The organism is Paeniglutamicibacter sp. GQ140 (assembly GCF_059759235.1).
In genome coordinates, this window is sequence record NZ_JCAXDW010000010.1 from 56,151 (window position 1) to 158,919 (window position 102,769).

Annotated in this window: 92 protein-coding genes, 4 tRNA genes and 1 pseudogene (1 of these 97 running past the window's edge); 53 read left to right on the forward strand and 44 right to left on the reverse strand. The window is 66.9% G+C overall.

Annotation, left to right across the window (positions count from 1 at the left end; genetic code table 11):
* Positions 1 to 1,381, reverse strand: the 5' portion of a protein-coding gene (locus AC6CHY_RS14265) for a sensor histidine kinase (protein WP_498227133.1). Its footprint begins 134 nt before the window's first position; 1,381 of the gene's 1,515 nt are visible here — the first part of the coding sequence; the start codon lies at positions 1,379 to 1,381; the stop codon falls past the left edge of the window.
* Positions 1,374 to 1,778: a hypothetical protein gene (locus tag AC6CHY_RS14270; RefSeq protein WP_217389310.1), complete on the reverse strand. Its 405-nt coding sequence runs from the start codon at positions 1,776 to 1,778 to the stop codon at positions 1,374 to 1,376. Before AC6CHY_RS14270 ends, AC6CHY_RS14265 begins: the two co-directional genes overlap by 8 nt.
* Before the next feature lie 264 nt (positions 1,779 to 2,042).
* On the opposite strand from AC6CHY_RS14270, the gene AC6CHY_RS14275 reads away from it, so the two are divergent.
* Complete coding sequence (locus AC6CHY_RS14275) at positions 2,043 to 2,807, forward strand: SGNH/GDSL hydrolase family protein (protein WP_217389311.1); 765 nt, start codon at positions 2,043 to 2,045, stop codon at positions 2,805 to 2,807.
* Positions 2,808 to 2,896: 89 nt separating this feature from the next.
* On the opposite strand, the gene AC6CHY_RS14280 is transcribed toward AC6CHY_RS14275, so the two are convergent.
* Positions 2,897 to 4,573 carry a thiamine pyrophosphate-dependent enzyme gene (locus AC6CHY_RS14280; protein WP_217389312.1) on the reverse strand — a complete coding sequence of 559 codons (1,677 nt, stop codon included), beginning with the start codon at positions 4,571 to 4,573 and terminating at the stop codon, positions 2,897 to 2,899.
* 283 nt (positions 4,574 to 4,856) lie between these two features.
* Here AC6CHY_RS14280 and AC6CHY_RS14285 point away from each other — a divergent pair, with 283 nt between their 5' ends.
* Entirely contained in the window at positions 4,857 to 5,435 is a 579-nt protein-coding gene (locus AC6CHY_RS14285) for a GNAT family N-acetyltransferase (RefSeq protein ID WP_217389313.1), read from the forward strand.
* Between the two features lie 94 nt (positions 5,436 to 5,529).
* Here the strand turns inward: AC6CHY_RS14285 and AC6CHY_RS14290 are convergent, their stop codons facing one another.
* The 4 genes from AC6CHY_RS14290 to paaI form a co-directional block, all read right to left on the reverse strand.
* Positions 5,530 to 6,231, reverse strand: coding sequence for a nicotinamide mononucleotide transporter (locus AC6CHY_RS14290; protein ID WP_217389314.1), 702 nt, complete (start codon positions 6,229 to 6,231; stop codon positions 5,530 to 5,532).
* 88 nt (positions 6,232 to 6,319) lie between these two features.
* Positions 6,320 to 6,937, reverse strand: a complete 618-nt coding sequence (locus tag AC6CHY_RS14295) for a TetR/AcrR family transcriptional regulator (RefSeq protein WP_217389315.1) — start codon at positions 6,935 to 6,937, stop codon at positions 6,320 to 6,322.
* Between the two features lie 105 nt (positions 6,938 to 7,042).
* On the reverse strand, positions 7,043 to 8,362 hold the full coding sequence (locus AC6CHY_RS14300; protein WP_217389316.1) for an AMP-binding protein: 1,320 nt from the start codon (positions 8,360 to 8,362) through the stop codon (positions 7,043 to 7,045).
* 48 nt (positions 8,363 to 8,410) lie between these two features.
* Positions 8,411 to 8,851 (reverse strand): hydroxyphenylacetyl-CoA thioesterase PaaI, encoded by a 441-nt coding sequence (gene paaI / locus AC6CHY_RS14305; protein WP_217389317.1) that lies wholly within the window; start codon positions 8,849 to 8,851, stop codon positions 8,411 to 8,413.
* A 262-nt stretch (positions 8,852 to 9,113) separates the two neighbouring features.
* On the opposite strand from paaI, the gene AC6CHY_RS14310 reads away from it, so the two are divergent.
* Positions 9,114 to 9,473: a hypothetical protein gene (locus AC6CHY_RS14310; protein ID WP_498227134.1), complete on the forward strand. Its 360-nt coding sequence runs from the start codon at positions 9,114 to 9,116 to the stop codon at positions 9,471 to 9,473.
* Positions 9,474 to 9,602: 129 nt separating this feature from the next.
* On the opposite strand, the gene AC6CHY_RS14315 is transcribed toward AC6CHY_RS14310, so the two are convergent.
* From AC6CHY_RS14315 to AC6CHY_RS14325, 3 genes are all read right to left on the reverse strand, one after another.
* Complete coding sequence (locus AC6CHY_RS14315) at positions 9,603 to 10,640, reverse strand: GNAT family N-acetyltransferase (protein WP_217389319.1); 1,038 nt, start codon at positions 10,638 to 10,640, stop codon at positions 9,603 to 9,605.
* Entirely contained in the window at positions 10,637 to 12,799 is a 2,163-nt protein-coding gene (locus AC6CHY_RS14320; protein ID WP_498227135.1) for a S9 family peptidase, read from the reverse strand. The genes AC6CHY_RS14315 and AC6CHY_RS14320 overlap by 4 nt, the downstream gene beginning before the upstream one ends.
* A 143-nt stretch (positions 12,800 to 12,942) precedes the next feature.
* A complete protein-coding gene (locus tag AC6CHY_RS14325) occupies positions 12,943 to 14,571 on the reverse strand; it encodes an alkaline phosphatase D family protein (protein ID WP_217389321.1) in 1,629 nt (542 codons plus the stop codon).
* Positions 14,572 to 14,711: 140 nt separating this feature from the next.
* Here AC6CHY_RS14325 and AC6CHY_RS14330 point away from each other — a divergent pair, with 140 nt between their 5' ends.
* From AC6CHY_RS14330 to AC6CHY_RS14340, 3 genes are all read left to right on the forward strand, one after another.
* The gene (locus tag AC6CHY_RS14330; RefSeq protein ID WP_498227136.1) at positions 14,712 to 16,142 is read left to right on the forward strand and encodes a serine hydrolase domain-containing protein; all 1,431 of its coding nucleotides are present in this window, start codon (positions 14,712 to 14,714) and stop codon (positions 16,140 to 16,142) included.
* A gap of 244 nt (positions 16,143 to 16,386) precedes the next feature.
* Complete coding sequence (locus tag AC6CHY_RS14335; RefSeq protein ID WP_217389511.1) at positions 16,387 to 17,787, forward strand: amino acid ABC transporter substrate-binding protein/permease; 1,401 nt, start codon at positions 16,387 to 16,389, stop codon at positions 17,785 to 17,787.
* Positions 17,784 to 18,542, forward strand: coding sequence for an amino acid ABC transporter ATP-binding protein (locus AC6CHY_RS14340; RefSeq protein ID WP_217389323.1), 759 nt, complete (start codon positions 17,784 to 17,786; stop codon positions 18,540 to 18,542). The genes AC6CHY_RS14335 and AC6CHY_RS14340 overlap by 4 nt, the downstream gene beginning before the upstream one ends.
* 107 nt (positions 18,543 to 18,649) lie before the next feature.
* Here AC6CHY_RS14340 and AC6CHY_RS14345 read toward each other — a convergent pair whose 3' ends face one another.
* On the reverse strand, positions 18,650 to 19,462 hold the full coding sequence (locus AC6CHY_RS14345; RefSeq protein ID WP_498227137.1) for a polysaccharide deacetylase family protein: 813 nt from the start codon (positions 19,460 to 19,462) through the stop codon (positions 18,650 to 18,652).
* Positions 19,463 to 19,650: 188 nt separating this feature from the next.
* On the opposite strand from AC6CHY_RS14345, the gene AC6CHY_RS14350 reads away from it, so the two are divergent.
* Positions 19,651 to 20,079, forward strand: a complete 429-nt coding sequence (locus tag AC6CHY_RS14350) for a DoxX family protein (protein ID WP_217389324.1) — start codon at positions 19,651 to 19,653, stop codon at positions 20,077 to 20,079.
* Between the two features lie 74 nt (positions 20,080 to 20,153).
* Here AC6CHY_RS14350 and AC6CHY_RS14355 read toward each other — a convergent pair whose 3' ends face one another.
* The 3 genes from AC6CHY_RS14355 to AC6CHY_RS14365 all read right to left on the reverse strand — a co-directional run bounded on the left by AC6CHY_RS14355 (position 20,154) and on the right by AC6CHY_RS14365 (position 22,914).
* Entirely contained in the window at positions 20,154 to 21,068 is a 915-nt protein-coding gene (locus AC6CHY_RS14355; RefSeq protein ID WP_217389325.1) for a MetQ/NlpA family ABC transporter substrate-binding protein, read from the reverse strand.
* Positions 21,069 to 21,163: 95 nt separating this feature from the next.
* On the reverse strand, positions 21,164 to 21,883 hold the full coding sequence (locus AC6CHY_RS14360; protein ID WP_217389326.1) for a methionine ABC transporter permease: 720 nt from the start codon (positions 21,881 to 21,883) through the stop codon (positions 21,164 to 21,166).
* Positions 21,874 to 22,914 (reverse strand): methionine ABC transporter ATP-binding protein, encoded by a 1,041-nt coding sequence (locus AC6CHY_RS14365; RefSeq protein WP_498227138.1) that lies wholly within the window; start codon positions 22,912 to 22,914, stop codon positions 21,874 to 21,876. The genes AC6CHY_RS14360 and AC6CHY_RS14365 overlap by 10 nt, the downstream gene beginning before the upstream one ends.
* A gap of 485 nt (positions 22,915 to 23,399) precedes the next feature.
* Here AC6CHY_RS14365 and paaA point away from each other — a divergent pair, with 485 nt between their 5' ends.
* From paaA to AC6CHY_RS14395, 6 genes are all read left to right on the forward strand, one after another.
* Positions 23,400 to 24,389 carry a 1,2-phenylacetyl-CoA epoxidase subunit PaaA gene (gene paaA, locus AC6CHY_RS14370; RefSeq protein WP_498227139.1) on the forward strand — a complete coding sequence of 330 codons (990 nt, stop codon included), beginning with the start codon at positions 23,400 to 23,402 and terminating at the stop codon, positions 24,387 to 24,389.
* A gap of 3 nt (positions 24,390 to 24,392) precedes the next feature.
* Positions 24,393 to 24,686 (forward strand): 1,2-phenylacetyl-CoA epoxidase subunit PaaB, encoded by a 294-nt coding sequence (gene paaB, locus AC6CHY_RS14375; RefSeq protein WP_217389329.1) that lies wholly within the window; start codon positions 24,393 to 24,395, stop codon positions 24,684 to 24,686.
* Positions 24,683 to 25,543: a 1,2-phenylacetyl-CoA epoxidase subunit PaaC gene (paaC, locus tag AC6CHY_RS14380; RefSeq protein ID WP_217389330.1), complete on the forward strand. Its 861-nt coding sequence runs from the start codon at positions 24,683 to 24,685 to the stop codon at positions 25,541 to 25,543. Before paaB ends, paaC begins: the two co-directional genes overlap by 4 nt.
* A 17-nt stretch (positions 25,544 to 25,560) precedes the next feature.
* Positions 25,561 to 26,046, forward strand: coding sequence for a 1,2-phenylacetyl-CoA epoxidase subunit PaaD (gene paaD / locus AC6CHY_RS14385; RefSeq protein WP_217389331.1), 486 nt, complete (start codon positions 25,561 to 25,563; stop codon positions 26,044 to 26,046).
* Positions 26,043 to 27,239 (forward strand): 1,2-phenylacetyl-CoA epoxidase subunit PaaE, encoded by a 1,197-nt coding sequence (gene paaE / locus AC6CHY_RS14390; RefSeq protein WP_217389332.1) that lies wholly within the window; start codon positions 26,043 to 26,045, stop codon positions 27,237 to 27,239. The genes paaD and paaE overlap by 4 nt, the downstream gene beginning before the upstream one ends.
* An 84-nt stretch (positions 27,240 to 27,323) precedes the next feature.
* Positions 27,324 to 28,103 carry an enoyl-CoA hydratase/isomerase family protein gene (locus AC6CHY_RS14395; protein ID WP_217389333.1) on the forward strand — a complete coding sequence of 260 codons (780 nt, stop codon included), beginning with the start codon at positions 27,324 to 27,326 and terminating at the stop codon, positions 28,101 to 28,103.
* 224 nt (positions 28,104 to 28,327) lie between these two features.
* Here the strand turns inward: AC6CHY_RS14395 and AC6CHY_RS14400 are convergent, their stop codons facing one another.
* The 3 genes from AC6CHY_RS14400 to AC6CHY_RS14410 form a co-directional block, all read right to left on the reverse strand.
* Positions 28,328 to 29,614 (reverse strand): MFS transporter, encoded by a 1,287-nt coding sequence (locus AC6CHY_RS14400; protein ID WP_498227140.1) that lies wholly within the window; start codon positions 29,612 to 29,614, stop codon positions 28,328 to 28,330.
* 155 nt (positions 29,615 to 29,769) lie between these two features.
* Complete coding sequence (locus tag AC6CHY_RS14405; protein ID WP_498227141.1) at positions 29,770 to 30,708, reverse strand: alpha/beta hydrolase fold domain-containing protein; 939 nt, start codon at positions 30,706 to 30,708, stop codon at positions 29,770 to 29,772.
* Between the two features lie 142 nt (positions 30,709 to 30,850).
* A complete protein-coding gene (locus AC6CHY_RS14410; protein WP_217389335.1) occupies positions 30,851 to 31,300 on the reverse strand; it encodes an Lrp/AsnC family transcriptional regulator in 450 nt (149 codons plus the stop codon).
* Between the two features lie 216 nt (positions 31,301 to 31,516).
* Between AC6CHY_RS14410 and AC6CHY_RS14415 the strand changes: the two genes are divergently transcribed.
* From AC6CHY_RS14415 to AC6CHY_RS14440, 6 genes are all read left to right on the forward strand, one after another.
* The gene (locus AC6CHY_RS14415; protein WP_336245106.1) at positions 31,517 to 32,686 is read left to right on the forward strand and encodes a thiamine pyrophosphate-dependent enzyme; all 1,170 of its coding nucleotides are present in this window, start codon (positions 31,517 to 31,519) and stop codon (positions 32,684 to 32,686) included.
* A complete protein-coding gene (locus tag AC6CHY_RS14420) occupies positions 32,683 to 33,783 on the forward strand; it encodes an alpha-ketoacid dehydrogenase subunit beta (protein ID WP_498227142.1) in 1,101 nt (366 codons plus the stop codon). The genes AC6CHY_RS14415 and AC6CHY_RS14420 overlap by 4 nt, the downstream gene beginning before the upstream one ends.
* Complete coding sequence (locus AC6CHY_RS14425) at positions 33,780 to 35,216, forward strand: dihydrolipoamide acetyltransferase family protein (RefSeq protein ID WP_498227143.1); 1,437 nt, start codon at positions 33,780 to 33,782, stop codon at positions 35,214 to 35,216. Before AC6CHY_RS14420 ends, AC6CHY_RS14425 begins: the two co-directional genes overlap by 4 nt.
* 180 nt (positions 35,217 to 35,396) lie before the next feature.
* A complete protein-coding gene (locus AC6CHY_RS14430; RefSeq protein ID WP_217389338.1) occupies positions 35,397 to 35,597 on the forward strand; it encodes a hypothetical protein in 201 nt (66 codons plus the stop codon).
* Between the two features lie 152 nt (positions 35,598 to 35,749).
* The gene (locus AC6CHY_RS14435) at positions 35,750 to 36,586 is read left to right on the forward strand and encodes an MBL fold metallo-hydrolase (protein ID WP_498227144.1); all 837 of its coding nucleotides are present in this window, start codon (positions 35,750 to 35,752) and stop codon (positions 36,584 to 36,586) included.
* A 21-nt stretch (positions 36,587 to 36,607) separates the two neighbouring features.
* Positions 36,608 to 37,807, forward strand: a complete 1,200-nt coding sequence (locus tag AC6CHY_RS14440; protein WP_498227145.1) for an MFS transporter — start codon at positions 36,608 to 36,610, stop codon at positions 37,805 to 37,807.
* On the opposite strand, the gene AC6CHY_RS14445 is transcribed toward AC6CHY_RS14440, so the two are convergent.
* Positions 37,762 to 38,676 carry a phosphatase PAP2 family protein gene (locus AC6CHY_RS14445; protein ID WP_498227146.1) on the reverse strand — a complete coding sequence of 305 codons (915 nt, stop codon included), beginning with the start codon at positions 38,674 to 38,676 and terminating at the stop codon, positions 37,762 to 37,764. The two genes, AC6CHY_RS14440 and AC6CHY_RS14445, sit on opposite strands and share 46 nt — an antisense overlap.
* Before the next feature lie 173 nt (positions 38,677 to 38,849).
* Between AC6CHY_RS14445 and AC6CHY_RS14450 the strand changes: the two genes are divergently transcribed.
* The 3 genes from AC6CHY_RS14450 to menD all read left to right on the forward strand — a co-directional run bounded on the left by AC6CHY_RS14450 (position 38,850) and on the right by menD (position 44,015).
* On the forward strand, positions 38,850 to 39,848 hold the full coding sequence (locus AC6CHY_RS14450) for an o-succinylbenzoate synthase (RefSeq protein ID WP_217389342.1): 999 nt from the start codon (positions 38,850 to 38,852) through the stop codon (positions 39,846 to 39,848).
* 196 nt (positions 39,849 to 40,044) lie between these two features.
* On the forward strand, positions 40,045 to 42,120 hold the full coding sequence (locus tag AC6CHY_RS14455) for a PhoX family protein (RefSeq protein WP_498227147.1): 2,076 nt from the start codon (positions 40,045 to 40,047) through the stop codon (positions 42,118 to 42,120).
* A 197-nt stretch (positions 42,121 to 42,317) separates the two neighbouring features.
* Positions 42,318 to 44,015 carry a 2-succinyl-5-enolpyruvyl-6-hydroxy-3-cyclohexene-1-carboxylic-acid synthase gene (gene menD / locus AC6CHY_RS14460; RefSeq protein WP_498227148.1) on the forward strand — a complete coding sequence of 566 codons (1,698 nt, stop codon included), beginning with the start codon at positions 42,318 to 42,320 and terminating at the stop codon, positions 44,013 to 44,015.
* Between the two features lie 35 nt (positions 44,016 to 44,050).
* Here menD and AC6CHY_RS14465 read toward each other — a convergent pair whose 3' ends face one another.
* Together AC6CHY_RS14465 and AC6CHY_RS14470 are read right to left on the reverse strand one after the other, a co-directional pair.
* A complete protein-coding gene (locus AC6CHY_RS14465; RefSeq protein ID WP_217389345.1) occupies positions 44,051 to 45,805 on the reverse strand; it encodes a glycoside hydrolase family 35 protein in 1,755 nt (584 codons plus the stop codon).
* 168 nt (positions 45,806 to 45,973) lie between these two features.
* Positions 45,974 to 46,993: a LacI family DNA-binding transcriptional regulator gene (locus tag AC6CHY_RS14470; RefSeq protein ID WP_217389346.1), complete on the reverse strand. Its 1,020-nt coding sequence runs from the start codon at positions 46,991 to 46,993 to the stop codon at positions 45,974 to 45,976.
* Positions 46,994 to 47,296: 303 nt separating this feature from the next.
* On the opposite strand from AC6CHY_RS14470, the gene AC6CHY_RS14475 reads away from it, so the two are divergent.
* The 3 genes from AC6CHY_RS14475 (at position 47,297) to AC6CHY_RS14485 (ending at position 50,584) form a co-directional block, all read left to right on the forward strand.
* Positions 47,297 to 48,613 carry an ABC transporter substrate-binding protein gene (locus AC6CHY_RS14475; RefSeq protein WP_217389347.1) on the forward strand — a complete coding sequence of 439 codons (1,317 nt, stop codon included), beginning with the start codon at positions 47,297 to 47,299 and terminating at the stop codon, positions 48,611 to 48,613.
* A gap of 76 nt (positions 48,614 to 48,689) precedes the next feature.
* A complete protein-coding gene (locus tag AC6CHY_RS14480) occupies positions 48,690 to 49,619 on the forward strand; it encodes a carbohydrate ABC transporter permease (RefSeq protein ID WP_217389348.1) in 930 nt (309 codons plus the stop codon).
* Positions 49,616 to 50,584, forward strand: a complete 969-nt coding sequence (locus AC6CHY_RS14485; RefSeq protein ID WP_498227149.1) for a carbohydrate ABC transporter permease — start codon at positions 49,616 to 49,618, stop codon at positions 50,582 to 50,584. Before AC6CHY_RS14480 ends, AC6CHY_RS14485 begins: the two co-directional genes overlap by 4 nt.
* A 241-nt stretch (positions 50,585 to 50,825) precedes the next feature.
* Here AC6CHY_RS14485 and AC6CHY_RS14490 read toward each other — a convergent pair whose 3' ends face one another.
* The 4 genes from AC6CHY_RS14490 to AC6CHY_RS14505 all read right to left on the reverse strand — a co-directional run bounded on the left by AC6CHY_RS14490 (position 50,826) and on the right by AC6CHY_RS14505 (position 54,801).
* Entirely contained in the window at positions 50,826 to 51,617 is a 792-nt protein-coding gene (locus AC6CHY_RS14490) for an amino acid ABC transporter ATP-binding protein (protein WP_217389350.1), read from the reverse strand.
* Between the two features lie 11 nt (positions 51,618 to 51,628).
* A complete protein-coding gene (locus AC6CHY_RS14495) occupies positions 51,629 to 52,423 on the reverse strand; it encodes an amino acid ABC transporter permease (RefSeq protein ID WP_217389351.1) in 795 nt (264 codons plus the stop codon).
* 92 nt (positions 52,424 to 52,515) lie between these two features.
* On the reverse strand, positions 52,516 to 53,304 hold the full coding sequence (locus AC6CHY_RS14500) for an ABC transporter substrate-binding protein (RefSeq protein ID WP_498227150.1): 789 nt from the start codon (positions 53,302 to 53,304) through the stop codon (positions 52,516 to 52,518).
* A 159-nt stretch (positions 53,305 to 53,463) separates the two neighbouring features.
* Positions 53,464 to 54,801 carry an isochorismate synthase gene (locus tag AC6CHY_RS14505; protein ID WP_498227151.1) on the reverse strand — a complete coding sequence of 446 codons (1,338 nt, stop codon included), beginning with the start codon at positions 54,799 to 54,801 and terminating at the stop codon, positions 53,464 to 53,466.
* A gap of 118 nt (positions 54,802 to 54,919) precedes the next feature.
* Between AC6CHY_RS14505 and AC6CHY_RS14510 the strand changes: the two genes are divergently transcribed.
* Both AC6CHY_RS14510 and AC6CHY_RS14515 read left to right on the forward strand, forming a co-directional pair.
* The gene (locus tag AC6CHY_RS14510; protein WP_217389354.1) at positions 54,920 to 55,618 is read left to right on the forward strand and encodes a demethylmenaquinone methyltransferase; all 699 of its coding nucleotides are present in this window, start codon (positions 54,920 to 54,922) and stop codon (positions 55,616 to 55,618) included.
* A gap of 185 nt (positions 55,619 to 55,803) precedes the next feature.
* Positions 55,804 to 56,901, forward strand: a complete 1,098-nt coding sequence (locus AC6CHY_RS14515; protein ID WP_217389355.1) for a polyprenyl synthetase family protein — start codon at positions 55,804 to 55,806, stop codon at positions 56,899 to 56,901.
* 20 nt (positions 56,902 to 56,921) lie between these two features.
* Here AC6CHY_RS14515 and AC6CHY_RS14520 read toward each other — a convergent pair whose 3' ends face one another.
* Genes AC6CHY_RS14520 through AC6CHY_RS14530 form a run of 3 tightly spaced genes read right to left on the reverse strand, consistent with a single transcriptional unit; the run spans position 56,922 to position 59,313 of the window.
* Complete coding sequence (locus AC6CHY_RS14520; protein ID WP_217389356.1) at positions 56,922 to 57,437, reverse strand: HIT family protein; 516 nt, start codon at positions 57,435 to 57,437, stop codon at positions 56,922 to 56,924.
* Positions 57,438 to 57,446: 9 nt separating this feature from the next.
* The gene (locus tag AC6CHY_RS14525) at positions 57,447 to 57,881 is read right to left on the reverse strand and encodes a hypothetical protein (RefSeq protein WP_217389357.1); all 435 of its coding nucleotides are present in this window, start codon (positions 57,879 to 57,881) and stop codon (positions 57,447 to 57,449) included.
* 25 nt (positions 57,882 to 57,906) lie between these two features.
* Complete coding sequence (locus AC6CHY_RS14530; protein ID WP_217389358.1) at positions 57,907 to 59,313, reverse strand: PucR family transcriptional regulator; 1,407 nt, start codon at positions 59,311 to 59,313, stop codon at positions 57,907 to 57,909.
* Positions 59,314 to 59,425: 112 nt separating this feature from the next.
* On the opposite strand from AC6CHY_RS14530, the gene AC6CHY_RS14535 reads away from it, so the two are divergent.
* The 3 genes from AC6CHY_RS14535 (at position 59,426) to gabT (ending at position 62,774) form a co-directional block, all read left to right on the forward strand.
* Entirely contained in the window at positions 59,426 to 61,006 is a 1,581-nt protein-coding gene (locus tag AC6CHY_RS14535) for a sodium-dependent transporter (protein WP_498227152.1), read from the forward strand.
* Positions 61,003 to 61,140: a methionine/alanine import family NSS transporter small subunit gene (locus tag AC6CHY_RS14540; protein ID WP_217389360.1), complete on the forward strand. Its 138-nt coding sequence runs from the start codon at positions 61,003 to 61,005 to the stop codon at positions 61,138 to 61,140. Before AC6CHY_RS14535 ends, AC6CHY_RS14540 begins: the two co-directional genes overlap by 4 nt.
* A gap of 293 nt (positions 61,141 to 61,433) precedes the next feature.
* Positions 61,434 to 62,774 (forward strand): 4-aminobutyrate--2-oxoglutarate transaminase, encoded by a 1,341-nt coding sequence (gabT, locus tag AC6CHY_RS14545; protein WP_217389361.1) that lies wholly within the window; start codon positions 61,434 to 61,436, stop codon positions 62,772 to 62,774.
* A gap of 89 nt (positions 62,775 to 62,863) precedes the next feature.
* On the opposite strand, the gene rarD is transcribed toward gabT, so the two are convergent.
* A complete protein-coding gene (gene rarD / locus AC6CHY_RS14550) occupies positions 62,864 to 63,820 on the reverse strand; it encodes an EamA family transporter RarD (RefSeq protein ID WP_254456144.1) in 957 nt (318 codons plus the stop codon).
* Between the two features lie 322 nt (positions 63,821 to 64,142).
* On the opposite strand from rarD, the gene AC6CHY_RS14555 reads away from it, so the two are divergent.
* Complete coding sequence (locus AC6CHY_RS14555; RefSeq protein WP_254456145.1) at positions 64,143 to 65,567, forward strand: FAD-dependent oxidoreductase; 1,425 nt, start codon at positions 64,143 to 64,145, stop codon at positions 65,565 to 65,567.
* 137 nt (positions 65,568 to 65,704) lie between these two features.
* On the opposite strand, the gene AC6CHY_RS14560 is transcribed toward AC6CHY_RS14555, so the two are convergent.
* Together AC6CHY_RS14560 and AC6CHY_RS14565 are read right to left on the reverse strand one after the other, a co-directional pair.
* Complete coding sequence (locus tag AC6CHY_RS14560) at positions 65,705 to 67,219, reverse strand: catalase (RefSeq protein ID WP_418888838.1); 1,515 nt, start codon at positions 67,217 to 67,219, stop codon at positions 65,705 to 65,707.
* Positions 67,220 to 67,258: 39 nt separating this feature from the next.
* Entirely contained in the window at positions 67,259 to 67,687 is a 429-nt protein-coding gene (locus AC6CHY_RS14565) for a Fur family transcriptional regulator (protein WP_498227153.1), read from the reverse strand.
* Positions 67,688 to 67,758: 71 nt separating this feature from the next.
* Between AC6CHY_RS14565 and AC6CHY_RS14570 the strand changes: the two genes are divergently transcribed.
* From AC6CHY_RS14570 to efeB, 4 genes are all read left to right on the forward strand, one after another.
* Positions 67,759 to 69,039, forward strand: coding sequence for an MFS transporter (locus AC6CHY_RS14570; RefSeq protein WP_498227154.1), 1,281 nt, complete (start codon positions 67,759 to 67,761; stop codon positions 69,037 to 69,039).
* Between the two features lie 105 nt (positions 69,040 to 69,144).
* On the forward strand, positions 69,145 to 70,014 hold the full coding sequence (htpX, locus tag AC6CHY_RS14575; protein ID WP_217389366.1) for a zinc metalloprotease HtpX: 870 nt from the start codon (positions 69,145 to 69,147) through the stop codon (positions 70,012 to 70,014).
* A 235-nt stretch (positions 70,015 to 70,249) separates the two neighbouring features.
* Positions 70,250 to 71,410 (forward strand): iron uptake system protein EfeO, encoded by a 1,161-nt coding sequence (efeO, locus tag AC6CHY_RS14580; protein WP_498227155.1) that lies wholly within the window; start codon positions 70,250 to 70,252, stop codon positions 71,408 to 71,410.
* A gap of 5 nt (positions 71,411 to 71,415) precedes the next feature.
* Positions 71,416 to 72,729, forward strand: coding sequence for an iron uptake transporter deferrochelatase/peroxidase subunit (efeB, locus tag AC6CHY_RS14585; RefSeq protein ID WP_498227156.1), 1,314 nt, complete (start codon positions 71,416 to 71,418; stop codon positions 72,727 to 72,729).
* A gap of 101 nt (positions 72,730 to 72,830) precedes the next feature.
* Here the strand turns inward: efeB and AC6CHY_RS14590 are convergent, their stop codons facing one another.
* Positions 72,831 to 73,319, reverse strand: coding sequence for a YajQ family cyclic di-GMP-binding protein (locus tag AC6CHY_RS14590; RefSeq protein WP_217389369.1), 489 nt, complete (start codon positions 73,317 to 73,319; stop codon positions 72,831 to 72,833).
* A gap of 158 nt (positions 73,320 to 73,477) precedes the next feature.
* Here AC6CHY_RS14590 and AC6CHY_RS14595 point away from each other — a divergent pair.
* Positions 73,478 to 73,559 (forward strand) — tRNA-Tyr (locus tag AC6CHY_RS14595).
* A gap of 170 nt (positions 73,560 to 73,729) precedes the next feature.
* Here AC6CHY_RS14595 and AC6CHY_RS14600 read toward each other — a convergent pair.
* Complete coding sequence (locus AC6CHY_RS14600; RefSeq protein WP_498227157.1) at positions 73,730 to 74,143, reverse strand: hypothetical protein; 414 nt, start codon at positions 74,141 to 74,143, stop codon at positions 73,730 to 73,732.
* A gap of 350 nt (positions 74,144 to 74,493) precedes the next feature.
* Between AC6CHY_RS14600 and trxA the strand changes: the two genes are divergently transcribed.
* Entirely contained in the window at positions 74,494 to 74,865 is a 372-nt protein-coding gene (gene trxA / locus AC6CHY_RS14605; RefSeq protein WP_217389371.1) for a thioredoxin, read from the forward strand.
* Positions 74,866 to 74,881: 16 nt separating this feature from the next.
* Here the strand turns inward: trxA and AC6CHY_RS14610 are convergent, their stop codons facing one another.
* The gene (locus tag AC6CHY_RS14610) at positions 74,882 to 75,874 is read right to left on the reverse strand and encodes a DNA-3-methyladenine glycosylase family protein (protein WP_498227158.1); all 993 of its coding nucleotides are present in this window, start codon (positions 75,872 to 75,874) and stop codon (positions 74,882 to 74,884) included.
* A gap of 96 nt (positions 75,875 to 75,970) precedes the next feature.
* Between AC6CHY_RS14610 and AC6CHY_RS14615 the strand changes: the two genes are divergently transcribed.
* On the forward strand, positions 75,971 to 77,347 hold the full coding sequence (locus tag AC6CHY_RS14615; RefSeq protein WP_498227159.1) for a cystathionine beta-synthase: 1,377 nt from the start codon (positions 75,971 to 75,973) through the stop codon (positions 77,345 to 77,347).
* Positions 77,348 to 77,365: 18 nt separating this feature from the next.
* Positions 77,366 to 78,523: a cystathionine gamma-synthase gene (locus tag AC6CHY_RS14620; RefSeq protein WP_498227160.1), complete on the forward strand. Its 1,158-nt coding sequence runs from the start codon at positions 77,366 to 77,368 to the stop codon at positions 78,521 to 78,523.
* An 81-nt stretch (positions 78,524 to 78,604) separates the two neighbouring features.
* On the opposite strand, the gene AC6CHY_RS14625 is transcribed toward AC6CHY_RS14620, so the two are convergent.
* The gene (locus tag AC6CHY_RS14625; protein WP_498227161.1) at positions 78,605 to 79,792 is read right to left on the reverse strand and encodes an amidohydrolase; all 1,188 of its coding nucleotides are present in this window, start codon (positions 79,790 to 79,792) and stop codon (positions 78,605 to 78,607) included.
* A 58-nt stretch (positions 79,793 to 79,850) separates the two neighbouring features.
* Positions 79,851 to 80,288, reverse strand: coding sequence for a hypothetical protein (locus AC6CHY_RS14630; RefSeq protein WP_217389376.1), 438 nt, complete (start codon positions 80,286 to 80,288; stop codon positions 79,851 to 79,853).
* 123 nt (positions 80,289 to 80,411) lie between these two features.
* Here AC6CHY_RS14630 and AC6CHY_RS14635 point away from each other — a divergent pair, with 123 nt between their 5' ends.
* The 6 genes from AC6CHY_RS14635 to AC6CHY_RS14660 all read left to right on the forward strand — a co-directional run bounded on the left by AC6CHY_RS14635 (position 80,412) and on the right by AC6CHY_RS14660 (position 85,998).
* Complete coding sequence (locus tag AC6CHY_RS14635) at positions 80,412 to 81,101, forward strand: MOSC domain-containing protein (protein WP_498227162.1); 690 nt, start codon at positions 80,412 to 80,414, stop codon at positions 81,099 to 81,101.
* A 318-nt stretch (positions 81,102 to 81,419) separates the two neighbouring features.
* A complete protein-coding gene (locus AC6CHY_RS14640) occupies positions 81,420 to 83,444 on the forward strand; it encodes a DEAD/DEAH box helicase (RefSeq protein WP_217389516.1) in 2,025 nt (674 codons plus the stop codon).
* 1,023 nt (positions 83,445 to 84,467) lie between these two features.
* Positions 84,468 to 84,539: transfer RNA gene (locus tag AC6CHY_RS14645), tRNA-Thr, on the forward strand.
* Positions 84,540 to 84,610: 71 nt separating this feature from the next.
* A tRNA-Met gene (locus AC6CHY_RS14650) sits at positions 84,611 to 84,684 on the forward strand.
* Positions 84,685 to 85,020: 336 nt separating this feature from the next.
* Entirely contained in the window at positions 85,021 to 85,701 is a 681-nt protein-coding gene (locus tag AC6CHY_RS14655) for a VTT domain-containing protein (RefSeq protein ID WP_217389517.1), read from the forward strand.
* Positions 85,702 to 85,926: 225 nt separating this feature from the next.
* Positions 85,927 to 85,998, forward strand: a tRNA-Thr gene (locus AC6CHY_RS14660).
* 68 nt (positions 85,999 to 86,066) lie between these two features.
* On the opposite strand, the gene AC6CHY_RS14665 is transcribed toward AC6CHY_RS14660, so the two are convergent.
* Positions 86,067 to 86,675 carry a DedA family protein gene (locus AC6CHY_RS14665; protein ID WP_217389518.1) on the reverse strand — a complete coding sequence of 203 codons (609 nt, stop codon included), beginning with the start codon at positions 86,673 to 86,675 and terminating at the stop codon, positions 86,067 to 86,069.
* Between the two features lie 280 nt (positions 86,676 to 86,955).
* Between AC6CHY_RS14665 and AC6CHY_RS14670 the strand changes: the two genes are divergently transcribed.
* The 8 genes and pseudogenes from AC6CHY_RS14670 (at position 86,956) to AC6CHY_RS14705 (ending at position 94,845) form a co-directional block, all read left to right on the forward strand.
* Entirely contained in the window at positions 86,956 to 89,115 is a 2,160-nt protein-coding gene (locus AC6CHY_RS14670; protein ID WP_498227163.1) for a MinD/ParA family ATP-binding protein, read from the forward strand.
* A 1-nt stretch (position 89,116) separates the two neighbouring features.
* Positions 89,117 to 90,052, forward strand: coding sequence for a DUF2797 domain-containing protein (locus AC6CHY_RS14675; RefSeq protein WP_498227164.1), 936 nt, complete (start codon positions 89,117 to 89,119; stop codon positions 90,050 to 90,052).
* A gap of 31 nt (positions 90,053 to 90,083) precedes the next feature.
* Positions 90,084 to 90,368, forward strand: coding sequence for a hypothetical protein (locus AC6CHY_RS14680; protein WP_217389380.1), 285 nt, complete (start codon positions 90,084 to 90,086; stop codon positions 90,366 to 90,368).
* A gap of 83 nt (positions 90,369 to 90,451) precedes the next feature.
* The gene (locus AC6CHY_RS14685) at positions 90,452 to 90,901 is read left to right on the forward strand and encodes an FAS1-like dehydratase domain-containing protein (RefSeq protein ID WP_498227165.1); all 450 of its coding nucleotides are present in this window, start codon (positions 90,452 to 90,454) and stop codon (positions 90,899 to 90,901) included.
* Positions 90,901 to 91,341, forward strand: a complete 441-nt coding sequence (locus AC6CHY_RS14690; RefSeq protein WP_217389382.1) for a MaoC family dehydratase — start codon at positions 90,901 to 90,903, stop codon at positions 91,339 to 91,341. The genes AC6CHY_RS14685 and AC6CHY_RS14690 overlap by 1 nt, the downstream gene beginning before the upstream one ends.
* Positions 91,342 to 91,436: 95 nt before the next feature.
* Positions 91,437 to 92,600 (forward strand): MFS transporter, encoded by a 1,164-nt coding sequence (locus AC6CHY_RS14695; protein ID WP_336245114.1) that lies wholly within the window; start codon positions 91,437 to 91,439, stop codon positions 92,598 to 92,600.
* Positions 92,521 to 93,690: pseudogene (locus AC6CHY_RS14700) on the forward strand (UDP-N-acetylmuramate dehydrogenase); the annotation flags it as partial. The gene AC6CHY_RS14695 and the pseudogene AC6CHY_RS14700, both read left to right, overlap by 80 nt.
* An 18-nt stretch (positions 93,691 to 93,708) precedes the next feature.
* Complete coding sequence (locus AC6CHY_RS14705; RefSeq protein WP_217389384.1) at positions 93,709 to 94,845, forward strand: winged helix DNA-binding domain-containing protein; 1,137 nt, start codon at positions 93,709 to 93,711, stop codon at positions 94,843 to 94,845.
* A gap of 114 nt (positions 94,846 to 94,959) precedes the next feature.
* Here AC6CHY_RS14705 and asd read toward each other — a convergent pair whose 3' ends face one another.
* The 8 genes from asd to mshD all read right to left on the reverse strand — a co-directional run bounded on the left by asd (position 94,960) and on the right by mshD (position 102,744).
* Positions 94,960 to 96,078, reverse strand: a complete 1,119-nt coding sequence (gene asd, locus AC6CHY_RS14710; protein WP_498227166.1) for an aspartate-semialdehyde dehydrogenase — start codon at positions 96,076 to 96,078, stop codon at positions 94,960 to 94,962.
* A gap of 158 nt (positions 96,079 to 96,236) precedes the next feature.
* The gene (locus tag AC6CHY_RS14715; protein ID WP_498227167.1) at positions 96,237 to 96,470 is read right to left on the reverse strand and encodes an NF038396 family protein; all 234 of its coding nucleotides are present in this window, start codon (positions 96,468 to 96,470) and stop codon (positions 96,237 to 96,239) included.
* Complete coding sequence (locus AC6CHY_RS14720; protein WP_498227168.1) at positions 96,467 to 97,039, reverse strand: dihydrofolate reductase; 573 nt, start codon at positions 97,037 to 97,039, stop codon at positions 96,467 to 96,469. Before AC6CHY_RS14720 ends, AC6CHY_RS14715 begins: the two co-directional genes overlap by 4 nt.
* The gene (locus tag AC6CHY_RS14725; RefSeq protein ID WP_498227169.1) at positions 97,036 to 97,839 is read right to left on the reverse strand and encodes a thymidylate synthase; all 804 of its coding nucleotides are present in this window, start codon (positions 97,837 to 97,839) and stop codon (positions 97,036 to 97,038) included. The genes AC6CHY_RS14720 and AC6CHY_RS14725 overlap by 4 nt, the downstream gene beginning before the upstream one ends.
* Positions 97,840 to 98,089: 250 nt before the next feature.
* Positions 98,090 to 98,413: a GNAT family N-acetyltransferase gene (locus tag AC6CHY_RS14730; RefSeq protein WP_498227170.1), complete on the reverse strand. Its 324-nt coding sequence runs from the start codon at positions 98,411 to 98,413 to the stop codon at positions 98,090 to 98,092.
* Between the two features lie 86 nt (positions 98,414 to 98,499).
* Complete coding sequence (locus AC6CHY_RS14735) at positions 98,500 to 99,465, reverse strand: NUDIX hydrolase (protein ID WP_498227171.1); 966 nt, start codon at positions 99,463 to 99,465, stop codon at positions 98,500 to 98,502.
* A 4-nt stretch (positions 99,466 to 99,469) separates the two neighbouring features.
* Positions 99,470 to 101,683, reverse strand: a complete 2,214-nt coding sequence (locus AC6CHY_RS14740; protein WP_217389391.1) for an RNA degradosome polyphosphate kinase — start codon at positions 101,681 to 101,683, stop codon at positions 99,470 to 99,472.
* 83 nt (positions 101,684 to 101,766) lie between these two features.
* The gene (gene mshD, locus AC6CHY_RS14745) at positions 101,767 to 102,744 is read right to left on the reverse strand and encodes a mycothiol synthase (RefSeq protein ID WP_498227175.1); all 978 of its coding nucleotides are present in this window, start codon (positions 102,742 to 102,744) and stop codon (positions 101,767 to 101,769) included.
* Between the last annotated feature and the right edge of the window lie 25 nt (positions 102,745 to 102,769).

Sequence of the window (102,769 nt, forward strand, 5' to 3'; positions counted from 1 at the left end):
TGTTCAGTCCCAGTCCGGACCCCTCGGTGCGTTTGGAATTGTTGCCGCGACCGAAGCGCTCGAATATCCGGTCCTGGTCGGCAACGGCGATGCCGACTCCCTCATCGCGTACCCAGAGACGCAGCACCGGGGCGTTGCTGGCGTCGGTTGCGATATTGGTTCCCATGGTAATCGTGGACCCGTCGGCGGAGAACTTGACCGCGTTGGAGCACAACTGCAGCATCGCCTGGGTGACGCGTTGCGGATCGAGATTGGCAGTTGCCTCCACGCGATGGCCGATCCGCCAGTTGCGGTCGCCGAGCGGACGCGCCTTGTCGAGCAGGTCATCGAGCAGGGTGCCGATGTTTGTGTCCACGGGTTGGACGAAGTCGACCCCGTTGGAGTTGGCGAGGGTGACCAGGTCGTTGATGAGGAAAGACATCCGGTCCAGTTCCGCCAGGGCGATGTCCCGCGACTGGTTGACGTCCTCGGGGTCCAGGGGATTCATGAGTTCCAGGTGCCCCTGCACGATGGTCACCGGCGTCCTGAGCTCGTGGCCCACGTCGTCAAGGAGCTGGCGCTGGGAGACCATGGCGTTCTCCACGCGGTCGAGCATGGCGTTGACGGTGATCGTCAGCTCGGCCAGGTCGTCGCGTCCGACCACCTCGATGCGCTTGGACAAGTCCGATTCGGAGATCTTCCGGGCGGTGTCGCGCAGCAGCGCCACGGGACGCAGGAACCTGCCCACCAGCAGCCAGCCGGCCGCTCCGGCCACCAGCAGGACGACGACCCCGACCAGGACATACATCAGGAAGCCGCGGTTCAGGGCCTGCCTTTCGGCGGTGTAATCGTAGGCGAGGAACAAGTGGGCCGGCGGTTGCGGCTGGGCCAGGGTCAGGGGAATGCTCACCACGCGGTAGGTTGCTTGGGCCGTGGGCACCGTTTGGAGCATGACCCGCTCGTCCGGTGCCTCATTCACCGCCCAGGCGATGAACCCCGGGTCGTTTTCCGGACGCATTTGCACGATCTCGGGAGCGGTCCACCGGACGCTGTCGTTGACCATGCTCAGCATGCCTTCGTGTCGTGCCGGCAGGGTCTGCTGCATGGCCGCGTAGAGCAGGACCTCGGCGGTGAGCGGCTCGGCGGTGGTCGCCGATTCGGAGCTGCGTGCGGCCAGCACCTGGAATTCCTGGACACTGCGCTTGAGCGAGTCGTCGATGCGGGCATCCATGGTCCGCACCTGCAGGAGATAGACCACGGTGCCGGTGACGGCGAAGGCCAAGGTGATTAGCCCCAGCATTCCGGCCAGGACCCTGGTGCGGACGGAGAACCCGCGACGGGCGTATTTGGTGCCCTCGGGTGCGTTTGCCAGTTGCTGGGCGAGCTCGGGAATCCTAATCATCGTCGTCATCCGCACCGTCGTCGTCAAAATCGTCGTCATCGTCATCGTCGTCGGCGTCCGATGGCGGCAGCGGCTTGACCGGTGCTGACTTGCTGGGCAACACTGTCGGCTTCGGTGACGGCTTTGAGGAGGGCTTGACTGACGGCTTGACGGTTGGCTTGGCCGGCGGGCGCGACGATTCCGCGGAGGGGCTTGGGGTTGGCTTGGGCGAAGTGCTTGGTGCCACGGTGGAGGGGGACGGGCTTGCCGGTGCGGTGCCCTGCTCGACGTCGATCGCCGGTCCCAGGTTCACCGAAGGGGGAGCCGACAACCCCAGGGCCACCACATAGGTCCCCAACCCCAGGGTCAAGAACACCGCCAGCCAGGCCACGATCTTGCCAGTTTTTCCCAATCCCATGACCACAAGTATGGCCGATGATGATGAGACCCAAATGAGAGGCGGATCAAGGGTGGGTCGCACACGGCAGGTATTCCCGGTGCTTGGCCAGAGGACGGCCGGTTTCCGGCGGGGTCCTCCGGCATCCGTGGATTCTTGCAGTTGGCCCTCTTGTTGACAGGAGCAATGCGGAGGTCGACCCTGATGAGTGGGGGGACGGCAAGTTATTGAGGAGCATTGGGTATCCGGGTTGGCCAACATGCAGCGCTAGGGGATGGCATCGCAATGAGCACTTCTGTCGGAAGCGAAAGAATTCGGAGAGGTTGGCTGGATGTGGTCCAGGCGGGGCCCGCTTTGGTCCAGGGGCACCGCCTCGTCAAGACCATTCCGAGGCTGCAGGAGGCCACAGGTCCCAAGAAGGGTTTGGCCGACGCGTGTGGCACCGGCGGGACCCCTTGTCGGCTGCTGGTCATTGGGGAATCGACTGTTGCCGGAACGGGCGCTCCGACCCACGCACTTGCACTGACCGGCCAGCTGGCGGAGGGACTCTCGGTCCGGCGTCACCGGCCAGTGGCGTGGGAAGCCCAGGGTGCAAACGGCGCGACCTTGGAGCGCATCGGCAGCGAGGTGCTTGTCCGGGTCCAGCATCCGGACCCGGACATCGTTGTCTTGGTGGCCGGCGCCAATGACGCCATGGCCGGTCGGACGCCCGCGCATTGGGGCGGGGACCTGCGCAGGATCCTGGCGGCGTTCCTGGATCCGGGCAGGCCCAGGGAAATTGTTGTTGCCGGGGTGCCGCCCTTCAGATTCTTCCCTGCCCTGCCGGTGCCGTTGAACGAGTTCCTGGAACGCCGGGCCAGCCGCCTGGACGCGGTGTCGGCGCGGGTGTGCACGGAACTGGGTCTTGCCTTCGTGTCCTTCGCCGACGATCCGCCGCTGGGCGACGCCTTCTTCGCTGCCGACCGTTTCCATCCGTCGGTGGAGGGCTATGGGCACTGGGCGGCTTTCCTGCTGGATGCGCTGAAAGACCCCCGCCCGGATCCCGCCTAGCCCTGGTGGCCCGGCACAAAACAGCGGAGACCCGCGTCCTGCCCCGAGGGACGGAAACGAGCCTCCGCTGTTCGCTGTCTGGAAGCGGCCTAGTAGGCCTTGACGCGCTGTTCCACGATCAGGTGGATGAGGGCGAACTTGCCCTCATCGTCAATCGCCGTCAGCGCAGCCTCAAGGGCGGCCGGGATCTCGCTGTCGTTTTCCACGCGGACTCCGAATCCGCCGAAGGCCTGGGCCATCAACGCGAAATCGGGGTTCTTGAGCTGGGTGCCGGAAATGCGTTCCGGGTAGTGGCGTTCCTGGTGCGTGCGGATGGTTCCGTATTCCTGGTTGTCCATCACGATGACCAGCGGGGTGGCGCCGTACTGGGCGGCGGTCGCCAGCTCCTGGCCGTTCATCAGGAACTCGCCGTCGCCGGCAATGGTGACGACGCGACGTCCCGGGAAGTTCAGCGACGCTGCAACGGCCGAGGGCACCGAGTAGCCCATGGAACCGTTGCGGGCCGAAATCATCGACGCGTATTCCTCGGTGGGGAAGTAGCGGTGTGCCCAGTTGGTGTGTTCGCCGGCGCCCAGGGTGATCATGGCGTCGTGCGGCAGGCCCGCCACCAGGTTGGCCATCATGGTGTCCATGCGGGCAGGGCCCTCGGCGGGGGTCGCTGCGGGTAGGGCAGCAAACTTTTCCTGCTCGCCACGCATGCGCTCGGTGAAGGACTTCCACTCGGGCTTGCCGGCGAAGTCCATCATGACCAGGTCCCGGACAAAGACGTCGGGCTTGGCAACGATTTGGTGGGATACGGGGCCCGAGCGGCCGCGCAGGGACGGGTCGATGGTGACCAGGAAGTTTTTCTTGGTCCAGTCCTGGCGCACCAGGAACCCGTCGGTGATCACGTCGCCAGGAACGGTGCCAACGAAGATCAGCAGGTCGGTTTCCTCGAGCAGGTCGTAGGTGGGCTTCGGCCGCCCGTATCCGATGGGTCCGACGTAGGAGGGGGAGCTGAAGGGGATGTTGCCCTCGCAACGCCATTCGACGGCGGCCGGCAGGTGGTGCTCCTCGAGCCAGGTGGTCAGCGCGGTGGCGCCTTCCTGGGTCCAGTCATTTCCACCGAGCACGAACAGCGGCTTGGAGGATTCCTCGAGTGCTGCCTTGAGTTCCTTCCAGTCGGTCACGGTCATGCCGCCGGTGGCCACGGGGATGACCGGGTGCAGGGTGGGCTCGACCATTTCGCGGATGATGTCCTCGGGGAGCCCGACCACCACGGGGCCGGGACGCCCGCTCATGGCGGCGAACATGGCCTCGGCGACAATCTCCGAGGCGCGTTCGGCGTGGTCCAGGACCATGACGCGCTTGGCGCCGGTGTCGAACCAGCCCTTGATGTCGAATTCCTGGAAGGCCTCGCGGTCGCGGTGCGCGAAGGGAATCAGGCCGACGAAGAGCACCATCGGGGTGGAGTCCTGCCAGGCGGTGTGCAGCCCCACGTGCGCATTGGCCGCACCCGGGCCGCGGGTCACCATGGCGATGCCCGGACGCTGGTGCATCTTGCCGTCGGCCTCGGCCATGTAGGCGGCGCCACCCTCGTGGCGGCAGACAACGGTCTCAATCGGGGAATGGTGCAGGCCGTCCAAGACATCGAGGTAGCTTTCCCCGGGAATCACATAGGTGCGCTCCACGCCGTGGGCCACCAGGGTGTCGACAATGATGTGCCCTGCCGACTTTTTCTTCGTGGCCTGGGCATCGGGGATTGCTTCTAGGGTTTGGGTGCTCATGGCAATTGCTCCTTGTGGTCTCCGCGGTGGACGGGACTGGTTTTGCGCGGCGCGGCACTACACTGTGCATCGCCGGGTCGAACTAAATCTGAAGTTCCAGCAAATGTACATGATGTCGGCCACGTGCCAGCAGTATGCATCGAAACGCTTCTGTCATATTGGGTCGTTGATCACAATGTCTTGTTTTTCTCCCGAAAACCGGCAGTGGGTATCGGCGCCACGCGTTGGGGGTGGCGATGCCGGGCGGGCAGGGGTGTGGCAGCCGCGGGCCTAGGGTGGGACCATGACTCCCGGCAAAAATTCCGCTTCCGGGCCATATCTTCGGCCCTGGACCGATTCAGCGGCAGACATCGAATCGATCCTGGCAGCCTTTGCGGCCGACGACATGGCAGGCCAGTCCGGTGAACCGGTGAATTCCGAGGCGGCGGCACGTCGCTGGGTGGCACCGTGGATCGATCCGGACAACAACTCCGCGGTGGCCTTCGCCATCGCGAAGGACGGCACGGCGGTCGGGCACGTGATGGCCGGGGCCATCGACCGGCGCCACGACACGGCGTGGATCTCCTACTGGGTTGCACCCGAAGCCCGTGGGTCGGGGCTGGCCTCGCGGGCCACGGCGTCGCTGGCCGAACACTGTTTTGGCACGCTGGCGCTCTTCCGCCTGGAGCTTGCCTACCGGGTGGACAACCCCGGCTCCGCGGGCGTGGCCAGGAACGCGGGGTTCCGCATCGAGGGCCTGGAGCGGGCCAAGCTGCGCTACCTGGACGAGCGCGGGATGCCGGTGAGATTCGACGTCCAGACGTGCGCCAGGCTGCGCGGCGACGGGCCTGCGTCGGTCATGTCGTTGGAGATCCGCTCTTAGGGGAGCGCGGCGTAGCCGGCCATGACGCGGGAACGGCAATGGCCCGGAACCTAGGTTCCGGGCCATTGCCAAATCATGTGGTGCTCTCGCGCGCCTATGCCGTGTACGGGCTCGGCGGATACTTGGCGTTCTTCGTCTCGCCTTCGGTGACGGCCCGCTCGGTGGGCACGTTCCGCCAAGCGAACCAGCCGTAGATGCCGGCCAGTGCCTGGAAGACCGTGACGCCCAGCAGCGCCAGGGCGGGGTTCGTGCCGAAGAGCACCGCGACATAGGCAATGGCCGCGGCGGTGCTGGCCAGCCAGGCCCAGCGGTACCCGCACGCGATGCCGATCAGGGAAACGATCAGCGCCGCCTCGGCCGCAAAGGAAATCCACAATGCCGCGGTGCCATCGGTGAAGATGAACCCGGAGGTCAGCATGCGCCCCATGCGCAGGGCGGTGAAGACAACCACCAGCAACGCCCCGATGAGCAGGGGCTTGGCGCCGAAGCCGCGCTGGATGACCTTGCGGCCGAAGCGCCCGGAGTTGTCAAAGCGGGAGAAGCGCCACAGGCCAAAGGCGGCTGCCAGCATGGCCGGCACTGCGTACAGGAGCATGGATGCCTCGAACTGCAGCGCGATGACCAGCGGCCCGGCAAAGACGGCCAGGATCTGCGCCCACCAGCCCAGGTCGTTGCGCCGGGCCAGCACCACCATGGCAATGCAGCTGAGCAGTGCCGAGACGGCAAAGAGTGCCACCTGGGTTCCGGAATCGGTCCCGGGTGCCTGCGAGAAGAGATTGTAGAAAAGTTCGTCCACGAAGAATACTGCCTATTCACAAAGAAAATGGTGGGGGGCGGTGCGTTGCCTCAACTACCGATCGTAGCGCGACTTGCCGCGCCCAACCCTATTTCCCGTTGTGGTGTAACCCATCAAACATCATGGTGATGGCATGCTCCTCGACCTGCTCGGCGGTGACGTTGCCGTCTTCCCTGAACCACTCGACCAGCGAGTTGATGGTGCCGAAAAGCAGGCGTGTGGTGGTGCGGGGATCGATGTCGCTGCGCAGCGAGCCTTCGTGCTGGGCCTCGACCACGAGGTCCGAGACGCGGCGGTCCACCGCGCGGCGGCGTTCGAGGGCGTCGCGCTCGATCTCGGTGTTCCCGCGCAGCCGCAGCAGCAGGGTCACGTATTGCTGGCGCTTGACCAGCACCCGGATGGTGGAGCGGAGGAAGAACTTCAGGCGCTCCTCGGCGGTTCCGGTGACGGCGCGTTCATCCTCGGCGATGGCCTCAAGCGGGACCAGCGCCTCGTCGAGGGCCAGGCGCAGCAGGTCGCCCTTGGAGGGCACATGGTGGTAAATGGCGGACTTGCTGATGCCCAGGTTTTCCGCGAGCTTGCCCATCGACGTCGCGTCGTAGCCGTGCTTGTTGAAGACTTCCACCGCGATGGACAGGACCGAGTCCTGGTCGTATCCGGGGCGTCCGCGCTTGGTGGGTGAGGAGTTGGCAATGCTGGCAGTCATGATTCCTCATTCTCTCACGAACGGTCGGTCCGGAAATTGGCGGGGGAATTGGTGCGCCGCGGCTGGGGAGGCGGTCGGGCCCCTGCGGCCGCGGCGCACCGGGGCCTACTTGTTGCGCAGGTCGTAGATGCGGCGCAGCTTGCCCGAGGACCGGGCCAGGGTGCCGGGGTCAACGACGTCGATGGCGCAGGAAGATCCCACGTGGATCTTGATCTGCTTGGCGAGTTCCTTGCCCGCCGCCTCGGCGCGGTCCGAGGTGCAGTCCTCGCGGCGCTCGATCTTCACCGCGAGCTGGTCCATGCGCCCGGGACGGGTGATCTCCAGCTGAAAGTGCGGGGAAAGGCCGTCGATGCGCAGGGCAATCTCCTCGATCTGGGACGGGAAAAGGTTCACCCCGCGCAGGATGATCATGTCGTCGCTGCGCCCGGTGATGCGGCCCATCCGGCGGTGGCCCGGACGTGCGGTTCCCGGCAGCAGCCGGGTGAGGTCGTGGGTGCGGTAGCGGATGATCGGCAGCGCCTGCTTGGTCAGCGAGGTGAACACCAGCTCGCCGTGCTCCCCGTCGCCCAGGACCTTGGTGGGGTCGAAGGCGTCGATGATCTCCGGGCGGAAGTGGTCCTCCCAGATGTGGCTGCCGTCCTTGGTCTGGTTGGACTCGCCGGCGACGCCCGGGCCCATGACTTCGGACAAGCCGTAGATGTCGCACGCGTCGATGTCGAACATGACCTCGAGCTCGTGGCGCATCTCCTCGGTCCAGGGCTCGGCGCCGAGCACCGCGACCTTCAGTGAGGTCTTGCGCGGATCAAGGCCCGCCCGCTGCATGGCGTCGCCGATGGTCAGCAGGTAGGTCGGGGTGCAGAGGATCGCGTCCGGCTCGAAGTCCTGGATCAGCGTGATCTGCTTCTCCGTCTGTCCGCCGGACATCGGGATCACGGTGGTGCCGAGGCGCTCGGCGGCGGCGTGGGCGCCCAGGCCGCCGGTGAACAGGCCGTAGCCGTAGGCGTTGTGGACCTTCCAGCCGGGCTTCACGCCCGAGAGGCGCAGGCAGCGCGCGCCCATCTTGGCCCAGTCGTCCAGGTCCTGCTGCGTGTAGCCGACCACGGTGGCCCGGCCGGTGGTGCCGGAGGAGGCATGGATGCGGGCAACCTCGTGCTGCGGGACGGCGAACATGCCGAACGGGTAGGTCTTGCGCAGGTCCTCCTTTTCGGTGAAGGGGAACTTGGCCAGGTCCGCCAGCTCCTTCATGTCGCTGGGGTGCACGCCCGCCGCATCGTACTTTTCCTTGTACAGCGGAACCCGGTCGTAGGCGTAGGCGAGCGTGTCCTGCAGACGCGTGAGCTGGATCGATTCGATCTGGTCGCGGCTCATGGTTTCTTCGGGATCCAACGGGTTGGGCAGTTCGATCCGGGTGGAGGTCTGGGTCATGATGTGGCCTTACGTGCGATGTTTTGGGGAGATGGGGGAAAGGTGGCGTCAGGGACGCTTGGGGATGGTGCGCGAGCGGCCGCGGAATTCGGCAAGCACCTCGTCCTCGGCGCCCGGGACGCTCTGCAGGACCTGGATGTCGTAGATCCCGCTGCGCCCGGTTTGCTGGCGGCGGTTGGCCACCGCCGTGAGGGTCCGGCCGGGGATGCCGGGCTTGAGGAAGTTGATGTCGACGCCGGAGGCCACAGTGATGGTGTCCGCGGACCCGGTGTGCGGGTTGCACGACATGGCGAACGCGGTGTCGGCAAGGGCGAAAATCATCCCGCCGTGGGCGATGCCGAATCCGTTGAGCATTTCCTGGCGCAGCTCCATGGAGATGGTTGCGTGACCGTCTGCCACCTTCAGCACCTCAATGCCCAACCATTTGGCCGCGTAATCGTTCCTCAGGATGGGATGCATCAGGGGTGCATCGACGCCAGTGTCGCTCATGGGGGAGACCTCTCAGTTATTTACCGAACGATCATTAGGTAATCCTGAAATGTGAGATAAGTCAAGACGGGTGACTCCGAATCCCGAGTTTCCGGGGGACATTTCGACGCCATGTTTTCGTCCCGGCGCATGCATGTGTCCAACGCCCCCGGGGTTGCGGCAGCGACACGGCGGGACGAAAGTCCCTACTCGCCATCGGAATCCGGGGCCAGACTGGGGTATGAAATGAATCCGGCCCGAAAGCATAGGGAGATGAGCGTTGATGCGCAGGTGGAAGCGCTGGGAAGACTGGGCCGTGGTCGCCGTTGGCCTGGTCATGGCATTGACACCCCTGTGGTCCGAAAGCATCGGCAATTCCGTGCCGCTGTTGATCACCACCGGGGCACTGCTGTTTGCCGTCGGGATGATCAACCTGGGAGGGCCGAACCTCTACGGGATCGAGGTGGGACAGCTCCTGGCCGCGATGGTGGCCATCATCCTGCCCGGGCTGGGATCCTTTGCCGGGGCGAACGTGCCGGCACTGACCGCCTGGATTGGCGGGGGAGTCGCCGTGGTGGCAACGCTGCTGGCGATGAAGCCGAGCATCGACACCTCGCACAAGCTGCGGCACCAGGACGGGTAGGAACGCGCGGGTGGTCGCCCCGCACGCAAATGCGTCCCCGGGCCACGCGCCGGGGGCGCATTTCCACGTCCGTGACCTGGGTGGGGCGGCTGAGGCCTGCATAGGGAAGGCGACGAGGCGACCGGCCGCCTAGGCGCCCGGCAGGTCCTGGTAGATCCTGGCGTAGAGGGCGAGGATGAAAGGTTCCTTGGCCCGGTTGTAGTCCATCACCAGCCCCGCTCCGCCGCCGCGATCATTGGTTGCCGCCGCCTGCTCGCTCTTGATGCGCGCGTAGGCGACCCGATCGGCCTCGTGGGTTCGCAGCCAGTCGCGGAACGCAGCCATCCGGGCGGTCTCCGGGCAGCCCGGGGCCAGGACATGGACATTTGCGGCCGGGAGGCCCGAACCGGGGCCCGCGACCAGGAGCCTGTGGCGATACCAGCCAGGCTCGCGCAGGCGGAAAATGAAGCCCGCCGCCTCAAGCATCGGCACATAGCGCCCCTCCCGGTCCGGGTCCTCGACGGTCAGCACCACGTCGATGACTGGTTTGGCGGGCAGCCCCGGCACCGAGGTGGAACCCAGGTGCTCGATCGCCAGCGCACGGTGTCCCAGGGCGTGCCGGACCGCCGCAGCGAGCTCCTCGAAGTCCTGCGGCCACGTCGGCGACGGCGGGACAACCAGCACCGGCGCCGGGGCGGGACTCCCGTGGATCCACTCAACGCCACCGTCGGCAGGTTCCGGGTCCCGTACCAGGGGCACGTGGGGCAGGACGCAAAGGTGGCGGCGGCGACCGGGCCACCGGAGATCGGGCGGGGAGTCGCTGCAGCGAAAGCCGGCGGCCCGGTAGAAGCCGACGGCGTCGGTGTCGGTGCGGGCCACGACCATCGCGGCGGAAGCGTCCCTGACCAGGTGCACCAGCGCGGTGGCCACGCCCGAGCGCCGCAGCCCGGGGTCGACGGCAAGGTATTCGATTTCCACCGCGTGGCGATCCAGGCGCCGGTACACGGCCAGTGCCGCGGGGGTGCCGTGTCCGTCGACGGCAACCAACAACTCCAGGTCGGCGATTCCCCGGACCAAGTCATCGAGTGCCGGGCCGGTGGCCTCGCTGGCAAGGGTAAGCAGCGCCCGGAACCGCGGGTCGTCCCCGAGGTCCCGGACCGCTGCCGACCGGATTATCGGGGTGCTCATGCCCCCGCGGGGTTCAGGCCCAGGGTGTCAAGGGCGAAGGCGTAGTCCCAGGCGCGGGTCTTCCAGCCCTCGTAGCGCCCCGAGGCCCCGCCGTGCCCGCCGTCCATCTCGATCTTCATCACGATGGGCGCGGTGCCGGTGGTTTCCTCGCGCAGTTTTGCCACCCACTTGGCGGGTTCGACGTAGAGCACGCGGGTGTCGTTCAGCGAGGTGACCGCGGCGATCCTCGGGTAGGGCAGGGCGGAGACGTTTTCGTACGGGGAGTAGGACTTCATGTAGTCGTAGACCTCCTTCTCCTCGATCGGGTTGCCCCATTCCTCCCATTCCAGGGCCGAGAGCGGCAGCTCCGGGTCAAGGATGGAGGTCAGCGCGTCCACGAACGGGACCTGGGCGACGATGCCGGCGTAGAGCTGCGGGGCCAGGTTCGCCACCGCACCCATGAGCAGGCCGCCGGCCGATCCGCCCATCGCGACGATGCGCCTGGGATCTGCCCAGCCGGTGTCCAGCAGATGTTTGGTGGCATCCACGAAGTCGGTGAAGGTGTTCTTCTTGGCCAGCTTCTTGCCGTCCAGGTACCACTGGCGGCCCAGCTCGCCGCCGCCGCGCACGTGGGCGATGACGAAGACGACGCCGCGGTCCAGCAGCGAGAGCCGGGGGATGCCGAAGCCCGGGTCCATCGACATCTCGTAGCTGCCGTAGCCGTAGACCAGTACCGGGTTGGGAGAATCGTTGGTGATTTCCGCCCGGCGCAGGATGGTCAGCGGGATCCGCGTGCCGTCCGCCGCGGTGGCCCATTCGCGGGTGGCGCGGTAGTTGGCCGGGTCGTAGTTATTGACCTGGGTTTGCTTGCGCAGGGACAGGGTGCCGTCGGCCAGGGTGTAGTCGTAGACGCGTGCCGGGGTGAAGTCCGATGTGTAGGACAGCCGGATCATCGGCGCCTCCAGCTCGGCATTGGCCAGCGAGCAGGTGTAGAGCTCCTCGTCGAAGGCGGGCTCCACCGCCTCCCGTTGTCCGGGCGTGCCGAGTCCGGCCAGCGGCAGGAGCTGGACGCGTTCGGTGGTGTCCTTGCGCACCGAAACGACCAGGTGGGTGGCGGTGGCGGCGGTGCCTTCGACCTTGACGGTGTCGCGGTGCTCGAGCACCGTTTCCCAGCGCTGCTGACCGTAGGGCAGGGCCAGCTGGTCGGCGCGCAGCAGGGAGACCATGTTGTTCAGCGCGTCGCGGTCGTGGGTGATGACGTAGGCGCGCTCGCCGTCGACAACGACGGGGTCGGCCGAGTGCAGGATGCGGTGCTCCCGGGAGATGAGCATGACCGGGACGGCCCGTTCATCGAGCAAGTCAAGGGTGAGGGTCTCGGAGTATTCGGAGTTGCCGATGGAGACCAACAGCTCGGTGCGGTCCGCGGAGAGGTCGAAGCCCAGCCACATGCCCGGGTCGTCTTCGTGGAACACCACGGCATCCTCGGCGGGATCGGTGCCCAGTGTGTGTGCCTTGATCTGGTGCGGACGCCAGGAATCGTCGACCACGGTGTAGAAGATCCGTCGCCCGTCGGGGGAGAATGCCAGCCCGTAGAACACGTTTTCGATGGTGTCGGGCAGCAGTTCGCCGGTGTCCAGGTTCTTGACGCGCAGGGTGAAGCGCTCGTCCCCGGCGTTGTCCTGCGCATAGGCCAGCAGGGTGCCGTCTTCGCTCACGGCCATGCCGCCCAGGGAGAAGAAGGGCTTGCCCTCGGCCTCCTGGTTGCCGTCCAGCAGGACCTGCTCGCCCTCGATGGCCGCGCCCGCCTCGATGGCCGGCGGGGTCCAGTCCGCGGCGAGGTCCCCGGTGTCGGTGGCGGCCACGCGGCAGTGGATGGCGTACTGGGAGCCTTCGGCCGTGCGGGTGAAGTACCACCAGCCGCGCTTGCGGGCGGGGACCGAGAGGTCGGTTTCCACGGTGCGTGCCTTGATCTCGTTGAAGATCTCCTCGCGCAGGGCCTGCTGGCTGGAGGTCAGGGCCTCGGCGTAGGCGTTCTCGGCCTCGAGGTGGGCGCGGACCTCCGGGCTGTCCTTGTCCCGCAACCACTCGTAGTCGTCGGTGAAGGCGTCCCCGTGGTGGGTGCGAATGGTGGGGACCTTGGCGGTCCGCGGTGCGGCGGGTGCATGCTCGGCGTGGCTCATGGTTCCATTCAATCCGACAAGCCGCCGAATGGGTCCATGGCTTCGCCCAACGCGGACAAAACCGTCCCCGGGGCGGCACGCAAGGCAGCGGTCCCGGGGCCTTTCGGCTCCGGGACCGCTGCGGCGGTGCGGAAGGCTGCGGATCAGCGCCGCGGCGTCAGCGTCCGGGTGTACTGCACGGCCCCGTTGGCATTGATCAGCTTCACCGTGAAGGCCGAACCGTCGCCGGGAATCTCCACGTGGCCGAAGTACTGGTGCTCGCCCGAGCGCGGTGAGGCCATGGTCGGGCCGGCCTGCTGGAAATCGACCCGTGGGCCGAAGGTTCCGTCCAGGGCGTTGGGGCCGAAGGAGCCGGCGTTGATGGGCCCGGCCACGAATTCCCAGAACTCGTTGAAGTCCGAGAACGCCGCGCGCTCGGGGGAGTAGTGGTGGGCCGCGCAATAGTGCACGTCCCCGGTCAGGAACACCACGTTCTTGATGTCGTGCTGCTTGATCGCCGACAGCAGGCGGGCCAGTTCCAGCTCGCGGCCCAGCGGGGCGCCGTGCTCCGCGTTGGAGATCGACTCCTGTCCCTTCCCGTCGGGGACGATGAGCCCCAGCGGCAGGTCGTTGCCGATGACCTTCCACGTCGCGTCAGAGTCGCGCAGTGAGGAGATGAGCCAGGCCAGCTGTTCCTCGCCCAGCAGGGCGGTTTCCTGCGTCTCCAGGCCCGCGGTGTTCTCGCCCTTGTGGGAGCGCATGTCCAGGGCGAACACGTCCAGGTGCGGGCCGCGGCGGACCTGGCGGTAGATGCGGGAAGGCTCGAACCCTGTGCCCGGGCGCAGGGCGCGGGCGTCGGCGATGGGCATGTATTCCTGCCAGGCCTGGCGGCCGCGGGCCGCCAGGGTGTTGACGTCGCGCACGGTGTAGCGCGGATCGTCGATGGTCTCGCCCGGGTACCAGTTGTTCACCGTCTCGTGGTCGTCCCATTGGGCTATCACCGGGACCTGGGCGTACATGGCCCGCAGGTTGGCGTCCATCATGTTGTAGCGGTGGCGGCCGCGGTACTCGTTGAGGGTCTCGGCGACCTTGGACACCTCCTCGGTGATGACGTTGCGCCAGATGTTCCCGTCCGGCTCGGTCATTTCGGCGGACATCGGCCCGTCGGCGTAGATGGTGTCGCCGGAGTGCAGGAAGAAGTCGGGCTTGGTCGCTGCCATGGCTGCATAGCCGCGCATCCCGCCGATCTCCTCGTTGATCCCATAGCCCTGGCCGGCGGTGTCGGCCGTCCAGACGAAGCTCTGCGCAGCGGTTTCGTGGTTCCGGCCCCTGCCGGGGGCGGGAGCCGTGCTGAAGGAACCGCTGCCGCTCTCGCCGCGCCGGCCGGATTCGTCCTCGAAGTAGAGCTCCATCTCGAAGCGCGTGCCGGAGGGCAGCCCGCGCGCATTGATCTTGGCCGTGAAGTCGGTGCCGGCGTGCGCCCGGGGACCGGTGAACTTGACCGTTCGGGCGAAGCGTCCCTTCAACGGGTTGCCCTGCTCGTCGGCGGCGCGCAGCACAGCATGCAGGCGTCCCGGCCCGGAGGCGCGGGACCACAGGACCGCGGAGTTCGTCGAGACGTCTCCGGTGGAGATGCCCGAGGGCAGGGTCAGGCGGCGGTTCGCCAGCGGCACGCCGGATGGACGCGGAACGGCCAGGGCGGCAGGGGCGGCGAAGGAGGTGGCGGCGAGGGCGGAGAGCGCGGCGGCGCCCTTCAGCAGCGAGCGGCGATCGGGGAGCGGGGAGGTATCCATGGCCCCAGCCAACCGCACCCCGGAAACGGGAACCTTGCGCCGCGGTTAACTGCGGCCCAACCATTGGCCGCAGCAACAGGCTGCCGCGGCCTGCGGGCCCAATGCGCCGTCCACCTGGCACGTGGTGGCAGGATGGCACCATGAGCACTGCGCACGGGATCCAGGGGCGGCCATCGACCAAGACCATCTGGGAGTCGGTGCTGGCCTACGCGCCGGGCTTCCTCGAGTTCGACCGCGTGATGGCCCGGCAACCCGGGTACCAGGCGGCCGTGTCGGTGGACGGGGAGGTGCTGGGCGCCTTCTGCGGCGGCCACGCGCACCTCTCGCCGCCCGAGCCCATGACCGACTCGCACCTTTTCAGGGTCGCCTCCCACTCCAAGACCTTCACCGCCACCGCCGTGATGCTCCTGCGCCGGGAGGGGAAGCTTTCGCTGGAAGACCCGCTGGGAACCTGGCTCACCGCGCTGGCAGGCAGCGACGTGGGCGAGGTGACCGTGGCGGAGTTGCTCTCCCACTCCTCGGGCATCATCCGCGACGGGGAAAATGCCGACTTCTGGACCCTGGGCCGCCGGTTCCCCGACGAATCCGAGGTCCTGGAGATCGCCGGCCGGGGGAAGGTGCTGGAACGCAACGAGCACTTCAAGTACAGCAACATCGGCTACGGGCTCCTGGGCCTTGTCATCGAGGCGGTGACCGGGGAAAGCTACGCCGACTTCGTGCGGGCCCGCATCCTGGGGCCGCTGGGACTCGGGAACACCGGCCCGGACCTCGACGCCCGTGCACCGGAACTCGCCGCCGGGTACGGTCCGCTGGCGCTCGCCGGGGGCAGCCATGCGCTGGAGGACCGCATCGAAATCGAACACGTGCCCACCGGTTCCCTGGCGGCGGCAACGGGTTTCTATTCCACGGCCGTCGACATGGCCGCCTACTTCGCCTCCCTCCTGCCCGGGGCACCGACCAGCGTGCTGGACGACGATTCCAAGCGCCGCATGCAGCGCAAGGTCGAGGACTCCGGGACGCCGGGGCGCGGCTACGGCCTGGGGCTCATCGTGCAGGAGGTCGCCGGCAGGTTTACCCTTGGCCACAGCGGCGGCTACCCGGGACACATCACCCGAACCTGGGCGGTGCCCGAAACCGGGGTGGTGCTCAGCATGCTCACCAACGCCGTCGACGGCCCGGCAACCGCCTGGGGCGAGGCGCTCTTTGCCCGCGCGGCGCTCGCCGAGGCACCGGTGCCCGATTCCTGGGCGTCGGTGGAACCCGCGGCGCTTCGGCGCTTCACCGGCCGGTTCGCCTCGCTGTGGGAGGTGGTGGACATTGCGGAACTTGGCGGCAAGCTCTATTGGCTCACCCCCGGGCAGGCACCGAAGCCGGGGACCGCCAGGCCGCTGGAATACGTGGACGGGACCACGCTGGGCTCCGCGGACCCCAACGGTTTTGCCGGGTACGGCGAGAAGCTTCGCTTCGACCTCGACGCACACGGTGCCGCTTCCGTGCGCGGACCGGGCGGCATCCTCTTCACGCGGTTGGCGGACGTCCGGATTCCGCGCGTTCTGCAGGCACCGGTATGATGTGTGGTTTTGTGCACGCTCGCGATGGAAACCGATTCGCGGGCTGCCCGGCCACAGCGGTTCACCGCCGCGTGGGTGGTATCGCCGGAGGTCACGAGCACCTAGGCTATGACCCGTGTTAGCGCCCTCACAACCCGATGGCGGAGACAACGAATACAAGGAGAGTGAACGAATCTTGAAGACGTCCAGTAAGACTCGAGGTCCACGGACCTGGCTCAGGGCGGTGATTGCCGGGCTCGTGGGCATGTTCTTGCTGCTCGGCGGTTCCGCGGCCGCCCTGGCAGCGCCCGCCGACTCGGGAGTCGAAGGCAAGACCTTCGTCATCGGCACCGACACCACCTTCGCGCCCTTCGAGTTCCGCCAAAACGGCGAGCTGACCGGCATCGACATGGACCTGATCCGTGCGATTGCCGAGGAACAGGGTTTCGCGGTCGAGATCCGTTCCCTCGGCTTCAATGCGGCCTTGCAGGCACTTTCCTCGGACCAGGTCGACGGCGTCATTGCCGGCATGTCGATCACCGACGAACGCAAGGCCATCTATGACTTCTCCGAACCCTACTTTGAGTCGGGAATCCAGATGGCCGTCGCCAAGACCGATGACGCCATCAAGGGCTATGAGGACCTCAAAGGCAAGACGGTGGTCGCCAAGACCGGGTCCGAGGGCGAAACCTACGCCAAGTCCATTGCCGGCCAGTACGGGTTCGAAGTCACTTCCCTCGACCAGTCGGCCACCATGTATGAATCGGTGAAGGCCGGATCCGCCGTTGCCGTCTTCGACGACTACCCGGTGCTCGCCTACGGCGTGGCCCAGAACAACGGGCTCAAGACCGTCACCGACAAGGTTCCAGGTGGTTCCTACGGTTTCGCGGTCGACAAGGGAAACAACTCGGCCCTGCTGGCCGCCTTCAACGACGGCCTGGCCCAGCTGAAGGCCAACGGCGAGTACGACCAGATCCTGAACAAGTACCTTGCCGATCCCACCGCTGCGGTTCCCACCACCTTCTGGGAGCTGCTCACCGAATCGTTCCCGGCCCTGATGAAGGGCCTTGGCAACACCGTCCTGGTGACCGCCATTTCCTTCGCCGTGGCGATGGTCCTGGGCCTGCTGGCCGGTTTCATGAAAATCTCCCACAACATCGTGCTGCGCGGCATCGCCACCACGTTTGTGAACGTCTTCCGCGGCACCCCGCTGCTGCTGTGGGCCTTCATGTTCTACTTCGGCGTCCCGCAGCTGACCGGGCAGCCGATGAGCATCTGGGTTGCCGGCGTGCTGACCCTGTCGCTGAACTCCGGCGCCTACGTCGCGGAGATCGTGCGCGGCGGCATCCAGTCGGTGGATCCCGGCCAGCTGGAGGCATCCCGCTCGCTGGGCCTGGGCTACGGCAAGTCGATGCAGAAGGTCGTGGTCCCGCAGGCCTTCAAGATGATGACGCCGTCGTTGATCAACCAGCTAATCATCATGCTCAAGGATTCCTCGCTGCTGCTGGCCATCGGCTTTACCGAGCTGCTCTACCAGGGCCAGCAGATCTACGCGTCCAACTTCCGGGTCACCGAGACGCTGCTGATCGTCGGCGTGATCTACTTCGTGGCCATCATGGCCCTGACCAAACTGGCAAACTTCGCCGATAGGAAGTTCAACAAATGAGTGAAGCAACCGTAGCCTCGCCGCGCGAGGCGAAGATCGCCGTCAAGGGGCTGCGCAAGTCCTTCGGCACCAACGAGGTGCTCAAGGGCATCGACGTGGAAATCGCCGAGGGCGAGGTGGTGTGCGTGATCGGCCCCTCGGGCTCCGGGAAGTCCACGCTGCTGCGCTGCCTGAACAAGCTCGAGGATATCTCCGCCGGCCACGTCATCGTCGACGGCTTTGACGTGACCGACCCGAAGGTCGACATCAACGAGGTGCGCCGCCACGTGGGAATGGTGTTCCAGCACTTCAACCTCTTCCCGCACATGTCCGTGGCCGAGAACATCATGTTGGCACCCGTGGAGCTGAAGAAGGCGACCAAGGCCGAGGCCCGCGAGCAGGCACTGAAGCTGCTGGAGCGGGTGGGGCTGAGGGAGAAGGCCGACGCCCGTCCGGCGTCGCTCTCCGGCGGCCAGAAGCAGCGTGTGGCCATCGCCCGCGCGCTGGCCATGAACCCGGGAATCATGCTCTTCGACGAGGCCACCAGCGCCCTTGACCCGGAGATGGTGGGCGAGGTGCTCCAGGTCATCCGCGACCTGGCCGCCGAGGGCATGACCATGGTCCTGGTGACCCACGAAATGGGCTTCGCCAAGGAAATCGGCGACCGGGTGGTCTTCATGGACGCCGGCGTGGTGTGCGAGTCCGGCCCGCCTGCCGAGCTCTTCGGCAACCCACAGCAGGACCGCACCAAGGAGTTCCTCTCCAAGGTGCTCTGACGGGGAATGCTCCCCGTGATGCACAAGGCCCGCGGTGCCCGCCTCCCCCTACTGGGGGAACGGCGGGGCACCGCGGGCCTTCGTCGTCGCGGCGGGGGTCCGGCGGCCTAGTTCCCTGCCGCGGCCTGCCGGCCGGTCTTGTAGTCCGTTCCGGGCTTCGGGTCGCCGACCAGCTGGCTGACGGTGACGAAGTGGAACCCGCGGGCCTTGAGGTCGGTGAGCATCTTTGGCATCGCCTCGATGGTGGACGGATGGATGTCGTGCATCAGGACGATCGAGCCGGGGACGACCTTTTCGGCGGCCTTCACGGTCTTCTTGGCGTCACGGGTCTTCCAGTCAAACGTGTCAACACTCCACATCGCCACGGGGAGGTCCAGGGACTTCATGTGGTCCTCCCGAATCGTGCCATAGGGCGGGCGCATCACCGTTGGTGCGGCGCCGGTGACTTCCTTGATGGCTGCGTCCGTCTTGCTCAACTCGCGCTGGCCGGCGGCGACCGAAATCTTGGCCAGGTCCTGGTGCGACCAGGTGTGGTTTCCGATTTCATGTCCCCTTGCCGCCTCGTCGCGCACGATGTCGGGGAACTTCACGACGTCCTTGCCGATCAGGAAGAACGTGGCCTTGGCCTCGTGTTCGTCCAAGATGTCGAGCAGGGACTCGGTGTGGGGGCCGGGGCCGTCGTCAAAGGTCAGTGCCACGCACTTGACCTGGGCGCAGTCCGGGCCGGCGTCGGCGCGCGGAGTGTCCTTGCCGTCCGCCTGGCCGGTGGCATCCGGAGGGAAGCCCTGCCAGGTGGCGCTCAGCGGGGCGCCGCAACCGGCCAAGACCAGGGCCAGCGCCGAGGCAGAGAGGAACTGAAGAACTCTTAAGCGGGAAACCATGATGACCATGGTCTCCCGTGAACCTGCGAAGTTCCTCAAACGGCCACCCGTTTCGGTCCTTTGTGTCGTTTCTCGCCTCCGGCCCGTGAGGCATATCTCACAGCACTTGAAGGTTCAAGTAAGTCTGTGGCATGGTTGAAGACAGATTGCGGACCGGACAAACCGGGCCGCCGCAACCGGCCGCCGAGCGGATCCCCGGTTGCGACGAAACGACCCAAGGACTTTTCATGGACACTGCAGTAAAGAACCCCGCGTTGGCCACCGCCGCACAGACCACCCTGCGCGTCGTCATCGGTTTCCTCTTCGCCGCCCACGGCTGGCAGAAGTTCTTCCAGTTCACGCTGGACGGCACCACTGCTGCATTCGGCCAGATGGGCGTGCCCGCGGCAGGCCTGGTGGCGCCGGTGGTTGCAACCCTTGAAATCGTCGGCGGCATCGCCCTGATCCTCGGCGTGCTCACCCGCATCTTCGCCGTGTTGCTGACCGTGAACATGCTTGGTGCATTGTTCATGGTGCATGCCCCGGCCGGCGTGTTCGTCGAGGCCGGCGGCTTCGAGCTGGTGTTGGCGCTGGCCGGCGGCGCCGCAGCGATTGCGCTGCTCGGTGCGGGACGCATTTCCGTGGACCGGTTCATCCCGGCCCGCATCGCAGCCTAGTCTCCAGACGCAGTAAACCCCCGTGGACACCGGTTGAAACCGGTGTCCACGGGGGTTTTCCCATTTTTGAACGCCTACTCGGCGTCGATCGGGACCAAGAGGTCCTTGACGGCCGGGTCGGTGCGCAGGAACTCCTGCACCGCGGGATCCTGGAACGCCTTGACCAGGTTCTTCACGTTCTCGGTGTCGGCGTACTCGGTGCCGATCGTCAGCTGCCCGGCGAATTCGTCCGGGGCCGCGGGGGCGAAAATCTGTTGCTCGACCGGAACCTTGGCCGCGACGTAGTACTCGGTGTAGCCCACGGCCGCATCCAGGTCCGGCAGCGCGCGGGACTGGGCGGCGAAGTCCAGCAGCTTGAACTTGAGGTCCTTGGGGTTCTCGGCCACGTCCTTCTGCGTGGCCTTCCACTTGTCCACGCCGTCGGCGAGCTTGATCAGCCCGGCGCGTTCCAGCAGCCACAGGCCCTGGGCCTCGTTGGCCGGGTCGGAATAGAGGGAGATGGTGGCCCCGTCCGGGATCTCGTCGACCGACTTGTACTTTTCGCTCCAGATCCCGAAGCCCCAGCGGAAGACCGGGGTCGCGGCGGCCAGCTTGAAGTCGGGGTTGGCCTCGAGCACCTGCGAGAGCCAGAGCTTGTGCTGGTAGATGGTTCCGGCAACCTCGCCGGTGGACACCGCGCGGTTCAGCGTTGTCGAATCGGCAAGCCCCTTGAAGGCCACCTTGATGCCGTACTTGGGGGCGACTTCCTCGGCCACGAAGTTCACCAGTGCCTGCTCGGCATGGTTGCCTTCCGCGGTGACCACCGTCAGCGTGGCCCCGGCAACCGTGTTCGGCGACTTGGTGCCCGCGTTGGAGTTGATGATGGCTGCCGCGGCGATGGCGCCGGCCAGGGCAATGGCGCCGAGCGTCCAGGGCCATTTTTTCTTCTTTTGGATGGTGAAGCCGTGCGACTCGGGTCCGGTGTCCGTCTTGTGGTCGGTGATGGTCATGGGGAGCTACCTTTCGGGCAAGGGGGAGTGGGCGGGCTGGCGTTGGAAGGAATTAGGGGGATTGCTTGGGCGGGTGCGGCGCGGTGCCGCTGCGCCTAGGCGCGGCGGCGCAGGTGCGGGGTGGTGGCCCGCACCAGGGCGTCCCCGGTGAGCTGGACGACGGTGACCATCACGATCAGCAGGATCACCGTGGCGAGCATGACCGTCTGGTCGAAGCGCTGGTAGCCGTAGGTGACGGCGACGTAGCCGATGCCGCCGGCGCCGATGGTTCCGGCGATGGCCGAGTACTCGATCATGGCGATGGTGTTGATGGTCAGCCCGCCCAGGATGGCGGGGACGGCCTCGCCGAGCTGTGCGCTGCGGATGATCTGCAGCGGGGACCCGCCCGAGGCGCGCGCGGCGGCGGTGACCGAGCGCGGGACCTCGCGCAGGCAGTTCTCCACGAGCCGCGCGAAGAACGGGATCCCGGCCAGTGACATGGGCACCACGGCGGCGGCTATGCCGATGTTGGTGCCGGTGACGAAGCGGGTGAACGGGACGATGGCCGCCATCAGCACCAGGAACGGCAAGGACCTGCCGATGTTCACGATCCAGCTGAGCACCGAATAGGTGCCCCGGTGCTCATAGAGCCCGCCGGGTGCCATGTTGTGCAGCGCCACGGCGATCGGGGTGCCCAGGGCAACGACGATCAGCATCACGATGCCGACCATGGCCAGGGTCTCGCCCAGCGCCGGAACCAGCAGCGCCGGGAGTTCGGGGATCGGGGTGTCGGACAGGGCGCGGATCTGCGCCGCGGCGGGGATGCTCAGGCCCATTGGAGTTCCTCCGAGGATCGTGGTGCGGATGCGGTTCGGGCCTCCGGTGCTGCGGCCTCCCGGGGCACGGCGCGCAGTCCGTGGCGGGCAAACGCCGCGGCGGCGCGGGGCTCGGGGGCGTGCAGGCCGACGGTGGCGTTGCCGGTGCTGGTGCCGTCGATGCTCTGGATGGTGGCGGCAAGCAGGGCCACCGGTTCGCCGAGGTCGGCCGAGACCCGTTGCAGCCAGTCGGCCGGGACGGTCCGCGAATCGTAGGTCACGTGCCAGGCCCGCGACCCCGCCCCGGGATCCGCCGGGGACAGGCGCGGCTGCAGCGCCCGGCCCAGTGCCGAGTCGTGGTCGGTGAGCAGGTCCACCAGGGACCCCTGCTCGGTGATGCGGCCGTTTTCCAGCCGGGCGGCGGAATCGGCCACGTGCAGCACCGTGTCCATTTCGTGGGTGATGAACACGACCGCGAGGTCCAGGTCGTCGCGCAGCTGGCGCAGCAGCGAGACCACCGAGCGCGTGGTTTCCGGGTCCAGTCCCGAGGTGGCCTCGTCGGAGAGCAGTACCGAGGGACGCAGTGCCAGGGCGCGGGCGATGCCCACGCGCTGGAGCTGGCCGCCGGACAGCTCAAACGGGTAGTGGTTGGCGCGGTGGGACAGGCCCACGCGATCCAGCAGCTCCGCCACCCGCGCCTTCGTCTCGGCCGGGGTCACGCCCAGGTATTGGAGCGGCAGCGCAATGTTCTCGGCAGCGGTGCGGCGCGAAAGCAGGCTCGCGGACTGGAAGACCGTGCCGATGCGCCGCCGGGCAACCCGCAGCTTGCGTTCCGGAAGCCGGGCCAGGTCTTCGCCGTTGACGATGACCTGGCCGGAGGTGGGGCGCTCCAGGAGGTTGATGCACTGGGCCAGGGTGGATTTCCCGGCACCCGAGGGGCCCACGATGGCAAGGATCTCGCCGGTGGCAACGTCGATCTCCAGGTTGTCCAGGACCGTGACGGATTTGTCTCCGTGTCCGTAGACCTTGGTGAGGTTCTTCAGGCTGATCATGCGATGGCTTTCCGTGCAGGGTTGGCGCCGATGCGAGTCGGCCGCCGCGAGGGGGATGGTCAATTCTGCGCCGCGGCGACAGGCCCGGGCCATGGGCCTGTCACGCAGGGGCACGCAGCGTCTTGCCGCGTCACGCAGGCCGGCCGGGGCGCGCCTTTTATTGCGTTGCATGACGGCCCAGGGGGCGAGGAAGACGTGCGGCGTCACAAACATGCCGCCGGTCGGCAACGCGGTGCCGCCCGCGAAAAAGCCGATATTCGGTCCGTCCTGCCTCGTGCAGGACGGGGTGCGGCGTTCGGGGGGCGAGTGGGGTTCGACCGCCGCTGCGGTTCGGCGTCCGCGCGGGGGAGGGGGTGCGCCCGGGCAATCCGCGGCGCCGCGCGGGGCGCTTGCGCAGGGCGCGGAGATTGACGAAAAGGTGATCGTCCGCATATCCTGAACGAACGGTCAGTAAATAATCTTTTTGTCACAGTGAGGTGAGCACTATGGCTGCACAGCAAGAAAGCGGCGGATCGCTATCCGCGGTACTTTCTCCTGAGGAGCAAGCAGGGCAGGATCGCTTCAACGCGATCATTGCCGAGGATTCACGCATCGAACCGCGCGACTGGATGCCCGAGGCATACCGCAAGACCCTGACGCGGCAGATGTCCCAGCACGCGCACTCCGAAATCATCGGCATGCAGCCCGAGGCCAACTGGATCACCCGGGCCCCGTCCCTGAAGCGCAAGGCCATCCTCATGGCCAAGGTGCAGGACGAGGCCGGCCACGGCCTCTACCTGTACTCGGGCACCGAGACCCTCGGCACCCCGCGCGATGTGCTCAACGACCAGTTGATGACGGGCAAGGCCAAGTACTCCTCGATCTTCAACTACCCGGCACGCTCCTGGGCGGACATGGGCGCGATCGGCTGGCTGGTCGACGGCGCGGCCATCGCCAACCAGGTCCCGTTGTGCCGCGCCTCCTACGGCCCCTACGGCCGGGCCATGGTGCGCATCTGCAAGGAGGAATCCTTCCACCAGCGCCAGGGCTTTGAGATCCTGCTGGAGCTGGCCAACGGCACCGAGGCGCAGAAGAAGATGGCACAGGACGCCATCAACCGCTTCTACGCACCCTCGCTGATGATGTTCGGCCCGCCGGACTCCGACTCCCCGAACTCGGGCCAGTCAACCGCGTGGAAGATCAAGCGGTTCTCCAACGACGAATTGCGCCAGCGCTTCGTCGGCATGATCGTCGAACAGGTCAAGATCCTGGGCCTGACCCTGCCGGACCCGGAGCTGCGCTTCGACGAGGAATCCGGGACCTGGAAGCACATGGACCTGGACTGGGTCGAGTTCAAGGCAGTCATCGCCGGCAACGGGCCCTGCAACGCGCAGCGCCTCCAGCGCCGCCGCGATGCACACAATGAAGGCGCCTGGGTGCGCGAAGCTGCCGCGGCATACGCGGCAAAGATGGCTCGAAAGACCGAGGTTGCATAAATCATGACCGAATCAGAAGGCACCTGGCCGCTCTGGGAAGTATTCGTCCGCTCCTCCCGCGGGCTCTCCCACGTCCACGCCGGCTCCCTGCACGCACCGGATGCGGAGATGGCGCTGAAGAACGCCCGCGACCTGTACACCCGACGCAACGAGGGCGTGTCCCTCTGGGTCGTGGCCAGCAGCGACATCATCGCCTCGGACCCCGATGCCAAGGGCATGTACTTCGAATCCCCGCAGGGCAAGGACTACCGCCACGCCACCTACTACACCAAGTCCGAGGGCGTGAAGCACCTGTGAGCGCACACAACATCGACCATTCCCTGGACAGCTTCGGCGACTCGACGGCCTCGGCCACCCGCGTCACCCCGGGCAACGCGCTGCGCCCCGAGGACATCGCCATCGCGCAGGAGAAGCCCAGCGAGCAGGTCGCCGAATACGCCCTGCGCCTGGGCGACGACGCCCTGATCCTGGCCCAGCGCCTCTCGCACTGGATCTCGCGCGGTCCGGAGATCGAGGAAGACATCGCCCTGGGCAACATCGCCCTGGACCAGCTGGGCCACGCCCGCTCCTTCCTCTCCTACGCCGCCAAGGCCTGGGACAAGACCGAGGACGACCTGGCCTACTGGCGCGAGGAAGAGGACTTCCGCTCGCTGCACATCGTCGAACAGCCCAACGGCGACTTCGGCGTGACCATCGTGCGCCAGCTGATCATCTCCATCTACCAGCACCTGCTCTACACCGCGCTGCTGGACTCGGGCGACGCGACCATCGCGGCAATTTCCGCCAAGGCCGTCAAGGAGGTCGACTACCACCGCGACCACGCCATCGCCTGGACGCTGCGCCTGGGCATCGGCACCGAGGAATCGGCGCGCCGGATGCGCCACGCCCTGGACATCCTCTGGCCCTACGTCGGGGAGATGTTCGAGGACGAGGAACTGCACGCCGCCCTGGGCGACGTCGCTGTGGCCCCCTCCTCGCTGCGCGCGGCCTGGGAAGAGGAATTCACCGCCGTGCTGCACGACGCCGAACTGGCGGTTCCGACCGTTCCGTTCGCGATGGCCCGCGGACGGCGCGGCGAGCACTCCGAACACCTCGGCTTCATTTTGGCCGAGATGCAGGTTCTGGCGCGCAAGCACCCCGGCGCCACCTGGTAAGCAAAGGACGAAAGAAAATGATTGCCACCATCACCGAGCTGCGCGAGATCGCCGCACGCGTGACAGACCCCGAGATCCCGGTGCTCACCATCGCGGACCTGGGGATCCTGCGGGACGTGGAGCTTCAGGGCGACACCGTGGTTGTCACCATCACCCCCACGTACTCGGGATGCCCGGCGATGGACGCAATCACCGAGGACCTGGGGACCGTCTTCCGGGCGTCCGGGTACCCGGATGTCCGGGTCAACCTGGTCCTTTCCCCTGCCTGGAGCACCGACTGGATGACCGAGTCCGGCAAGGCCAAGCTCCAGGCCTACGGCATTGCCCCGCCCACGGGCACCGGCCACCGCGGGCCGGTGACCCTGGGCCTGGGCGTGAAGTGCCCGCAATGCCACTCGCTGAATACCAAGGAACTTTCCCGCTTCGGTTCCACCTCGTGCAAGTCCATGTACCAATGCAAGGACTGCCTGGAACCCTTCGACTACTTCAAGGTGCTCTCATGACAGACACGACTGCCGCCCTGCCGGCCAACGACGGCGTTGACCCCGAGGTCCCGGGCCGTCGCCGGACCACGTTCCACACCCTCACGGTTTCCGAGGTCCGCCGGCTCACCGCCGACGCCATCGAGGTCACCTTCGAGGTCCCCGCGGACCTCGCCGGCCAGTACGACTACCTGCCCGGCCAGTACGTGGCACTGCGCAAGGAACTGGAGGATGCCGAGGGCAACCTCGTGGAGCTGCGCCGCAGCTACTCCATCTGCGCCGAGCCCACCGCCGGGGAAATCCGCGTCGCCATCAAGCGCGACATCGGCGGCATCTTCTCCACCTGGGCCAACGAGTCGCTGCGTGCCGGGGACACCATGGACGTCATGAGCCCCACCGGCGGCTTCATCTCCAAGCACAAGATGAACGGGATGAACGACCCCGAGGACATCGACGTCGAGACCGAGGACACCTTCGTGGCCGTGGCCGCCGGATCGGGCATCACCCCGGTCATGGCCATCGCCCGCACGGTGCTGGCAGCCAACGAGAACGTGCACTTCGACCTCGTCTACGCCAACAAGGCCGCCATGGATGTGATGTTCCTGGAGGAACTGGCGGACCTCAAGGACCGCTATCCGGCCCGCTTCGCCCTGCACCACGTGCTGAGCCGCGAACAGCGCATCTCCCCGCTGCTCTCGGGCCGCATCGACGCCGAAAAGCTGAACAAGCTGCTGGGCTCGGTCATCCGCACCGACCAGGTCGATGAATGGTTCCTCTGCGGCCCCTTCGAACTGGTCCAGCTGGTGCGCGACAACCTCGCCGCACAGGGCGTCCCGGCCGAGAAGGTCCGCTACGAGCTGTTCACCACCGGGGAGCCGACGCGTCCCGAGGGAAACATCGGCCGCCCCGTCGTGATCGACGAGTCCGACGAGACCTACCAGATCGCGTTCAAGCTCGACGGCCTGCAGGGCGAGGTCAAGAGCCCCGTCAACGCCCGCGAGACCATCCTGAACGCCGCGCTGCGCGTCCGCCCGGACGTCCCGTTCGCCTGTGCCGGCGGGGTCTGCGGCACCTGCCGTGCCAAGGTCGTGGAGGGTAGCGTGGACATGGACGAGAACTACGCGCTGGAGCCGGACGAGATCGAGCGGGGCTACGTGCTGACCTGCCAGTCGCGCCCCACCACCGAACGCGTCCTGGTCGACTACGACGCCTAGGCACCAACCACACCGGCAAGGATCCATCCGCGGGAGCGGGTGGATCCTTGGCGTAGGACCATAACCGGAGGGACACGGACCAACATGATTGAACTGAACATCACCGACGGCGTGGCAGAAATCGTGCTCAACGCCCCGGAGAAGATGAACTCGCTGAACGAGGCAGCCCTCGATGAGCTGGGCGCGGCCTACGACCAGGCCGCCGCGGGAGTCGAAACCGGACAGGTCCGGGCCCTGCTGCTGCGCGGCGAGGGCCGCGGCTTCTGCGCCGGACGCGACATCTCCGGGGTGGTCCCGGCCGACGACGACGTCCTGGGATACCTCGGCGGCAAGGTGCAGCCCTTGCTGGCCAAGATGTCCTCGTTCCCGGCGCCGACCTTCGCCGCCGTGCAGGGCGCGTGCCTGGGGGTCGGGCTGGGCCTGGCGATCGCCACGGATGTGGTGTACGTGGCGCAGAACGCGAAGATCGGTTCGCCCTTCGCCAACCTCGGAGCGACGCTCGACTCGGGCGGGCACTGGCTGTTCACCGAACGACTGGGCACCCACCGAACGCTGGATATGATCTACACCGCCGAGCTGATCAGCGGCGCCGACGCGGTGGCCTCCGGGCTCTTCTCCCGGGCCATGCCTGCAGACGATTTGCTGGAGACCACGCGCGGCATCGTCGCCAAGGTCGCCTCCGGGGCAACCGGTGCGTTCCGGGCCTCCAAGGAACTCGTGGCCGAGATCCGCGACCAGCGCCTGGGTTTGTGGGACTCGATGGCCAATGAGAACCAGGCCCAGGCGGACCTGTGCGCGACGGAGGACTATGCCGAGGGGTTCCTGGCGTTCCAGGAAAAGCGGAAGCCGGTCTTCAAGGGCTAGCGACCAGTGCCCGCGATGAAGCGGTGCCCCCGTCTCTGGCGGGGGCACCGTTCGCACGTGCGGGGTCCGGCCCGCATCCCGGCGCAACGTTCCGCCAGGTGGATCACGATCACGTTCGGGGTGGAAATCCTGCTGTGGGTGTTTGGCGAACCGGGGGGTGTGCCGGGGACGAACGTGCCGATCCGAGCCGCGTCCTTAAACCACTGAAGTCAACATGCTTTTGGCTAGGCCGATTCATGGCTCCGCCTGCCCGTTGCCGTCCAGAACGACAACAGCGGCAACCCCGCGCACGCCGTCACGCCCACCCATATCCACATGACCGGCTGCAGGCCCAGCGCATCGCCGGCCAAGCCGCCAATGATTCCCAGCAAGGGAACCGGACCCATCGTGAACACCAACCGGAATCCTTGCTGCCGACCCATCATGGTGTCGGGTGTCGCCCTGGCCAGAAGCCCGTAGGCAGTGGCGTTGTAGGACACCATGAGCGCGTTGTACAGCACCGAATGGGCGATCACCACGATGAGCGAGCCGGCGGTTAGGTTGCCCGCCAACGGAACCAACACGACCGAGAGCGGCAGGAAAAGAGCGGAGTACGCGAGGAGCCGGGTTTCGCCCAGCCTGGCCACCAAGGCGGGAACCGCCAATGAACCACACAGCCCCCCAACAGCGATCATCGAGATGACCAGCCCGATGGCCTGGGGCGTGAAGCCCAGGACCTTGACGAAGTAGAGGGTTTCCACGGCGGAACCAAAGGCCAGGCCCATGTTGGTGATCGCCGAGGAGGAAACCAGGGCTCGGATGGCGGAGTGCTTGAGCGTGAATCGGAGGCCCTCCCCAAATGACTGCCGGAAGCCGATCCGTGGTGTCGCTTCCCCCGGGGGAGCGGCGGACTTTGCCGTCGTGCGGAGGCCCCACAGCAGGGTTGCTGCGGCGAGCAGGTTCGCCGTCCCGGCCACGAGGAGGGTGAAGGGCGCGGAGATGACGGCGACCAGGGGTCCTGCCAGGCCGGGTGAGATGATGCCGGCAGAGGTATCGACGGTTTCCTTGCGGGCAAACGCCGCGGAAACCAGGTCGCGCCCGACGATGGCCGGTAACGCCGAGCCCGCCCCCATGCCCCACACCATGCCGGCGGCTCCCACCAGGAAGGAAACCACCACCAGCTGCGGATAGCCCAGAAGACCCAGCGACCAGGCCAAAGGGACCGAAAGGATCGCCGAGCCCGCCGCCAGTTGAGCCCAGAACATGGTCTTGACCCGGTTCACGCGATCGAGCATGATGCCCGCGGGGATGGCCAGGAACAGGAATGCCACGGATTCGGCGGCATTGAGGAACCCGATTTGGGTGGCGTTCGCATCGAGGGCGTAGATCGCGACCAGGTCATTGGCCACATTCAGGATCCCGGTGGAGATCGCCCCGAAGGCCACGGAAACCATCAGCGTTCCAAATCCGGGTCTGTCCCGCAGCCGGGGCGGCGTCTTCGCCGGCAGTCCCGGGGCTTGCCTCTGGCTCATGGGTTCCGCGCTTTCGTTCACGGGCATCGTGAACCCGATGCTACCCGAGGGGATTCGTCATCCGGCCGAGGGCGCCGGCCCCGGACGCGCGCGGCTCGCGGGCACGTTCCCGGCCAGCGCGGCTCCGGGCGAACATGACGGCGTGGATCCAGGCCTCAGCGGGTCGGCCGAGTGCCCGGCGCGGCGGCCGAAATTCTCGGCTCGCCGCGCAGAATGCGCGCCATGGTCCGGCGAGCCTGCCGCCCCTCCGGGATGGGCAGCAGCGGGTAGACGTGGACCATGCCCGGCGCCTGGTGGAACTCGGTGTTCACGCCTGCCGAGCGGGCCTTGGATACCAGGAGCTCGCAGTCCGGATGGGTGATGTCGCGGGTGCCTGCGAACACGGCGAGCGGACCGAGCCCGGCCATCTGGCCGAACAGCGGGGACACGAGGGGGCTGTCCAGCGGCAGGTCGCCGCGCCAAAGTTCCACGGCGGCCCGCAAGCCGGGCCTGACCAGCCACGGATCGTTGGGTTCGAGCTCGTCGATCACCGGATTGTCAAGGTTCAGGTCCAGGGCGGGTGCGATCAGCACCGTGTGGGCGAGCGCCAGGTGTGCGTCGCGGGCCAGCTGGGCGGCGGCGAGTGCGATTTGGCCTCCCGCCGAGTCGCCGACGACCGACACGTTCTCGGCCCCGTGCTCGCTGGCAAGGCGCCCGAGCAGGTCAGCGACGCGCGGGACCACCGTCGCGGCCGTGCCCCGCGGGGCCAGGGGATAGATGGGGACCAACACCCGGGACCCGGTGGTGACAGCCAGCTCGGCGACCAGCTGCCAATGCTGGAGTGCTATCTGGTTGATCCACGCCCCGCCATGGACGTAGACGATCTGTCCGCGCGGAAGCCCGCTTGAGGGCACGATCTCGTAGAGGGGCCAGCCGTCCTCGTCCTTGACACTCACACTCACGCCCCGGCGCAGCAGCCGCGGGGGCCCGTAGGTGCGGGGACGCAAATTTCGTGCGGCAACAAGATCCTCGGTCGCCTGGGCACTGGCGAAGCGACGCCGGTAGCCGAGCGCGGTCAATAACGGCGGCATCATCCGGCTGGCGAGACTGGGCACGACGCACTCCTTGGCGGGAAAGGTTCCGACCGCAAGGCTGCATCCCGCTGCGCTGCGTCGGGCACAGCTGATCTCTCGAACGTACCACCGCGGCGCGGAGTTTGATGCGGCCGGCGCCCTGAGGCCATGGGCCAGGACCGGCTCAGCGCGTGTCGACGTCCTCGAAGACCAGGAATGTCTGGGTGTCGAGCACCCCCGGCATGGACTGCAACTGGTCGAAGACCACCCTGCGCAGATCGACGTTGTCGCGCGCCCGCACCAACAGGATCACATCGAAGTTTCCGCCGACCAGGCCGATGTGGTGGACCTCGGGCATCGCCGAGAGGCGTTCGCGCATTTCCCGCCAGGAGTGTTGGCGAAGTTTCAGGGTCACGTAGGCGCTGGCCCTCAGGCCCGCACGAAGCGGATCGACGACCGCGGTGTAGCGGGTGATGACGCCCTCGTCCTGCAGGCGATTGATCCTCGAATAGGCGTGCGCACGGGACACGTGGACCTTTTGCGCGACGGTGGTCACCGACTGGCGCCCGTCCTTGGTGAGCTCCTCCAGGATGCGCCGATCCACCTCGTCCAGCCGAACCGGGGGAGTCTCCATCAAATGCCTCTTTCCACTTTGTCCAAAAACCACGATGTAGCAACGGTCACACTTTCAAACCGTCTCCAAGAATATCGATCCTATGCGCAGTTTTCCAGAATATTCCAAGATGCTGGATACATTTCATCGAAAATACCGATACTTAAGGCAAGAACTGACGCAATGGCGGGCCACCCGGACGGTTGCGTCCCACCGCACAAGAGAAAGGCGTGAACCGTGACAAACACAGAAGCGCGCGAAGCCATTGAGCAGGTGAGCAGCAAGTTCGGGATTACGCCCGAGGACTACATGCTTCCGGCCCGGACCGAAATCCACATGCTTGACATCAACGGCAAGCTTCACCCCGCCGGGGAGCAGGGCGCCGAACCCGGGCACGAGTACCCGCTGCCCAGCCCCAGGGCCCTGGTGGATGCCTACGAGCAGCTGGTCATCGGCCGCCGCGTCAACGACCAGAACTCCGCCCTGGTGCGGCAGGGCCGCATGGCCGTCTACCCTTCCAGCCATGGACAGGAGGCCGCCCAGGTCGCGGCCGCGCTGTGCCTGGGGGAAGACGACTGGATGTTCCCCACCTACCGCGACACGGTGGCCGTCATGGCCAAGGGCGTCGCGCCCATGGAAGTGATGGCCGGGTTCCGCGGCGAATGGCACAGCGGATACGACCCCAAGCAGTACAAGGTGTCCATCCAGTCCACGCCGCTGACCACGCAGCTGCTGCACGCGGTGGGGGTTGCCCACGCGGCCAAGCTGCGCGGCGAGGACACCGTGGTGCTTGCCATGTGCGGCGACGGCGCCACATCCGAGGGCGACTTCCACGAGGCGCTGAACTTTGCCGCGGTCTTCAACCTGCCGGTGATCTTCTTCGTGCAGAACAACCAATACGCGATCTCGGTTCCGCTCTCCCAGCAATCGGTTGCACCGTCCCTGGCACACAAGGCCGTCGGCTACGGCATGGCCGGCGAGCGCGTAGACGGCAACGACCTGGTGGCCCTGCTGGCCGTGCTGGGCCGCGCCGTGCGCCTGGCCCGCGAGGGCAACGGACCGCTGCTGGTCGAGGCCCACACCTACCGGATGCAGGCCCACACCAACGCCGACGACGCCACCCGCTACCGCGACGATGCGGAGGTCCAGGGCTGGATCGCCAAGGACCCCGTCACCCGCATGCGCAGCTACCTCCAGGAGGCCGGCCTGCTCCCGGAGGCCACCGAGGCACGGATCGCCGCCAGCGCGGAGGCCGTGGCGCAGGCGCTGCGCGACGGCATGAACTCGGAAAACAACCCGGCCCCGGCCGATCTCTTCGCCCATGTCTTCTCCACCCAAACCACCCAACTGGCCGAGCAGGCCGCCCTGCTGGCCGACGAACTCGCCCGCGAGGAGGACGCAAAATGAGCCCCACGGCAACCACGTCATCGGCCGCAACAGGCCATGTCAGTGCCGCAACCGCCGCGGCAGCGGCGCGCAGCGCCGACACCGGCACCCAGCCGGTCACCTTTGCCAAGGCCCTGAACACCGCCCTGGCCGACTCCATGGCGGCAGAGGACTCGGTCCTGGTCTTCGGCGAGGACGTGGGGGTGCTCGGCGGGGTCTTCCGCATCACCGACGGGCTGACCAAGCGCTTCGGCACCGGACGCTGCTTCGACACGCCGCTGGCCGAATCCGGGATCGTGGGCATGGCCATCGGCATGGCAATGAACGGGATGCGCCCGGTCATCGAGATGCAGTTCGACGCCTTCGCCTACCCCGCCTTCGAGCAGATCGCCTCGCACGTGGCCAAGATGCACAACCGGACCAAGGGCCGGATGCCGCTGCCGATGGTCATCCGCATCCCGTATGCCGGCGGCATCGGGGGAGTGGAGCACCACTGCGACTCCTCCGAAAGCTACTACGCGCATACCCCGGGGCTGAAGGTCTTCACCCCGGCCACCGTCACCGACGCCTACCTGATGCTCCGCGAGGCCATCGACTCCCCGGACCCGGTCATCTTCATGGAACCCAAGAAGCTGTACTGGACCAAGGAACAGGTCGACCTGGACGCGCTGCGCATTTCGCACGAGACCGACGCCGTGCCGCCGACCGAGGGCCGGGCGGCCATTGCGCGCTCCGGCACCGACGCCACGCTGATCGCCTACGGGCCCTCGGTTTCCACCGCCATGGCGGCGGCCGAGGCAGCCGCACTGGAAGGCCGCAGCCTCGAGGTCATCGACGTGCGCACCATCGTCCCGCTGGACGACGCGACCATCTGCGAATCCGTGCGCAAGACCGGACGGGCGGTCGTCATTGCCGAGGCGCCGGGCTTTGCCTCCGTCTCCAGTGAAATCGTGGCCCGCATCCAGGAACGCTGCTTCCACTCGCTCGCGGCCCCGGTGCTGCGCGTGACCGGGTTCGACACCCCGTACCCGGCACCGAAACTCGAAAAGTACTACCTGCCGTCCGTTGACCGCATCCTGGATGCCGTTGACGCATTGCAATGGGAGGAAGGGGCATGAGCGTGAAGACCTTTTTGCTGCCGGACCTGGGCGAGGGCCTGGCCGAGGCCGAGCTGGTGAAGTGGCTGGTCGCCGTCGGGGACACCATCGTCATCGACCAACCCGTGGCGGAGGTCGAAACCGCCAAGTCCATGGTGGAAGTGCCAAGCCCCTACGCCGGGACCGTGCACGAACTCCACGGCAGCGTCGGACAAATGGTCATGGTGGACTCCCCGCTGTTCTCGGTGCTCGAGGAAGGCGCGACCGCGCCGGCCGCAAAGCCGCAACCGCAGGCCACGGTGCCGGTGCGCGAGAGGGCCCAGAGCTACCGCGAAGAGGAGCGCGCAGGCACCAAGGCCCCGGCCGGCCAGGGCTCGGGCAACGTGCTCATCGGCTACGGGACTCCCGATGGTCTGTCGGCCACCGCGCGCAAGCGCCGTCCGCGCTCCGGTGCGGAAACACCCGCCGCGCCGCAACGCACCGTCGCGGCCGAACCCCGACGCGCCCCGCTGGTCATTTCCCCGTTGGTCCGCAAGCTGGCGAGGGATCGCGGCATCGACATCGCCGCCGTCACGGGCAGTGGTCCCGGAGGCCTGGTCCTGCGCTCGGATGTCGAGGCGGCGTCCGCGGGCACGGCGGCGGCTGCGACCGTTTCGGCTCCGGAACCGGCGGGCGCCACCGCAACCGCCCAGGCGTCGGCACCTGCCGCCGCCGCGACCCCGGGGGAACTCGATGCGCGCTCGGGCCTGGCCATCGCCTCCAGGACCCCGATCAGCGGCGTGCGCAAGACCATTGCCCAGGCCATGGCCAGGTCCCGGAGCGAAATCCCCGAGGCGACGGTGTGGGTGGACGTGGATGCGACCAACCTGTTGGCGCTGCGCGCCTCGATGAAGTCCACGGACCCGGAGAACACCCCGGGCATCCTGGCCTTCATCGCCCGCTTCGTGGTCGCCGGGCTGCAAAAGTACCCGGCGCTGAACACCCGCATCGAACACAACGCCCAAGGGGACGCCGAGATCATCGGCTTTGACGGCATCAACCTCGGCATCGCGGCGCAGACCGACCGCGGCCTCATGGTGCCGGCCATCCGCAACGCTCAGCAGTTCAGCGCCCGCGGCCTGAATGCCGAGCTGGCCCGGCTCACCGAGGTCACCCGTTCCGGGAAGGCCACCGTTGCCGAACTCACCAGCGGCACGTTCACCCTGAACAACTACGGGGTCTTCGGGGTCGACGGCTCCGCGGCCATCATCAACTACCCGGAGGTGGCCATCCTGGGCGTCGGGCGGATCATCGACAAGCCCTGGGTGGTGGGCGGCGAGCTTGCGGTGCGCAAGGTCACCGAATTGACGCTGGCCTTCGACCACCGGGTCTGTGACGGCGCCACGGCCGCAGGGTTCCTGCGCTTCGTGGCGGACGCGATGGAAAACCCCGCCGCGGTGCTCGCGGACCTGTAGCGGTTCCCGGGCTCGCGGCCCACCGGTGCCCGCGGCGACAGGTTGCTCCCCAATCCTCGCCGCGGGCACCGGTGTGTCGGTGGCAGTCGGGCAGAGCCCGCGCTTATCCACTGGATGACGTGTTCCTTCGCGATCCCGCCACCCCTATTGAAAGAGGCCCCGACCCACTATCCTGATGCCATGGAAAAGCTACCTGCAGAATACGAGCACTACCTTGTAGGCAAGGACGAACTCCACATCGAGACGATCATGCCCATCTTCCGGGAATCGGTCGCCGAGGGTAAATACGGGGTCCACATCCGTGGACTCGGCGGCGTTTCCGAGCAGGCCTTCGTCGATGAGTCCGTCCCCTTCGGCAAGATCAAGATCACCGTTCCCTAGCGCCTGCCCTTCCCTGGTGGTGCGGCACGATTGCCCCGGGGACCGGCCTGCGGTCCCCGGGCAATTGATTTTGCCCCGGCGCGTTTTCGTGCAGAATGAGCTAAGCGCCGCTACACCGGTGCAGACCGGAACCGAGGAAATGGGATCCCGCCATGATGCAGCAACTGGTGCCACACGTTGAACAGCTTGACGCGCACTGCTGGCGGATGCACCATCAGGGTTTCTCCATGAACTCCGGACTGATCGTGGGCGAGGATCGGGCCGCGGTCATCGACACCGGCTCCGGACCGCGCGAGGCCGCGGGGCTGTACGCCGCAATTCGCCGGATCACCCACCTTCCCCTGCTGGTGGTCAACACCCACGCCCACGGCGACCACGTCTTTGGAAACAAGTATTTCGCCGCCCACGACGTGGAGGACTTCCACGCCACTGCCGCCGCGGCGGAACACCTGCGCGGGCACGGGGATGCGGAGCGCCAGTTGGTACGGTTCCTGGAACCGGAAATGGCCCTGCGCCAGGGTCCGTATTCGGGAATCGTCGTCCCCTCCGGGATCGTTGCCGACAGCGGTGAGGTCCTCGAACTCGGCGGCGTCAACATGGAGCTCTTTGGCCTGGGGAGCGGGCATACGACCGGGGACCTGCTGGTGCGCTGCGGCCGGATCCTGTTCACCGGGGACCTGGTCGAGGAAGGCGGCCCGCCAAACTTCGAGGACGCCGACCCCGCTCTTTGGGCCGACCTGCTGGGCAGGCTCGGGGAGCAATGCGGCCGGGACACGGTGATCGTCCCGGGGCACGGCAACGTGGTGGACGTGGACTTCGTTCGCCGCCAGCACCGGGAAATGCTCGCCGCCATCCGGGAGGGGAAGCAAATCGTGGCGTCCTGGCCGGCCGGAAGCTTCGACCCCACCGCCTACCAGTTGGAGCTGTTGCCGTACGGACCTGAACAGTCGACGATCTTCCTGCAAAGGCTGAGTGAATTATTGCCATAACCGGTTGCGTAGGATGAATGCATGAGTGAGCAACCCTTCAGCCTGCGTCGGATCGCGGTGAAGGTGTACTCACCCTCCCTGCTCTACGGGCTGGGGCTGGGCGCGGTGACGCCCATCATTGCCCTGTCAGCACTGGACCGCGGGGCCAATCTGGCCACGGCGGCATTGATCGTCACCCTGGTCGGCGTCGGCTCGCTGATTTCCAACGTACCGGCCGCCATGCTCACGACGCGATTCGGCGAACGCCTGGCCATGGTCGCGGCCGCCGCCTGGGCCTCGATGGGCATGGTGCTGGGCATCGTCCCCTCCAACCTGGCGCTCTTTGCGGTGGGCGTCACCATGCTGGGCATGGCCGGCGCCGTCTTCAACCTGGCCCGCCAGAGCTACCTGGCCGAGGCCGTCCCGCTGGCGTTCAGGGCCAGGGCCATGTCCACCCTGGGCGGGGTCATGCGCATCGGGGTGTTCATCGGGCCCTTTGCCGCAACCCTGGCCATGACGTGGCTGGGGATCGCCGGTGCCTACTGGGTGGGAATGGCCGCGATGCTGGTTGCGATGATCGTGTGTTTCCGGATCCCCGACCTGGAATCGCGCGCACCGCTGGAGACGGGCCAAAGCCGTGCCGGCGGATCCATGTGGAGCATCGCCAAGGACCAGTGGCGGATACTGCTGGGGATCGGGCTGGGCATCGTGTGCATTACCGCGGTGCGCTCCACCCGACAGGTCGTGCTTCCCCTGTGGGGAGAGAACATCGGGCTGGACGCCGCCACCATTTCCCTGGTCTACGGCGTCTCCGGAGCCATTGACATGCTCATCTTCTACCCGGCCGGCAAGGTCATGGACAAGCGCGGACGGGTGTGGGTGGCGGTGCCGTGCATGGTGGTGATGTCCCTGGCGTTGTTCCTGCTGCCGCTGACCCACAGCGTGCCGAGCATGATGGCGGTGGCCATGGTGTTGGGGTTCGGCAACGGCATCGGCTCGGGAATCGTGATGACCCTGGGCGCCGATTATTCGCCGGTGGCGGGCAGGGCCAAGTTCCTGGGGCTTTGGCGATTGATGTCCGACTCCGGGGCGATGGCCGGGCCGGTGGTGCTTTCGGCGCTCGTGGCCACGGCGACTTTGGGCGCCGGGGTCTGGGCCATCGGCGGGGTGGCCCTGCTGGGGGCGGGGATCTTCGGCTACTTCATTCCGCGGACAAACCGCCGGCGAATGGGAGCCCCGTAACGGGCAAACAGCACGTGCACGAACAGGCCGGCGACCATCGCCGTACCCAGCACCAGGGCCAGGCCCACCGCCAGAAACAGCAATAGCGGTCCGTTTCCCACGGTCCCGATGGCCGGGTGCGGCATCACCAGCGCCAGCGCCAGGGAGCCTGCCACGGCCAATGCGCCGAGGCTCGCGAGGACCCGCAGGAACCTTTCCGGTGCGGGCCGCGGGCCATGGCCTCCGCTCCCGGGGGCCGCTGAACTCCCGTGCGCATGGCGCAGGAACAATCCCGCCAGCACGCACCACCAGGCCACCACCAGATAGGCGGCGATCACGTCGCTCGGGCGGTGCCAGCCCAGCACCAGGGTCGAGGCCCCGGCAATCGCGGCATACCCCCATCCGAGCAGGGCCAGCAGGGGCCGGTGCGCGTCCGGGGTGACGATGAAGATCGCGGCCATGGCGGCGGCGGCAAAGGTGGTGTGCCCGGAAGGGAACGAGTTCATGGCCGCCGCCGAGATGTTCAGGTCGGGCCTCTCCAGCACCACGTGCTTGAGCAGCTGGGTGGTGCCGGCGGCTCCCAGCAACAGTGCCCCGGCCACCGCAGGGCGAAGGAAGTCGCGCCGCCGAACCAGGGCAAAAAGGACGAACGCGCCCGCCGCAAGCGCAGATGCCGCGGGCATGTAGTCCAGGAAGGCCAGGGCCGGGCCGCGGGTCTTGTCGGCCGCCAGGAAGGCCTCCCCGCCCAGCAGCGCGGCCTCGTCGATCCACTGCCCCAATTTGGTGTTGACGAAGAAGGTGAAGCACGCCCAGAAGGCTGCCGCGATCAACACCAGCGCGCCATACCAGGGCCACAGGGCGCGGCCCGGGGCGACTGTCGTGGAAGGCATGGTGGAAGGACTCATTGCCACTAGGATTTCACAATTTCGCCGTCGCGTGCCCGGAACGTGGGCTTTATCCCACCGGTTCGCCGGGCAGCCAGGGCCTGGACACCGACCGTCCGGAACCGGGGGCCCCGCAGCCGGCGACGCGCCGCGGTGTCGCTGCCGATAGGCTGGAAACCATGAACCAGCTGCCCGGACTCGACGAACTCATCCATGCCGCGCATGTGGTGACCCTGCCCATGACGGTGCAATTCCGCGGGGTGCGGCACCGCGAGGCGCTGCTCCTTGAGGGACCGGCCGGCTGGGGCGAGTTCTCGCCCTTCCTGGAGTACGGGGCCCCCGAGGCGGCCTCGTGGCTGCGCTCGGCCATCGAGGCGGCATGGGAAGGCTACCCGGATCCGGTCCGCGGCAGTGTTCCGGTCAACGCCACGCTGCCGGCCGTGGGCCCCGAACGCATTGAGGCCGTCCTGGCCTCCTACGACGCCACGCACACCATCAAGGTCAAGGTCGCGGAGAAGGGCCAGGACCTCGCCCAGGACGTCGCCCGGGTGGCGGAGGTCCGCCGACTGCTCCCGGACGCCGCCATCCGCATCGACGCCAACGCCGGATGGACCCACGGCGCGGCAATGGAGGCGCTGGAGGCGCTGGCAGGCTTCTCCCTGCAATACGCGGAGCAGCCCGTGGCCGGGATCGAGGCCCTGGCCCGGGTGCGCGAAGAGGTGGCCCGCCGCGGGTTGGGGATCCTGATTGCCGCCGATGAATCGGTGCGCAAGGAGTCCGACCCGCTGGCGGTGGCCCGCGCGGGCGCCGCCGACCTGATCGTGATCAAGGCCCAGCCGCTGGGCGGGGTGCGCCGGGCCCTGCAGATCGTGCGGGACGCCGGCCTGCCCGCCGTCGTGTCCTCGGCGCTGGACACCTCTATTGGCCTGCGGCAGGGTGCGGCACTGGCCGCCGCGCTGCCGGAGCTGCCCTACGCCTGCGGGCTTGCGACAGGCTCGCTCCTGTCCGCGGACGTCACCGCCGACAGGTTCATCGCCGTCGACGGGTCACTGCGGCTCAGGGACATCGCCGCGGACCCGGAGCTGCTGCGCCGGCACGCGGTCGACGCCGGCCGCCTGGCCTTCTGGCGGCAGCGGCTGGCCGACTGCCACGAACAACTGCGCCGGGCAGGCGCCTGACCGAGGCAGGTATCGGTCCCCGGCCGGTGCCGCGACACGCGCAACGGGCGAGATCCACCTCACAATTCAGTCCCGCGGGCCGAAAACGACTCCTCCCGGTCACCCGCCGTTAACCCTGCGGCGGCCCGTCGCTCACCGGTGGCTGGAACGCTAAGAGCCGAAGTCATCCACTCGATAGCGTTGCACGGAGAAAACCATGAGCCTCACACGTACGTTCCTTCCCATGCTCGGCCACACCCGTGGCAACCGCGATGCCGCGACCTGCCACTTCAAGTGCGGCAACGCGTGCGCCAAAGACGTCTGCAACACCAGCGACAACGGCTACTTCCGGGACATTGCCGACGCGGCACTGAGCCGCCGCTCCATCCTCGGCTTGGGGGCCGTGGCATCCGCCGCTCTGGTGGTCGGCGTCGAGACCGTTGGCGCCTCCGCTGCCCGGGCCGACACCGTGGTGGCCCCCAACGGGGGCGGCAAGCTGGCCTTCAAGGCCATCGCCCCGGTGCCGCGCACCACCGACGCCATGACCGTGCCCGAGGGCTACGACTGGGCGCCGATCATCCGCTGGGGCGATCCGCTGTTCCACAACACCGCGCAATTCGACATCACCGCGCAGAGCGCCAAGCGCCAGGCCGGCCAGTTCGGCTACAACAACGACTACCTGAACATCATCGTGGACAAGTACTCGGGCCGCTCGGGCGTGCTGGTGGCAAACCACGAATACACCAACGAAGACTTGATGTTCGATCCGGCCTGGTTCGCCGCCAACAAGGCCGAGGCCGCGAAGATCGCGATGGCCGCCCACGGTTTCTCCGTGGTCGAGGTCAAGCGCGTCAAGAGCGGCACCCCCTGGACCTACGTCCGCGGGGGCGAGCGCAACCGCCGCATCACCGCCACCACCCCCTTCGCCGTCGACGGCCCGGCCGCCGGGTCCGACCTGCTCAAGACCGTCGCCGATCCCGAGGGACGCACGGTGCTGGGCACCCTGAACAACTGCGCCGGCGGCACCACCCCGTGGGGCACCGTGCTCTCCGGCGAGGAGAACTTCAACCAGTACTTCCGCGGCACCGGTTCGTCCACCGACGCGCGCTACGGCATTGCCGACCAGGCGACCGAACGCGGCTGGGAGGACGTGGACCCGCGCTTCTCCGCCCGCAACCCGGGCTACGAGAACGAGATCAACCGCTTCGGCTGGGTCGTCGAGATCGACCCGCAGAACCCGTCCTCCACCCCGGTGAAGCACACCGCGCTGGGACGCTTCAAGCACGAGGGCGCCAACGTGCGCATCGCCGCCGACGGCCGCGTCGTTGCCTACTCGGGCGACGACGAGCGCTTCGACTACGTCTACAAGTTCGTTTCCAAGGCCAAGTACCGCCGCGGGGACCGCAAGCACAACATGACCCTGCTCTCCGAGGGCGACCTCTACGTCGCCAAGTTCTCCGGCAATTCCCCGGCGGCCCAGATCGACGGCTCGGCCACTGTGCCTTCCGACGGGGCATTCGACGGCTCGGGCAGCTGGATCCCGCTGGTCAAGGACGGCGCCTCCATGGTTCCGGACATGAGCGTGGAGGAAGTGCTCGTCTACACCCGCCTGGCCGGCGACAAGGTCGGTGCCACCAAGATGGACCGTCCCGAGGATGTGGAGCCGAACCCGGTCACCGGAAAGCTCTACATTGCGTTGACCAACAACACCCAGCGCAACACCACCGGCAAGGCGACCGTGGACGAAGCGAACCCGCGCACCAAGAACCGCGACGGCCACGTGATCGAGCTGACCGAACGCAACAACGACGCGACGGCCACCGAATTCGGCTGGAACATCCTGCTGGTGGCCGGCGACCCGTCCAAGGATGAAAGCACCTACTTCTCGGGCTACCCGAAGGACAAGGTCTCGCCGATCTCCTGCCCGGACAACCTGGCCTTCGACTCCAAGGGAAACCTCTGGATCTCCACCGACGGGCAGCCGGGCACCATCGGCTACTGCGACGCCCTGCACAAGGTCACGCTGACCGGTGCGGAGCGCGGACGCGTCGAGCAGTTCCTGGCCGTTCCGGCCGGGGCGGAAACCTGCGGACCGTTGATCCACGACCGCGACGGCTCGGTCTTCGTCGCCGTCCAGCACCCGGGCGAGAACGGCACCTACCAGGATCCGACGTCGTTCTTCCCCGACTACGTGCTCAGCCCCTCCAAGGCAAAGCGCGGCCAGGTCTACGGCCCGCGTCCCTCGGTGGTTCAGGTGTTCTCCTCGGCCAAGGGAAACGGGCCCAGGAGGTAACCCACTCCGCACCGTAGGCGGAGAGCAAGGCCCCTCGCGGCGGCGGTTCACGAACCGTCGCAGCCAGGGGCCTTTTGCCTGCCCGGGGGCCTTTCCGGCTGCGTGCCGTCGGGAACGGCAGGATGTTGGCCGCCACATCGCCAATTGCCCATGGCGGCGGAACGGTTCTGGTCGGGCACGGAATTAGGATGGAAGGCATGCCAACTGATTCCGTTCCCGAACTCGCCTCCATGGATGTTGCCCGCCTCCTGCTGGCCGCACTGCAGACCCACGGGATTCGCGACGTGGTGATCTGCCCCGGATCGCGCAGTGCACCGCTGGCCTACGCCCTGGCGGAGGCCGAGGCAGCGGGCACCATTCGCCTGCATGTGCGCATCGACGAACGCGGGGCGGGATTCACCGCGCTGGGCCTCAGCCTGGCCGGAGGTGCCCCGGTGGCCGTGGTGACCACCTCGGGCACCGCGGTGGGGGAGCTGCTGCCGGCGGTCATGGAGGCCAACCACGTCGGGGCCGGGCTGGTGGTGCTCTCGGCCGACCGCCCCACCGAATTGCACGGCACCGGAGCCAACCAGACCACCAACCAGGTCGACCTGTTCGGGGTGCACGTGCGCCGCAGCGTCAGCATCCCGGCCGGATCGGATCCGGAACCGCTGGTTGCCAAGGCAATGTCGGCGGTCCGCGGATCGCAGGCATCGGCTCCCGGCCCGGTGCAGGTCAACGTGGCCTTCCGGGACCCGCTCATCCCCGATCCGGGGGACAGGCTCCCGGATTTCGGGGCCAACATCATTGTCCCACCCGTTGCACTCGAGCTGAATGCGGAGCCGGGGTGGAAGAACCACATCCCGGTGTCCGAACACCGAACCGTGGTGGTTGCGGGACACGGAGCCGGCCCGGAGGCCGAGGACTTCGCCAGGACCCTGGGACTGCCGCTTTTTGCGGAGCCAAGTTCCAACGCCCGGTTCGGGCCCAACGCCGTCGGCCCCTACCGCACCCTGCTGGCCAAGCACATGGCACGCATCGAACGCGTGGTCCTCTTCGGCCGACCGACCCTCAGCCGGCCGGTCGGCATGCTGCTGGGAAACCCGAACATCGACTCGGCCCTCTGGTCTCCGGCACCGGCCCCATGGTTCGAACCGGGACGCAGGCGCGAGCGGATCGTCGCCGATCCCGCCGCACTGGTGGAGTTCGCCGGGGTGGCCCCCGAGGGCTGGCTGGGACAATGGGAGCGCCTGGGCAAGCGGGCAGAGGAAGCCATCCAGGCATCCATCGCCGCCGGTGCGGGGCTGAACGGACCGGTGGTTGCCCGCGAGGTCTGGGAGTTGTCCCACGGGAACCTCGTGCTGGGGTCCTCGAACGTCATCCGCGACGCCGACCTCTGCGGACAGCCCGCGAAAAGGGCAGTCGCAAGCGTCTACGCAAACCGGGGCCTGGCCGGGATCGACGGAACCGTGGCCACCGCCACGGGCATCGCCCAGGCACGTGGCGGGACGAAGACCACGCTCCTGGTCGGGGACGTGACGTTCCTGCACGACGTGGGTGGGCTGCTGATCGGTGAGGGCGAGCCCACGCCCGAGATGGATGTGGTGGTCCTCAACGATGCCGGAGGCGCCATCTTCTCCACCCTCGAACACGGTGCGGTCGAGGAATCCGGGCGCTACGCAAATGCGGTCGAAAGGCTCTTTGCCACCCCGCACCGGGTGCGGATCCAGGCGCTGGCCGCGGCCTTCGGATGGGACTACCTGGCGGTGGACACCGTGGAGGAGCTCAGAAGGGCGCTGCAAACCCCGGGAACCCGGCGCATCATCGAGGTCGCGGTGCCCCGAGCGGGACTGCGCGCCATGCATGCCCGGATCGCGGCTCAAGTCAACGAACTTGGCTGGCCGGAAACACGCTAGGCCCAACTGGCGTCATCCGGTAGGGCACCGAAGAGCTACTGCGGTGCCACCGGAGCCGCTCCCTCGCCGAGGTGCGGGGACGAGAGGATCCGTGGCGGCCCCGCGCTTGTGCCGTCCAATTCCAGGATGAGCACCTGGTTTGCACCTGGCCGCACAACCGGGGCGGGGACAAAAAGCCGGGACTGCGGCCCTGCATCCCAGAAGCGTCCCAGGGAAAAACCGTTGACCCAGACATAGCCCTTGCCCCAGCCCGACATGTCGATGAACCCATCCGCCGCGGCATCGGCGCCAAAGCCGAAGGCGTGGAATGCGGCCTCGTGTGGTGAAGCCTTCGACGCCTGGCCCAGCAATGTGGCTGCCGGGACCCGGGGGAGTTCCATGGCGGTCATTCGCCAGCCGTGAAGCTCCTGGCGTTCATGCAGCACCGCGCCCACAATGCCCTTGCGTTCCCCGACTAGCCTGCCGTAATTGACCCTGCCCATGGATTCGACGTAGAGCTCAATTGCCAGCCCGCCCGCCGGTACCGGCAACTCGAAGGCTCGCTGGTCGTTGCGTTGGAAGACATGGACAATCTTCCCGTCAATGACCAAGTGGGCGCGGTCGTTGAGTCCGTCGATGCTCAACGGGTAGGCGCGGCGCGGACCTGGGATCGTGGTGGCATAACGGACCACGCCGTGGGATAGGCCCAGCTCCTCGAAGCTCAGCGGATGGCCGGCCTCCACCTCCGGGTTCCCGGTGGTTGCGAGCAGATTCATATAGGCACGCATGCTCACGGGCGCGGATTCCGCGAAGAGCTCGGTGGGCGGCAACAGCGGCTCGCGGAAATCTTCAAGGGCCGGAACCTCACGGTACTTCGCGATCACCCGTCGATAGGCGTGGAACTTTGCCGTCGGCGCGCCACGTTCGTCCAAGGGGGCGTCGTAGTCGTAGGAGGTCACCGTCGGCTGGTAGGTGCCGTTGGCCACCGCCTGGGGCGGATCGAAGTTCGCTCCGGCACCCGTGCCGAAGTTGGTGCCGCCGTGCGCCATGTAAAGGTTCACCGAGGAGCCCATGGACAGCAATTCATCAAGGGCGTCGGCCGCGTCCTGGGGTTGGCGAACGTGGTGCTCTTCGCCCCAGTGGTCGAACCAGCCGTTCCAGAACTCCATGCAAAAAAGCGGGTCGTTCGGGCGGTGCCGGCGGAAGTTGGCGAATGCCGGGCCGGCGCCCGAGCCGAAGTTCGCCGTTGCGGCGATTCCCGGGACCATGCCTCCGGTGAGCATGTGGTCCTCGGGCCCATCGGAGGTAAACAGCGGTACATCCACGCCGCGTTCGACGAGGGCCTTGTGCACGAGATCCAGGTAATGGGCATCGGAACCGAAGGACCCATATTCGTTTTCCACCTGCACCATGCTGATCGGGCCGCCGCGGGTTTCCAGCAGTGGCACCATGCGCGGCAGCAACTCGTCAAAGAACGCCTCGACGGCCGCAACGTAGCGGGCGTCGCGGGTGCGGACCCGAATTCCCGGTTGGGAGGTGAGCCAGGCGGGCAGTCCGCCGTTGTCCCACTCGGCGCAGATATAGGGCCCAGGACGCAAGATGACCTTGAGCCCTTCCTGCGCCGCAAGATCCACGAAATGCTCCAGATCGGCGCCGCCGCTGAAATTGAATTCTCCCTGGCGGGGCTCGTGGACGTTCCAAGCCACATAGGTTTCGACGGTGTCGAGCCCCATGAGCCGGAGCCAGTGCAACCGGCTGCGCCACTGTTCGGGATGCGTCCGAAAATAGTGAATGGCTCCGCTGATGATCACGTTCTGGTTCCTCGGTTCTGGCTCGAAGCTGCTACCCAGCCACGAAATTTTCGGTGCCGGTCATCCGCCGCAGTGCGGGACGGCACCCGCGACTCACGCTGGTGTGTCATTCGATTGTTATCGATAACAACTATTTTTGCAATGGGTGTGTTGCGCAGCCTGGCGACCTTAGCGGTTTGTGGTGCTGGAGCGGACGATCAGCTCGGGGGTGATGAGCATGGTCTCGGTCCGCGGCCCGCGCCCGTCGTCTTCGCCGAGTTCGGAGTCCAGGTGGCGCACCGCATGGCGGCCGATCTCCTCCAGAGGCTGTCGGACGGTGGTCAATGGGGGAGTGCAATAGGGCGCCAGCTCGATGTCGTCGATGCCGACCACCGAGATGTCTTCGGGTACCGAACGCCCCAGCTCGGACACCGCCTTGATCAGTCCAAATGCCATCTCGTCGCTGGCCACGAACACCGCGGTGACATCGGGCATTCGCCCCAGGATCAGCCCTGCCCGATAGCCGGACTCGGCGCTCCAATCGCCATAGATCTCAGGCGGGACCTGCAGCTGCGCCGACTCCAGGGCATCCCGCCAGCCGGTGATCCGGGCGTCGGACTCCACCCAGTCCTTGGGGCCGGCGACATGCCAAATATTGGTGTGGCCACGCTCGACCAGGTGTTCAACCGCGAGCCTCGCGGCATGGACCTGGTCAAAGGCAGCGACCTGCTGACCCGCGGGGAGCGGGGAGTCGATGGCCACCGATGGAACCTCATTCAACAGGCTCTCGACCTCGGCGGAGGATCCCTGTAACGGAACAGCGGTGATGATTCCGTCCACTCCCTGGGTGACGAGCCTACTCAAGCCCGCTTCCAACGACCTGGCCGAGAGGTCGGTAATGGACACGAAGGTCACCGAATACCCGCGCGCCGCCGCCTCACGTTCAATGCCGACGATCAGGGTCATGCGCGAGTACGAGCTGGAGGATAGGGTGATCACTCCTATCATGTTGCTGCGCCCGGTCACCAGCGCCCTTGCTGTGGCGTTCCTGCGGTAGCCCAGGCTTCGGGCGGCCTCCTTGACGGCCTGGCGTGTTTCAGCCTGCACGTTCGGATGGTCGCTCAGGACTCGGGAAACGGTTTGCGCCGATACCCCGGCTAGCTGGGCGACATCGCGCATTGATGGTGCGCGGTGCGGTTTCTGGGCCATCTAGTCCTTCTTTTCTCTCAGTGCGCGTCGCGTGCGTGGGCCCGGGGGCGCGTGTTACGTATCAAGTGACTCTATGTGATGCAAACCAGCCTTGACCATGAAATGGGACGTATCCGGGAAATCGATCAAGGTACTTGTTATCGATAACAACCTATGGCATTCTGGTTTTCACGCCTAATGTTGCGCGGCTCACAGACGCTTGTTCCGAGAGATCCCGCGCAGGTCCAGGTGTCGGGTTGAAATCCCGAAGTCCCAGCCTTTGACAGACATGCCGGCCAGCCGGTGGTAGCAACTGGAGGAAACATGAAGAGCTTCAAGCGTTTGGGGATCGCCGCGGCCGGTGCCCTCGCAGCGACACTCGCCCTGACAGCGTGCGGCGGCGCCAGCGGAGCCCCGGCTCCAGCGGCATCCAGCACCGAAGCGGCCTCGCCGGCCGAGCTGACCTTCTGGGGATGGGCCCCGGGCTATGCCGACAGTGTCAAGGCATTCAACGAATCCCAGTCGGATATCGTCGTGAAGTACGAAGAAATCCAGCCCGGATCTCGTGGCGGCTACGAAAAGATGCTGAATGCGGTGCAGGCCGGCAACGCGGCCTGCCTGGGCCAGGTAGGCTACGAAACCCTTACCAGCTTCGCTGCGCAGGGCGCGCTTGAAGATGTCTCGCAGTTCGCCACCGCCAACCAGGCAGAATACGTTGAATTCGCCTGGAACAGCGTCAAGGTCGGAGACAAGGTGTTCGGGGCACCGGTGGACACCGGCCCCATGGCCCTGTACTACAACAAGGAACTCTTCGAAAAGCACAACGTCGACGTTCCAGCCACGTGGGACGAATACAAGGCCGCGGCCGAGAAGCTGAAGGCTGCCGATCCCAAGATCAAGATCAGCTCTCCGTACGCGAACTACGACTACGCCGGTATGTCCTGGCAGGCAGGTGCACCGTGGTTCGGGATCGAGGGGGACAGCTGGAAGGTTTCCGTCGACTCGGAGGAAAACAAGAAGGTTGCCGAATACTGGCAGTCACTGGTCGACGCCGGCACCATTGCCAAGGCGCCGATGTACGACCCTGCATGGTTCAAGGGATTGGGCGACGGCTCGATCGCAACCCTGGTCGGTGCTGTTTGGCAAGCCGGAGTCCTCAAGGGCGATGCGGCCGACGGAGCCGGGAAGTGGGCGGTGGCCCCCATGCCGCAGTGGGATGCGGCCAATCCGTCGGTGGGCAACGTGGGCGGCTCGGCCACCGCGGTGCTCAAGGGGTGTGAAACCCCCGAAGCGGCCTGGAAGTTCGCGAACTTCCTGTCCACCGATGCGGACAGCTACGGCAACCTGATCGACAAGGCTGCCCTGTACCCGGCGGCCAAGGCGCTGTTGGACCTGCCGCAGCTGAGCAAGGAAGACAAGTACTTCTCCGGGCAGAAGATCTTCGATGTGTTCAAGGACGAGGCCCTGAAGGTCAACACCGATTGGACCTGGGGACCCAACATGCCACTGACCACGACGAAGCTTGACGACGGGTTGAACAAGGCCTGGGCAGGCAACGGCAAGCTGGCCGATGCATTGGCCGAAGCCCGCACCGCGACGGTTGACGATATGAAGAGCCAAGGCATCAACGTCGCCGAGTAGTCCGATTGCCGTGGCGGACCCGTTGGGCCGCCACGGCAATCCACCCCTGTAGCAAGCACCGGAAGGCAGCAAGACCATGAGCGTGGTTACCCCAACCCGATCTCCGATCCCCAAGGCGAAAACCATTGGCCGCCAGGCACGAACAGCGGCATTGCTGCTGGCGCCATTCGTGGCGGTATTCGTTGGCATGTACCTGGCCCCACTGTGCTTCGCCGTCTATCGCAGCCTCTTTGTGCTCAAGCGTGACGGTCTTGGGCTCACGGCCCCCACCATGGTGTTTGAACCGTTCACCAACTACCTCAAGGCGTTCAGCGACCCGGTGTTCATCGAGTCGCTCGGACGGGTGCTCCTCTTTGGGGTGGTCCAGGTGCCGTTCATGCTTTGCCTGGCCACCGGGCTTGCCCTGTTGATCGATTCACGCTCGGCACGAGCCAAGGGATTCTTCCGCCTCACCAGCTTCCTTCCCTACGCGGTTCCCGGCGTGATCGCCGCGCTCATGTGGTCATTCCTCTACTCGGGCACCTCGAGCCCGATCAACGCCCTACTCGCACCCCTCGGGATCGAGATTCCCTTCCTGAGCGAGGACATGGTCCTGTGGTCGGTTGCCAACATCGTGACCTGGGGCTGGACGGGCTACAACATGATCATCATCTACTCCGCCCTCCAGTCGATCCCCGGGGAAATCCTCGAGGCGGCAAAGATCGACGGCGCCTCCGCTTGGAACATCGCGTGGCACATCAAGATTCCCATGGTGCGCCCGGCACTCATCCTGACTGCGGTCTTCTCCATCATCGGCACGGCGCAGCTGTACAACGAGCCCAAGGTGCTGCAAAGCGTCTCGGGCGGTTCCATCGACTCGTCGTTCACCCCGATCATGGCCGCCCAGGCAGCCACAGCCGCACAGAACTATCCGTACGCCGCAGCCACCTCGGTGATTCTCGCGGTGCTCGTGGGCATCCTCTCCATCACCTTCTTCAAGATCACGAACCGAGGCTCGGACGCATGAGCACACAACTAGCGGCAGATGACACCTTGGCCTCGACCGACACCGAAACCAGAGGCGCGGCGGTATCCGCCGGGCGTACACGCGCCGGCCGGAACTTCGGCAGGGGATCGGGCTCGAACCCCCGCAACAACCGGGAAACGTCGCTGACCAGCCGCCTGGTGGTGACCATTGTGTTGGGCTGTTTCGCCGTCTACTTCCTGGTGCCGATCTGGTGGCTGCTGGTCGCTGCGTCAAAGCCCATGGGGGAGCAGTTCTCCTCGCCCGGATTCTGGTTCAACGGAATGCACCTGGGCAGCAACGTCGCCGAGCTGCTGTCTTCCCGCGACGGCATCTTCATGCGCTGGATCCTCAACTCGATCTTCTACGCAGGGGTGGGAGCCCTCGTAGCGACCCTGCTCGCCTCCATGGCCGGCTACGCGCTGGCCAAGTACAGCTTCCGCGGCAGAGAAGTCGTCTTTGGCGTGGTGCTTGCAGCCGTCCTGATCCCCAAGATCCTCTTTACCCTTCCGCTCTACCTGATGTTTTCCGAGGTCGGGCTGATCAACAACCCGTTGGCGGTCATCCTGCCCAGCATCGTCAGCCCCTTCGGCGTCTACCTGTCCAGGGTCTTTGCCGCGCAGTCCGTGCCCGACGAGGTCATCGAGGCGGCGCGAATCGATGGGTTGGGAGAGGTGGGGATCTACTTCCGGATCGGCCTGCGCATGATGATGCCGGCGTTGGTCACGATCTTCCTCTTCAACTTCGTCGAAATCTGGAACAACTACCTGCTCCCGGCGATGGTCATCAACGACTCCTCACTGCAACCGGTCACGGTCGGTCTGGTGTCCTGGTTCGCCTCCAACGGCAAGGTTCCCATGGCCCTGGTAGTCATCGGTGCCCTGGTCTCGATCATTCCACTGCTGCTGCTCTTCCTGTTCCTGCAACGCTTCTGGAAGGCCGGGCTGACCGCGGGCGCCCTGAAATAGGGACCAACCGATTCCCGCGTAGCGGCGAGTCGGTGCCCCCGCTGGGACTACATGAAATGGCGTGGTCGGCATCCCCAAAACGGGGTGCCGGCCACGCTGCTTTGCGCGTGAACGCGAGTTGGCTTTTGGTCGCCCCACTTGTTGTGGCGAGGCCAATTCCCCAAGCAGAGGGTCGCGGGTTAACGAGAGGAGCGGCCGGCATCCGGATGGATGCTGGCCGCCCCCTCGGCTGTTGAGCGAGCTACTCCGCGATCTCCACGTGGGTGGGATCGAGGACGCGCTTGAGGAAGTCCTGGGTGCGTGGCTGCTGCGGGTTGCCGATGACGTCCTTGGCCGGCCCCTGCTCGACGACGACGCCGCCGTCCATGAAGATCACCCGGTCGGCGACTTCCTTGGCGAATGACATCTCGTGGGTCACCACCAGCATGGTCATGCCGGCCTTGGCCAGCGAGCGCATGATGGCAAGCACTTCTCCGACGGTCTCAGGATCAAGGGCAGAGGTAGGTTCGTCAAAGAGCATCAGCGTCGGGTCCATGGACAGCGCCCGGGCGATGGCCACGCGCTGCTGCTGGCCTCCGGAGAGCTGGTCCGGGAAGCGGTCGCCGAAGTCACCAAGCCCCACTCGACCCAGGTTGGTCGAGGCAACCGCCCTGGCCTTGGCCGCGGGGCGCTTGAGCACCTTGGTCTGCGCCACCGTGCAATTCTGCATGACGGTCAGATGAGGGAACAGGTTGAACTGCTGGAAGACCATGCCGACCTTTTGGCGCATCTTGTCCAGATTGACGTCCAGGTCGGTGGCGTCGAAGCCGCCGACGTGGATCGTTCCGGCGTTGGGCTGCTCCAGCAGGTTGACGCAGCGAAGCAGGGTGGATTTGCCCGAACCCGAAGGACCGATCAGGCACACTACCTCGCCGGGCTTGACCTCGAGGTCGATGCCCCTGAGTACTTCGTTGTCGCCGTAGGACTTGTGCAAGCCGCGAATGTCCACGCCTGAGGCCTTGAACGTGCCTGGGGTGTTGGTGTTGTCAGTCATGAGGAGGTTCCCTATCGCTTCGTCCGTGCGGAACGGGATTCAAACTTTCGAGCGATGAGGCTCAATGGAATGGTGATCACGAGGTAAAGTGCGCCGGCCACGATCAACGGGGTGATGCCTGCACCCAGCGAGGCGATCCCGTCGCGTCCGAACTTAGTCATCTCGTACTGTGCCGCGGTTGCGCCGAGAATGAATGCCAGCGACGAATCCTTGGTCAGCAGGATGATTTCGTTGGTCAGCGGCGGCAAGACGATCTTGAATGCCTGTGGGATGACGATGGTGACCATGGCACGCCATGCCGGCATGCCCAGCGAGCGGGCTGCCTCGATCTGCCCCTTCGGCACGGCCTGGAGACCGGCACGCAATGTCTCGGCGATGTAAGCTGCCGAAACCAGGCCCAGTGAAACCATGACGATGACCGGCTGAGGCCAGCTCGTGCCCGGGAACGCGGTCGGCACGCCATATCCGAAGGTGATGAGGACCAAGATCGCGGGGATGCCTCGGAAGAACTCAATAAATCCCGTGGCGAACCAGCGGTACGGGGCGAAGGTGGCCATTTTCATCAGGGCCAGAAGCAGGCCCAGCGTCAGGCCGAAGGCAAAGGATATGGCCGTGTAGTACACGGTGTTCTTCAGGCCGATCGTGAGCAGATCGGGGAAAATGGGGCCAAGCTTGTCGAACGCGAAGAACTGTTCGCTCAATACTTTCCAGTCGACCTGCAGCACCACGGCGAGAATGACACCGAAGAAAACGACGATCTGGATGAGTTTGCTTAACCGGGCGCGTTGACGTGTTGTCATGGCCATGGGATGGAAGCCTTCCGTGAAAGGGGGAGAGGCCCCGGTTCCGATCGGGAGCCAGGGCCTCGCCTGAGTACGTGCATCAAGCGTTGCTGATGTTAGTTGGTCGCGCCGAACCAGGTCTCGGTGAACTTGGCCAGGGAACCGTCATCGGTCAGTCGCTTGAGCGAGGTGTTGACCTGCTCCAGCATGGCCGCCGAGCCCTTCGGGACTGCAATGCCCAGCTGTTCTCCCGTCTTGAAATCGGCAACGCGCTTGAGCGATGGATCATTCTTGATGGCGTAGCCCAATACCGACTGGTTACCCAGCGATGCCACGGTGGTGCCGGCCTTCAGTGACGCGAGTTGGAGGCCCGAGTCCTCGTAGCCGATGGCCTCAAGACCCTTTTCCTTGGCGAACTTGGCACCGGTGGTCGCTTGCTGCACGCCGACCTTCTTGCCCTTGGCGGACTCAAGATCGGTGATCCCCGAGCCCTCCTTGGCAACGAGGGTGAGGTCGTCATCCATGTAGGGGGTGGAGAAGTCCATGTTCCCCTTGCGCTCTGGGGTAATGGATACAGAGGAAATCGCGACGTCGCACTGGGTCCTGAAGAGGCCGGACTCGATGGAGTCGAAGCTTGAATCGATCACGTTGAGCTCGAGCTTCATGTCCTTGGCGATTTCGGCGGCGACATCCATGTCGAAACCGACGTTCTTGCCGTCCTTCACGAATTCGAATGGTTCGTACGGGATGTCCGAGCAAACAGTGAGTTTGCCGGCGTTGATCAGCTTGAGGGCGTTGGCATCCGTCGACGCAGCGGGGGTGTCGCTGCTGCCACAGGCAGTCAATGCGAGGGCCCCCACGGCCGCTACAGCCAATGACTTGAGCACAGTTGATGTAATCCGCATGGAGTGTGATCCTTCTCTTGGTGATCGCTCGCAGGGTTTGCGTTGGTGATCATTCTAACCGGAAGCGCAGACCCATGAGATGTGCCTCACAGGCTACATTCATTTTCTATGGGTAAACAAGTCCCGTTGTGCAATTGTTGTCTGGACTCGATCCAGTGGCTAAATGCCCAACGCCTCGCGCATGGGACGCATCTTGGCCCATGATTCCGCTAGTTCTGCGGCCGGGTCGGAGGCGGCGACGATGCCGCAACCCGCGTAGAGCCTAATTGAGGTCGGGGATTCAATCACTCCACCACGCAGGGCGATGCCAAATTCACCATTCCCGCGTGTGTCGATCCAACCCACGGGACCGGCGTAAGGTCCGCGATCCATGCCCTCAAGCTCACGCAGGATCAAGCCGGCCTCCTTGGTGGGAGTCCCACACACGGCCGCGGTGGGATGGAAAACCTCGGTCAAATCCAGCATGCTCGGCACCGAACCGTCCGCCCGGATGGCCAGGGTTGCCTTCACGTCCGATGCCAGATGCCAGACGTTGGGCAGCTGCAGGACGAACGGCTCGTCGGGCGCGTCCATGCCCGAGGACAGTGGGCCGAGCTGTTCGGTCAACGAGTCGATGGCCAGCTGGTGCTCATGGCGTTGCTTCTCGTCCTCGAGGAGCATGCGGTGCGCGTAGTGCGCGTCCCCGCTGGGGGCGGTGGCGCGATCCAGGGTGCCGGCCAGCACGCGGGCCTCGGCAATGTCGCCGCGCACCCGGACCAGCATTTCCGGTGTCGCACCAATGAGCCCGTCCACCGAATAGGTCCAGCAATCGCTGTAGCGAAGTGCCAGTTGGCGCAGCACCTGGGCCACGGCGATCGGCGAGCCAAGTTCGGCAACGGCGTCACGGGCCAGGACCAGCTTGGTGACGGCGCCGGACTCGATGACGGAGACCCCCTTGCGCACGGACTCCAGATAGGATTCCTCGGAAATCTGCCCGGCGACGAGCCGGTCGATGCCGGTGTCCAGTTCGTGTTCGGGGGAGTAGTCCTCCAGCAATGACGCCAGCTCCGCCTCTGCTGCTTCCACGCTCAGCTCGGCCCCGGGATCGGCGACGGTGTAGGTGATCCAACTGCAGGCGTCGTTGCGGCCCACGACAATCCTGGGAACGATCAACCGTGAGACATAGGAGCTGCTAAAGGAAAAGGAAAAGGCCCCGTAGGCGATTAGCCCCGTGCCCGACTGGTTCACGTTGTCCTCGACGGCGGCGGCGGCGGCCACCGCATCCCACCACGCGCGCGCCTCGGCGAAGCGCTCGGCGCCTGTTGATTCAAAGCGCGCCACCTGGCCAAAACCGACGGTCCCCTCGCCACGGCGTGACCATACCAGGGAATCGTCGCGGACGACGTAATCGAGCAGGCCGTGCTCGCTCATGGCAGGTCGTTGGATCGTGATCGAGCGCAGGCTAGGTACTGTGCCCGGGGCCTGGGCCCCCAAGGCGGCGGAAAGTTGGGAAGTCATGGTCTGCCAAGCTTACCGCCGGAAAACGGCCGCCATGGAGGCGCAGTGGCGCCGCTCACCCGCGTTCCCGGGAACGGGACGTTTTCCCCTAGCCCCGGAACTTTGCGACAATGAAAAGGTGAGCCGTGCATCGCTGGAAAAGCGCCCCGAAGAAGTCCAAGCCATGTTTGATGATGTTGCCCCGCGTTATGACGTGATGAACGACATCCTGTCCATGGGCCAGACCCGCCGATGGCGAAAGATCGTTGTCGATGCGGTGGGTGCCAAGCGCGGCCAGCGGGTCCTTGATCTGGCCGCCGGAACCGGCACCTCCTCGGAACCGTACGCGGATGCCGGCATCGGCGTTGTCGCGTGCGATTTCTCCCAGGGCATGCTCAAGGTCGGCAAGCGCCGCCGACCCGACATCGACTTCGTCGCCGGGGACGCCACCAACCTCCCCTTTGCCGATGACAGCTTCGATGCCTCCACGATCAGCTTTGGCCTGCGCAACGTCAACGAGCCGAAGAAGGCGCTGGCGGAGATGCTGCGCGTCACCAAGCCGGGCGGAACCCTGGTCATCGCCGAGTTCTCCCACCCGACCTTTGCCCCGTTCCGCACCGTGTACACCGAGTACCTGATGCGCGCCCTTCCTCCGGTGGCCAAGAAGATCTCCTCGAACCCCACCGCCTATGTCTACCTGGCCGAGTCCATTCGCGCCTGGCCGGCGCAGGACGGGCTGGCCTCGTGGATCGAGGACGCGGGCTGGGAATCATGCCGCTACCGCAACCTTTCCGGCGGCATCGTGGCGGTGCACCGGGCCACCAAGCCCCTGGCCTAGTCCCGCAGCGCGGGCCGCCGCCCGGCGTCCGACCTGCCAGGATCCCGGCACATTGGATGGCCGGGCAATGAATGGCGATAGAGTGATCCATGTACTAGAGCAGCTGGTGCCTACCGACCAGCACCCAGAATCGGCCACGTGCCGCGGCTGGAGCCGACCGTCGAGAGATAGTAAGTCTTAGAACAGTGACCGATTCCCAGACAAACTGGACAGCTGCCGGACACGGCGTGCACGACTCCTTTGATTTGAACCCCGAGACCGGCGTGCTGGCCGCGGCCGTCAACCTCCCCGGCGGCTTCGGCCTGATCGCCCAGGACCCCGAGTTCGGCCCGGCCATCGCCACCGGCCTGGCCAAGGTCGAAAAGCTGTTGCGCGACGCCATCGCCAACTCCGACCCGCTCATCGATGCCACCAGCCGCCACCTCGTCGAGGCCGGGGGCAAGCGCATCCGGCCGCTGCTGGTGATCCTCACGTCCTTGCTGGGCGAGGGCGTGACAGAGGACGTCATCAAGGCCGCCGCCATCGTGGAATTGACCCACTTGGCCACGCTCTACCACGACGACGTCATGGACTCCGCGCCGCTGCGCCGCGGTGCACCCACCGCCCACGAGGTCTGGGGCAACTCCGTGGCGATCCTCACCGGCGACCTGATCTTCGCCCGCGCCTCGGTGATCGGCGCCGAGCTGGGCCCGGAGGCGGTGTCCATGCAGGCACGCACCTTTGAGCGCCTCTGCCTGGGCCAGTTGCACGAGTCCGTGGGGCCGCGCGAGGGCGACGACCCGATCGAGCACCACCTGAACGTGATTTCCGACAAGACTGCATCCCTGCTGGCCACCTCCGGGGCCTTCGGCGCACTCTTCGGCGGCGTGGGCCAGTACGTCGAGGTGCTGCGCTCCTATGGCGAGAAGGTCGGCGTGGCCTTCCAGGTGGCGGACGACGTCATCGACGTCACCGGCGCGCAGGTCCGTTCGGGCAAGACCCCGGGCACCGACCTGCGCGAGGGCGTTCCGACGCTGCCGATCCTGCTGATGCGCGATGCCGCCGCCGGCGGTGACAAGGATGCGGCAGCGGTGCTGGAATTGGTTGACGGCGATTTGACCGAGGATGCGGCCCTTGCCCGTGCCGTTCAGGCAGTTGCGGGAAACCCCGCCACCACGCAGGCCTGGGATGTTGCCCGGCACTGGGCCGATGCCGCCATCGAGGCCCTGGCCCCGTTGCCGGAGGGAACCGTCAAGGAGTCGCTGGCGGCGTTTGCCGATGCCGTGGTGACACGCGAACTCTAGGGCAGGCGCATAGACGACAACTAGAAGCTGAACCTTTCGGGGCGTTCTCCCCAAAGGTTCCCCTCGCCAAGGGCCGCCCGCAACTGGGCGGCCTTTTGCGCGCGCTGCTCCACCGGGACGGGGTGTCGCAGGTGCCCGTAGAGGTTGTCGTCCGGGAAGCGCGGGAAGACATGCTGGTGGTAGTGCCACACATGCTGGTTTCCGGCAGGCTCGTTGTGCTGCCGGGTGCTGGTTCCCTCGGGGTTCCAGGCCAGCTTCATGGCCAGGGCGATGCGCCTGGTTTCGAGCATGATGTTCGCCGCCACCTCGTCGGGCAGGTCGTAAAGGGCCTCGTGGTGGTCCGCCGGGATGACCATGGCGTGTCCGCCGTAGGGGCCGAAGCCGTCGCACGCCATGATGACGGCGACGGACTCGGTGCGGTAGATCAGGTCACTGGGCGCGCATCGGTTGCCCGGGGAGAGCACTCCGCCGGCGAGCAACTCGCAAAACGGGCAGAGGTAGCCTTGCGGAGCGTGCGATTTCCACAACCCGTCCATGAACGATGGTTAGTTGTTCAGTTCGGGGGATAGTTCGTCAAAAACCCAGCTGAACATGTCCAGGACGTATTCGCTGAAGGTTCCTTCTTCGCTCTTCCAGATGCCGCGGGCGTTCTGGCGGCGGTACACAATCGGGTCGGGGACCTCGAGCTGGTCCACGCGGATGCCCCACACGTACTTTTCCTCTTCGTCCTCCAGGAACAGGAGATAGCCGTCCTCGACCTCCAGCTCGTCGGGATCGAAGAAGTAATGGTACGCCTCCATCAGGTCCTCGCAGCCGCCCAATGCCAGATAGAACTCTCGCAGCACCAGCGGGATGGGGGAGGGGACCAGGGACAGGGCGTCGTCGAGCTCGGACTCGGTCAACCCGTCCTCAACCTGCCACTCGTCCTCAAGGTACAACGGAACCAGCGAACGGAACTTCTCAAGGAACATTTCAGCCATGTCACCCATTCTATCGGGCGGGGTGCTAGTTCAAGTCCATGGCCGTGAGCGCGAGCCACAATTGCACGCGGTCGGCCGTTTTCGTCGGGTCGTAGCCGGAGAGCTCGCTGATCTGCTGCAGCCGGTAGCGGACGGTATTGCGGTGCAATCCCAGGGCATCGGCCACGGCCCCGACGCTCCCGTCGAGTTCCAGGTAGCTGCGCAATGTGCCCAACAACTCGGCAGAGTGCTTCTTGTCAAAGGCCTGCAGCGGTTCCAGGGCCTCCTGCGCCAGGGCATGCAGCGGCACGTCGCGGGCCGCGAGCAGCAGGGAAGTCAGCGAGAGCTTGGAGGGGGTGTTCAGCCGTTCGCCGTGGCGCAGCGCCTCGATGGCCTCGAAGAAACTCCAGCGCAGGCCGTTGGGCTGGGTGTAGCCGCCGCCGAAACCGACGCGCGCCCCGATGCCCGCCCCCTGCAGGTACTTGTCGATCCCGTCGGCCAGTGGCGCTCCGTCGTGCAGCGCCACGACCAGCGCGAGCCTGTCATCGACGATGGCCGAGACCGCGTAATCGAATTCCGGCGGGACGGGCAGGGTGCGCAGGGCCTTTTCCTGGCCCGGAGCCGCTGCCACCAACACGACCGAGTGCGGCTGGCTGGGTGCCACGCCGATTCCCTGCAGCCTGGCGTTGGCCTCGGAGCCCGTGAGCGTTCCTGCCAGGAGGTCCGAGAACGCCTGCCCTGCGACCAGCCGCGTGGATTCGCGCAGCCGCGACTGGTTGGCCAGTTCCAGCCCGATCAGGCCCTGGGCGTAGTCCACGAGGCCGTCGTGCCCGTAGGGCTCGGCCAGGTGCAGGGTGCACTTGTCCCGCAGTCCGGTGGCGATGGGCACCTCGTGCCACGAGTCCTCACCCAGTTCCGGCCCGTGGATCCGCGCGGCGAACTGGGTCAGCGCCACCGCGGTCCCCAGCATGCGGGAGAGCTCGTGCAGCATGGCCCGCAGGCCGCCGGTGAGCAGCGTGGAGGCCAGCTGCTGGTGGCCCTTGAGCAGCTGCTCGAGCCGCTGCAGGTGGTCGGCGTTCAGCGCATCGGCAATGAGCTTGGTGATGGCCATGAACGGTGTTTCGTAGGGAACCTCGAAGACCGGCAGGCCCAGCTCGGTCGCCTCGCGGATCACGGCGGCGGGCACGGAGCGGTGGCTCAGCCCGGTCCCGTACCCCAGGGCCAGGACGCCGGCCGCATGAACCGTCCGAACAAACGACTCCTGGTTGGCGATCGTGGTCTGCCGCAGGCCCGTGGTGAGCACTATGGCCCCGGTGGTGAGGAAGGGGGAAGGGTCGCGCAGTTCGGTGACGGCCGCCCATTCGATGGGGGTCTCACCCACGGCGGAAAAGTCCGTGTGCGCCTTGAGCCCGAGGCTCTTGGACTCTAGAAGTTTCAACAGGGTGATGGCCATGCACCAATACTATGAAAGTTTTTGTGCATTCGTACGACAGAAGGCGGCGGCAGCGGGAGATAAAGCGCGCGGTGACCTGTGGCCACGCTCACCAGTGGGTTAACGTAGGTGCATGACCACAGCATCTTCGGGCGGGACGCCACTGGCGGCACCCGTCGGCAGGGAGACCTTCTCCTCGCGCAAACTCTTCATCCTCTCCGCCATCGGCTCCGCCGTCGGCCTCGGGAACATCTGGCGCTTCCCGTACATCGCGTACGAAAACGGAGGCGGCGCCTTCCTGATTCCTTATCTGGCAGCACTGCTGTCAGCGGGCATCCCGCTGCTCTTCCTCGACTACGCGATCGGGCACAAGTTCCGCGGTTCAGCGCCGCTGGCCTACCGCCGCATGCACCGCGGCGCCGAGGTCCTGGGCTGGTGGCAGGTGCTCGTTTGCTTCATCATCGCCATCTACTACGCGGTCATCATTGCCTGGGCCGCGATGTACACCTGGTTCTCGGTGACGCAGGCCTGGGGCGACGACCCCGGCGCCTTCTTCACCGGCGAGTTCCTCGAGGTCTCCGAGACGGTGAACGTCGGCTTCAACTTCGTGCCGGGTGTTTTCTGGCCACTGCTGCTCACCTGGGTTGCCGTCATCGGCATCATGGTCGCCGGCGTGCGCAAGGGCATCTCGCGGGCCAACGGCTTCTTCCTGCCGCTGCTCGTCGTGATGTTCGTGTTGCTCGTGGCCCAGTCGCTGTTCCTGCCCGGGGCCATCGACGGACTGAACGCATTCTTCACCCCGAATTGGGCCGCACTGGGAGATCCCAGCGTGTGGGCGGCAGCCTACGGACACATCTTCTTCTCGCTCTCGGTGGCCTTCGGCATCATGATCACCTACTCCTCCTATCTCAAGCGCAAGACCGACCTGACCGGTTCGGGCATGGTCGTCGCGTTCTCCAACTCGGCGTTTGAAATCCTCGCCGGCATCGGTGTCTTCGCGGCCCTGGGCTTCATGGCGTTCACCGCGGGCTCGACCGTGGGCGACGTCGCGGTGCCCGGCATCGGGCTCGCCTTCATCGCCTTCCCGACGATCGTTTCGGAGGCGCCGTTGGGTGGGCTGATGGGCGTGCTGTTCTTCGGTTCGTTGGTATTCGCGGGTATCACCTCGCTGATCTCCATCCTGGAGGTCATTGTCGCCGCGGTGCAGGACAAGTTGGGCTGGCCGCGCGTGAAGGCCTCGCTGGCAGTGAGCATCCCGGTGGCGTTCATCTCGCTGCTGCTCTTCCCGACGGCCACCGGCCTGTATCTGCTTGACACCTTCGATGCCTTTGTGAACAGCTTCGGCATCCTGGCCGGCGCGCTGGTTGCCGTGATCCTGGTTGCCTGGTTCCTGCGCAAGCTGCCGATGCTCTCGGACCACCTGAACAGGGTCTCCTCGGTGCGCATGCGCTCCGTCTGGATCGCCTTGGTCGCAGTGGTGGCCCCTGTGGTGTTGGGCTACATCCTGATCAACGAGTTCATTTCCAAGATCGCGACAACTTACGAGGACTACCCGACCTGGTTTGTCGGGGTCTTCGGCTGGGGCATGGCCGCCGCGCTTGTTGTCGTGGCCGTGGTGCTCACTCTCATCCCGTGGAGCTCCAAATCCAAGCTGCACCACGATCCCGAATACGCGGCCCTGATCGCCGCGGAAGAAAAGGAGGAAGGACGATGACTCCCATCGCAATCACCTTTCTGGTGATCTCCATCCTGACCGTGTGGGGCGGGCTGGGGCTCGCCCTGGTCAACCTGTCCCGGCACCCCGAGGACGAGGGCCACCTGCCCGAGGAGATCGCCCCGGAGCTTTAGCCAACACGACGTGTAACCACACGTCAGCCCCTTGACCGGCCCGGTGCGGCGGCAGGAACTTCCTGCCGCCTCACCGGGCCGGTCGTGTGTGAGGCCGGCGCCCGGGCGGCCTGTGCATTTGCACTGGAATCCGGGATTCCGACTGTGCCAATTCCACTGGCGGGCGCTGTGGCGCGCGGCATAGGCTACTGGGTAGTAGAGACCACCAACACACCGGGTTCCAGGGTGCCCCGGTGCCCGGACCGCAACGGCCCCGGCACCGGCAGCCAGGTCCGGGAAAGGACTGAACCTTCATGGACATCACCTATCGCATCGAGCAAAAGCGACACATCGGCGGCGCATTCCCCGGGCCCAAGTCGGCGGAGCTCGCGGCCCGCCGCGCCAACGCCGTCGCACTGGGCGTGGCATCTGCCATGCCCGTCTACGTGGCGGACGCCGACGGCGGGATCATCGTGGATGTCGACGGCAACGCCATCATCGACCTGGGCTCGGGCATCGCGGTGACGTCGGTCGGCGCGTCCAACGAAAAGGTCGCGGCCGCGGTTGCAGCGCAGGCCGCCCGCTTCACCCACACCTGCTTCATGGTCACCCCCTACGAGGGATACGTCGAGCTGGCCGAAAAGCTCGCCGAGATCAGCCCGGGCACCCACGCCAAGAAGGCGGTCTTCTTCAACTCCGGCTCCGAGGCCGTCGAAAACGCCATCAAGGTGGCCCGGGTGGCCACCGGACGCACCGCGGTGGTCGCCTTCGACCACGCCTACCATGGCCGCACCAACCTGACCATGGGCCTGACGGCCAAGGCCGCCCCGTACAAGCGCGGCTTCGGCCCGCTGGCCTCGGAAATCTACCGCATGCCCATGAGCTACCCGTTCCGCGAGGAGAACCCGAACATCTCCGGCAAGGAAGCCGCCGAGCGCGCCATCCTGGCCATGGAAAAGCAGATCGGCGGCGACCAGATCGCGGCCATCATCATCGAGCCGATCCAGGGCGAGGGCGGCTTCATCGTCCCGGCCGACGGCTTCCTCCCCCGCCTGGCCGAGTGGGCCAGGGAACAGGGCATCGTCTTCGTCGCCGACGAGGTGCAGGCAGGCTTCTGCCGCGCCGGTGCCTGGTTCGCCTCGGAGATTGAGGGCATCGTCCCGGACATCATCACCGTGGCCAAGGGGATTGCCGGAGGCATGCCGCTCTCGGGCATCGTGGGCCGGGCCGATCTCCTGGACTCGGTCCACCCCGGCGGCCTGGGCGGCACCTACGGCGGCAATCCGGTTGCGGTTGCGGCGGCGCTGGAGACCATCAGGTTCATGGAAGAGCAGGACCTCTCGGCCCGTGCCCGCGAGATCGAGGGGCAGTTCTTCACCCGCATGCGCAAGCTTCAGTCCGAGGTCCCGGCCATCGGCGACATCCGCGGACGCGGCGCCATGGTGGCCATCGAGCTGGTCAAGGCCGGCGGCATCGAGCCGGACGCCGAGATCACCAAGAAGATCGCCGCCGACTGCCTCGCCGAGGGCGTGCTGATCCTGACCTGTGGAACCTACGGCAACGTCATCCGCCTGCTTCCCCCGCTGGTCATCGGCGACGAGCTGCTGGCCGAGGCGTTCGAGGTCCTCGAAAAGGCCATCCGCGCCAACGCCTAGCCGGTCCCCGGCAGGACCGGGAAGTGGGTCGGCGGGCTGTCCAGTTTCCTGGACAACCCGCCGGCCCGCTTCTTTTTTCGTGCCGCGCCCTAGCCGACCTTGACCGGCACGATGCGGCGGGGCAGGCGGGCCATGTCGATGCAGAGCAGGATCACCGCGACCCAGACCAGCGAAAAACCGATCAGGCGTTCGGGGGGCATGGGTTCCTTGAAGACCACCAGGGCCACGATGAACTGCAGGATGGGGGCCAGGAACTGCAGCGTTCCAATCGTGGTCAGCGGCAGGCGCCGCGCGGCCGCCCCGAAGAGCAGCAGCGGCACGGCGGTGATGATTCCGCTGGAGGCCATCAGCCAGAAGTGGGCGGGCCCGGAGGAAAGCACCGTGTCGGTGTTCGTGGCCACCAGCCACGCCATGAACCCGAGCGCCGGGAGCGCCAGGATCGCCGTCTCCATGCTGAGCGAGGTCAGTGCGGTGGCGGTGCGGCCCACCCGGTTTTTCACGAAGCCATAGAATCCAAAGGAGAACGCCAGGACCAGCGCAACCCAGGGAACGTTGCCGTAGGCAAACGACAGCGTCGTGACGGCGGCCAGGCCGAATCCGATGGCCACCCACTGCAGCGGGCGCAGCCTTTCCTTCAGGAAGACCACGCCCAGGGCGATCGACACCAGCGGATTGATGAAGTAGCCCAGCGCCGCCTCCGCCGCGTGCCCGTTGAGCACCGCATAGGTGTAGGTCAGCCAGTTCACCGCGATGAGGACCGATGCCACGGCGAGGCGTGCCATCGCCCGGCGGTCGCGGCCCAGCGCGGTGAAGCGGCGCCAATTCCGGGTCGCCAGCAGCAGGACCGCACAGAACACCACCGAGAAGACGATCCGGCCGGCGACGATTTCCAGGGGAGAGGCGATGGAAATGGTGAGGAAGTACAGCGGCAGTATTCCCCACAGGCCGTACGCGCCCAGGCCCTGGAGCAGCCCGGCATGGCGTTCGTTTGCGGGGGCGCTCGAAGCCGCGGTGGTCGTCGTTGCCGGGGAGGGCATCTGGGTCATGGTCGCTTCAACCGCGTTTGCATGGTTTCCATTCCGGGTGTGCGTGTCCGCGGGGCGTTCACGCTGGTCGGTGTCGGCCGTGGGCCGGAGTCAGGCGCCGTGCCCGGCACGGGTGCCGGGCGTCGCGCCGGGGCGCAGCCTGCGTCGCAACCGAGCCTATCGCGCGCCGGGTGCCCGGGATGACGGGCCCGTGGGGCCCCCGCTGCCGGGCGCCCGATTCGCGCGGGTCCGGCCCCGGGGAGGGTGAGCATGCCCACACCGGTTCACGTTTAGTGGCCGCGGCCAATTAGACTAGCGTGGCGTGCGCTATTTGCGCGCCCGAATGATCATTCTCCGGAAGGAACCCCTCGTGTCCGATTCAGCAGTTCGCCCGCTCCGTGTCGCCATCATCGGGGCAGGTCCGGCTGGCGTCTATGCTGCCGACATTCTCACCAAGGCGGAGCGTGAATTCGAGGTAAGCATCGACCTGCTCGATGCCTACCCCGCTCCCTACGGCCTGATCCGCTACGGCGTGGCCCCGGACCACCCGCGGATCAAGGGGATCGTCAATGCCCTGCACAAGGTCCTTGACCGGGGGGACATCCGCTTCCTGGGCAACGTGACCTACGGACGCGACCTGACGCTGCACGACATCCGCGACATGTACGACGCCGTCATCTTCGCCACCGGCGCCATCAAGGACGCCCGCATGGACATCCCGGGAATCGACCTCGAAGGGTCATTCGGGGCCGCCGACTTCGTCTCCTGGTACGACGGACAGCCAGACGTGCCGCGGACCTGGCCGCTCGAGGCCAAGCAGATCGCCGTCCTGGGCAACGGCAACGTCGCCCTGGACGTGGCGCGCGTGCTCTCCAAGCACGCCGAGGACCTGCTGGTCACCGAGATCCCGGAGAACGTCTTTGAGTGCCTGAAGGATTCGCCCGTCACCGACGTCCACATCTTCGGACGCCGGGGACCGGCACAGGTGAAGTTCACCCCGCTTGAACTTCGCGAACTGAGCCACAGCCGCGACGTCGACATCGTGCTCTACCCCGAGGACTTCGAGTTCGACGAGGCCTCCGATGCGCTGATCAAGTCCAACAACCAGGTCAAGACGATGGTCAACACGCTGACCAACTGGATCGTCGAGGAACAGGACACCGGCGCCTCGCGCCGCCTGCACCTGCACTTCCTGCACAACCCGATCGAGGTCACCGGCGAGGATGGCAAGGTCACCGGAATCAAGTTCGAGCGCCAGGAACTAGACGGCACCGGCAATGTCAAGGGCACCGGGGAATTCATCGACTACCCGGTGCAGGCGGTGTACCGGGCCATCGGGTACCTCGGCTCCGAGCTGGCCGAGCTCGAATTCGACGAGAAGCGCGGCGTCATCCCCAACGAGGGCGGGCGGGTGCTTGACGCCGCCGGCGCGCACGTGCCGGGCCTCTACGCCACGGGTTGGATCAAGCGCGGACCCGTGGGCCTGATCGGCCACACCAAGGGAGATGCGCTGGAGACCATCGGCAACCTGCTCGAGGACCGACTGTCGCTGCCGGTTGCCTCCAACCCCGACGAGGACGCAATCATCGAGCTGCTGGAGTCCCGCGGCGTTGAATACACGACCTGGGACGGCTGGAAGAAGCTGGACGCGCACGAGATTTCCCTGGGCGCGGCGGCCACCCCGACGCCGACCTCCAACGGCCCGGTGGACCGCGCCCGCATCAAGGTTGTCGAACGCGAGGAAATGGTCAGGATCTCACGGGGCTAAGCTATAGGTGGGCAGGGGCCCGTATTTTTCGAAGTAGCGGAAAATACGGGTCCCTGTTCTTGCTTAACGGCGAAGCGGCCCGGCCTCCCGCAGGAGACCGGGCCGCTTCACCGGTGGCGGCCGGAGCCGGAGGCCGGTTAGGCCTTGCCGGCCATTTCGGCGGCGCCATCGGTCGAGCCCGCAACGCCGGCCGCGTAGGCCTCGCGCAGGATCGCGCCGAGGTTCGCATCAACGTTGGTCCAGTACTGGAAGAAGCCTTCGCGGATGGACTCGATGCTGATGCCCTGGCACTGGCCCAGCAGGGTCGCGTGGAAGCGTTCCTTGGCAGCTGCATCGTAGACCTCGCGGTACAGGGTGCCTGCCTGGCCGAAGTCGTCGTCCTCCGAGCGCAGGGTCTGCGCGGCGCGAACCATCTCGCCGTCGGTCTCCCAGCCGCCCTCGCCGGCACGTTCCGGCTGTGCCGCCGGGCCGCCGAAGGAGTTCGGGGTGTAGACGCGGGCGTCTGCGTCGTTGAAGTGGTACTGCATGGAGCCCTCATGCATGTAGTTGTTCACCTTGGCCGCGTGCGGCTGGTTGACCGGCAACTGGTTGTAGTTGGTGCCGATGCGGTTGCGCTGGGCGTCCGGGTAGGAGAACACGCGCGCCATCAGCATCTTGTCGGGGCTGATGTCGATGCCCGGGACCAGGTTAGAGGGCGAGAATGCCGCCTGCTCGATCTCGGCGAAGAAGTTGCGCGGGTTGCGGTTCAGCGTGAAGTGGCCAACCGGGATCAGCGGGTAGTCCGCGTGCGGCCAGACCTTGGTCATGTCGAACGGGTTGAAGCGGTAGGTCTTGCCCTCTTCGTACGGCATGATCTGGACCTTGACGTCCCAGGTCGGGAAGTTGCCGGCCTCGATGTTGTCGAACAGGTCGCGGCGGTAGAAGTCGGCGTCGGAGCCCGCAAGCTTCTCGGCCTCTTCGTTGGACATGTTGTGCACGCCCTGGCGGGAAATGAAGTGGTACTGCACCCAGAACCGCTCGCCCTCGGCGTTGATCCACTGGTAGGTGTGCGAGCCGTAGCCGTTCATTTCGCGCCAGGAGGTCGGCAGGCCGCGGTCGCCCATCAGGTACGTCACCTGGTGTGCGGACTCGGGGGAGTGGGTCCAGAAGTCCCACTGCATGTCGGCATCGCGCAGGCCGGAGGCGCCCAGGCGCTTCTGCGAGTGGATGAAGTCGGGGAACTTAAGCCCATCGCGGATGAAGAACACCGGGGTGTTGTTGCCCACGACGTCGTAGTTGCCCTCGGTGGTGTAGAAGCGAAGTGCGAACCCGCGCACGTCGCGCCAGGTGTCCGGGGAGCCCTGCTCGCCGGCCACGGAGGAGAAGCGCAGCAGCGTCTCGGACTTGGCGCCCGGCTGGAAGACGGCCGCGCGGGTGTACTTCGAGACGTCCTCGGTGACGGTGAATTCACCGAAGGCCCCGCCGCCCTTGGCGTGCGGGTTGCGCTCCGGCACGCGCTCGCGGTTGAACGCGGCAAGCTTCTCGACGAGGTAGCGGTCGTGGAGGGCGGTGATGCCGTCCGGGCCGGAGGTCAGCGAATGGGCATCGCTGGCAACCGGGGCGCCGCTCTGGGTGGTGGTGAAGTTCTCGCTCAAGAGATTCTCCTTCTTCATGTGGGTTGGTAACTCTTCTGCCGGATTTCCGACGGGCGGCTAGGCCGCGCCGGTTTTCCTGCAGTTTTCACAGATGCCCTGGTAAAGGACATCGGCAATCTGGATTTCCATGCCGTGGCTGTCCGACGGGGTCAGGCAGGGGGCGTGGCCCACCGCGCATTCCACATCTTCGATCCTGCCGCAGCTGGTGCAAATGGCGTGATGGTGGTTGTCGTTGACGCGGGTCTCATAGAGGGCCGCGGAGTGCGGGGGAGTGAACCGTCGCAACATGCCTTGTTCCGTCAGATCATTAAGCACGTTGTAGACGGACTGGATGGAAACATCCGGCAACGCCCGGTGGACCGCGGTGACAACTCTCTCCGCCGAGGAGTGCGGATGGTGCTCCAGGGCCTCGAGCACGGCAAGGCGGCCGCGGGTGACCCGCAGTCCAAGTTCCCGCATCCGTGCCGAATAGTCCATGTGATCCATTCCACCGTCTTATTTTGAATCTGTCAAGATAAGGGTCGGCGTGTTGCGGCCGCTGTCGCTAGACTCGATCCGTGGCCCGACTCCTTGCCGACCTGACCCCCTTGCGCGAAAGCCCCGCCTTCAAGAGGCTGTGGATCGGCAATGCCCTCTCGGCTGTCGGCGGACAACTCACCCTCGTGGCGGTCAGCCTCGAGGTCTACGCCCTGACGGGCTCCAGCCTCTACGTCGGCCTGCTGGGCGCCTTCGCGCTGGTGCCGCTGGTGCTGACGGGCCTGTACGGCGGTTCCATCGCCGATGCCCATGACCGCCGCAAGGTCGCGCTGGCCTCGGCGCTGGTGCTGTGGGCCGCCACGGCCGCCATTGCTGCCCAGGCCTGGCTGGGCGTGGACAACGTCTGGGTGCTCTATGGGCTGGTGGCCGTCCACTCCGCGGCCGGCGGCATCAACCAGCCCACCCGGGGGGCCATCATCCCGGCCATCGTCGGGCTCAAGGCCCTGCCGGCGGCCAACTCGCTGAACATGGTCACCTTCGGCATCGCCCAGATGGTCGGGCCGTTGCTCGGCGGGCTGCTGGTTGCCCAAATCGGGTTCGGCTGGACCTACTCCATCGATGTGCTGACCTATGGCGCCGCCGTGTGGTCCGTCTACAAGCTGCCCTCGCTGCCGCCTGAGGGAACGCCGGCGAAGGCCGGGCTGCGGTCGGTCATCGAGGGGTTCAGGTTCCTGGGCACCCAGCCCAATGTCCGCATGACCTTCCTGATCGACCTGGCGGCCATGGTCCTGGCCGCACCCCGGGCGCTGCTTCCCGCCATCGGGGCCGTGCTGATCGGCGGTGGCGAGCTGACCATGGGCGTCCTCCTGGCGGCGACGGCCATGGGTGCCTTCCTGGCGGGACTGTTCTCCGGGCCCGTGGGACGGATCCACCGCCACGGCGTGGCGGTGTTCATCTGCGTCTGTGCCTGGGGAGCGAGCATCGGCCTCTTCGGTGCCGTCGTCATCCTGGCCGCCCGCAGCCCGGTTCCGCCCGACGGCACCGCCGGTGCCTGGATCTGGCCGGCCGCGGCATGCATGGCGTTGGCCGGCGTTGCCGACGCCGTTTCCTCGGTCTTCCGCACCACCATCCTGCAAACCGCCACCCCGGATCACCTGCGCGGGCGCCTGCAGGGGGTTTTCATCGTGGTGGTCGCCGGCGGGCCGCGGCTGGGGGAAATGCTCTCCGGTTCCGTCGCCGGCGGCATCGGCGAAGGCTGGACGCTACTTCTCGGCGGGATTGCGTGCATTGCGGCCGCCGCCGCACTGATGCGCTGGGAGCCCGGGTTCCTGCGCTACGACGCGCGGGAACCGAAGCCCTGAGCGGTGCTCCCGGCGGGAACAAAGCACGCTCCCAGACACGTTCACTAGACTGGACCCAACAATCGGCACGACGCGGCCGAACCGTACCCCGAGGAGAGAAACACAGTGCACAATCACAACAACGGCCTGAAGACGGCGGGGTTGCTTGGCGGCATGTTCGCGCTGCTGCTGGCCATTGGTGCCCTGCTGGCGTCCGGGACCGGAAGCAGCAGTTTTATCTGGATCTTCGCCCTCATCGGCGTGGCAACGACGGCCTACGGTTACTGGAATTCCGACAAGCTGGCGATCCGCTCGATGCAGGCCTACCCGGTCACCGAGGCGGAACAGCCTGCCATGCACCGGATCGTTCGCGAGCTCTCCATTGCCGCCCAGCAGCCGATGCCGCGCCTCTATGTTTCCCCGACCAACGCGCCCAATGCCTTCGCCACCGGACGCAACCCGGAAAATGCCGCGGTGTGCTGCACCGAGGGCATCCTGCACCTGCTCAATGAACGCGAGTTGCGCGGGGTGCTGGGCCACGAGCTGATGCACGTCTACAACCGGGACATCCTCACCTCCTCGGTGGCCGCGGCCGTTGCCGGTGTCATCACCTCGGTGGCGCAGATGATGCTCTTCTTCGGAGGCGGCGACCGACGCAACTCCAACCCGATCGCCCTGATCGCCATGTCGCTGCTGGCTCCGCTGGCCTCGACCGTCATCCAGATGGCCATCAGCCGCACCCGCGAATACGATGCCGACGAGGACGGGGCCAAGCTGACCAACGACCCGCTGGCACTGGCCTCGGCACTGCGCAAGCTCGAGGGCGGCGTGCAGCGTGCCCCGCTGCCGGCCGACGACCAGCGCCTGGTGAACACCTCGCACCTGATGATCGCCAACCCCTTTGCAGGTGCCCGGAAGCTCTTTGCCACGCACCCGCCGATGGACGACCGCGTGGCCCGGCTGGAAAAGATGGCGGGCCAGTCCCTAGGCTACTGACGGTAGCCCGCACCACCACGGAACCCAAGCAACGGTCCCGGGCCTTGGCCCGGGACCGTTTTTCGTGTCGCATCAACCGGCCGTCCCGGCGGGTCACCCGGATCGCCTGCGTCGCGCCGCCGACGATCCCCTTTATTTCCGCAGGGTTCGCACCCACAATGGATCCAAGCGGGCAACAATCCCGCCGCGGCTTTCCGTCTGACCCGTCCGTGACCCACCCACACCCGAGGACCCCATGAAAATCGCTCGCCCGCTCCGGTTCACGGCGGTACTGTCCGTGGCGGCGCTGTCAGTCACCGGCTGCACCGGCACCACCCCCGAGGCTGATGGGGAGGGGCCCATCCAGGTCACCAGCAGCGAGGACTCCTGCACGCTCTCCACTGCGACCGCACCCGGCGGAACCGTCACCTTCAACGTGAAGAACGAGGGCAACCGGGTCACGGAGTTCTACCTCCTGGCCGAGGACGGGCTGCGCGTCATTGGCGAGGTGGAGAACATCGGCCCCGGACTGACCCGGGACCTGATCGTGGTGGCACCGGAAGGAAAGTACGTCACCGCCTGCAAACCCGGAATGGTGGGCGACGGCATCCGCGCCGACTTGGTGCTCAGCGCCGCACCCGAGGGGCAGAACATCAGCACCGACCGGGCGGAGAAGCAGCGGCAGGCCGTCACGCTGTACGCCGCCTACGTCAAGGACCAGGCCGGGCAGCTGGTGACGGGCACCGGGGAATTCGCCAAGGCCTTCACCGACGGGGACACGGCCACCGCGAAGGAGCTGTACCCCGTGGTGCGCATGCACTGGGAGCGCATCGAACCTGTCGCCGAATCCTTCGGCGACCTCGACCCGATCCTGGACGCCCGCGAGGCGGACCTGGAAGAGGGACAGGAGTGGACGGGCTGGCACCGCGCCGAGAAGGACCTCTGGCCGCCGGCCACCGGATACAAGGCGATGAGCGACGCCGAACGCTCGGAGCTGGCCGCCAAGATGGTCGCCGACACCGGGGAACTCTACAAGCGCACCCGCGAGCTGACCTACACCCCGGACAAGCTCGCCAACGGCGCCAAGGAACTGCTCGACGAGGTCGCCACCGGGAAGGTGACCGGCGAGGAGGAAATCTGGTCGCACACCGACCTCTGGGATTTCCAGGCAAACATCGATGGCGCCCGCATCGCCTACGAGGACCTCAAGCCGCTGCTCTCCGATTCCGACGCGGAATTGGACGCCTCGCTGCAGCAGAAATTCGACGAACTGCAAAAGCTGCTCGACCAGCACAAGGTGGGCGAGGGATTCGTGTTCTATGACAAGCTCAACCGGGCACAGGTGCAGGAACTCAGCGCCGCGGTCGACGCGCTGGCCGAGCCGCTGTCCAGGCTGACCGCCGCCGTGGTGAAGTAGGGACAATGCGCAGCAAGGCCAGCGCCACGGCGGGTACCGGGGGAGATCACGTGGCTCCGGAGGAAGGGTCGGGGCGGGCCTTGCCCAGCAGGCGCTCCCTGTTGGTCGCGGCGGGGGCCGGCGGGCTCGGGGTTGCCGCCGGTGCCCTGGGGCACGCCAAGCTCGGTGCCGCCCAGGAGCCCGCCGGCGACGTCGTGGCATTCCATGGCCCCCACCAACCCGGCATCGCCACACCGGCGCAGGATCGCATGCACGTCGCGGCCTTTGACGTCACCGCCGAGAGCCGGCGGGAGCTCATTGCCCTGCTCACCGAATGGACGGCAGCCATCGAACAGCTGATGCGCGGCGCTGACGTGGGGGAGTCCGGGGCCACCGGGGGCAGCTACGATGCGCCGCCGGAGGACACCGGCGAGGCCCTGGGCCTGTCGGCGAGCCACCTGAGCATCACCGTGGGCTTTGGCCGCAGCCTCTTCGCGGACGCGCACGGCCCGCGGTTCGGGTTGGAGGGAAGGATTCCCGCGGCGCTGATCGCGTTGCCGCACTTCCCCGGCGATGCATTGGAGGAAGCCCGCAGCGGGGGAGACCTCGTGGTCCAGGCCTGCGCGGATGACCCGCAGGTGGCGGTCCATGCGGTGCGGAACCTAGCGCGCATTGCCTTTGGCCGGGCGCGGGTGCGGTGGTCCCAGATCGGTTTTGGCCGCACCTCCTCGACGTCCACCGCACAGGCCACCCCGAGGAACCTCTTCGGCTTCAAGGACGGCACGGCAAACCTGAAGGCGGAGGAGCAAAAGGCCCTGGACGAACACGTCTGGGTCGATGGCGCCACCGGCGCTGAGGCGTGGATGAACGGCGGCACCTACATGGTGGCGCGCCGTATCCGCATGCACATCGAAACCTGGGACCGGACGTCCTTGCGCGAACAGGAAAACATCTTCGGCCGCACCAAGCGCGAGGGTGCACCGCTGTCCGGCGGCACTGAATTCTCCAAGCCGGACTTTGCCATGGCGGGGCGCGGAGGGCCAATCATGCCGGTGGATTCACACGTGGCGCTGGCCCACCCCTCGGCCAACGGCGGCGTGCAGATGTTGCGCCGCGGCTTCAACTACACCGACGGCTCCGATGGCCTGGGCCGCCTGGATGCGGGTCTGTTCTTCATAGCGTTCGTGGTGGATCCGCGCACGCACTACGTGCCGATGCAAAATGCCATGGCGAGGAACGATGCGCTCGTTGAATACCTGAAGCACACCGGGTCCGGGCTCTTCGCCGTCCCGCCGGGGGTGCGGGAGGGCCAATATCTCGGGCAGGGCCTGTTTGGCTGATGGCTGCCGCGGTGCCGCACCTAAAGCAACGGGAGGCCGTCACCTCTGGTGGTGACAGCCTCCCGTTGTCCGCGGCGGAGCCGCACGATCAAGAACTTCGCTTAGCGGAAGTTCACGAACTGCAGGTCTGCTTCCTCAAAGCCGCGCAGCAGCGTCATGGTTGCCTGCAGGTCGTCGCGGGACTTGGAAGACACGCGAAGTTCGTCACCCTGGATGGTGGACTTCACACCCTTGGGGGCCTCGTCGCGGATCAACTTGTTGATCTTCTTTGCCACATCCTGGGCGATGCCTTCAACGATCTCGGCCTCGATGCGGTATTCCTTGCCCGAAGCGAATGGTTCTCCGGCTTCCAGGGACTTCAGTGAGATGTTGCGCTTGACCAGCTTGGACTGGAAGACGTCGAGAACCGCCTTGACGCGTTCCTCGGAGTTTGCCTTCATGAGGATCTTTTCGCCGCTGAAGTCAATCTCGGCGCCGATGCCCTTGAAGTCGTAGCGCTGGACTATTTCCTTCTGCGCCTGGTTCAGTGCATTGGACACTTCCTGGCTGTCAACCTTGCTGACAACATCAAAAGTTGAATCGCTCGCCATGTGAGCCTCCTTGGGTAGTGATTGTGCTTTGCCTACAAGAGTACCGGGGCGCCCCAAATGCCCGGAGGAACCATGTGCTGACGCGCCGTCGAACCCTCGATTTGCACTCTTGGGAAATAGTCGGGTAGAGTTTCTACTCGTTCCGAAGGGAACAATTCGGCAGATTACCCGAGCGGCCAAAGGGGGCTGACTGTAAATCAGCTGGCAACGCCTTCACTGGTTCGAATCCAGTATCTGCCACCGAATGAACAAAGCCCGTGTTCAAATCCACAAGATTTGAACACGGGCTTTTTCGTGCCCGGACCGCGTTGCTGCAGGTGGGGGCCTGATTGGAAGTCGGGCGGCGGGCTTCGTTCCGGAATGTGACCCACTCAACATCCCTAAGTCGGGCGATGCCCACCACCCAAGATTCATGCGGCCAACTTCTCGCTCATCGGGACCACATAGATGTCCCAGAGCAACATGATGGAATCGCGCGGGGCCGACAACACTGCGTGATAGTGCGCCCACTGCCATTCCGTCGCCCCGTTGTCTTCCCTCGGCCTGGGAGGGCAAGAGCCGGGGGTGAGCCACCGCTTGCCATTCCAGATGGCCTGCAATGGCCCAACGGCAGTGGCCGCGGCCGTGGTGTCTTCCAGCGGGCCGGGAAATGAAACCCGTTCCTGGATCCGCAGTGCGGGGGCAACCGCAAAAGGCGTGGATTCAACGATGGCCAAATCCATGGGCAGTGCGTCGACGTAGCGCTCCGCGAGCAGCATTCCTTCGGAGAGGGCCTTCCGCCCGGATTCCCCGGTCGTAATCAGCAACAAGGTGCAGCGTGTCATATCCGAGTTGGCAGCCGACCCGCATCCGTCTCTACGCGGTCCGGGTCAGGATGCATCCTTCCTGTTATCCGTGGCGCCCGCTGTTTCCCCCTGGGAACGGGCCTGGCTGGCGAACCGGATGGGACCACAAGACCCGCGCTTCGCCCGATGCTTTGGTGGATGGCTGCCTCCTTGGTCGGCTGTGGCATTTCCTTGAGCATACGGAGGCGTGCGCATGGATGGGGGCTGCCGGAATAGATTGTGGATAACTTGTTGCCCGTGGTCGTGACGGGGAGGTGAAAACGGCGTGGGGAAGCCAAAATCCGAGTGCCGACTGCGGCGACTCCTGCTTCACGCGGTACCGTTGGTATATGGCTACTATCAATATCACCGAGTCTGAGTTCACGACGACGTTGGAAGAAAATGACATTGTCTTCGTGGATTTTTGGGCGGCGTGGTGCGGACCCTGCCGCCAATTCGCCCCGGTCTATGACGACATTTCCGAGAAGTACCCCGATGTGAAATTCGCCAAGGTGGACACCGAGGCCGAACAGGGCCTGGCACGCGCCGCGAACATCACCTCAATCCCGACGCTGATGGCCTTCCGCGACAAGGTGCTGGTCTTCTCGCAGCCCGGCGCGATGAACGCCTCGCAGCTCGATGACCTGGTTGTGGCCGTCAAGGGCATCGACATGCAGCAGGTGCACGCACAGATCGCCGAGCAAGAGGCCCAGGCCCAGTAGCTTTCTCCCCGGCGCCCTAGCGGCGCCGGTGGTCCATCGGCGCCAGGCGCGGGCCAAAGGCCTGCTTGCGGTGCCCGGACAACCCGATCAAGCGCACCACGCGCTGGCGATGCCCGGAGAAGGGTTCCAGCAACTTGAGCATCCCGGCGTCGTCGACCCGGCGTCCGGTGAGCACCTGCCCGACGAAGGCGGCGAGGTGGAAATCGCCCACCGAGACGTGGTCCGCGGCACCATGGGTGCGCTGCGGGACCTCGGCGATGCTCCACGGTCCCACGCCGGGAAGCGATGCCAGCGCCGCGGACAACGTTCCGGCACCCATGGTGTTCTCCCGTCTGGCCCCCAGCTCCAGCAATGCCCAGCGCTCGAGGGCGGGGGCCGCCACGGCGGCCCGGAGCGCTGTGGCCGAACGCTTGGAATCAACGCGGGCCTGGTGCCACTGCCACGGTTGCAGCGAGCGGACGGCCGCCGGCGTCGGCGGCAGGCGCATGCCGGACGGGGCGGGGCCCGGGGGCAATTCGCCGACGGCCAGGCAGAGGTAGCGCCAGGCGAAGTTGGCCTCGAGCACCGTGACTTTCTGTTCCAGGATCGCCGGAAGCAGGGCATCGAAGATGCGCCCGGTGGAGGGGAACCGCAGCCCCGGATTGGATTTCCGGCTGCTGGCCACGACCGGGTGCAACCGAACCCTGGTTTCCGGGGAATCGAAGGTGCTCCAGTCGTCATAGGCCCCCAGCAGGTGCAGGCCGCGCTCCACCGCGTGTGCGGATCCCGGGCCCCAGGCCCTGAGCAAGACTTCCGCATGCAGTCCCACCGAACGGGTGGCCAACAGGGTGACCGGACCGGCAGGGGTGTGGAAACACAACCATGCACCCGTGTCCCCGACCCGGGTGGCCGGGTCCCCGGCGCCGCGTTGCAGGATGCCCAGGGACTGGCGCAGGGAATAGGGCCCGTGCGGCCTCCAGGAGGCCTGCGCGTCGCATGCCGGCAACGGGGTCGAAGGGGTAAGGGGCATGCATCCATACTCTCATCGGCACCGGCCCTTCCAGCGCATGAAGAATCACTACGAACGGCGTCGGGAATGTGACGGGGCGCCGGTAGAGTGAGCGCCATGAAGTATGCGCGCACAGTCCTGGACCTGATTGGGAACACCCCGCTGGTCAAGCTCAATTCGGTCACCGCCGGCATCGAGGCAACCATCCTCGTCAAGCTGGAATACCTGAACCCCGGCGGGTCCATCAAGGACCGGATCGCCCTGAAAATGGTGGAAAACGCAGAGGCCGACGGGAAGCTGCTTCCGGGCGGCACCATCGTTGAGCCCACCAGCGGCAACACCGGGGTGGGACTGGCCATGGTCGGCCAGCTCAAGGGCTACAAGACCATCTTCGTGACCCCGGACAAGGTCGGGGAGGAAAAGCGCGACGTGCTGCGCGCCTATGGCGCCGAGGTGGTGGTGACCCCCACCGCGGTGGCCCCCGATTCCCCCGAGTCCTACTACGGCGTTTCGGACCGCCTGGTGCGCGAGATCCCCGGGGCGTACAAGCCCGACCAGTTCTCCAACCCCGCGGCCCCGGAGAGCCACTACGAGTCCACGGGTCCGGAAATCTGGAACGACACCGACGGCACGCTGACCCATGTGGTCATCAGCGCCGGCACCGGCGGCACCATCACCGGCACCGGGCGCTACCTCAAGGAAATCTCCGCCGACCGCTCCTCCGGCCCGGTGAAGGTCATCGGCGTCGATCCGGACGGCTCGGTCTACTCCGGCGGCACGGGCCGCCCCTACTTCGTCGAGGGCGTCGGCGAGGACATGTGGCCGGGCAACTACGACCCGGCGGTCCCCGACGAGGTCATCGCCGTGACCGACGCGGACGCATTCGCGATGACCCGCCGCCTGGCCAAGGAAGAGGGCCTGCTGGTCGGGGGTTCCTCCGGCATGGCGGTGGTCGCGGCACTGCAGGCGGCCAAGGACCTTCCGGCGGCGGCAGTGGTCGTGGTGATCCTGCCCGACGGCGGGCGCGGCTACCTGGGCAAGATCTTCAACGACTCCTGGATGCGCTCCTACGGCTTCCTGCGCGACGACTCGGCGGACACCGTGGGACAGCTGCTCGCGGCCAAGCCGAAGGACCTGCCGGACCTGGTCCACACGCACCTGAAGGAGACCGTCCGCGACGCCATCGGCGTGATGAACGAATACGGCGTCTCGGCCCTGCCGGTGCTCTCCGCCGAGCCCCCGGTCCGCCTCGGCGAGGTGCGCGGCTACATCGACGAGCGCACGCTGACCGAAAAGCTCTTCCGCAACGAGATCGCCCTGACCGACCCGGTGGGCCCGCTGGTGACCACCGCGCTGCCGCTGATCGGCATCCACGAAACCATCGACCGCGCCAAGGAACGGCTCTCGGAGCACGACGCCCTGCTGGTCACCGACGACGGGGCCGCGGTCGGGGTCATCACCCGCCACGACCTGCTGACCTACCTCACCCACTAAGAAAGTTGGCTCCCAGACATGACTGAGAACATCCCAGGATTCAACACCCGCGCCGTGCACGCCGGGCAGGAATTCGAGCCGCGCACCGGGGCCGTGGTCCCGCCGCTGCACTTCTCCTCGACCTACGCCCAGGACGGCATCGGGAACCTGCGCGCCGGCTACGAGTACGGCCGCGGCGGCAACCCCACCCGCGACGCCCTGCAGGAACAGCTGGCCGCGCTGGAGAACGGCACCCACGCCTTCTCCTTCTCCTCCGGCCTGGCCGCCGAGGACTCGCTGATCCGCGCGCTGGCCGAACCCGGTGACCACATCGTGCTGGGCAACGACGCCTACGGCGGGACCTACCGGCTGATTTCCAAGGTCCTGGGCGGCTGGGGGATCGGCAACACGCCGGTGGACATGTCCGACCACGAGGCGCTGAAGGCGGCCGTCGCGGCAAACAAGACCCGCCTGGTCTGGGTCGAGACGCCGTCGAACCCGATGATGCGCATCTCCGACATCGCCGCCATCGCCGAGATCGCCCACGCCGCCGGCGCCCTGCTGGTGGTGGACAACACCTTTGCCTCCCCATACCTGCAGCAGCCGCTGGATTTGGGCGCGGACGTCGTGGTGCATTCCACCACCAAGTACATCGGCGGGCACTCCGACGTGGTCGGCGGCGCCATCGTGGTCAAGGACCCGGTGCTGGCCGAGGCCATCGGCTTCATCCAGTTCGCCGTCGGCGCGGTCTCCGGCCCGATGGACGCGTTCCTGACCACCCGCGGCCTGAAGACCCTCGGCGTGCGCATGCGCACCCACTCGGAAAACGCGATGGCCGTGGCCCAGTGGCTGGCGCAGCGCCCCGAGGTCGAGGCCGTGCACTACCCGGGCCTCGAGTCGCACCCGGGCCACGAGCTGGCCAAGGCGCAGATGCGCGACTTCGGCGGCATGGTCTCGGTGCAGTTCACCGGCGGCGAGGACGCGGCGCGCATCGTGGCCGAGGCCACCCGCGTGTTCACCCTGGCCGAGTCCCTGGGCGGCATCGAGTCGCTGATGAACTACCCCTCGGAAATGACCCACGCCTCGGTCAAGGGCACCGAGCTGGCGGTGCCGGTGAACCTGCTGCGCCTCTCGGTGGGCATCGAGGACGTCCAGGACCTCATCGCGGACCTCGACCAGGCCTTCGCCAAGCTGTAGGCAGCGGGCCGAAACCAAACGGGGGCCGCGCGCCGGGGGAGCAGTTCACCCCCGGGGCGCGGCCCCGTCCTCTGCGCCCGCCTACTCGGGCACGACCTTGCGCGGTGCCACGACGGGGGTGCGGGTAGCCGCGTCGTATTCCATGACCTGTTTCCCGCCGATCCACACGCGCAGGGCCCGGGACATCACATCCAGCGGGTCCCCGCTCCACAGCACCAGGTCCGCATCCTTGCCGGTCTCCAGCGAGCCCAGGCGGTCGGCCAAGCCCAGCACCCTCGCCGGGTTCAGGGTGATCGCCCGCAGCGCGGTCCCGGGATCCAGGCCCTCCTTCACCGCCAGCGTGCACTGGTGGACCAGGAAGTTGATCGGGACCACCGGGTGGTCGGTGATGATCGAGATCTCGACCCCGGCCTCGGCGAGCCGGCGCGGGTTGGCCAGCGACCGGCCGCGCAGCTCGACCTTCGACTTGGTGGTGAACAGCGGGCCGATGAGCACCGGCACCTTCCGCTCGGCGACCACGTCGGCGACGACGTGGGCCTCGGTGCCGTGGTCAAGGACCAGCTCGTAGCCGAACTCGGCGGCCAGGCGCAGGGCCGTGGCCACGTCGTCGGCGCGGTGGCAGTGCTGGCGCCACGGGATCTCCCGGCGCAGCACCATGCCCAGGGCCTCGAGCCTCGCATCGCGCTTGGCCGGGTCGTGGGCGGCCAGGTAGTCCTGTGCCTCGATGAACGCCTGGCGGATGACCATCGCGGTGCCCAGCCGGGTGGAGGGGGTCTTGTCCTTGGCGCCGTAGATGCGCTTGGGGTTCTCACCGAGGGCGGACTTGATGCCGCTGGGGGACCGCAGCACCATCTCGTCGATCCAGCGACCGTGCGTGTGGATGGCCGCGGTCTGCCCGCCGATCGGGTTCCCCGACCCGGGGTTCACGTTCACTGTCGTCACCCCGCCGGCCAAGGCGTCGTCGAAGCCGGAGTCAAAGGGGTCGATGGCATCCAGGGCGCGGACCGCCGCCATGTTCGGGTCGGTCATCTCGTTCACGTCCGACCCGGCCTCGTGCTCGCCCTCCGGGTGCATGCCCAGGTGGACGTGCGCATCGATGAACCCGGGCAGCAGCCACGCGCCTTCGGCATCAAAGACGGGAGTGTCCTCGGGGATCGGCAGATCGGGACCCAGCGCGGCGATCGCCGCGTCCTTGACGATGAGGCTGCCGGTGAAGTTCTCCCCGGAGATGGGCACGATGAACGCATTGGTGATGGCAAAAGTACTCATGAAGGCACTCTTCCATGGATTGCCGCCCGCGAACACGCCCGGGCCGGCAAGCGGCGGTTCAGCCGGCGTTTTCCCGCTTGCGGCGTTGGCGTTCGGCCTTGCGCTGCGCGCGGGCGGCCTTGGATTGCGGGGCGAAGTACTTCACGGTGCCGGGGCTGAAAAGCAGGGCGACTCCCACCAGCAGCAGCGCGCCGAAGATGCCCACCCGCACGCCGCGGGTCAGCAGCGGGACACCCACGATGACCCCGCACCAGATCAGGGACATCCGGCCGGCGAGCTTCCCGCGCCAGAGCTGGAGGGTGCAAAAGCCGATGACCAGGCCGAGGCCCACCAGTGCGATGCCGGCGCCCCAGAAGCCGGGGGCCTCGTTGCCGGGGCGCGCGGTTGCATTGAGGAAGAAACCGCCGGCGAAGGCCACCGCGGATAGCGCGGCGGCGGTCCACCACCAGCGGGCGACACGCAGCGAGGTCGGGAGCGCCGATTTCACGTTCTTCACTCGGCGGCCACGGGATTGTTTTCAGGCTTCTCCATGCACCGCAGGTTACCGGAAGAACGCCGCAGTGCGGATTCCGTGGCGCGCCGGGGGAGGTTCTGCACCTTGCCTTATAGGATTTATCGCATGAGTATTTCCCCCGAACCCGGCCGCCCCGAAACAGTGCCTGTCGCCACCGGCACCCTGGAGGCGGTCTGCGTTGTCCATGCGCTGAAGCCGGATGCCGGCCCCGTGGGCACCACCGCAATCGACAAGCGGCCGATCGACGGCCCGGTCAAGGTGCGCAAAATGGGGCTGTACGCGGATGTACAGGTGGACCGGGAACACCACGGCGGCCACGTCCAGGCCGTCTACGCGTACTCGCAGGCCGAGGCCGGTCGCTGGGGCGGGGAACTGGGCAGGGAGATTCAGGCCGGCCTGTTCGGGGAGAACCTGCGGGTCTCCGGGATCGACACCACTGACGCGGTCGTGGGGGAGCGCTGGGCCATCGGCAAGTCGGTGGTCCTGGAGGTCACCTGCCCGCGGATTCCCTGTTCGACCTTTGCCCGGCACGTGGGGGAGGAGAACTGGGTGCGCCGCTTCACCGAACGCGGGGATGTGGGCTGTTTCCTGAAGGTGGTCCGGACCGGAAAAATCGGTGCCGGTGACCCGATCGAGGTGATCTCGCGGCCCGAACACGGGGTGCGGGTGCGCGATATCTTTGTGGGGCCCACCCCTGAACAGGCCGAACGGTTGCTGGAATACCAACACGCCAGCGGACGCCCGCTGCCGGCCAAGGTCCTGCGCACGCTTCCGGAGCCCGAAGCGGGGCAGTGACACGTGCGCCAAATGCGCAATCGAGGCACATCATAGACCGGCTGGGAGTGGCGTGTGCGCAACCTCACCGGGATTAAGTCCCCCAAGTTACGCACGGGACGATAGTATTAGGTGTTCACTGTATCCGGCTTCCCTCGCATTCTGCCCAATAATTGAGGCAGGAGCTCGTCGTGTGTGAGCCCGCCAATTGCGTGCGGGTTGTTGCTTTCATAGGGGAGTCGCCGGACCAAAGTGATGCGTCCGATTGTGCTGCGGAACCTCGTTGATACGGGGTCTATTCCGCCCCTATGAATGAGGTAATTCTCCGTGTCTTCCGACATGCCCGAAAACCAGCCCACCGCCGAAACCAAGACCGAAGAAGATTCGATTCTCTTCACCGATCTGGGCCTCGACGGCCGCGTCCTCGCCGCCGTCTCCGATCTGGGCTATGAAAAGCCCTCCCCGATCCAGGCTGCGACCATCCCGCTGCTGCTCGAAGGCCGCGACGTCGTCGGCGTTGCACAGACCGGCACCGGCAAGACCGCCGCGTTCGCCCTTCCCGCGCTGTCCAAGATGGCCGAACTTGCCGACCTGAACGGCACCGCACGCAAGACCCAGGTCCTGGTTCTTGCCCCGACCCGTGAGCTCGCGCTCCAGGTCGCCGAGGCCTTCACCTCCTACGCCAAGCACATGGGCGACTTCACCGTCCTTCCCGTGTACGGCGGATCCGCCTACGGCCCGCAGCTTGCAGGCCTGCGCCGCGGCGCCCAGGTTGTCGTCGGCACCCCGGGCCGCGTCATCGACCACATCAACAAGGGTTCCCTGGACCTCTCGGACCTGCAGTACGTGGTCCTTGATGAGGCCGACGAAATGCTGCGCATGGGCTTCGCCGAAGAGGTCGACAAGATCCTCGAGGCCACCCCGGAAGAGAAGCAGGTCGTGCTGTTCTCGGCCACCATGCCTTCCTCGATCCGCCGCATCTCCAAGCAGTACCTGCGCAACCCGCAGGAAGTCTCGGTCAAGTCGAACACCTCGACCGGCACCAACATCCGCCAGCGCTACGTGCAGGTCATGGGAGCCCACAAGCTCGACGCCATGACCCGCATCCTGGAGTCTGAAAAGTCCGAAGGCGTTATCGCCTTCGTGCGCACCAAGATGGCAACCGAGGACCTGGCCGACAAGCTCAAGTCCCGCGGCTTCACCGCCGCAGCCATCAACGGCGACATCCCGCAGCAGCAGCGCGAGCGCACCATCGAGAACCTCCGCGATGGCAAGATCGACATCCTGGTTGCCACCGACGTCGCGGCCCGCGGCCTCGACGTTGAGCGCGTGTCCCACGTGATCAACTTCGATATCCCGCACGACACCGAGTCCTACGTTCACCGCATCGGCCGCACCGGCCGTGCAGGCCGCTCGGGCGACGCGATCCTCTTCATGACCCCGCGCGAAAAGTACTTGCTGCGTGCCATCGAAAAGGCCACCCGCCAGACGGTCGAGCACATGCACCTGCCGAGCGTCGACGCCGTGAACGACAAGCGCCTGGCCAAGTTCGCCGACCAGATCGGTGAGACCATCTCCTCGCAGGACCTCACGGTCTTCCGCAACCTGGTGGAGAAGTACTCGGCCGAGCACGAGGACATCACCGAGGTCGAGATCGCCGCGGCGCTTGCCCACATGGCACAGGGCGGCCGCCCGCTGCTCATGCAGGAACTTCCGGTTGCCCCGGCCAAGCAGGCACGCCTTGCAGGCGGCGGCAAGGACGGCTTCGGCTCCCGCGGCCCGTCCCGCGCCCTGACCGAAGGCAACGCCACCTACCGCCTCGCGGTGGGACGTCGCCAGCGCGTCATGCCCGGCTCCATCGTTGGCGCACTTGCCAACGAAGGCGGCCTGACCTCCGCCCAGATCGGCGGCATCGACATCCGTGCCGACCACACCCTGGTGGAACTGCCGGCAGACCTGTCGTCCGAGCAGCTCCGCTCGCTTTCCCGCACCCGCATCGGCGGCGAGCTGATCCACCTTGAGCTGGACAACGGGCGCAGCCCGAAGTCCGACCGCGAGGGTGGCCGCGAAGGCGGCTACCAGGGTGGCGGACGCGGCGGCTACGGCGGAGGCCGCGGCGGTGGCGGCGGCTACCAGGGTGGCGCACGCAGCGGTGGCGGCGGTGGCTACCGCGGTGGCAACGACCGTCGCACCGAAGGAGGCTCCTCCGAAGGCGGCCGTGGCGGCTACGACCGCAACGCCGGTGGCGAGCGCAGCGGTGGCTACCGCGGCAACGCCGGTGCCGGTGAGCGCAGCTTCGGCGGCTCCTCGCGCAAGCCCCGCACCGCCGGTGGCACCGGTGGCCCGCGTCGTCGCGACTACTAAGCACTAAATAAACAACGACCCCCGGTGGGGGCGCGTTTCCGGAAACGGGAGGGCGCCGCCGCCGGGGGTTTTGTTTGTTCCGGCAGGTAACGGGATTCGTTGGCGGGCTGAGGGCGCGGACGTGCAACCGCCGCGCCTCCATGCCCCGGCCGGCTCCCGGGCCGCCACGCACGTGGTGCCGGGTTCCGGGGTCGATCTGGACGCGGCTAATGAACCGGCGGGCACCGGCATCATCCGGGCTGCGAGGACTTCGCGGCCTTTGCGCGGAACCGGGGAGCGGGGCCGGCGCCCACCGCTGGTAATCCATCGACCACGACGAGGACGGTGCAGTCATTGGCCAGGGGCACCGTTGGATTGAAGGGGAAGCACCGGAAGCCAGCCACGTCGCGTCGCCCACCACGTGCGCTTTGTCCCGCTGGCCCGGGGGAGCGGGCGCTGGCCGCGCGCCTCGAGGACACTGAGTCGGAAAAGGGCACGCGCATGACCCTGGATCCCGCGGACCCCCTGGCCGCGACCCTAGGGCTGGAATTGGGGACCGGCTGTCGGCAGCTCGCAGCATCCGACATCATTTTCCCGCGTGCTGTTGCCATGCCTGCGTCCAATCACACCAGGATGCCGCCGACGAACCGGATATCCTGGTGCTCGGAGTCGCGGTCGGGGATTCGCCGATCGCGATTACGACGTAGGCGGCCAGCCCCGGATCCGGTCCCAGCTGGCTTCGCCCGACGGGAACTGCACCCGCGGAGGGGAACGGGTTGCCGGCCCGAACGCGAACCTTGGCGTCGCGAGGACCATGCAAAGAGGTGCCCGGTGGATGGCACCCCCGTGCCCTAGCGGGCAGCGTCCCGAAGGGGGCTGCCGCCGGGCGGCCGACGACCCAAAATACGACAGTGATTTGAGTCACCGGAAGTGGTTGTGAATTGCTGTCTGACCTGCCCCTTCCGACGACTTTTGTGCGGTCGGTCACAAAGTGCCATCCCGATTTCACAGCGTCGAAAAATGCTGGTAGAGTTCTTACTCGTTGCCCCCCTAGCTCAGTGGTAGAGCGCGTTCTTGGTAAGAACGAGGTCACCGGATCGATTCCGGTGGGGGGCTCTGAATGGAATGGCCCGCGTCTTAGTCAGCTCGAAAGAGAATCGGACGCGGACGCGGGTTTTACCATTCGTGGCGGCTTAGCTCAGCTGGTTAGAGCGCACGACTCATAATCGTGAGGTCCCGGGATCGAGTCCCGGAGCCGCTACAGATTGATCCCCGTCTTCCTTGTGAGGGCGGGGATTTTTTGTGTCCCCGGGAGCAGGAATCCCGGGCTTGGCTTAGAGGCCCAATTAGGCGTGTCCGCCCCGGGTGAACCAGGGGTGCCCGGTTGCCCCATCATGCCGTGCTTTGGCAGGACCTGTCGGCCGAACCCGGAATTCCGTGGGGATCCGGGAGGTTGGACGGAGCGAGCTGCGGAACCGGTGACGGGCGAAACCTGTATTCGGCCGTGAATCCGCTGGGAAAAGCACTTGGCAGGGCTCGGCTCGGCGGTCGGTGCGCCCCGATGCCATAGGGTGGTGCGGTGATTCCAATAGCAAACATGCAGGCAACGCTTGCCGCGGTCGTGGTGAGGCCCCCATCAGCCAGTTTTCTGCCGGATTGGCTGAATCCCGATGTCTTCCTGCGCGACCCGGCACTGGGCCCATGGGTCATCCTGCTCATTTGCGGCATCGTGTTTGCCGAGACCGGGCTGTTGGTCGGATTCTTCCTTCCCGGGGATTCCATGCTCTTCACTGCCGGGCTGTTGGTCGCCACAGGTGCCCTGGACGTCAGCCTGCCGCTGTTCACTGCGCTGATTTTTGTTTCGGCCTTCGTCGGCGACCAGACCGGATACCTCATCGGGCGCAAGGCGGGACCACCGATCTTCAACAAGCCGGATTCACGCTTCTTTCGCCAGGAATACGTGGAGAAGGCCCACGCGTTCTTTGAGCGCTTCGGCGGGAGGGCCGTGGTGCTTGCCCGTTTCGTTCCCATCGTCAGGACGTTTGTTCCCGTCATCGCCGGGGTCGCGCACATGCAGTACCGGGTCTTCGTGTTCTACAACCTGCTGGGTGCCCTGCTGTGGGGCGTGGGGGTGACACTGCTGGGCTTCTGGCTGGGCCAGTATGAATGGGTTGGGAACAACATTGACCTGATCTTCATCGCGATCGTGCTTCTGTCTGTCATACCGATCGGCATCGAAATATTCATGGCCGGACGTCGCAGGAAGACCGCCGGCTAGGGGCGGCCGCATCGGACTTGAAATCGGACCGGTACCTTGGCGAAGCGATCCGCGGTAGTGGATTCCGCTACCCGCCGGCGGTGAAATGAAGCTGGATCCGGTGTGACTCCCCCTGTCGCGCAGGCGTGAACCGGGCCGGGGGAGCTGCCAAGATGTGGCGTTGGTCATGTTGGCGGTTTTCGATGTGCAATTTGTGCCAGCTATTGGGTAGAGTATTCTCTCGTTGCCCCCCTAGCTCAGTGGTAGAGCGCGTTCTTGGTAAGAACGAGGTCACCGGATCGATTCCGGTGGGGGGCTCGGAAAAAGAACCGCGGTTGAGCTCAGGAAACGGGCGCAACCGCGGTTCTTTGTTTGCCACGAAGGCACTACTTTCGCAGCGACGTGTTTCCGCTGACCCGGGAAACTATCCGGTCAATGAGGATGCCCAGGCCGATGGCCACTGCCACGGCCACCACGATTCCCAAGAGATGGTGTTCCTCGAACCATCGTCCGGCAAGTACGCCGATCAAGACGGAATAGGTAGCCCACCCGAGGCTGGAAAAACACGTCAGGATGATGAAGGTCCGGTGAGGGAACCCCGTGGCACCGGCCACCAGATTGACCGCGACACGGCCAATGGGAACAAAGCGGGCCACCAGGATCAGCGACACCGGGCGGAGCCGCAATTCATAGCCTGCCCAGGCAAAGGCATGTTGGAGCCGTTTTCGACGCATCCAGGAAAACCTGTCTGTGCCGATGCCCCGTCCCAGCAAGTAGGCCACATTGTCGCCGACGAAGGCACCAAGCCCGGCAACCACCCCCAAGATCCAGGGGTTCGGATTCCCCTGCGTGGGCACTAGTGAAGCCAGGGCCACGACCAGCGATTCGCTGGGCACCGGTGGAAAGAACCCGTCAATCGCGCAAAAGAGGAAAATCATCAGATACGAAAGTGGGTTTCCGGCCGCGGCAAGGATAAAACCACTGAGTGCATCCAACGCGGTGGAAATAAAGTCCAAGAGAGTTCCTGTTCATCCGATGTCCTGGGTCCCCAACGGGCGGATTTGAGCTTCCAGTTTCAAGGCTAACCACGTCCCACGGCATTTCCTACTTACGTACTCGCTGTGATCAATCCGACTCAATCCGGCGGTTCACATGGGTTGCCCGATAAGATGGACGAAGTGCGAAAGCCGCAATCATGTGTGCCCGGCCTTCTGGGCGGGTCTCGTTGGGGTCATTCGCTCGACGACCATGAACCTTCAGGAGAGGACGAAGCGCATGCCGAAAGCGGACTTCAACCAAGAGTTCCCGACCCGTGCTTCACTGCGGCGCGCTCGCGAGGCCGAATTGGCCGCCCAGCAAAAGACCAACGATGAAGCGAAGAAGGTTGTCGCAAAGCCGGGCGAAGCCGACGAATTCGATGCCGTTCCCGAAGGCAGCGAAGCCTCGACGGCGGCCGGCAAACGAGCCCCCGCCACGCCGGCAACTCCGGTGAAGTCCCCAGGGGCAACGAGTGCGAAAACGGCTCCGACTGCCGCCTCGGTCACCGGAGAATCCGACAAGACGCAGGCCAAGCCGGGTCCGGCAGCGCCGGCAGGCGCGAAACCGGCCGCCGCTCCGGCGAAACCGGCACCGGCCAAGGCCCCCGCAACGCCTCTCGAGACTTCGTCGCGGACAGCGGCGAAGCCAGGAACCACACCGGTCCCACAGGCCGAAGTGAAAACACCGGCAACGACCAAGGCCCCCGCCGCACCAGTCGTGCCGGCCAAGCCCGCCGCGCCTGCCGCCGCAACGCCTGCTGCTGCCAAGCCCGCCGCCCCGGCAGTACAGACCCCGAAGTCCGCTGCTCCGGCACCCGCGGCAAAGCCTGGTGCTACTTCCGCAGCAGCGAAGCCTGCCGCGCCTGCTCCCGCACCGGCCGCGAAGCTTGCCGCACCGGCACCTGCACCTACCTCGGGCGCGAAGCCTGTCGCACCGGCACCTGCACCTACCTCGGGCGCGAAGCCTGCCGCGTCTGCACCTGCTTCCAAGCCTGCAGCGCCTGCGCCATCACCGGCCGCCAAGCCGGCTGCTCCGGCCGCCAATTCCGCTGCAACCGCCAAGACGGTGACCCCGGTCTCGAACGCGAAGCCGGAGGCAGCTCCGAAGCCTGCAACCGCGCCTGTCGCGAAGCCCTCTGGCGGAGCCGCGAAGCCGGCAGCCACGCCGGCCGCCAATCCTGCCGTTGCGGCGGCCAAGCCGATCGCCGCCCCTGCCCCGAAGCCGGCACCGGCAGTAGCGAAGCCGGCGGCAGCGAAGCAGGAATCTGCTCCTGCTCCCAAGCCGGCTGCGTCGGCCGTAAAGCCGGCGTCGTCAGTGGAGGCCAAGAAGCCGGCGGACGCCAAGCCCACCGCAACTGCGGCGGTGCCCACAACGGCACCGGCGGCAACCTCCGCCGATTCTGCGGCGGCCGAGGACCTCTCGACGCCTGAAGGCCGCCGTCAGGCCTTCCGGGAAATGATCCCGGCCGCCGGAACCCGCGACACCTTCCTGCGCCCCGAGGACGAAACGACATTCCGTGCGGAGCGCGGCTTCCGCGGCTTCCTCTCGCGCCTGGGCTTCAACATGGCACCCTCGGCCGAGGAAGTCGAGGAGCGCAATTGGCGCCGCACCGTGGGAACCCGACTGACCGAGTCAAAGACCATCTCCGTGGTCAACGGCAAGGGCGGGGCCAACAAGACCCCCACCGCCGTCTTGCTTTCCGCCGTCTTCGGCCGCAACACCGGTGACCCGGTGCTGGTCTGGGACAACAACGGAACCCGTGGAACCCTGGGATGGCGCACCGTCCAGGGTCCCCACACGGCCCATTCCATGGACTTGCTCTCGGCCGCACCCCGGCTCAAGGACGTCAAGGTCGGCGAACCCATCATCCACGACTACACGCATTACCAGCCGGAAGACTGCTACAGCGTGTTGCGCACCGATCCGACCCTGTTGGCCAGCGAGCAATTCGTCAACGCGGCGGACTTCGACGCACTGCATGGAATCGTCTCGAAGTTCTTCTCCCTGACCATCGTGGACTCGGGCAACGACGAGTCGGCCGAACGCTGGATGCGCATGATCGATCACACCGACCAGCTGGTCATCGCGAGCACCACGGTGGAGGAACACGCCGAGGCGGGTGCCCTGCTGCTCGAGGCGCTGGCCAAGCGCGGCGGGCACTACGCGGACCTGGCCAAGAACGCAGTCGTGATCGTGTCCCAGCACCAGCCGCACGGCAACAGCGAACAGCTTGATCGCATTGCCCACGGGTTCCGCCGACTGGCCCGCTCCGTCGTGACGGTTCCCTACGACGCGGCGCTGGTCAAGGGTCAGATCCGCTTCGAGGGATTGCGTCCGGCAACACGCCGCGCCTGGCTCCATGCCACCGCCGCAGTGGCCGGGGCACTGCACGACTGAGTTGGAGAGCACTGCGCTGCTGTGCCGCGGCATCCGGTGGCCCGCGTCCCCCGGCAGCCCGCGCCTGGCGCTCGATGACGCCGAACACCGGGGACAGGATGTGGCCCTGGAACCGGCCACGCGGCTCGGCTTCACGGTGTTGCCCGGCCGCTGGTGCCTGGGCCACCAACTGATCCAGGACCGGAACCACCGCACCCTGGTGCCGTGTCCACATGAGGCGCTGATCGCCCACGGCACCCAGTGCGCCGCGTGCGAGGCAGCCGACCAATCCCGGGCCATGCACGATTTCCACCGCTCCGGCCGTGCCGGCCCGGGCCTGCGCGACTATCTTGGCCAGCCCCACTGGCTCTACGTGGCGACCTTCGCACAGGGGACCACCAAGGTCGGCACCGCCGCTGACCCCAGCAAGTGGCGGCGCCTGGCCGAACAGGGGGCGATCAGTGCCCGCTATGTCGCCTGGTGCCCAGACGGGGCCAGCGTGCGGAACCTCGAAGACCTGGTGACCGGCCAGCTGGGGTTCACCCAGCAGGTGCGGGCCAATTCCAAGGTGCGCGGGCTGCTGGAAAACCATGACACGACCGCAGGGCTCGATGCGCTGAACGCGGCCCGGGCAGCATCGGCGCGCTCGCTCGTTGCCGGGCTCGGTCCGGGAATCCTGGCGGGCTCACATGCCGTGGAGGAAACCTGGAGCGCCCCGGAACAGGGAAGGGTGCTGTTGGAGGGATTCGACGCCCACAAGCTTCAGCCCTATCCCGGTTTTCTTGGCGAGGCGGCCCACGGCTTCGAGGTGGCGGCAGTCTCCGGGCAGGTCCTGGGCGTGAGGCTGGGCGGGCAACCCGAGATCTTCGTGGCCAATGCCGCGCTGCTCAAGGGCCGGAAGCTCGCTTTGGGCGACTATGTGACCGATTCGCCGCCGGTCCAGGGCTCGCTGTTCTGAATCGATTTGCCTGCTGAATTAGGATTGGGTCATGACCAATACGCCCTGGGAAGCTTCGTCCGGACTCTACAAGAAACTGACCTTCGGTTCGATGGCGGTTTCCGGCACGGGCATCGTCCTGGCCTTCATCGGCGCCAACACCCACAACCGACCGCTGATGTACACCGCACTGGGAATCATCGGCATCGGGCTGGTGGCCCACGTCATCGGGCTGGTGGTGCGTGCCCGCGACGCCAGGGCCTGGCGCGTCTCCCAGGGCCTGGTTCCGGCCAGGCAGCCCCGGCGCGGGAAAAACGCGCCCCGCGACACCCCCTAGCATTCCCCGGCGGGCACCCGACGGCGGGTCCCGCGACCTTGCCCCAACGCCTCAACTCGTCCCACACAGGAGCGGTACAACAGATGAGCATCAATCCCGAACTGGCGGGCCGGATCTACCCGGCCCAGGACCCCTACGTGGTGGGCCGCGAAAAGATCCGCGAATTCGCGGCAGCGGTCAAGGCCACCCACCGGGCACACTACGACCTGGACGCCGCGGCGGAACTCGGCCACCGGGACCTGCTGGCCCCGCCGACCTTCGCCATCATCGTGGCACAACAGGCAGATGCCCAGCTCATCGCCGACCCGGCCAGCGGCATCGACTTCTCCCGCGTGGTCCACGCCGACCAGCGCTTCACCCACCACCGGCCCATCGTTGCCGGGGACGAGCTGGTCGCCGAACTTCACGTTGACACCGTGCGCCCCATGGGCGGCGGGGCCATGATCACCACCCGCTCCGAAATCAGCACGGTGGCCGGCGAATTGGTCGCCACCACCGTTTCCTCGCTCCTGGTACGCGGAGAGGACCAGTAATGATCGACTTTGACACCCTTGAAAAGGGCCAGCCCATCGGCACCGCCACCATCCGCGTGAACCGCGCCGACCTGGTGCGCTACGCCGGGGCCTCCGGGGACTTCAACCCCATCCACTGGAACGAGCGCTTTGCCACCGAGGTCGGGCTGCCCGGCGTCATCGCCCACGGCATGTTCACCATGGGATCGGCCGTGCAGCTGGTCTCCGACTGGGCGGGAAACCCCGGGGCGGTCATCGACTACCAGACGCGCTTCACCAAGCCGGTCCCGGTTGCCGACCCGGCCGGGTCCAACCCCTCCGATTTCGAGGGCACCGCGATCGAGATCAGCGGCACCATCGGTGCGCTGGATGCCGAGGCCCGCACCGCACGGGTGGACCTGACGGTCAGCGTCGAGGGAACCAAGGTCCTGGTCAAGGCCCAGGCCGTGGTGCAACTCTGAAAAAGGACCCCGGGCCCGCTGCGCGCCCGCGCGGCGCCGGCGGCAGCAGGCGCCCGAACCCCGAGGCGCTGCCCTGGCGCAACGGCGTCGTCGCGCTGTATTTTGCCTCCGGGCTGATCCTCTCCACCCTGGTCTCTCGCCTGCCCTCGGTGCGCGACGCCCTGGGGCTGAGCCACGGCGAGGTCGGCCTGCTGCTGCTGTGCATGACCGCCGGCTCCTTCGCCTCGGTCTCGGTCTCCGGGTTCCTGGTCATGCGCCTGGGTTCCAAACGCACCCTGGTGCTGGCCTCGACGCTGACCAGCGCCTCGATGGCCGTGGTGGGCCTGGCGGCCGCCGGTTTCCACTCGCTGGCGGCCACCGGCGTGGCGCTGGGGCTGATGGGGGCGGGAAACGCCGCCTGGAACGTCTCCTCCAACGTCCAGGGCGCCGCGATGGAACGGGCCCTGGGCAAGCCGATCATGCCGGTGCTGCACGGCTTCTTCTCCGTGGGCACCGTGGCCGGCGCCGGCCTCGGGGCGCTCGGCGCGGCGCTGGCGCTGTCCATCTCCTGGCACTTCGCCGCGGTGTCCGCGGCCGTGCTGGTGCTGATCTTCACCGGAACCCGCGTGTTCCGCGCCGACCCGTCCAACACCGGGGCCGGGGGATCGAACAGGTCGCTGCTCGCCGCGGCCTGGCGCGAACCCCGGACCGTGCTGCTGGGCATCCTGGTGCTGGGCATGGCCCTGGCCGAGGGCGCGGCGGGGGACTGGGTCGCCCTGGCCCTGGCCGACGGCTACGGCGCCATCAACTCCGTGGGCGCCATCGGCTACGGCATCTTCGTCGCCGCCATGACCGTGGCACGCCTGGGCGGTGGCGCGATCCTGGAGCGCTTCGGCCGCGTGGTGGTCCTGCGCGCCTCCGCGGTGAGCACCCTGGCCGGGCTGCTGCTCTTCGTCCACGGCCCGAACCTGGCCACCGCCTTCGCCGCCCTGGCACTCTGGGGCCTCGGGGTGGCGATGACCTTCCCGGTGGCCATGAGCGCGGCGTCCGACGACCCGATGCGCGCCGCAGCCCGCGTCTCGGTGGTCTCCACCATCGGCTACGGCGCCTTCCTGGGCGGACCTCCCCTGCTCGGGCTGCTCGCCGACGCGGTGGGCCTGCTCAACGCGCTGGGGTTCGTCGGCATCCTGGTCGTCCTCTCCTTCTTCCTGTCCCCGGCGGCAGCCCCGGTGCACCGCGCACCCCGCCGCACCCCCGCCACCGAGAATCCCGAAAGCTAAGGCACACCACACCGTGAACACGCACATGCTCGCCCCCCTGACCACCACCGGCGTCGGCGGCCCCGCCGCCACCTTCGTGCGGGCCGGCACGCGCGAGCAGATCGTTGCCGCGGTGGAGGCCGCCCGCGACGCGGGACAGGAGCTGCTGATCCTGGCCGGGGGCTCCAACCTGGTCATCGACGACGCCGGGTACCCCGGTACGGTGCTGCAGATCGCCACGCGGGGCGTGGAGATCGGCGGGGAGCTGGACGACGGGCGCGTGCGCGTCGAGATCGCCGCCGGCCATCCGTGGGACGACGCCGTGGCGCAGACCCTGGCCGCGGGGCTGTCGGGGCTCGAGGCGCTCTCCGGGATTCCCGGGTCCGCCGGGGCCACCCCGGTGCAAAACGTCGGCGCCTACGGTTCAGAGGTGGCACACACCCTGCTCCGGGCCACGGTCTACGAGCGCTCCACCGGGCGGATCCTGGACCTCGCGAACGCGGAACTGGGATTCGGCTACCGCGACTCGCTGCTCAAGCGCGGCACCGTGAACGGGTCGCCCGCCTTCGTGGTGCTCTCCGTGGCCTTCGCCCTGGAAAGGCGCCCGGAGTCGGCCCCGATCCGCTACGCCGAGCTGGCCCGGTCCCTGGGCGTGGAAGCCGGGGAACGTGCCGACGCGGCCGCGGTGCGCACCAAGGTGCTGGCACTGCGCGCCTCCAAGGGCATGGTGCTGGATCCGGCCGACCGCGACACCTACTCCACCGGGTCGTTCTTCACCAACCCCGTCGTCCCGGCCGCCGTGCTCGACACGCTGCCGGCCGGCGCCCCCGCCTTCCCGGTTGACACCCCCGGCCTGGTCAAGCTCTCCGCTGCCTGGCTCATCGACCAGGCCGGCTTCGCCAAGGGCTTCGGGCTGCCCGGCACGCCGGGGGAGGCCGTCGCCGGCGGCCGCGCCGCGCTGTCCACCAAGCACACGCTGGCCATCACCAACCGCGGGGACGCGTCCAGCGCCGACATCCTGGCCATTGCCCGCGCCGTGCGGGCGGGGGTCAGCGAGCGCTTCGGCATCGAGCTGCACAACGAACCGCTCTTGATCGGCTGCGCCCTGTAGGGAATCGTGGGGTGCACCATGGCAACCGATCCGCAGCACCCCACCGGCAGACAGGCAGCGGCAGTGGCGCGCCTGCGCCTGGCCGCCCAGGGCCTGCTGCCCGGTACCCCGGCCGCGACCCTGCCCGAACCGGCCGCCACGCCCGCCGACGTCGTCGGCGCGCTGGGCATGATGCAGGCCCAGGACCTCGCCCAGGCCTGCTGGGCCGTTGGCGTCCGGCTGCCCGGCGCCGGGCTCGGCACGATCCATGCGGCGCTGGCCGACGGGTCGGTCATCCGGTGCTGGGGAGCCCGCGGCACGCTGATGTTCATCACACCCCGGGCGCACCGGGCGCTGCTGGCGGTGACCGCCCCGCGGATGCACGCCAAGATGGCCGCCATCCGCGCGCAGGAAGGGATCACCGAGGCCGAAATCGGGAAACTTGCCGATGTCGCGGCCGGGCGCTGCGGAAGCCACGGCGCCACGCGCGCCGAATTGCTCCGGGCCTTCGCGGATGCCGGATCGAGCACCGAGGGGCAGCGCGGCTACCACCTGATCGTGGCGGTGAGCCTGCGCGGGGTCATTGTCCAGGGGCCCATGGAACCGGGAAGCGGGACCCGGCAACTGTTCATGGCAGCGGACTCCTGGCTCCCGGCCGGCGGGTCGCCGCCCGCAGCGAGCGACGCCCTGGCGCGGCTGGTGCGCGGCTACTTCGAATCCCACGGCCCGGCGACGGTTGCCGATTGCGCCTGGTGGCTCGGCCTGCCGCTGACTCCCGTGCGTGCCGCGGTTTCGGGGCTGGGCGCCGTGCTGGAGGGCCTGGAACTGGCCGGAACCACCTACCACCTCGCCCGGGAGCACCGGGAACGCTGGGACCATCCGCCCGGGGCCCGCAGCGTGCTCGCGCTGCCGGGCTTCGACGAGTTCCTGTTGGGCTACCGGGACCGCTCGGCAACCCTGGACGCGGACCACGCGCAGGTGGTGACCCCGGGGAAGAACGGGATCTTCCTGCGCACCGTGGTTGCCGGCGGCCGGACGATCGGGACCTGGGAGCCGGGCGCAGGCGGAACGGCCCCCGCGGGCCGCTTCGTCCCCTTCGACGGGGAACCCGGCCCCGCCCGCGCCCGGGCGATCGCCGACCGCATGGCGTCGTATCGGCGCTTTCGCCTCACGTAGCCGGTTCTCCCGGGACATGGAAAACGGCCGCCGGCCACCTGCTGTGCAGGTCGGCCGGCGGCCGTCGGGACAGCCCCCGCCCGCCGCTTGCGGCGCGCAGGGGGAGAGTCGATGCTAGAGGCGGCCCTGCGCGATGGCCAGCATGCGGCGCAGCGGCTCGGCGGCGCCCCAGAGCAGCTGGTCGCCCACGGTGAAGGCGGAAATGTAGTTCGGGCCCATTTCGAGCTTGCGGATGCGGCCCACCGGGATGTCCAGGGTGCCGGAGGCGGCGACCGGGGTCAGCGCCTCGACGGTGGCCTCCTTGGTGTTGGGCACGACCTTGGCCCACTCGTTGTCGTTGGCCAGCAGCTTCTCGATCTCTGCCACCGACAGGTCCTCGGTGAGCTTGAGGGTCAGCGCCTGGGAGTGCGAGCGCATGGCGCCGATGCGCACGCACAGCCCGTCCACGACGACCTTGTTGGCTTCGGTGTTGCCCAGGATCTTGTTGGTCTCGACCCCGGCCTTCCACTCCTCCTTGGACTGGCCGTTGCCCAGGTCCGCGTCGATCCACGGGATCAGCGAGCCGGCCAGCGGCACGCCGAACTGGGTGGCGTCCAGACCGCCGCGCTGTGCGGCGAGGACCTTGCGGTCGATCTCCAGGATCGCGGAGGCCGGGTCGTCCAGCTCGGAGGCGACATGCTCGTTGATGTGGCCGAACTGGGTCAGCAGCTCGCGCATGTGGCGGGCGCCGCCGCCGGAGGCCGCCTGGTAGGTCATCGAGGTGCCCCATTCGACCAGGCCGTTCTTGAACAGCCCGCCCAGGCCCATGAGCATGCAGGAAACGGTGCAGTTGCCGCCCACGAAGTCCTTGGTGCCGTTGCCCAGGGACTTGTCGATGACGTTGCGGTTGATCGGGTCCAACACGATCACCGAGTCGTCGTTCATGCGCAGCGTGGAGGCCGCGTCGATCCACAGTCCGTCCCAGCCGCGGTTGCGCAACTCGCCGTGCACCGCGGAGGTGTAGTCGCCGCCCTGGGCGGTGACAATGATCGGCAGCTTGGCCAGGGTGTCGAGGTCGTACGCATCCTGCAAGGCGGGTGCGCCCTCGGCGAAGGACGGGGCGGAGCCGCCTGCGTTGGAGGTGGAAAAGAACACGGGGTCGAGGTTCGCGAAGTCGCCTTCGTCCTGCATGCGTTGCATCAGGACGGAGCCGACCATGCCGCGGTAACCGACAAAGCCAACGGAAGAAGTCATGGTTCCAGCTTAAGGGGTGTCGGGCCCGCGCGTGGATTCGGTTACGCGCCAAGGCCGAACCGCGCGGTCCCCAACTCCAAACGCCCCTCCGCCGACCAGGGTCGGCGAAGGGGCGCCGGAGCCGCGCCTGAACCGGGGGAGCCGGTCGCGCGAACGTGTTATTTGCCGCCGTCGGCCAGCAGGGCCCGGCGCATGCCCACCAGCTTCAGCGAGCCGAAGGCAAAGACCTGGGTGAAGACCAGCAGCAGCACCAGGCCCATGACCTTTGACCCGGTCAGCACCAGGAAGAGGCCCAGCCCGGCGAAAATCAGGGCGAACAGCGGAAAGAGCATGTACCCGAGCACGAAGAGCGCCTCCGGGTTGGTCTTCAGCGCCTTGAGGGCTTCCTTCATGACTTCTTCTCCCACGCCTCGACGCGGTACTGGGTGCCGTTGGCGGCGGTCAGCCAACCGGCGTCCGGCTCCGAGAGCAGCTTGGTCCAGGCGGATCCCAGGGCAGGGGCCTTGGTGTCGCCCTTCGGGCTGGCGTTGATGACGGTCTTGACGGCCAAGTGGGCACCGCCGGCGAGGGCGGAGTAGATCTCGCCGCCGCCGATGACCCAGATTTCCTCTGAACCCTCTGCGGCCCGGGCGGCCTTCAGTGCCTCGTCGGTCGAACCGACGGGCACCGCGCCGGAGGTGCGCAGCGCGGTGTGGCGCGATGCGTCGCGGGTGATCACGATGTTGGTGCGTCCGGGCAGCGGGCGGAACTTCTCCGGGAAGGATTCCCAGGTCTTGCGTCCCATGATCACCGGGTGGCCGATGGTGGTGCGCTTGAAGTGCGCCAGGTCCTCGGGCAGGGACCACGGCATGGTGCCGTCTGCCCCGATGATGCCGTCCGCGGCCTCGGCCCAGATCATGCCGATGCGTTCGGGGGCGGTGGTTTCGGCGCGGTGTCCGGCGCTCTGGTTCGGGTTGCTCATACGGCGATGGGGGCCTTAATCGTCGGGTGGTGTTGGTAGTCCTCGATCACGAAGTCGTCGAGTCCGTAGTCGAAGATGGAATCGGGGGTGCGCGTGATGCGCAGGCGCGGATAGGGGTACGGCTCGCGCGTCAGCTGCTCGGTGACCTGTGCGACGTGGTTGTCGTAGATGTGGGTGTCCCCGCCGGTCCAGACGAACTCGCCGCGCGCCAGGCCGAGCTGGTCGGCCATCATGCAGGTCAGCAGCGCATAGGAGGCGATGTTGAACGGGACGCCGAGGAACATGTCGGCGCTGCGCTGGTAGAGCTGGCAGGAGAGCTTGCCGTCGGCCACGTAGAACTGGAAGAACGCGTGGCAGGGCGGCAGCGCCATGTTCTCGATTTCGGCGACGTTCCACGCCGAGACGATGTGCCGGCGGGAGTCGGGGTTCTCGCGCAGCGAGTCCATGACCTGGGAGATCTGGTCGATGTGGCGGCCGTCGGCGGTGGGCCAGGAGCGCCACTGCACCCCGTAGACCGGCCCGAGCTCGCCGTTTTCGTCGGCCCATTCGTCCCAGATCTTCACGCCGTTTTCGCGAAGATAGGTGGTGTTGGAGTCCCCGCGCAGGAACCACAGCAGCTCCACGGCCACAGACTTGAAGTGGACGCGCTTGGTGGTGATCAGCGGGAAGGAATCGGCGAGGTCAAAACGCATCTGGCGGCCAAAGACGCTGGAGGTTCCGGTGCCGGTGCGGTCGCCCTTGGCGGTGCCGTGGGCGAGTACGTCGCGGAGCAGGTCCTCGTATGGGGTTGGAATCGTCACCGCATCAGTCTAGCCGTGCACGTGTCGATCGGCCCGGGGTGACCTGCCCAAAGTTCCCAAATGCGCTCATGGTCACTCCGCGGGCAGGTTGGATCCAGGCCACAGGCAGGGATCCCGGTTCTGGCGCTGGCCCGCCGCCGCGCGCGGGCGACACAGCTAAATGGGCACGGTCGTGGGCGCGCGATTCGCGCCACTGCAGGCCGGACGGTCCGGGGAGGCGCCGATAGGTTCCCCCACGACCGGACCCGGCTTAGGCCAGGAGGTCGTTGTACTCCGGGTAGCGCCGCAGGTAGTCCTGCACGTAGGTGCATTCGGGGACGATCTTCAGCCCGCGCTCGCGCATCTGTTCCAGCACCAGCGTCACCAGGGCCCGGGCAAAGCCGCGGCGGCCGTATTCCTCGTTGATGATGGTGTGCTGCAGCGTCGCGATCTCTCCGTCGACTCGGTACCCGAGGAACCCCACATAGGTGGCGCCGTGCCAGAGCCCATAGCGGCCCCGGTCCGCATCGTGGTCCAACCGCAGTCCCTGGTGCACAATCTTTTCCTGGGTGGTGCCGTGATCCTGTTGGGCCATGATGCGCTCCTTAGCAAAGCCGGAAAACCATACCGGGCGCCGTGCCGCGGGGCGCCTACTTATGAGACTACCGCGAAGGGTGCGCCCTAGTCCTCAAACGCGTCGTAAACTTCCACCGAGACAAGTTTTCCCTTGCCAGATACCGGTTGGTGGACCACGATGACGGCGCCGGGACGCAGGTACGGGTCCTCGGAGGGAAGGAACGGCACCAGCGCGCCATTCATCCGCGCACGCAATTCGGTGAGCACCAGCGGCAGCACCGGGCGGTGCGTGCACAGCGCCTGGGACCGCCGCTTGTCCAGCAGCTTGGCCACGGTGCGCTGCGCCTTTTCCGGGCGGCGCGTGGCCGCATGCTCGGTGACGGAACCGAGGAGCTTGATGGTGAGGCGGTGCTGGTTCAGGTAGGGCGCCACCGTCTGCACGCAGCGCGTCCAGGGGCTGGAGGCAACCTTGGCCGGGCGCCAGGAATCCAACAGCCGGGCCACTGCCAGCGCCTGCCGCTGGCCCGTGGCGGCCAGCGGGCGCTTGCCTTCCTCGCGGGTCCAGTTTGACCGGGGCTTCGCCTTGGCATGGCGCACCACCACAAAGGGGTGCGTCGCCAGCAACCCGTCCCGGTGAGCGGCAACCAGGGCCTCAAGGGGCTCCAGGTCCCCCGGATTGGTGATCCACGCCCGCGCGGTCTTGGGTGTGACCCAGCGGACCGCGTCGGTTTCCTTCCCGTCGGGGACCGGCGGGGTGCCCGGGGCCCTGGCCGCCCAGTAGTAGACGACCTTGGGGCCCGAGCCCACCGGGTAGGTCATGGCCGGCAGCGGGATGCCCAGCTGGACATCCAGGCCGACCTCCTCGAAGACCTCCCGGGTGGCACACTCGGGCATGGTCTCCCCGTCATCGAGCTTGCCCTTGGGCCAGGACCAGTCGTCATAGCGGTCGCGGTGGATCATCAGGACCTCGAGCCCGGCGCCGTTGTCGCGCCAGACCAGGGCCCCGGCGGCACGCACCGCAAATTTTCCCTCGCGAATGGCGGCGGAATCGCTTGAACGCACGAAATGCACGCCGCTAGCGCCTGACCACGGTGCGCTGGCGGGCACGGGAATCAATGAGCCACGACTGGATGTCGGCCAGCGGATTGCCGTCCTCGTCCTTGTGGTGCCGGGTCCAGTCGCCGTCGGCGTCCAGGTGCCAGCTGGCGGTGCGCGGATCCATGTAGCGGTCAAGCAGGGCCACGAGGTCGTTGATGTCCTCGCGGCTGCTCAGCGACACCAGCGCCTCGACCCGGCGGTCCAGGTTGCGGTGCATCATGTCGGCCGAGCCGATGTAGACGACCGGTTCCCCGGCGTTGGAGAACATGAACACGCGGCTGTGCTCCAGGAAGCGGCCCAGGATCGAGCGCACCCGGATGTTTTCGCTCAAGCCCGGGACGCCCGGGCGCAGCGCGCAGATCCCGCGGACGATCACGTCGACGGCCACCCCGGCCTGGGAGGCGCGGTAGAGCGCGTCGATGACGGCCTCGTCGACCATCGAGTTCACCTTGATCACCACGCGCGCGGCCAGCCCGGCCTTGCGGTTGGCGATCTCCGCCTCGATCTTGTCGATCAGCCCCGAGCGCAGCGAACGCGGGGCGACCAGCAGGCGCCGGAACGTGGAGCGCGGGGCGTAGCCCGAGAGCTGGTTGAACAGCCGCGAGAGGTCCTCGCCCACCGCGTCGTCCGACGTCAGCAGGCCCAGGTCCTCGTAGTAGCGGGCGGTGCGCGGGTGGTAGTTGCCGGTGCCGATGTGGCAGTAGCGGCGCAGCTTGTCGCCCTCGCGGCGGATCACCAGGGACAGCTTGGAATGGGTCTTCAGTCCCACGATCCCGTAGACCACGTGCACGCCGGCCTGCTCGAGCTTGCGCGCCCAGGTGATGTTTGCCTGCTCGTCGAACCTGGCCTTGATCTCCACCAGGGCCAGCACCTGCTTGCCGGCCTCGGCCGCGTCGATGAGCGCATCCACGATGGGGGAGTCGCCGCTGGTGCGGTAGAGGGTCTGCTTGATGGCCATGACCTTGGGGTCAGCGGCCGCCTGCTCCAGGAACGCCTGCACGGAGGTGGAGAAGGAGTCGTAGGGGTGGTGCAGCAGGATGTCGCGGCGGCGCATCGCGGCAAACACGTTGGCTGCCTTGGATGTCTCGGACTCGTTGAGGAAGCGCGAGGTGTGGGCAAGCTGCTTGGGGTAGTGCAGGTCGGACCTGTCGATCCCGGCGATCACGCCCAGCCCGCGCAGATCCAGCGGGGCCGGCAGCGCGAAGACCTCGTCTTCCTCGATGCCCAGCTCGCGCACCAGCAGCGCGCGGATGTTCGGGGAAATGTCGTCCACGACCTCCAGGCGCACCGGGGGCCCGAAGCGGCGGCGCAGCAGCTCCTTCTCCAGGGCCTGGAGCAGGTTCTCCGCGTCGTCCTCCTCGACCTCGAGGTCCTCGTTGCGGGTGACGCGGAAGAAGTGGTGCTCGACGATGTCCATGCCCGGGAACAGGTGCTCCAGGTGCACCGCGATGACCTCCTCGAGCGTGATGAAGCGGGCGACCCGTCCCGCGGAGTTCCCGGCGCGGGGGCCGTCCACGGAGATCAGCCGCGCCATCACGTCGGGCACCTTCAGCCGGGCAAAGAGCTCCTTGCCGCTCACCGGGTTGCGGACCACCACCGCCAGGTTCAGCGAGAGCCCGGAAATGTAGGGGAAGGGGTGGGCCGGGTCCACGGCCAGCGGGGTGAGGATCGGGAAGACCTGGTCGATGAACCAGCGGCGCAGTTCCTCGCGCGCCCGTTCGTCGAGCTCGTTCCAGCCCACCAGCAGGATCTGTTCCTTTTCAAGGGCGGGGCGGACCTGCTGCGCGAAGACCTCGGCGTGGCGCAGCTGCAGCGCGTGAGCGTCGGCCAGCAGCATCTCCAGCTGGTCGATCGGGCTCAGCCCGGTGGCGGAGGGCACCGCGAGTCCGGTGGCGATGCGCCGCTTGAGGCCGGCGACCCGCACCATGAAGAACTCGTCGAGGTTCGAGGAGAAGATCGAGAGGAAGTTGACCCGCTCCAGGAGTGCCAGCTCCGGGTCCTCGGCCAGCTCCAGCACGCGGGCGTTGAAGTGCAGCCAGCTCAGCTCCCGGTCCAGGAACCTGTCGTCGGCGAAGTCGCCGTCGGGCAACGGCGAGGGCTCGAAGTCGGGCAGCTCGATCCGGTCCTGCGTGGCCCGGGCCGCCGGAACATCGGTGATGCCCAATGCGGAGGTGACTGGGTACGGATCCATGGCTGTTGCCCCTAGCGTGGATGAGGTGGAGATGCCGTGCGCCCGCGGCAAGGCCGGAAGGGCGCGCGGCATTGCGTCGATAACTACCTTACCGAAACCGGTGCGTACATGACGTCGACATCCCACTTGGTGAAGCCCAGTTTCCGGTAGAGCGAGACCGCGGCGGTGTTGTCGGCATCCACGTAGAGCATCAGCGCGTCCAGCCCCAGGGAGTTGAGGTAGTCGATGCCGGCCAGGGTGAGCACCTTGCCCAGCCCGGTGCCCTGCGCCTCGGGGACCACGCCGACCACGTAGATCTCGCCGATGGCCTGGTGTTCCCCGGTGGTGGGGGAGGACACCGCGGGGTGCACCTTGGTCCAGTGGAAGCCCCGGATCCTGCCCGCTTCGTCGACCGCCAGCAGGAAGCCTGCGGGGTCGAACCAGTCCTCCTCCATGCGCGCGGCCAAATCCTCGAGGGTCAGTGCGCCCTGTTCGGGGTGGTGCGCGAAGGCCGCGGCGTTCGCGGCAACCCAGCCGGGGCCGTCGGTGGCCGGGTCGAAGGCGCGGATGGAGATGCCCGCGGGCACGATCGGTGCCGGGACCTCGGTGCCGGCGACCATGCGCATGCGCCACAATTCGCGCATCGGGGCGAAGCCGAAGCGCTCGGCCAGCTTGGCCGCCGCCTCGTGGTTCCCGTGGGCCCAGGCCCGCAGCCCGCCCAGCTCGGTCTTCTCCGCCAGTGCCCCGAGCAGCCCGCCGGCGATGCCCGAATCCCGGAACGCGGGGTGCACCACCATCTCCAGGGTTCCCGGCGCGTCGGGAGTCCCGAGGGCCGCGACGGCCGCGCCCACCAATTCGCTCGAGGACGTGTCGGTCCCCTCGTCCAGGTAGGCGTAGGCGCCCAGCAGGGCACCGGATCCCGGGGCGGTGCGCAGATCGAGAAGGGTCTGTTCGCTCAGCGGCGGGTTGCCGTCGGCTTCCTCTCCGGCGGCCACCAGCAGGTGCAGTGCGGAGAGCACGCCGGGCGCCGGGGCCCCGGCAAGCATTTCGATGGTGACTTCGGGATTCGTCGCAGCGTTCATATCCCTAAGATAGCCGCAGCGGCGC

Coding starts and splice junctions, on each gene's coding strand:
- gabT (WP_217389361.1), top strand. CDS start 61,434: ATGGACATCACCTATCGCATCGAGCAAAAGCGACACATCGGCGGCGCA.
- efeB (WP_498227156.1), top strand. CDS start 71,416: ATGCGCAGCAAGGCCAGCGCCACGGCGGGTACCGGGGGAGATCACGTG.
- AC6CHY_RS14325 (WP_217389321.1), bottom strand. CDS start 14,571: ATGGATACCTCCCCGCTCCCCGATCGCCGCTCGCTGCTGAAGGGCGCC.
- AC6CHY_RS14340 (WP_217389323.1), top strand. CDS start 17,784: ATGAGTGAAGCAACCGTAGCCTCGCCGCGCGAGGCGAAGATCGCCGTC.
- AC6CHY_RS14400 (WP_498227140.1), bottom strand. CDS start 29,614: ATGAGCCAGAGGCAAGCCCCGGGACTGCCGGCGAAGACGCCGCCCCGG.
- AC6CHY_RS14475 (WP_217389347.1), top strand. CDS start 47,297: ATGAAGAGCTTCAAGCGTTTGGGGATCGCCGCGGCCGGTGCCCTCGCA.
- paaD (WP_217389331.1), top strand. CDS start 25,561: ATGATTGCCACCATCACCGAGCTGCGCGAGATCGCCGCACGCGTGACA.
- AC6CHY_RS14535 (WP_498227152.1), top strand. CDS start 59,426: ATGACCACAGCATCTTCGGGCGGGACGCCACTGGCGGCACCCGTCGGC.
- AC6CHY_RS14680 (WP_217389380.1), top strand. CDS start 90,084: ATGACCAATACGCCCTGGGAAGCTTCGTCCGGACTCTACAAGAAACTG.
- AC6CHY_RS14635 (WP_498227162.1), top strand. CDS start 80,412: ATGAGTATTTCCCCCGAACCCGGCCGCCCCGAAACAGTGCCTGTCGCC.
- AC6CHY_RS14610 (WP_498227158.1), bottom strand. CDS start 75,874: ATGCCCCTTACCCCTTCGACCCCGTTGCCGGCATGCGACGCGCAGGCC.
- AC6CHY_RS14555 (WP_254456145.1), top strand. CDS start 64,143: ATGATCATTCTCCGGAAGGAACCCCTCGTGTCCGATTCAGCAGTTCGC.
- AC6CHY_RS14280 (WP_217389312.1), bottom strand. CDS start 4,573: ATGAGCACCCAAACCCTAGAAGCAATCCCCGATGCCCAGGCCACGAAG.
- AC6CHY_RS14730 (WP_498227170.1), bottom strand. CDS start 98,413: ATGGCCCAACAGGATCACGGCACCACCCAGGAAAAGATTGTGCACCAG.
- AC6CHY_RS14315 (WP_217389319.1), bottom strand. CDS start 10,640: ATGAGCACCCCGATAATCCGGTCGGCAGCGGTCCGGGACCTCGGGGAC.
- AC6CHY_RS14410 (WP_217389335.1), bottom strand. CDS start 31,300: ATGGAGACTCCCCCGGTTCGGCTGGACGAGGTGGATCGGCGCATCCTG.
- AC6CHY_RS14470 (WP_217389346.1), bottom strand. CDS start 46,993: ATGGCCCAGAAACCGCACCGCGCACCATCAATGCGCGATGTCGCCCAG.
- AC6CHY_RS14565 (WP_498227153.1), bottom strand. CDS start 67,687: ATGGATCACATGGACTATTCGGCACGGATGCGGGAACTTGGACTGCGG.
- AC6CHY_RS14360 (WP_217389326.1), bottom strand. CDS start 21,883: ATGGGCCTGAGCATCCCCGCCGCGGCGCAGATCCGCGCCCTGTCCGAC.
- AC6CHY_RS14445 (WP_498227146.1), bottom strand. CDS start 38,676: ATGCCTTCCACGACAGTCGCCCCGGGCCGCGCCCTGTGGCCCTGGTAT.
- AC6CHY_RS14285 (WP_217389313.1), top strand. CDS start 4,857: ATGACTCCCGGCAAAAATTCCGCTTCCGGGCCATATCTTCGGCCCTGG.
- AC6CHY_RS14525 (WP_217389357.1), bottom strand. CDS start 57,881: ATGGCTGAAATGTTCCTTGAGAAGTTCCGTTCGCTGGTTCCGTTGTAC.
- AC6CHY_RS14540 (WP_217389360.1), top strand. CDS start 61,003: ATGACTCCCATCGCAATCACCTTTCTGGTGATCTCCATCCTGACCGTG.
- AC6CHY_RS14520 (WP_217389356.1), bottom strand. CDS start 57,437: ATGGACGGGTTGTGGAAATCGCACGCTCCGCAAGGCTACCTCTGCCCG.
- AC6CHY_RS14715 (WP_498227167.1), bottom strand. CDS start 96,470: ATGAAGGAAGCCCTCAAGGCGCTGAAGACCAACCCGGAGGCGCTCTTC.
- AC6CHY_RS14620 (WP_498227160.1), top strand. CDS start 77,366: ATGACTGAGAACATCCCAGGATTCAACACCCGCGCCGTGCACGCCGGG.
- AC6CHY_RS14530 (WP_217389358.1), bottom strand. CDS start 59,313: ATGGCCATCACCCTGTTGAAACTTCTAGAGTCCAAGAGCCTCGGGCTC.
- paaE (WP_217389332.1), top strand. CDS start 26,043: ATGACAGACACGACTGCCGCCCTGCCGGCCAACGACGGCGTTGACCCC.
- AC6CHY_RS14295 (WP_217389315.1), bottom strand. CDS start 6,937: ATGACTGCCAGCATTGCCAACTCCTCACCCACCAAGCGCGGACGCCCC.
- AC6CHY_RS14395 (WP_217389333.1), top strand. CDS start 27,324: ATGATTGAACTGAACATCACCGACGGCGTGGCAGAAATCGTGCTCAAC.
- AC6CHY_RS14430 (WP_217389338.1), top strand. CDS start 35,397: ATGGAAAAGCTACCTGCAGAATACGAGCACTACCTTGTAGGCAAGGAC.
- AC6CHY_RS14560 (WP_418888838.1), bottom strand. CDS start 67,219: ATGAAGAAGGAGAATCTCTTGAGCGAGAACTTCACCACCACCCAGAGC.
- AC6CHY_RS14335 (WP_217389511.1), top strand. CDS start 16,387: ATGTTCTTGCTGCTCGGCGGTTCCGCGGCCGCCCTGGCAGCGCCCGCC.
- asd (WP_498227166.1), bottom strand. CDS start 96,078: ATGACTTCTTCCGTTGGCTTTGTCGGTTACCGCGGCATGGTCGGCTCC.
- AC6CHY_RS14490 (WP_217389350.1), bottom strand. CDS start 51,617: ATGACTGACAACACCAACACCCCAGGCACGTTCAAGGCCTCAGGCGTG.
- AC6CHY_RS14420 (WP_498227142.1), top strand. CDS start 32,683: ATGAGCCCCACGGCAACCACGTCATCGGCCGCAACAGGCCATGTCAGT.
- AC6CHY_RS14435 (WP_498227144.1), top strand. CDS start 35,750: ATGATGCAGCAACTGGTGCCACACGTTGAACAGCTTGACGCGCACTGC.
- AC6CHY_RS14495 (WP_217389351.1), bottom strand. CDS start 52,423: ATGGCCATGACAACACGTCAACGCGCCCGGTTAAGCAAACTCATCCAG.
- trxA (WP_217389371.1), top strand. CDS start 74,494: ATGGCTACTATCAATATCACCGAGTCTGAGTTCACGACGACGTTGGAA.
- AC6CHY_RS14480 (WP_217389348.1), top strand. CDS start 48,690: ATGAGCGTGGTTACCCCAACCCGATCTCCGATCCCCAAGGCGAAAACC.
- AC6CHY_RS14455 (WP_498227147.1), top strand. CDS start 40,045: ATGAGCCTCACACGTACGTTCCTTCCCATGCTCGGCCACACCCGTGGC.
- AC6CHY_RS14625 (WP_498227161.1), bottom strand. CDS start 79,792: ATGAGTACTTTTGCCATCACCAATGCGTTCATCGTGCCCATCTCCGGG.
- AC6CHY_RS14655 (WP_217389517.1), top strand. CDS start 85,021: ATGCAGGCAACGCTTGCCGCGGTCGTGGTGAGGCCCCCATCAGCCAGT.
- AC6CHY_RS14485 (WP_498227149.1), top strand. CDS start 49,616: ATGAGCACACAACTAGCGGCAGATGACACCTTGGCCTCGACCGACACC.
- AC6CHY_RS14500 (WP_498227150.1), bottom strand. CDS start 53,304: ATGCGGATTACATCAACTGTGCTCAAGTCATTGGCTGTAGCGGCCGTG.
- AC6CHY_RS14450 (WP_217389342.1), top strand. CDS start 38,850: ATGAACCAGCTGCCCGGACTCGACGAACTCATCCATGCCGCGCATGTG.
- mshD (WP_498227175.1), bottom strand. CDS start 102,744: ATGAACGCTGCGACGAATCCCGAAGTCACCATCGAAATGCTTGCCGGG.
- AC6CHY_RS14740 (WP_217389391.1), bottom strand. CDS start 101,683: ATGGATCCGTACCCAGTCACCTCCGCATTGGGCATCACCGATGTTCCG.
- paaI (WP_217389317.1), bottom strand. CDS start 8,851: ATGAGCGACACTGGCGTCGATGCACCCCTGATGCATCCCATCCTGAGG.
- AC6CHY_RS14355 (WP_217389325.1), bottom strand. CDS start 21,068: ATGACCATCACCGACCACAAGACGGACACCGGACCCGAGTCGCACGGC.
- AC6CHY_RS14365 (WP_498227138.1), bottom strand. CDS start 22,914: ATGATCAGCCTGAAGAACCTCACCAAGGTCTACGGACACGGAGACAAA.
- AC6CHY_RS14275 (WP_217389311.1), top strand. CDS start 2,043: ATGAGCACTTCTGTCGGAAGCGAAAGAATTCGGAGAGGTTGGCTGGAT.
- rarD (WP_254456144.1), bottom strand. CDS start 63,820: ATGACCCAGATGCCCTCCCCGGCAACGACGACCACCGCGGCTTCGAGC.
- AC6CHY_RS14425 (WP_498227143.1), top strand. CDS start 33,780: ATGAGCGTGAAGACCTTTTTGCTGCCGGACCTGGGCGAGGGCCTGGCC.
- AC6CHY_RS14640 (WP_217389516.1), top strand. CDS start 81,420: ATGCCCGAAAACCAGCCCACCGCCGAAACCAAGACCGAAGAAGATTCG.
- AC6CHY_RS14310 (WP_498227134.1), top strand. CDS start 9,114: ATGCGCAGGTGGAAGCGCTGGGAAGACTGGGCCGTGGTCGCCGTTGGC.
- AC6CHY_RS14440 (WP_498227145.1), top strand. CDS start 36,608: ATGAGTGAGCAACCCTTCAGCCTGCGTCGGATCGCGGTGAAGGTGTAC.
- menD (WP_498227148.1), top strand. CDS start 42,318: ATGCCAACTGATTCCGTTCCCGAACTCGCCTCCATGGATGTTGCCCGC.
- AC6CHY_RS14670 (WP_498227163.1), top strand. CDS start 86,956: ATGCCGAAAGCGGACTTCAACCAAGAGTTCCCGACCCGTGCTTCACTG.
- AC6CHY_RS14685 (WP_498227165.1), top strand. CDS start 90,452: ATGAGCATCAATCCCGAACTGGCGGGCCGGATCTACCCGGCCCAGGAC.
- AC6CHY_RS14505 (WP_498227151.1), bottom strand. CDS start 54,801: ATGACTTCCCAACTTTCCGCCGCCTTGGGGGCCCAGGCCCCGGGCACA.
- AC6CHY_RS14320 (WP_498227135.1), bottom strand. CDS start 12,799: ATGAGCCACGCCGAGCATGCACCCGCCGCACCGCGGACCGCCAAGGTC.
- paaB (WP_217389329.1), top strand. CDS start 24,393: ATGACCGAATCAGAAGGCACCTGGCCGCTCTGGGAAGTATTCGTCCGC.
- AC6CHY_RS14590 (WP_217389369.1), bottom strand. CDS start 73,319: ATGGCGAGCGATTCAACTTTTGATGTTGTCAGCAAGGTTGACAGCCAG.
- efeO (WP_498227155.1), top strand. CDS start 70,250: ATGAAAATCGCTCGCCCGCTCCGGTTCACGGCGGTACTGTCCGTGGCG.
- AC6CHY_RS14600 (WP_498227157.1), bottom strand. CDS start 74,143: ATGACACGCTGCACCTTGTTGCTGATTACGACCGGGGAATCCGGGCGG.
- AC6CHY_RS14690 (WP_217389382.1), top strand. CDS start 90,901: ATGATCGACTTTGACACCCTTGAAAAGGGCCAGCCCATCGGCACCGCC.
- AC6CHY_RS14270 (WP_217389310.1), bottom strand. CDS start 1,778: ATGGGATTGGGAAAAACTGGCAAGATCGTGGCCTGGCTGGCGGTGTTC.
- AC6CHY_RS14330 (WP_498227136.1), top strand. CDS start 14,712: ATGAGCACTGCGCACGGGATCCAGGGGCGGCCATCGACCAAGACCATC.
- paaA (WP_498227139.1), top strand. CDS start 23,400: ATGGCTGCACAGCAAGAAAGCGGCGGATCGCTATCCGCGGTACTTTCT.
- AC6CHY_RS14615 (WP_498227159.1), top strand. CDS start 75,971: ATGAAGTATGCGCGCACAGTCCTGGACCTGATTGGGAACACCCCGCTG.
- AC6CHY_RS14705 (WP_217389384.1), top strand. CDS start 93,709: ATGGCAACCGATCCGCAGCACCCCACCGGCAGACAGGCAGCGGCAGTG.
- AC6CHY_RS14350 (WP_217389324.1), top strand. CDS start 19,651: ATGGACACTGCAGTAAAGAACCCCGCGTTGGCCACCGCCGCACAGACC.
- AC6CHY_RS14300 (WP_217389316.1), bottom strand. CDS start 8,362: ATGACCCAGACCTCCACCCGGATCGAACTGCCCAACCCGTTGGATCCC.
- AC6CHY_RS14720 (WP_498227168.1), bottom strand. CDS start 97,039: ATGAGCAACCCGAACCAGAGCGCCGGACACCGCGCCGAAACCACCGCC.